Below are 115,343 nucleotides of genomic sequence, written 5' to 3'. Positions count from 1 at the left end.
TGTAAATGTACTGATGGGTATTCCCCAACAACAGCTTTCGATATAGATGTTGTCCATTTTTCCGGAACAAATAAATTTTTTACTGTGAGGCTATTACTTCCTGTCCCTCGCATGCTCATAGTATGCCAGTCGTCTAAGATATTTACATCCTTACGAGGAATTAGTGCAGCACCGAGACCTTCAACTTCCCCATTTTCATTGACCTGCGGGAAACCTAAAAAGAAGTAATCTGAATGATTGGAACCAGAAGCAAAGCCCCACATCCCTTCTTTAATAAGATATCCACCCTCAACTTTCTCTACATCACATTTTCTTGGTTCGAATACACCACAAACGTTGGCAATTGCATCATCTTTAAAAACTACATCATGAACTTCTTCTGTGAAATTTACAGAAACAACCCATTTTGCAACGTTTATTAAAGCAACCACCCAGGCAGTTGAACCACAACCCTTACCAATCTGTGAAACGATATCAAGATACTGTCGGAAATTTAGTTGATAACCTCCATATTTTTCAGGTGTAAGTAATTTTAAAAGACCAGCTTCTGTTAATTCATTAATAGTAGTCTGGGGAATACTTCTTAGACTTTCTACTTCATTGATTCGTTCTCGAAGATTTGGTATCATTGCCTCAGCTTTGCCTAATAAATCTTCAAAGTTTGTGGATTCAATAACCATTTGTTTGTTTACCATAAAAATCCTCCTTTAATAAAATGCTATAATCAATTAGTAAGAGATTACAGCCTCGTAAATTCACTGATATTTCCGATAACTGCAAGCGCTTACTAGTGATATTACGTTAAAACAATCATTTGGTGAAATACATATTTGTTATATCTGTAATAACTAAAAACTTAAAAAGGATGATAGATATGGATATAATACAAATTAGATACTTCGTTGAAGTAGCAAACGAATTAAACTTTACCAGCGCTTCAAAAAAATTATTTGTAAGTCAAGCGGCTGTGAGTAAAAAAATTGCATCTTTAGAAGATGAATTGGGTGTCGTTTTATTAGATAGGAATAAAAGAACTGTAAAATTAACATCTGTTGGTCAAACCTTCTATAAAGACGCTGTAGAAATAATAAATAAAATGGAAGAAATGACGAAGAAGATTCAAAACATAAGATCAAGCTATAATAACACTTTGAGACTAGGTTATTTAGGACCAGCAGAATTTAAGTTTTTACCCAGTTTGTTACAAAAGTTTAATGAAAAACACCCGGATATTAATTTGTTTTCTAAACAATATTATCAAGGACCATTAATTGATTCTTTAATTAATGGTCATTTAGATATTATCTTTTCGCTTTCTATGGTAATTGAAAAATACCCAAACCTTGCTTTCAAAAAAATTTATAGTGATTCATTTGTGATCTATTGCCATAAAGATCATAGAATAAATTCAAAAAGGTTTGTAAATCTATCAGAACTCAAAAAAGAAAGTTTTATAATTTTATCTAAGGAGAGTGCTTCGTATGCACATAACAGCATTATCAAATTATGTAATGAAAGTGGTATAGATTCTACTACAATAAGTGAGTCTGATAATTTTGAACATTTGTTAATGATGGTTAAATCGAATAAAGGGATTTCTATCTTGCCAAATTCATTATTTAATTACTTTAATCATGATAATCAAATTATCACATTGCCTATTAAAGGTGACTCAGTTATAAATGATTTATTAAATTTCGACGTTGGAGTTTCTTGGGAAAAGAACCATGAAAATCCTGCTATAGAGTTACTTATAAACGAACTAATGAAAATTACGATAAAAAGTTATAATGTTTATTAGTATATAATTAAGTATCAGATATTATTTATTATGAAGGAGGAAGGAAGGGAAGATGCTAAATTTAAACGAACAATTAGTTCATTTATTGGGAAGGCAAATTATTCAGGGGAAAATATTGCCGGGAACATTACTTCCAAAAGTAGAAGTAATGAGTGAGCAATACGCTGTTAGTAGAACTGTTGTACGAGAAGCACTAAAGGGATTATCCTCACGTAAACTAGTAGTTTCTATTCCCAAAAAAGGAACAGTAGTCTGTGCTCGGAATGAGTGGCAATGGTGGGATCCAGAAGTACTTAGTTGGGCTTGTGAGGATACTCCTGATTATAACTTTTTGCAACAATTAACCGAAATGCGTCTTGCTATTGAACCAACTTCTTCGGAACTTGCCGCAAAAAATGCAACTCAGGAAGATATTAAGAATATTACTGACTCTTTTCAAAAACTTGAAAGTTCAGCAGTAAATAGAAGTGAAAGTGAATGGGCTATAGCAGATTACAATTTTCATCAAAGTATTATGGCTGCCTCTCATAATGAGTTACTTATAAACCTTGGGAATTTACTAAGAAATGCACTTCTTCAAAGTCGACAGGAAACAATCAAAGGTTATAGTAATGATGAAAAAGATTCGTCTATATCAAAAGAGCAAGCATTAATTCTACATAAAAATGTCTATCTGGCTATTTGTAAACGTAACAGTATAGAAGCACGTCAAACTATGTATGATTTAATATTGAATGTAAACAAGATTCTTGAAAAGGGTAAAGAAAAAATTAAAAATGAAATTAAAATGAACTTTTAGCGAAATTAAAAATACAAAACACACCTAAAATAGGATGCTTTACGACTGAATTCTTTGTCGTGATGCAGCCTTTTTTTAGATTCTATAGGTTTTTCGAGAACAGAACGGTCAATGCAACAGATTAACCTAAAAACAAATAAGGAATGCCTCTTCTTTGAATTCCTAAATAGCAGTATTTTGCTTTTTTATTAAAGCTGCGGATTTCATTCACGGTAAATGAATATTCTTCTCTTGAATGAAGTTTGATAAATGGGATTTTTCTGAAATTAATTTGACCTTTTTAAAGTAATATAATATTATTTATTTATATTTAATAATTATTCTGAAAGGAAGTGAGAAATAAACTTATGTAAAAGGATTTTCTATTAATATGGTAAGGGGGATTTATATGATTGAACATATTGCTATATTAAAATTTAATTCATCGACATCGAAAGATCAAAAAGATTTAATCATTCAAAAACTGAAGAACTTGAGTGGGCAAATTTCGAATATCATTGATTTTCAAGTTGGATTTAATTTTTCAGACAGAAGTCAAGGTTTTGAAATAGGAGTTACTGCGAGATTTGAAGATAGAAAATATTTAGAAGACTTTATATTGCACCCAGCTCATCAAGAAGTGGTGAGTTATTCAAAAAAGGTTGGACTTATTGAAACTATTACAGTAGATTTTTTAATTTAAGATAATAGTTCACATTAGTTTGTAAGCGTTGCCAATTAACTTATTATTAAGAGAAATTAAATCATAGGGGGAATAATAATGAATAAGGAAATTTATGATGTTGTACAAATTGGATATGGACCTGTAGGACAAACAATGGCTGCATTACTTGGGAAAACAGGACAAAGTGTTGCAGTTTTCGAACGTTGGCCATCAACATTTAGTCTTCCAAGAGCTGCTTCATTTGACCATGAGATTATGCGTGTTTTACAAAGTATTGGCTGTACCGATAAAATTGAAGAAAAAATTGTTCCGTTTATTAATTATCATTGGGTGAATGCAAAAAGAGATATTTTACTAAAGGTTCCTTATGGAGGAACAGCAACATCTGGATGGGAAAACGGGTATCTTATGTTCCAGCCTGAGATTGAAAAAGCACTTGATGAAGCTGCACGATCTAATTCTAATGTTGAGATTAATCTAGGATGGCAGGCTGAAGAGTTAAAAGAGCATGAGGATTATGTAGAAGTCACTTTTAGAAAGGGCGAAATACCTGAACCTGGTAAATGGGTGCCAACGAATGAGACTAGGACAGTACGGGCACTTTATGTGATTGGTGCTGATGGGGCTAACAGTTTTACAAGAAATAAACTTGAAATAAAAACAGAGGATTTAGGGTTTGAAGCTGACTTTCTTGTCCTTGATATTCGTCCAAATGACCCGCAGCATTTATATCACCTACCAGAAGGATATCAAGTTTGTGATCCAGCCAGACCAACTACTGTGGTAAGTCGCTTGGGTACTGAGCATATTCGATTTGAATTTATGTTATTACCTGGTGAGAAAAAAGAGGATATGTTAAATACAGAAAAAATTCAAGAACTGTTAAAGGAATGGATTTTACCTGAAGAAGGAACGATTATTCGGAAAGTAGTCTATCGATTTAATTCAAATATTGCTGAAAAGTGGCATAATAACCGCGTTTTCCTTATTGGGGATGCTGCACATTTAACGCCTCCTTTTATGGGACAAGGCATGTGTTCAGGTATTCGTGACGCAAAAAACCTAGCATGGAAATTAGATCTTGTACTTCGTAACAAAGCAGAGGAATCTCTTTTTGATACATATCAAGCAGAGCGTTATGATCATTGTAAGAAGCTTATTCAGATGGCGATTGACCTCGGAAAAATTATCTGTATTCCAGATGAAAAAGAAGCAGAGAAACGTGATCAAGCATTCTTTTCAGGAAGTCTTCCTCCATTCCCAGAAATGCCGATTTTAACAAACGGAATATTACACAAAAATCAAAATGGAGACATATTATCTCCAACTGGCGAGTTATCACTACAAGATTTTGTGAGTTATCAAGGTGAAACAGGACGGTTTGATGACATCATTGGGCAAGGTTGGACAATTATTAGTACAAAAGCAGATCCTCGAAATGTACTAACAAATAATCAGATTTTTTTACTTGAACAAATTGGCGCTAAAATTGTTCATATAAGTAACGAAGATAATAAGGATACTGTATATGATTTGAATGGCAAGTACGCTGAGTATTTTAATGAAAGAGGTTTGGAAGCGGTAATTGTTCGCCCAGATTTTTATAATTTTGCTGGCGTACCAACTATGGAAGAACTTCCTGGAATAGTAGATGACTTATTATCACAACTACACTTAAAATTATCTGAAACACTTATCGGATAAAACACGAATTAAAGAACATAACACGGTTATATGAATTTTTAGAATAGTTTCGTAATTTAGTTGATTTATAATAATTTTATGTATATCATGTAATTAATAAATAATATTTAATTATTTATTAATCAAAGAAATTATTTAAGATATAGACTTACAATTGAGAGGAGAAATAAATATGGGTATTCAAATCGTTCACTTTTTACACCAGAGTAATAAAAAATGGGGAGTAGTCAAAGGTGACTCAGTACTGACTATTGGAAAAGACTTTGAAACATTATCATCTCTATTAGAAGAAGGAATCGATAATATTAAACGTTTGGTAGATCATCAAAAGGGACATTTATCATTAAATGAAATAGAATTTCTTAGTCCCGTTACACAACCGGCACGAATCGTTTGCCAAGGCGCAAACTATGGAAGCCATAGAGCAGAGAGTGGCTTGGAAGCAAAGAGACCGCCATTTAATATGATTTTCACAAAAGCTGATAGTTCTTTAAGTGGTGCAAAGGATCCGATTATTTGCCCGGAACATGTAAAATTATTAGATTATGAAATTGAATTAGGTCTAGTAATCGGAAAAGAAATTTCAGAATCACAAGTAATTACTGAAGAAAATCTTCATGAATATGTTGCAGGGCTTGTTATAGCAAATGATGTATCTGCAAGAGATGTGCAATTGTCTCAGTCCCAATGGTACAAAGGAAAAAGTTACCGAACATTTTGTCCAGTTGGTCCATACCTCTATTTGCTAGAGAAAGAAGATATCCCATTAATCAATGATTTAGAATTAAAATTATGGGTTAATGATGAATTGAGACAATCAACAAATACAAAAGATATTTTATTTAAACCAGATGAAACACTAACGGAGCTTTCAGAACTAATGAATTTCTCGCCGGGGGATTTACTTCTTACAGGTACAACTGGGGGAGTTGCATTAAGATTATCAGCGGAAGTAACAGCTGAGTTGATGAACCCGGTTGTGTCGGGAGAAGAGAAGATGAAACTTATATTGAGTAGCCAGTCTGAGAGTAATTTATATTTAAAAGAAAATGATGTCGTGCATTGTGAAATAAAAAGTGCTGATGGAAGAATTAATCTTGGTTCTTTAGAAAACAAAGTGGTCCATGCTATTCCTGTTAATGCCTAATTAGTATGTGTCACTAATTATAAAAAGAGATAAAAAGTCACTATTCTTATTGAAAAACTAAAGAAAAAATTTCAACAAGAATAGTGACCTATTAAAATAAAAATTAGTTTATAGTATAGTTGTATTATTCGAATTATTTAAAATGATGGAACTTAGAAAAGGAGGAATTTTAACATGGTGAATGTTTTTAAACTGGGTTACGCAGAATTTTGTACAAAAGATATAAAAGCGCTTACAAATTATTATACAGAAGTCATGGGTTTTACTTTAATTGAACAAGCGGATAATGGAAAATCCTATATTTCCAGTGGAGTTGATCACCATAATATTGTAGTAACACCTTCTGATAGTAGTCATCTTAGCAAAATCGGATGGCAGGTTGGCGGAGAACTATCTCTAAAAGAAGTGGGTAAACAATTAAAAGAGCACGGCATTATTTCTGAATTGAAAACAGATTCAGAACCAGGCATTTCACAATTATTGGAGCTTCAAGAGCCTGGGGGGACAATATTGAATCTTTATAAAAAGATTGAAACACCTTCACCAGGATATAAAGAATCTGGAATTGTTCCAAATAAACTTGGACATATTGCAATCGGAGTAAAAGATGCTAAAAAAACCGTGGACTTTTATAAGCAAGTGTTAGGGTTTTGGGAAACAGATAAAATTGGGGATATTGCAACTTTCTTAACCTGTAACTCAGATCATCATACTTTAAATATTCTTCAATCTAAACGTCCAATCATGCATCATATTGCATTTGAACTTAGAAGTTTTGAACACCAAAAGGATAGCTCTGATAAGCTTGCAAAAAATAAGATTCCAGTCTTATGGGGGCCGTCCCGTCACACTGCTGGCCATAATATCGCATCATACCATCATGATCCAGATCAACATTACATTGAACTATTTTCCGATTTAGACGTGTATATACCTGAACTGGATTATATGGATCCACGTCCATGGCATGAAAGTTTACCTCAAAGACCAAAAGTGTGGGAAGAGTTGAGTTATTGGGGTACAAACTTCGAGCAAGATTTAATTGAAATTGTTATGAAAGAAGAAGAACTAACAATCAGATGAGTAGAATAGAATACATATGTTCTACTATCTTTGGAATATGACGTTAATAAAGTGTGAGTATATAAAAGAAATATGTAAGAACTAAAGGGACATTAGAGTCATAGATAACTGGCTTTTTCGCTCCCTTCTTTTTTTACTCTTAAAAGGGGCAAAAATAAATATTTTATTAGGGAGAATATTCATGGAAAATAAAAGTGTACTTTTAAATATAGAAAATAATGTTGGAGTTGTTACTTTAAATCGCCTGAATAAAGGTAATGCATTAGATCTACAAATGGCAAAGGAATTGATGGAGGTCTCTATTACTTGTTCCGAAAGTGACGAGATAAGAGCGGTAGTTATTACGGGGGCAGGAAATAAGTTTTTTGTGGGTGGAGATTTAAAGAGCTTTGCCGATGCAGGTGATGAAATCAGCTCACACCTGAAAAATGTGACATCTTATTTACATCAAGCAATTTCAAACTTTGTAAGAATGAATAAACCGTTTATTGGAGCTATAAATGGAGTAGCCGCAGGTGCAGGAATGAGTCTAGTATGCGCTTGCGACCTTGCTTATGCTTCTGAAAATTCGAAGTTTGTAATGGCTTATAATAAAATTGGTTTAACACCAGATGGTTCAGGAAGTTACTTTTTACCACGTCTAGTCGGGATGAAACGTGCACTTGAGCTAATGTATACTAATAGACTATTAGATGCGAAAGAGGCAAGTGATTGGGGAATCATTAATCATGTGGTTTCTGAAGATGAGTTAATGGCAACTGTTCTTGAATTAGCTACATCTCTAGCACATGGACCAATGAATGCATTTGGAGCAACCAAAAAGTTGTTTTATCATTCCCTACAAGAAACACTAGAGTCCCAAATGAGTAAGGAGTCTTTACTACTTGCTGAGAGAGCGAGTAGCACAGAGGGTAAAGAAGGAATTTCCGCCTTTCTAGAAAAACGCGAAGCTGAATATTTTAAACAATAATAAACTGGTTTCCTTGTTTTTTATTTCATTTTCAGGCGTTGGAGTCCAACTAACGAATGGGCTCTAAACTCCGCTCTAAAATAGTGTCCCTATTAGCGATGCATAGCGTCTATATAAAAACAAAAAAAGAAATATAATAGAAATTGAGAAATACGACATAAATCTTGCAAATTACAAATATGGTCGATTTAATCGGCAGATATTTAATTATCTTATTTTACTAGGGGGAATAATAATGATAAAGAAATCTAAAAGAATAATTAGTGCTTCTATTACAGGGTCTATCCATGTTCCTACAATGTCAGAGTATTTACCGATAACACCTGATGAAATCGCCCAAAATGCAATTGATGCTGCTAATGCTGGTGCTGCTAGTGTGCATATCCATGCAAGAAATCCTGAAACTGGTCAACCATCATCCGACTTAAACTTATATAGAAAAATTATTGATAAAATTAGAGCAGTCAATAAAGATGTCATCATCTGTATAACAACTGGCGGCGGATTGGGAATGACAATTGAACAAAGAGGTGCTGTAATTCCTGAATTTAAACCTGAACTTGCTTCTATGAATTGTGGATCGATTAACTGGGGTCTATTCCCTCTAGGTGAGCGTTATAAAGAATTTAAATTTGATTGGGAAAAAGAATACCTTGAAAATACGAAAGGGCAAGTTTTCACCAACAATTTCGAAGATATCGAGGGTATGTTGAAAATCTTTAGGGATAATGGCACAAAACCTGAATTGGAATGCTATGATGTAGGTCACCTATACAATGTAAAATTTATGCAACAAAAAGGATGGCTTGAAGGGAAACCGTTCATCCAATTTGTCATGGGTATTAATGGTGCGATTGCTGCTAATGAATACGAACTAATGAATATGAAACAAACAGCTGACCGTCTATTCGGTGAAAATGGCTATGAATGGTCCGCCTTCGGTGCAGGAAGACAAGAATTCCCAATCTGCACACAAAACTTATTTTTAGGTGGACATGTGCGTGTAGGTATGGAAGATAACTTATACTTGAGTAAAGGTGTCAAAGCGAAAAACAATGCTGAGTTAGTAGAAAAAATGGTCCGTATCATGAAAGAATTCGATTACGAACCAATGACACCTGATGAAGCAAGAGAAACATTAGGACTTAAACAATCAGTATTTACTAGATAAGAATGTGATTCACCTTAAATGTTTTGAGCTCCCATAAAAATTATTGTCACGGTTCGTTCCGATTAATGGAAATAAAGGTGTGTAAGAAACTTGAAGTACCTATAAAGAAAGTCTTAATGGGGGTACCAATTGATCGAGCAGTTAATGAATGATCGCTATTAAATCCAAAATATTTCCATTATGTTGTATGGTTTAAAAATGTGTTAGGGAGTATGCTGTAAGCTTGGATTAATGAATATGGTAAAAAGGAAACGACGGGATCATACCGTGCACTCGAAGGCATAGAGAAGGGGAATCACTTTCTATTTCATCCCCTTTATCTGTGCTGAAAAATTGATACAAAAGGGACAGATGGATTAATTCTTGATTGTAATTGTTGTTTGATGGCATATGTTTATTTTGGCCTGGACACTTTACTAGTTATATTAATTTCAGGATGGATATTAATAGAATTCTATGAATGGAAAATTGAAATTATTGCAGCTATTATAGCATTTGTAGGAGCTATCATAGGAGGAATGATACATGGATTGTAGTAGGATTAACAATAAAATCTAATCATTCGATTGAAATGTATAATAAGTAATGTATTCTTCGACAATCTGTATCAAACAGAATACCCAAGCGATGAATTTACTGTAACTGCTAAAGATATCAATGAAGCTTTATATGAAGTTAGGGAAATGATTCAAAAGAAAACTGTATTAGTAGTAGATTTACAGAAGAATTACTGGGGAAAAGTGGTGTATTGTAGATTAGTTAATATGGGAATGGTAACTAAATTCGAAATTTTTAAGTCATGTCTAAAATGGTCGTGGCTTTTTATTATACATAAAAGTTGGTGGTGTAATGGATCCCAACCGTAAACCGAATGAAAAATGGGTTGCGGATATTACCGAGTTTAAATTATTCGGAGAAAAGCTTTATCTATCGCCTGTGTTGGATTTATTTAATGGTGAAATCGTTAACTATACAATCGGCTCTAGACCTACCTATTCACTTGTATCAGAATTTTAGAGAAGGCATTTGAACGTCTATCTGAGGAAGACGAGCTACTCATGCATTCCGATCAAGGCTGGCATTATCAAATGAAACAGTATCGTCGCTCTTTAAAGAGGCATCACGCAAAGTATGTCTATAAGATATAAGGCGTTGAGTATATAAAGGGGGACACAGGGGTAGGTTCACTTTCCCTGTTATAGGCGACTAACCGCATGTCTTTAAGGGAACTAGCCTTTTAATACATAAGTTCAATAGGCTCGGACATAATTGTACACCGTTTGTTGGTACATCCCATCCTATCGGCGATTTCTGTGTATAAACCCTTAATTTCATTTTTATATATAGGGTGCATTTTTAGATAGAAGGTAGACCAGTTTTTGGATTGGGAATTTAATAAAACCAGTAATAAAAAGAAATAGAAGAGATAGATTCTATTTCTTAAACGGAATCTTCAACAATTCTGGAACCGTGACAAACTCGTAGCCTTGCTTTTGCAGTGCCGGGATAATTTGGTGAAGCGATTTGATTGTATTGGTTCGATCTCGACCCGGTTCTGCCCCATCATGCATGAGAATAATCGCGCCTGGATGAATGTTGTCTAATACATTCGAAGCAATAACTTCCGGCGGGTCTTCCTGCCAATCCAACGAATCAACTGACCAGGCAATCACGTAATAGTTCATTTTGCCAAGCTTTTCGACTAATTCATTGTATAAGAAGCCATATGGTGGTCTAAATAATTTTGTCCGGTAACCAATAATGTCGTTAAGAGCATCTTCCGTTTTAGTTACTTCCCGCTCTAGGGTTTTGAGGTCGGATTCTTCGACAAGGTTAGGATGGGAGTACGTATGGTTTCCGATTACATGACCCCCGTTTTGAACTTGCTTTACAATTTCAGGATTAGCAACGGCTTTTGAACCTAAGATGAAGAATGTTGCTGGTACATTGTACTGGTTTAATACATCTAATACACCATTTGTAAAACGTGGGTCAGGACCATCATCAAAAGTTAAAGCAACTCGTTTTTGATCAGTAGGACCTTGTAAGAAAAATATATCTGAATACCGTTGTTGTAAAATTCTCAGGTCAACAGGCTGCTGACGTTCCCGCTCGGGATTTTCAGATCCTCCTTTAAGGTCAGGAAAATCTTCTTTCGGATTATCTCGTATATCCTCTTTCCACCATTGCCGCGATACATTTACCAAGGGTTCCTCATTCGCATAACCAGTCATGATATCTGTTATATGAAAACAAAATAAAAAACCGGCAACCAACAACCACTTGAATATTCGATCTTTCATCCATTCATCTCCTTTTTATATTAATACCCGTTTAAACAGGGATTATTTATTATCACGATTGTTACTTTTAAAAAGAAGGAAAATAGTTTCCATTTTTCCTGAAAAATAATAGGCGTAATTTTTTGCTAACTTATTTTTGCTATTCATTGAATTTCATGGAATAAGAAGATAGGAAAAAGTTTGTAATATCGCACTTTTGCTATTGTATGTTCTGATATAAGATCCCTCAAAGATGGGCGGCATGATGTAAGTCGTCTATCTAAAGGGAGATATAGTAATTTATAAGTGTTGTTGGTTAATCATGTTCATGTTTAATCAGTCAGCTTATTGGAGAAGGTCTTTCATTAAGTTACTAAACTTAGTGAAGGCCTTTTTCTTTTGAGAATGGAAATGCAGCATAGAAATTCCAGGTTCCTTCAATTTTCCAAGACCTTCTATCTCTAGAACAAATATCATTTTGGCATCACTTTTTTGAAAACACTATGAAAATAACAACCACCTCTTCAAATAAAACGGTATTTCATCATCCTTCCATTATTAAATAAAGTATACACCACTTGACAGAAAATTCAGTTTGAGTTATTGTGTACAAAACAGATAATAAATACAATTTAGAATTTTGTGAATGTTTATAAAATTGTCTGATGGAAAAATATTAATAGCTTTAAAGAAAGGAGTAAATATAATTGGCACTAATAAGTATAAAAGAAAACTTAAATGAACAGGTTTTTCAATCCCTTAAAGAAATGATTATTATGGGAAAGTTAAAACCAGGTGAAAAGATAATTGAAACGAACTTGTCAAAGGTCCTAAACACAAGCCGAACTCCAATAAGGGATGCTCTACGTAGGTTGGAAAGAGAAAATTTAGTTATTATGCCTCCGTCACGAGGTGCCCAGGTAACAAAATTAAGTAAAAAGACAATTATAAACCTTTATGAATGCAGAGCGGCGCTGGAAGGTTTAGCCATTTCTCAAGCCGTGGAACATATTGATAAAGAAAGTATGGATTTGATTGAAGAAAGTATTTTTTTAGCCGAACATTATTATTCAAAAGGTGATATGGAAAAGACAGTGGAAAAAAATACATTTTTTCATGAGCAATTTGTTGAATTAAGCAATAATATCCCTCTAATTCAAATGATGGAAAGTATAAAAACTCAAATTCTCCGATATAGAATATTAACAAGTTCAGTAGGTTTTAGAGGTACATTCTTAGAAGAACATAAGGAAATTCTTGAAGCAGTTAAAAATAAAAAAAATGATCTTGCTGAATCGATGATGAGAAAACACATTTTAGACGATCTTCAAACCTTTCTGGAGGGATTAGAGAATAGTTATCTTGATAATTAATAATTAAAAAGGAGATGTTTTTATATGAAACTACCAAACGAAATAAAAATTATTGAAATAGGCCCTCGAGATGGGTTGCAGAATGAAAAGCTTTTTTTAGCTACAAAACATAAAATCGCTCTAATTAAACACTTAGTTGAAAGCGGATTCAAAGAAATAGAAGCTACTTCATTTGTTCATCCACAATGGATTCCTAATTTAGCAGATGCTGAAGAAGTGATGGAAGGGATTCGTGACTTGCCTGCTACTTTTTTTGCGCTAGTCCCCAATGAAAGGGGTTACAATAGGGCGGTTAAAAGTGGAGTTGACGGTATTACTTTTGTTCTTTCAGCAACTGACTCCCATAGCAAGAAAAATCTTAATCGCACCACGTTTGATTCTATTAAAGAGATTGCTACTTTGGTTGAAGAAGCAAAAAAGGACGGATTACAATATAGGGCTTCTGTTTCAACCGTTTTTGGCTGTCCCTTTGAAGGAAACCCAGGATTCAATAGGATAAGGGAAATTACAGAACAGTTAGTTAAAATAGGTTTCCAAAGGATTGGATTTTGCGATACGATCGGCATAGCTAATCCAGTACAAGTTTACGAATGGATGTCAGCACTGTTAGAAGAATTTAAAGATATAGAATTTGAGTTACATTTTCATGATACTTATGGCAGAGGCTTATCAAACGTTCTTGCTGGGATCCAAGCTGGGGTTTATTCCTATGACAGTAGTATTGGAGGGCTTGGCGGATGTCCATATGCACCTGGAGCTACAGGAAATATATCTACAGAGGATTTAGTCTCTTTACTTCATGAAATGAACATAGAAACTGGCATTAATACAGATAATTTAGCTAATACATCCAAGATTTTGCATAGTTTTCTTAATAGAGACTTAGATAGCAAGATTTGGCGAGTAGCAAAATCAAATAGTTAATAACAATAGAATAGGAGCTGTAATAATGACGAATAAAACGAAACTCCCTTTAGAAGGTGTTAAAGTTTTGGAAATGGGGTCTTTAATCGCAGGGCCATTCTGTACTAGAATATTAGCAGATTTCGGGGCAGAGGTAATAAAAGTTGAACTTCCAAAAAAAGGGGACCAAATTCGTAAATGGAGAATTCTCCATGAAGGTACATCATTATGGTGGTACGTCCAGTCTAGAAATAAAAAAACCATTTCAGTAGACTGCCGGACAGAAGAAGGAATGGACATTATAAAAAAACTGTTAAGCGAATGCGACGTTCTAGTTGAAAATTTCCGCCCAGGTACTTTAGCAAAGTGGGGATTAACAGAGGAAAGCCTTAAAGAAGTGAATCCGAATTTAATTTCATGTCATATTTCTGGATATGGTCAAGATGGTCCCTATAAGGATAGGGCTGGATATGGGGCTATTGGTGAAGCAATGGGAGGGTTAAGGTATTTAACTGGGTACCCCAATCTCCCACCGACAAGAGTTGGTATTAGTATTGGGGATTCAGTCGCGTCTTTATATTCAGTAATTGGAATATTGATGTCGCTCTATCACCGTGATGTAAATAAGGGAGTGGCACAAAAAGTTGATGTTGCTTTGTATGAAGCTATATTTAGCCTGATGGAAAGCATGTTGCCGGAGTATGATGCTGCAGGAGTAAAAAGAGAAAGGACAGGGGCTACACTTCCAGGTATCGCACCTTCTAATATTTATAAGACAAAAGAAGGTAGTTATATTGTGATTGCTGCAAATGGAGATAATATCTTTCAGCGTTTGCTAAAAACAATGGGTAGAGACGATTTAGTAGGTGATGGAAGGTTTTTGACCAACGATCAAAGGGCTGCAAATGTCGATTATATAGATGATACTATTCAGGAATGGACAATGCAGTATCCTTTAAAAGAATGTGTAGATATTTTAAATGAAAATGGTATACCAGCTGGGGCGATCTATAGCGTTGAAGATATGCTAGATGATCCCCAATATAAAGCAAGGGAAATGATAGTAGATGTTCCACACCCGGACTTGGGTTCATTAAAAGTTCCAGGGATAGTTCCAAAGCTAAGTGAAACCCCTGGCCAAATCAAGTGGTTAGGTTCAAAAATAGGTGAACACAACAATCAAGTTTTTAAGGATATAGGATTAACTGAAGAACAAATCGAGCAGTTATATGAAAAAGGCATTATATAAAAATACCATAGATTCAAGGAGGAGTTGTCCTATCAAAAAAAAAGTTTTAGTTACTAGAAAGCCCCCTGAACATGTCTTAAAGGAATTAAAAAATCACTTTGAAATTGATCTCTGGGATTCTGAAGAAGACAAGATACCAAGAGATATCCTTTTAAAACAGATAGAAGAAGTGGATGGAGTTCTTTGCCTACTTACTGAAAATATGAATAAAGAGATTTTAGAAAGAGGAAAAAACCTAATGGTAATAAGTAATCTGGCAGTCGGTTACAACAATATAGATGTAAATGGCGCTTCTGAAAAGGGGATTATGGTTACAAACACCCCAGGAGTATTAACAGAAACAACTGCAGATTTAACATTTGCGCTTATGCTTGCAACTTCCAGGAAACTGGTGGAAGCCGCTAATGTGTTGAGAGAAGGTAAGTGGAAAACTTGGTCACCGATGTTTTTAACCGGGATGGATATTCACGGAGCAACATTAGGGATAATTGGGTTAGGAGAAATTGGAGCAGCTGTTGCTAGAAGAGCAAAAGGTTTTGGGATGAACATGATGTACTATAATCGAACACCAAAGCCCTTTTTGGAAAAGGAAATCGGCATTCAGTATGTTAGTAAGGAAGAATTGTTAAGAAATTCCGATTTTGTTTGCGTATTAACACCTTTAAATAAAGAAACTGAAAATCTTATTACTAAAAAAGAATTAAATTTGATGAAAAAAACGGCTATTCTCATTAATACCTCAAGAGGAGGTATTGTGAATGAGCAAGATCTAACAGAAGCTTTATCTGATGGAGTTATCTGGGGTGCTGGATTGGATGTATTTGATCAAGAACCGATATCAGTTCATCATCCGTTATTAAAATTATCAAATGTGGTAGCATTGCCGCACATTGGTAGTGCTAGTATTCAGACAAGAACTAAAATGTGGGAGCTTGCCGCTCATAATCTAACTATAGCTCTCTCAGGAGGAACTCCTCCCCATCTTGTTAATAAATGATGAATTTGTCCCGTTTGCTACCACATATTTTTAAATATAGTAGGGGGTTCCTGATTAAAGTTCTTTGATCACTAGATTCATTTAAAGAAGTAGCAGAGAAATCGTAATACGGTCAACACTTTAATCAAGAAAGACCATGGGTAAAATATCCGGATATTATTTCTGATTATGCTTATGTAGATACAGATGCTTTAACGTTGGTTAGGAAACCATGAATTCGATGTTTGTCCTACTGAAAATCAGTTTGGAGATATTCTTTCCGATGTGTTCGCTGCTTTAATGGGCGAATAGGTATGGCACCTTGTGGCGAGATTGGGGACACAACGCCGTATTTCAACCTTGCCATGTATCAGCTCCTGATATCGTAGGAACTGGTAAATCCTATTGGTATGATTTTATCGGGAAAGATGATGAAAGATTATTTAGCTGATAAATTTGATAGTCTTGAAGTTGCAAAGACTAGTACTTTAATAAATGATGCTGTTTGTAATGCATGCTGTTGGTGATATCTAACCTTATGAGCCGGGGGACAGCTGGATATAAAGAAATTATTGAAAAAATTAATATTCAAGCGGATAAATTATTAGGTTAGTGTACAAGTAAAAAACAACATCTTTGCATTATTAAATGGTTTTCTTTAAAAGACTTTATTATTCTTTTTTGGGAGAGGGATTATAATAATGTTAAACAAAAACATTTTATCAGCAAAAATCCATGGTATGCCAGTCGTTGTGTATGTTGGTTTAAGTATACCCGTCATATTAGGAGTTGTAACTGGAAGTTTAGGTACTGATATCATGTCCATTATAGGGATGCTTTATGTAATAGGCATATTGTTTTCTTGGTTAGGCGATAAGATACCAATCTGGAATAACTGGATTGGAGGAGGAAGTATGCTTGCAATGATGGCTCCATCATTTCTGGTGTATACAAAAGTAATTCCAGAAAAGTATTCAGAAGCGATTACCTATTTCTTTGATGATATGAGCTTTCTTAATTTCTATATTATTGTTCTTATCATGGGCAGTTTGTTAACAGTTGATAGTAAAATGCTTGTTAAGACACTCAAACGATGTGGTCCTGTATTTGCAGCAGCGGTATTTGGAGCTGTTATTTTTGGAATTATTAGTGGAAATTTAGTCGGAAAACCAATCGGAGATACGTTAGCATATTATGTGCTTCCTAACTTAGGTGGAGGTAATGGATCTGGTGCAGTTCCTATGAGTCAAATCTTTGAACAGGTAACGGGTACATCAAAAGATACTTACTATTCAACGGCAATTGCAATATTGACACTAGGAAGTACTATTGCTCTTGTTTCAGGTGTAGTTTTACATCGTATAGGTCAACTATTTCCAAAATATGCAGGAGACGGTAAATCATTATTAAAAAATACTGTTACTGGAACTGAAGATTTAGAAGAAGAAATAGTGAAGCCAAGCAGACTGGATATAGCAAACTCTTTTATGATTGCCATAGGTTTTTATGCTTTAGCAAACTTATTTGGAAAAATAATACTTCCAGATATATTCGGAGTTATCATTCACCCATTTGCATATCTAATATTATTTTTAACTCTAGCCAATGTATTTAATATTCTTCCTAAAAACTTAAGTTATGGGGCGGAAGCATTATCTGATTTTATTGGTGGAAAAATGGGTCCTATGGTCTTTGCTGGTATTGGAGTTGCATTATTGGATTTTGGTGACTTTGTTACCGCAATTACGTTTGAAAATATATTCTTAAGCTTCATGATTATTTTAGGTGTTATTGTTGGTGCAGGAGTTATGAGTCATTTTGTTGGTTTTCATATCATCGATGGAATTATTGTTGCCGGATTAACTTGTTCTAATAGAGGAGATAGTGCAGACGTAATTCTATTAACTGCAACAAATCGTTTGCCTCTACTACCATATGCACAAGTTATATCAAAGTTAGGTGGAGCAATTATATTAGCCCTATCAAGTATAGTGTTTGCTCAATTTTTCTAAATCTTAAATACTGATGAAATTAATTAATATTAGTAGGAATATAATCCAATAAATCATGATTCCACAGCTTGTGAAAAGCAGTTCTAAAATACTTGGATTACATTAATAAAATAATAAAATGGAGAGCAAATTATTTGATCAGAAAAGAAAGCGAATATCAAAAACAACTGATTCATTATATGAAAGGTAGAAAAGGAGAGAGTCTTGAATCAACGTGGTCAATCCATCAATTCCTTTTCGCATAACAGTTTTTCCACAAATGATGTAGATGTTTTTCACACTTGTATAATTGTTTCGTAGATGTTTCAAATCCCTCATAACGGTTTGAATAATACGCTCATCTAGTCCACTGTAGAAGGAAATTTCCGCATGTGCTGTTTTAATCGAGCAAATGCTTGGGGACGGGGATTCCAAAGAAGTAAACGGTAAAGAATTTTCACTAATTGGACGAAGCTTAACGGGGAATTTTTTTGCGGCATTAGAAAAGAAAAACAGAATTGGTATATCATCCGTACGACTGTACACCGTGGGAACGTGAGCAATATTTGAAAATATATTAATAGAAAAGCGTTGGGGCTCTATGCTTCCAACGCTTTCTGTTTTCTTCAATTTCTCTATTAACTCCTCGATTAATGATTTGGAGGAACATGACGTACAGCAGGTAGTTTTTTTATATAAAAGCAGGAAAAGCAACCTGGCAATATGCTATTAGATGGATATCGGATGAATTGTAAGAAGAGAAAATATACTAATATAAACAGTCAGAACACAAATGAGGTAGACTATCTACCCTCACTTTTCCTCCAGCCAAACCTGATTGTATAGAATCATCTCATTAATTTCTTTCTCACTGACAGTTATGTCTTTCTGGAAGAGAAGGTCTAAATAGGCCTTATGATTATTTAGTGTCTGTTCGATGTTGCTGGATTGTTTGGAAGCAATCATTTTCGGCTTATACAATTCGTAGATAGTTTTTCCAATTTCAATCACAAAGGCATTTTCAGTGGCTTCAAGAACTGCATAATGGAATTCCAAGTCAATGTCGGCCAGTTCTTCAGGGCTTAGCTCCGGTTTTAGTCGCTGGACTTGATTGTAATAGACTTCTTCGATTTTATTAATCTTTTCTTCAGACCATTTCGCACGAATGATATTGATCATAAGAATTTCGAAATGTTGACGGAATTCTATCAGCATTTGTGTATTATTGCTGTGCATGATTAAGCTGAAGATCAAGGGATTTAAGGAAAAGTGTGAAGGGTTATTGGTGATGAACATACCTTCACCGCGCTTAATCTGAATGACTCCAATCGATTCCAGTACTTTAATTGCTTCCCGGACTGGGGTCCTGCTAACGCCAAGCTGTTCAACCATTTCAGCTTCCGTGGGTAATTTATCGCCAGTTTTAAGCGTTCCGTCTAACAGCTTGTTTTTTATATTGGAGACAATTTCCGTCGAGATTTTGTCAGAAGTTGTTAGTTTTTCAAAGTGCATAAGATGGCTCCTCCAGTTATGTTTACTTTCTTTTCTATAGATTATATCGGATAAATCAATTTTTGGATAAATAATTTTAATTTTATAATAGTTTTGAATATTTGGTTTACAAGCTAAGTTGGAGATGATAACATATTACATTAAGTACATCATATGTAGTATGTAGTGAACTGGAAGGAAGTGTAATATTTGATGAAACACACAATCGCAAGTATTCCAGGAGATGGAATAGGTCCAGAAGTAATGGAGGAAGCTGTTAAAGTCTTAAGAGCAGTGGAGGAGGTACACGGAAATTTGCATTTTGAAATAGATTCTTATGATTGGAATTGTAAGCGTTATCTGGAAACCGGGCGAATGATGCCTGAAGATGGAATGGAAACATTGGCTCCGTATGATGCTATTCTATTCGGTGCTGTAGGATCTCCAGAAGTGCCTGATCATATTTCAGTTTGGGAGTTAATCCTACCGATTAGAAGAGAATTTCAACAATATATAAATTTAAGACCTATTAAATTATTAAAAGGAATTGAAAGTCCATTAGCAAATAAAGGTATAGAAGATATTGACTTTGTCGTAGTACGTGAAAATACGGAAGGTGAATACTCAAATAGTGGAGGTCGTTTGCATGTTGGTACTCCATATGAAGTAGTGGTTCAAAATAGTGTTTTTACAAGAATGGGTAGTGAACGCGTCATAAAATATGCGTATGAATTGGCACGAAAAAGAGGTTCTAAACAGTTATCTGTTGCAACAAAATCTAATGCAATTAATTTCTCTATGCCATTCTGGGATGAAGTGACGAAAGAAGTTGGCATAGATTATAAAGAAATAGAACCGAAGTTTTACCATATCGATGCATTAGTTGCCTTTTTTGTATCGAAGCCAGAAATCTTTGATGTAGTGGTTGGAAGCAACTTATTCGGTGATATATTAACAGATTTAGGTGCAGCGATTTCAGGTGGACTTGGAATTGCACCTTCAGGAAATATCAATCCAGAAAAGAAATACCCATCGATGTTTGAAGCAATTCATGGTTCTGCACCAGATATCGCGGGTAAAGGCATTGCAAATCCGATAGCACAAATTTGGAGCACTTCATTAATGTTAGAACATTTAGGATACCCGGAAATAGCCAAAATAGTTGTCAATGGAATAGAAGAAACATTAGTAGATGGTAAAGTGAGAACACCAGATTTAGGTGGAACTGCTTCCACAACTGAATTTGGAGATAAAATTATTGATAACATTAAAAAGTATGCTTAAGGGGGATTTTAAATGGGTCAATTAGAAGCAAAAGTTATTGCCGTCACAGGAGCAGGCGGTGGAATGGGAAAAGCAGTAGTAGAAAATCTTTTAGCAGAAGGTGCAACAGTAGTAGCTTTGGATATTGACACAGACTCTTTATATTCTATTCAAAATGAAAATATACATGTTAAAGCTATTAATCTATTAGATGAAAACAGTATTCAGAAAACATTCAAAGAAATATACAATGAGTTTAATAAATTTGATGGACTTGTCAATATTGCTGGAGTAGCACAGTCTGCCAAACCAATCACAGAAGTGGAGCTTTCGGAGTGGCATAAAATAATCGATATCAATGCTACTGCAACATTTTTAACTAGCCGTGAAGCAGTTCGGTATATGAAGGAAACAAAAAATGGATCTATTATTAATATAGGTTCCGTATCTGTTACAAGACCACGTCCTGGTTTACAAAGTTATGTTGCATCTAAAGGTGCGGTAGAAGCTTTTTCTAAAGCCTTAGCACTCGAAACTGCACCATTTAATATTCGCGTTAATGTAATACATCCTGGTCCAGCCGATACACAAATGTTAAGTCAATTCTCTTCCGAGCAAGCTGATGAAGTAGTATTAAATAAAGATATTTTTGCAGAAAGTGTTCCATTAGGTAGATTGATTAGACCAACTGATATTTCTGCAACAGTTACACATCTATTAACAGATGGGGCACAAATCATTACAGGTTCAGTGATCCATGTTGACGGTGGAAGAAGTATCTAGAAAGGAAGTTCTATATGAAAACAATTCAAATGTTAATTGATGGAGAATGGGTTGGAAACGAGAAAGAACAATGGATAGATGTGATTAATCCTGCTTCTGGGGAAATAATTACAAGAATCGTTCGTGGAAATGAAAAACATGCAGATCGTGCTGTTCAATCTGCAAGAAAAGCATTGAAAAATAAAGAGTGGAAATCTATTAAACCATTTGAAAGAGGACAATTCTTACAAGAAACGGCAAGATATATTAGAGAGAATGCGGAAGAATTAGCGGCACTTGAATCTATGGATATTGGGAAGCCAAGTGCACAAGCAAAAGCGGATATTGAAGCTGCCGCTCGCTATTTTGAATTTTATGGTGGCTTAGCCGACAAGGTGTTCGGAGATTCTATTCCGATTGAAGAAGACTTGTTAAATGTAACGGTTATTGAGCCAATTGGAGTTACGCTTCATATTGTACCATGGAATTATCCTATCCAAATTACTGCGCGCAGTGTAGCTGCTGCTATAGCAACAGGAAATGTAGTCATTGTAAAAAGTTCAGAAGATACACCTCTTACTACCAACTTTTTAGCGAAATGGTTCTATGAAAAACTTCCTAAAGGGGTATTTCAACATCTTACAGGATATGGTGCAGAAATTGGCTCTGCATTGACTTCTCATCCTGGTATCAATCAAATTACTTTTACAGGCTCCGTTCCAACAGGAATCGCAGTAATGAAATCAGCCGCAAACAATGTTGTGCCGGTTACGCTTGAGTTAGGTGGTAAATCACCTAACGTTGTTTTTAAAGATGCTGATTTAAACAGAGCAGTTCCTGCAATCGTTAATTCCATTGTACAAAATGCTGGCCAAACCTGTTCTGCAGGTTCTCGTCTATTAATTGATGAAACAATCGCAGACGAATTGCTAGAAAAATTAGTAGAAAAGTTTAAAAGTTTAAAAGTGGGACCACCAGCTAACATTGCAGATGTGGGACCAATTATAAATGAAAAACAATACAATCGAATTCTAGAGATTTTACGTAATATTGAAAATGAAGCAAAAATTTTAGTCGGTGGGGAAGCAGTTCAAGTGGAGGGTTATGAGAATGGCTTTTATATAAGTCCGACTATAATCGAAGCATCTGATCATGATAACTCTTTTGTACAGGAAGAAATTTTTGGTCCAGTACTCAGTGTAGTACGCTTTAGTGATGTGGATGAAGCAATTGAATTAGCGAATGCCACTGATTATGGACTAGTTGCTGGCGTTTGGACTAAAGATATTGATGTAGCACATTATGTCGCTTCTCGTATTGAAAGTGGCCAAGTTTTTATCAATAGTTATGGAGCAGCAGGCGGTGTTCAAATGCCGTTTGGAGGATATAAGAAGAGTGGCATTGGGCGAGAAAAAAGTCATTTAGCCGTTCAAAACTATATTCAAATAAAAAATATTGCTGTTCAAGTTCAACTATAAATACTAAAATATGCTTTAAAGGAGGCGTAAAATGAAAGCGCTAAACAATATTAGTAGTTTTGCCGGGAAATACTTTGCTCTTATAGTAATAGTGTTTTCGGTCCTTGCTTTTATGGTACCAAGTTTGTTCTCATCATTTGGTGCGTATATAACTATCTTGCTTGGGGTCGTCATGTTCGGCATGGGTCTTACGTTGAAAGCATCTGATTTTAAATTAGTTTTTACAAATCCAATCCCTGTTCTAATAGGGGTAGTTGCACAATTTTCAATCATGCCAACGATCGCCTTTATAATTGCATACTTATTAAAATTACCTGCAGAACTTGCGGCGGGTTTAGTTTTACTAGGTAGTGTTCCTGGGGGGACTTCTTCAAATGTAATGGTATATTTGGCAAGAGGTAACGTTCCTCTTTCCATCACAATGACGAGTGTTTCTACTTTACTTGCACCCATTATGACACCGCTTCTATTGTTAATTTTTGCAGGGCAATGGTTGCCGGTAGATCCAATGTCTATGTTCATGTCCATTGTACAAGTGATTATTATTCCTATTATCTTAGGTTTATTAGTAAATAAATTCTTACCTACTGTTACCGAAAAAAGCGATTCTGTTTTACCTCTAATCTCCATTGTTGCTGTTACCATTATTGTTTCTGCAATTGTTGCAAACAATAAAGAAAATATTGCAACTGCTGGAATGCTCGTATTCGTAGCGGTATTATTACACAATGGATTTGGACTTTTATTAGGATACTATGCAGCAAAAGCTTTAAAACTATCTCGTCAAGATCAACGTGCAATATCTATTGAAGTCGGAATGCAAAACTCTGGTCTGGGTGTAGCTTTAGCTGCTACTTACTTTACGCCACTAGCTGCATTACCAAGTGCATTCGCGTCTGCTTGGCAAGTAATCACAGGTACTGTTCTCGCTTCCTACTGGGCAAAACATAAAGTGCCAGATGACTCTAACTCTACGGTAGAGGCCCAACCGCATCACAAGCCATTAACTAATGTGGAAGAACTATAATAATATTAACTAGACCGCTTGATGAATATGTATCAAGCGGTCTAGTTTTAATTTAATATAATTGTATCTTGCTCAAGAACTATTTATTTAAAAATTCAGATAATAATATAGACTTATCTGTTTCCAAACTGTACCATAATAATTAGGGGGAGATTACTTGTTTTCAAAGTATATTAAATTAGTTATGGTAGCAGTAATAGCATTAGGTATTAGTATATATAAACTAGATACAGCAAATGCAGCTGGAGTAATGTGGGGGAAGACTGAATTAAAATTAGGTCAAATTGGTAAAGTGACAATTTTAGCAGATACCGTATTATCGAAATTAGAAAGTGATGGGTCACTATCAACTGTTCGTACAATGAAAAAAGGGGAAGAATATCGAGTTTATAGCTATCAGTCAAATCAAGGTGGTCTATACGGTGTAGGTGGAGGAAATTTTGTTCAAAAAAGCGCTATAGTGAAATATGAAACGCCATCAAAATCAAAGCTCGCTCTTTTGAATGAAATCAGTGAAAATCCAAAACAAGTACAGCAGCCAACGCAGCAAGTAGCAGGCAATGGATTAGAAGTAATTCCGGGAGCACCAACAAGTTTTAGGAATTGTAAGGAAATGAATGAATATTATACGAATGGTGTGAAAAAGGGGCACCCTGCTTATAAGTCCAAACATGACCGGGACAATGATGACTGGGCTTGTGAACGATAAGTGAGTTGATAGGTAGATACTAAACGAAAAACGACCTTCTCTTTTTGAGTTGGTCGTTCTTAAAATTAAGAAGTCTTTGCTTTTGCGGTTCTCTTTCTTGTAGTAGGTTTTTTCTTTTTTGTTCGATCAAGTGATGCTTGGAGAGCAGACATTAAGTCTGTAACGTTAGAAGGTAAATCAGGTTGTTTTTCACTTGTAGTTACAACTTGGTTACTAGCTTTCTTCTCCTCAATTAATTCCATTAGTGCTGTACGATATTCATCGGTGTATTTACTAGGTTCAAACACAGTTGTTAATTGATCAACTAGCATCAGTGCTGTATCCAGTTCTTTTTTAACGACTTCTTGTTCGGTTGGTACATTGGGTACGTCCGCAGTGCTTCGAACTTCGTCAGGGAAATGAATTGTTTCCATGATTAACGTTTCTTGATAGACTCGAATAACCGCTAATTGTTCTTTTGAACGTATCATGATTTTTGCAACACCTATTTTACCAGACTCCTCTAGTGCTTTTCGTAAAAGGGTGTAAGCTTTTCCGCCTCCACTATCAGGAGCCATGAAATAACTTCGTTCAAAGTAAATAGGATCTATTTCTTCCAATTTTACAAAATCGATGATTTCTACTGCTTTATCTTCATTTTCCTTTTTTAGCTTCGCTAGTTCTTCTTCATCTAACACTACAAATTTATTTTTCGAGTACTCGTAAGCTTTAACGATATCTTCATTTTTTACTTCTTTTTTACAACCTTCACATATCTTTTCATAACTAATCGGTGTTTTGCATTCTTTATGAAGTTGTCGTAATTTAATATCTTTGTTTTCAGTTGCTGAATGTAACTTTATTGGTATATTAACGAGTCCAAAACTAATGCTTCCTTTCCAAACTGTATGCATTACTTTCACCACTTTTTCCTTTTCTTATTACTATGCATTGTTTCGGTGGTTTTTATGTATCAAAAGTAGATAAATATCAAAAACTAGAAAAAACAATTGGAAGTAGGTTTAAATTTGAAACCCATGCTATTAACGAATGCAACTGAAATTCCTCTGGGGAAAAACTGGCTGTATGAAACAAAATATGATGGATTTCGGTGCCTATTAGAGTGGAAGAATGAACCTATTCTTAAAAGTAGAAATGGAAAAATACTTAATCAGATGTTTCCAGAGATCATTAACTTTTGTTATGAGATACAGGAAAGAATCAGTCCTTACTTACCTTTAACATTAGATGGTGAGTTAGTTTATTTAACAAATAATTTTCAAAGTGAATTTTCCAAAGTTCAACAAAGAGGTCGCATGAGAAATAACGAGGTTATTGAAGCAAATGCTAAAGAGTTTCCTTGCCATTATATTGTGTTCGATCTGTTAGAATTTAAAGGGGAAAGTCAAACTAATCGATATTTAACGAGTCGCAAACAGCAACTGAGTCATCTTTTTCAAAGTATTGAAATCCCTAGTTCTGTAAATTATGAAGATGCCAACCGTATCCAAGCAATAGATGTTTATGAAAATAGTGAATTATTGTGGAAAAAAATACTTGTGCACAATGGGGAGGGCCTAATTGCTAAGAAAAGCACAAGCAAATGGAGTAGCGATAAACGTACTGTAAATTGGCTGAAAGTTAAAAACTGGAGATACGTCACAGTTATTTTGTTTAAATATGATAAAGAAAATGGGTATTTTCATGGTGGCGTATACGATGAAGAGAAGCTAGTTGAGGTAGTCACTTTTAAACATGGATTAAAAGAAGATGAGATGAAAACATTAACAGCGTTCTTCCAGACGAAAGGAAATAAGCTAAGCGCAAATATATGGGAGCTTGAACCTTCTATTTGTGTGAATATTGCTTGCATTGATTTTGATGGCAAGAAGTTAAGAGAACCAAGGTTCCATGCATTTAATTTCGAATTCCAGGCACAAAATTGTGATTGGAAGCATATGCAACGACAACTTTTACCAATTCCTCAAACAATCAAAATAACTCATCCGGATAAACCAGTTTGGCCGGCAAGTGGTATACAAAAAGACGATTACTTATTTTACCTGCAAAATATATCATCCTATATTCTTCCTTTTTTAAGTGGTCGCTTACTAACGGTCATTCGTTATCCTCACGGTGCTCCAGGAGAAAGCTTTTATCAAAAAAACTCACCTAACACTATTCCTGATTTTGTTACCACGAAGCTAGTTGACGATATCCGTTATATTTTGTGTAATGATGTCGAAACCTTATTATGGCTTGGAAATCAACTTGCATTAGAATTTCATATTCCATTTCAAACTGTTAAGACTAAAAAACCTACAGAAATTGTATTTGACCTGGATCCACCTTCCGTTAATGAGTTTACTTTAGCGGTAGAAGCTGCAGTACGTATGAAAGCAATTTTTGATCAATTTGAGCTTAAATCTTTTGTCAAAACGTCTGGAGGAAAAGGAATTCAACTATATATCCCGTTACCAATGGATAGTTTTTCATATAAAGAGACAGGGATCTTTACAAAGTTTGTTTGTGATTTTTTAGTTGAACAGGAGCCACAGTGGTTTACAACAGAAAGATTGAAAAAGAACAGAGATAACAAATTGTATTTGGACTATGTTCAGCATAAAGAGGGAAAAACGATTATCGCGCCGTATTCGCCAAGAGGAAATGATTTGGGACTTATCGCCACTCCGTTGAATTGGGATGAGGTATCCACTTCACTAAAGCCAGATATGTTTTCGATACCGGCAGTTTTAGAAAGAATAAATAAATATGCTAACCCATTCCATGACTTTAGACAGGACTTAGATGCAAAAAGTTTTGCGGTTGTTCTTAGTCAATTGAAGGAACTAACAAAATAATAAACGAAAATAAAAAAGCGTTAATGGTTTTAATTATGCCAAAACGCTTTTTATTTATATTTATTAAAGAATAAATTTTAGTGTATCCGATTATGCAAAATGATTCTATATATTAAATGAAGGGAGATTTGGTAATGAGTGAGTATCACAAACTTCAATTTGTATTAGCGCATTCGAATGTACAAGATCGCATCGTTTCGATTCCTAAATTGTATATTGAAATAACTGGTAACTTGGCAGAATCTTTATTGTTAAATCAAATTGTTTTTTATGCTGACAAGTCCAAAAGAGCTGATGGATTCTTTTATAAATCGTACAAAGATTGGTACAAAGAAGTATGTTTAACACAAAGGCAAGTTAGTTACGCGGCGAAGAAATTAGTAGAAAAAGGATTAATCGAAACAAAGCTTATTAGAACATATGGGTCCCCAACGGTACACTATAAACTCCGCTGTGACAATTTTGTCAAATGGATAGTGACAAATTGTCCAAATGAAACTTTACAAAATGTTGAAATGGAAGCAGACAATTTGTCGAAATCATTAACAGATATTACTTCAGATATTACAACAGATTATAAAAAGATAATAACAAACGAGCAAGAAGTGATCCCATTTTCGAAAATCATCGATTATTTGAACAGCAAAGCAAATACAAATTTTAAAGCAAGTTCCAAAAGCTCTCAAGCCAAAATCAAAGCGCGTTGGAACGAAGGGTACCGCCTCGACGACTTTGCTCACGTAATAGACGTGAAAGTGAACGAGTGGTTGAACAATCCTAAATGGAGCAAGTTCCTGCGTCCAGAAACACTTTTTGGACCAAAATTTGAAAACTACCGAAATCAAAAGAGAGTGGTGGACAAACATGCAGCAAATCAGCAACGTTCAGAAGACTTTCGAAAAGAGAATGATTTACCGTTCTGAAACTTGCCCTATTCATGCAGTACAGTTTGTTGAATTTGAAGGGGAAGCTCAGTGCCCTAAGTGTTTCACAGAACATGAAAATAAAGCATTGGAACTTAAAATGAATAACCAAGTTGAACAATCGAATAGTCTCTATCTCGAACGGAAAAGCTTATTGTCTGATCGCACCTTACTAAGTTCAACGCTTGAAAATTATACAGTCACTTCAAATACAGAAGCTGATTTGAACAAGCAAATTGTTTTGGAATGTGTGAATCATTTGAAAAGTGGACAAGTATTCAACATTATTTTGCAAGGCAAAGCTGGAGCAGGGAAAAGTCATTTAGCTTTTGCCATTCTACGAGCATTAAACTCCATGAAAATAAAAGGTGCTGGTGACAAGGAGCCTGTTCAGAAATCATGTGCATTTATAAGTTTTGAACTAATGCTTCGCAAGGTAAGAGAATCATACAAAAAACCTGAACAAATATTAAATGAGTTCTATTTTTTGAGGCTAATAGAACAGGTAGATTTTCTAGTCATCGATGATCTTGGTGCAGAATCAGGAGCGATCGACACAGAAAAGACCGCCACTGACTTCGTTCATAAATTTTTATATGCTCTATCTACCAGTAGACAACATAAAGTGACTATCTACACGACTAATTTAACAAGCACTTTATTAACAACATTATATGATAAAAAATTAATATCTCGCTTTTTTAAGAAGCCCAAATTTATTGTTTTTAAAGATACGAAAGACTATCGAATCGGAGATATTCCATTTTAATTAATTGATATGGAGGTTTGTGTTATGACAAATTGGATTCCGGGAGCTGGATTTTATGTCGTCCAACCATCTGGACCTATTAACGAAATAGAAAACGAACAAATTCTAGAAGAGGTTAAGCGTAAACTAGATGAAGCGAAAGAGGCATTTGCCCCGGAGCTTTTAGAAATAAATTACTTGAACGCATGATAATAAACTATGAAAACATTCTATTTCCGCATTTACTAATAAGAGAATAATAATTCTGCTAATGAAAAGGAAAGGAGAAATAACATGTTTATTAGACCATGCGAAGGAAGAATTACTTCGAGGTACAGTTCACTTCGAAAACATCCTATAACAGGTGAATGGAAAGCTCATAAAGGTGTAGATTTTGGAAATGATGGAAGCACTATTATAAAAGCTTCCGAAATAGGTACCGTGAAGCGAGCGGAAGTCATTGGTGGTTATGGAAATACGGTCATAATTACCCATGTACTAAATGGGAAAAATTACGAAACATTGTATGCGCATTTAAAATCCATATCAGTAAAAGTAGGTCAAACAGTTATACAAGGACAACATATAGGGATAAAAGGAACTACAGGTAATAGTACGGGCGTACATTTACATTTTGAGATGCATATTCCAACCTACTCGGAAGGTCAACCAAATGCGGTAAATCCATTACATTATATTGTAGATCCTGCAATAGAAGAAATACAGAAAATGCTCGTAATGCTTGACTACCGACTTAATATGGATGGGATAGAAGGACCATCAACGGAAGCGGCTATTAAAGCTTTTCAAGAGACAAAAGGTTTAGTGGCAGATGGTATAGTAGGAGATATTACATTAGAAGCTCTGAATAATGCAGTTGAATTGAAAAAGGAGGAACTACGCATGGCAGAGCCAAAACTAACACCTGGACAAGAAACGATTCGTCAAGAAGCAATGCGATTGAAAATTACGAATGGAAATGATCCGTTTAAAAATGTCAATCAATATTATGCCTGGGCGGTTGCAGTACCAATTGCACAGAAAGTTGAGGAGCTAGAAAAGCGGATTTTAGAATTAGAGAAAAAACTTGCCTAATAAAGAGATTGTTGAAAAAGTCTTTCTAGTGACTTTTTCAACAATCTCTTTAATTTTGAAACCGTAATAATTTTCGTCATATTATACCTACTTTTGGGGAAACATAAGAAAAAGTTTGGTTTTACTTGATTAGTGGTACTAGTGATGAAAAGCTGAATAGCTATAAGTCTGGATAGTACAGAGTAGTTGACTAATGGGTAGTGATCTAATAGGAATTTAAAGGCCAAAGGATGCCACCGACATGAGGAGGAAATAATGATGAAAAAAAGTGGATTTATATTGAGTTTAGTAGCTGCAGTAGTATTACTGTTAGCAGCATGTGGTAATAATAGAAGTGAAGAAAATGACAAAAACACATTACAAGCAATTCAAGACAATGGGGAAATAACTGTAGGGATAATGGGTACATATGCGCCTTATAATTTTATGAATAAGGAGAAAGAATACGATGGATTTGACGTAGACATCGCAAAAGAATTAGCCAAACGACTAGGTGTAGGAGCAAATTTTGTCGCACAGGAATTTTCAGGTTTAATCCCTGGGTTACAAAAAGGTAAATTTGACATTTTAGTTAGTCAAGTAACAATAACAGAAAATCGACAAAAACAATTAGATTTCACAGAACCTTATATTACAAACGATGTAAAAGTAATTGTGAAAGAAGATAATACAACTATACAATCAGTAGAAGATTTTAAAGGGAAAAAGATTGCCGTTGGTTTAGGTACGAACGATGAAGCCTTTTTACGTAATGAGTTAATGCCACAAGTTGGTGACTTCCAAATCAACACATACGACGATGTCATCACAACGCTTAAAGACTTGGATGCAGGACGGGTGGACGCAACAATTAATAATGCATACGCATTAAAACCAATCGTTGAAGAAAACGGATTTCAAGTAAAAGCGGTTGGTGCACCGATCAAATCGGATCAAGCAGCTGTAGCTGTTAAAAAAGGAAACACAGCATTAGTAGATGCTTTAAATAAAGCATTAGATGAAATGAAACAAGATGGTACGTATAAAGAAATTTTCGTGAAGTGGTTTGAAGAAGAACCGAAAGCCGAGTAAAGAAAGAGGTAGTTTACATGGATTTGATAATAGATAATATTCCCTTTTTATTAAAAGGTGCGTATTATACTTTATTAATTACAGTGGTATCTATGTTTTTCGGTTTAATTATCGGTTTGATCACAGCGATTGCACGCTTAAAGGGCAATCGCTTCTTTCGTAATGTAGCGAGAGTGTATGTATCGATTATTCGGGGGACACCACCACTTGTTCAAATTTTTATCGTATATTTTGGACTTGTTGATTTTGGGATAGAGCTAGGCTCGTTGACAGCAGCTTATATTGCGCTAAGTATTAATATCGGTGCTTATGTATCGGAGGCATTCCGTGGTGCGATACAAGTGGTGCCAGCGGGTCAAACAGAAGCTGCGCTTGCGACCGGAATGACAGAAGCACAAGCCATTCGACGCATCGTTATCCCACAAGCCATACGCATTGCAATACCACCACTCGGGAATACATTTGTTGGGATGTTAAAAGAGACTTCCTTAGTTTCCGTTATTGCAGTGACGGAGCTAATGCGCTCTGCCCAATTATTAATCGCACAGTATTATGTTTATATGCCATTTTACTTAACGATTGCGTTAATGTATTGGATCATGAGTACGGTATTTACATTTATCTTGAATAAATTAGAGAAACGATTATCTGTTTACTAAGGGGGAAAAGTCTTGATACAAGTAATGGATTTATCGAAAAGCTATGATCAAAATGAAGTATTAAAGCATATTTCATTGACGATTCCCGCTCATCAAGTAGTTGCTGTAATTGGACCAAGTGGTTCCGGAAAAAGTACGTTCCTACGTTGTTTAAATGGATTAGAGATGATTACTAGTGGAGCAATTACAGTTAATAATCATCATTTAAACGCAACGGAATCGAAAAAAAAGCAACAAAAAACGATTCACAGGGTCCGTCAAGATACGGGAATGGTTTTCCAACAATTTAACTTATATCCACATAAAACAGTGATTGAAAATGTAATGGAAGCAATTATTGTCGTGAAAAAACAATCAAAAGAACAAGCAAAAACAATCGCCTCTCAACTATTGAAACGGGTCGGCTTGCAGGAAAAAGAAGATGTATATCCTTCGAAGTTATCAGGAGGACAACAACAACGGGTAGCAATTGCACGTGCACTTGCCATGGAACCAAAAATTATGCTATTTGACGAACCAACTTCTGCACTTGATCCAGAACTAGTAGGAGAAGTATTAAAAGTGATGAAAGAATTAGCGGATGAAGGGATGACAATGGTCATCGTTACGCATGAGATGAGGTTCGCCCAGGATGCGGCGGATCGTATTCTATTTATGGCGGATGGCCAAATTGTAGAAGATGCAGAACCGAAAAAGTTTTTTTCGGATCCATCTACAGAACGTGCACAGAAGTTTTTAGCAAAAGTAAATGAATTTTAACTAAAGGAGCATGATGAACAATGCAAGTAAAAGCAATATGGCAGGGTGGACGAGCTTTTGAAGCAAAAGGAGCGTCTGGTTATCCAATGGTAATGGACGCAACGGCAAATTATGGAGGAGAAGGACAAGCGCCAACTCCAACTGAAATGTTACTTAGTGCTTTAGCTGGTTGTATTGGAATTGACGTTACGATGATTTTAAAACCGCATTTAGAAAAAATTGAATCGATTGAAATTACAGTGGATGGAACTCGTCGTGAAGAATTACCAACAGCATTTACTGCTGCTACATTATTATTCGACGTAAAAGGGGATATCGATGCGAAAAAAGTCATTCGCGCAATCAAACTTGGAGAAGAAAAGTATTGTGCCGTTTCTGCTTCGTTGAAAGCGGAAGTAACTCATCGTCTAATCCTAAACGGGAAAGAAGTAGATATGCAATTAGAAGCTTAAGAAATGCGCAAGCGCCTATGTTAGAGGATTACAGTCTAAGTTCGCGACATCGTGTCGCAACGACTGCATGACCTGCTTCGTGCAGGCCTCCGACAGGCAAATGGGGAAAAGCGAGGAGGCAGCTTCCCCAGCCACCGCAGCTTTTTTCCATCTGACCCCGAGGGGCAACGTTCTTCTGCGACGAGCTGTGCGCAGGAGCATGGCGCTGGAGCTGGATCGGATAAAACAAAACCCTCACATCTTATAAAGATGTGAGGGTTTTTCGATGATTTAAACGAAAATGTCCACTTTTCGTTTAAATATGATATCGGCTCTTTGTTATCATACGGAAATTCATACAATTTGTCAAGTTTACGAGAATTCTATTGTATATTACGGTATACTCCAACAACTTTACCAAGAATCGACACTTGGTTAACGATAATTGGATCCATAGAAGAATTCTCCGGTTGTAGACGGAAGTATGACTTTTCTTTGAAAAAACGTTTCACCGTAGCTTCATCTTCTTCTGTCATTGCAACAACTATATCTCCATTATTTGCGGATTGTTGTTGTTTTACGACAACATAGTCTCCATTTAAAATTCCTGCCTCGATCATACTATCTCCCATAATCTCTAACATAAATAAATGATCATCGGCTGTACCGAACGTTTCAGGTAGTGGGAAAAACTCCTCGATATTTTCAACAGCAGTGATCGGCAGACCAGCTGTAACTTTTCCAACTAAGGGAACATGTACAACACCTTGTTTTTCGGCAATACCATCTAGGATTTCAATTGCGCGTGGCTTTGTCGGATCTCTTCTAATAAGGCCTTTACTTTCAAGGCGAGCTAAGTGTCCGTGCACAGTAGAACTAGAAGCTAGTCCAACTGCTTCGCCTATTTCACGTACAGAGGGTGGATACCCTTTCGTACGAACCTCTTCCTTAATAAAAGCTAAAATGTCCTCTTGTCTTTTCGACGCTTTTTTCAATGAGTTCACCTCTTTTTATAGTCATTTACCTACTAAATTCTTTCTTACTATTAGTATAACAGTCTCTCACGCTTTATGCAAACATAGGTTCTAATAAGTGTTGACAAAAACAAGTGTTCGTTTTATTATTAGAACATACATTCCGAACAAACATTCTAATTAGGGGGATTTAACGTGAATTGGATGAAAGAAAATTATTTTATTACATTATTTTTAGGATTAAGTGTTGCTTTTATGATGACGCTGATTATCTCACATACATTGTCGACAGAACAACATTCTGAAATTACAATAGAAAATGGTGACTCTTTATGGGGGCTTGCAAATAGGTTTGCAACGGACGAACCAAAAGAAGCATGGATAAAAAAAGTAATGGTCATGAATAATTTACAAAGCTCTCACATTCAAGCTGGGGCCATGCTTGTAATTCCCGAGGTAAAGGATAATTTTCATATTAATCATGGTACAGAGATAGCGAGTGATAGTAATTGAAAGCAGTAATCTATTGCCGTGTAAGCACGGAAAAAGAAACACAAGAATCTTCATTAACAAGACAAAAAGAAGAACTAATGGAATTTGCTCAAGATAAAGGCTATGAGGTATGTGATGTTTTTACAGATCAACATAGTGGATATGATATGGAGCGTGAAGGACTACTTGACTTACTAGCATACATAAAAGAGTTCGATATTAAAGCGATTTTTGTCCAAGATGAGACACGTATTGGTCGCGGAAATGGTCGAATGGCTGTACTCCATTTACTTCAAAAAACGAATACTTCTGTCTTTACTTTACAAGATAAAGGTATATTGAATTTAAATGAGATGGATTCTATGCTTTTAGAAATTTTAGCACTTGTGGAGGAATATCAACGAAAGCTTCATAATGCCAAGATTAAGAGGGGGATGAAACGAGCTGTCTCCAAAGGTTATCGACCTGAGAAAAACTTAAAAGCAAAAGGAAATCCAGAAGGAAGAGAACGAATTGATGCACCTGTAAACGAAATTGTAAGACTTCGAAACGCTGGGCTAACGTACGAAGAGATAGCTTCCACGTTAAAAGGGTTGGGCTTTGAAATAAGTAAAGCAACTGTTCATCGCAGATATATAGAATTTATGGAGACACAAGAAGTGTAAAGACTTGCACTCTGTCTGTTTTTTCCTTACCTTTATAAGAGATGCAAAAGGAAAGGATGAAATATATATGTTAAGTAAACAAAAACTAGCACGCATAAGCGAGCTCTCCAAAAAATCTAAAACAACAGGATTATCCATAGAAGAAGCAAAAGAACAAAGTGCTCTAAGAAAAGAATATTTAGAAACGTTTCGCTCTACTATGAGGGATACAATTGAAAGTGTTAAAATAATCGACCCTGCTGGAAATGATGTTACTCCTGCGAAGGTACAACAAGCGAAAAAAGATAAGTTTTTGAATTAATTAATCATTTCAGAAACCATTGATAATAGCTGCATTGTTGTCTAAACTAGAAATATAGTTAAAAATTTTGTTCGAGAGGATGTCATTTATGTCATTACAGTCAGATTTACTTGCAATTAATACAATTCGTACATTATCTATTGATGCAATTGATAAAGCGAATTCAGGTCATCCAGGCCTTCCAATGGGGGCAGCTCCAATGGCTTATACTTTATGGACAAAGCATTTACGTCACAATCCTAATAACCCAAACTGGTTTAATCGTGATCGTTTTGTTTTATCTGCTGGTCATGGTTCAATGCTTCTTTATAGTCTACTTCATCTTGGTGGATACGATCTACCAATGGAAGAGATTAAAAATTTCAGACAATGGGGCTCTAAAACTCCAGGACATCCGGAGTTTGGTCATACGGCTGGCGTAGAAGCAACAACAGGTCCTCTTGGACAAGGTATTGGTATGGCAGTAGGAATGGCAATGGCAGAAGCTCATTTAGCTGCTACATACAATAAAGAAGACCATAATATTGTAGATCATTACACATATGCTCTTTGTGGAGATGGCGATTTAATGGAAGGTGTCGCAGCAGAGGCAATCTCACTTGCGGGACATTTACAATTAGATAAGCTAATCGTTTTATATGATAGTAATGACATTTCTTTGGATGGAGATTTACATAAATCTTTCTCTGAGAAAGTTGAAAAACGCTTTGATTCTTATGGGTGGAATTATATTTTAGTAAAAGACGGTAATGATATTGCTGAAATTTCAGCTGCGATTGATAAAGCAAAAGGACAAAACGATAAACCAACACTTATTGAAGTTAAAACGGTAATCGGATTTGGCTCTCCAAATAGAGCGGGTAAGTCAGACGCACACGGTATGCCACTTGGAAAAGATGAAACAGCTTTAGCCAAAGCAGCATATGAATGGGCATTTGAAGGTGACTTCCATGTGCCAGAAGAAGTATATGAGACATTCAAACAAGCATCAGAACGTCAAGGAGTAGCAGAAGAATCTTCTTGGAAAGAAGGATATAGTGCGTATGAAGCAGCATTCCCTGAGCTTGCTACTACATTAAAGCAAGCGATAAGTGGAGAGTTACCAGTGAATTTTGCGGATGCTTTGAAGACATACGAAGAAGGCTCATCCCATGCGACTCGTTCTGCTTCCGGTGATGCGATTAATGCGATTGCTCAAAATCTACCTTCGTTCTTTGGAGGAAGTGCAGATTTAGCAGGTTCCAACAAAACAACGATGAAAAATGCAGGAGATTTTGCTGCTGAAAATTATGCAGGCAAAAATATTTGGTTCGGTGTTCGTGAATTTGCTATGGGTGCTGCTTTAAACGGTATGGCTCTTCATGGTGGCTTAAACGTTTTCGGCGGAACATTCTTCGTATTTAGTGATTATGTACGACCAGCTATTCGTTTATCCGCGCTTATGGGATTACCAGTAACGTATGTATTTACACATGATAGTATTGCTGTTGGAGAAGACGGACCAACACACGAACCAGTAGAGCATTTGGCTTCTTTACGCGCAATGCCGGGTCTGTCAGTCGTACGTCCAGCTGATGCAAACGAAACGGCAGAAGCTTGGAAACTTGCTGTGTCAGCGAAAGATCATCCGACAGTACTTGTGTTATCTCGTCAAAACTTGCCAACATTAAAAGGTTCAGTAGAACAAGCAAGTGAAGGCGTTGCGAAAGGTGCATATGTTGTTTCACCAAATGAAAACGCGGAAGCAATTCTACTTGCTACAGGTTCAGAAGTGAGTCTTGCTGTAGAAGCGCAGGCAGCGCTTGCTAATGAAGGCATTCAAGTCTCTGTTGTTTCTATGCCATCATGGGATTTATTTGAGAAACAAGATGCAGCCTATAAACAATCTGTATTACCATCTCATTTAACGAAACGATTAGCGATTGAAATGGGAGCATCTCTTGGATGGCACCGTTATGTTGGATTTGAAGGAGACGTTATTGCAATAGATCAGTTCGGTGCAAGTGCTCCGGGAGAGATTGTAATGAAAGAATACGGATTTTCTGTAGAAAATGTTGTTTCGAAAATGAAAAACTTACTACAAAAATAAACAATGCCTAAAAGCAGTTCGAATACTTATCGTGAAAAGTATTCGAATTGCTTTTTTTCTTTTAATTTATATAGAATACATGGGCAATATATAGTATAATTTAGGGTGGTGTCTTGTACACGTAGACAAGAACGTAAAGGAGGAGAAAAAAATGGCAACATGGATATGGATTACTATTGTTATCGTTGCGTTAATCGCTGGTGCGGCAATTGGTTTCTTTGCAGCACGTCAATATATGATGAAATACTTAAAAGAAAACCCACCTATTAATGAACAAATGCTTCGTATGATGATGGCGCAAATGGGACGTAAACCTTCTGAAAAACAAGTAAAACAAATGATGAACCAAATGAATAAAATGCAAAATAAATAAGCACTCTACAAAGAGTGCTTTTATTTTATGTTTAAGACATTTTGACGTGTAGATCGCTTTCTACAGGCCTTTTTACATCTAGACTCCAGTGGCCTTGCTTCGACAGATATTTGCCCTTTTGTTTTAGAGTAACTTATTTACTTGTAAAAAATCTGCAACTACTTGCTCATACATTTCGCTGTTTTCGTTAAAAGACTTTGCATGTAAGCCAATTTCAAATAGTTTTAATGTCTTGGGTCCTTTTTTCTGTTCGTATAGTTCCTCCGTCATTTTGGGAAGTATAAAATCATCTTGTAAACTATGGATGAATAACACTGGTTTTTCGATATTAGCTACTACGTCAATCGGTGACACAAGGTTTAGTGTATAGCCGTCTCGCATTTTTAAAAACAGATTAGCAAATCGAATGGCAAGTCCAGTACGGAGGGGAGTTGTTTGTTTGATGATGTGTGAGACTTGCTCTTCAAAATTAGAAAAAGCGCAATCCGATATATAGAAATCCGCGTCATCTTTTATAGAGCCTGCATATAGTAGCATAGTTGCTGCGCCCATCGATTCACCATGTATGCCAATGATTGCGCTATCTCCTGCACGTTCTCGTACTGCTTCTACAATAGATTGTAAATCAATCTTTTCATAAAAACCAAAACTGGTCGTTTTTCCACCAGAATCCCCATGTCTTCGATGGTCGTAGACGACACTGTTGAACCCGAGCCTCTCAAACATTCGTACAAAACGAAGGGAATTTATTTTATTTTCGGTCACGCCATGACAAATAATTACATAGTTTTTTGTTTCGAGTGGTTCCACAAAAATTGCTTTTAAGGAATACCCATTCTTTGACTCAATCCACTTTTCTGTTTTGTTCACTGCACGAAACCAAGCTTCGTCCAATCGTTTCGACGTAACTTCTCGATTTAATATGAAGTCGTTTTCTTTTTTCTTCATATACATTAGCTTGTTCGTAACAAGAAATCCAAAAACAGTAGTGACCGCTGTGACGACACTCGTAAAAATACTCGTCCAAACGATTACTCTTTTTTTCATATCCTCCACTCCTACTTACTTCTGGATAATTTATACATATTCGTGTCAATACTCATTTGTTTTAGCATATTCACAATATCTCCGGTTGCTACATTTTCTGGGATTCCAAGAGTAAAAGGACAAACTAATTGCTCGTAAGAAATTTTCTGATTCTAATAATTTTTCCACAATTAGCAGGAGTTCATGCATTCTTTTTACGGTTGTTTTATTAATATTTTTCGATTTTAGCCTGCAACTGGTAGTCCAACCTCGATAAATGTCACCTACTTTGGTAAACTATACATTGCGAACCTCTAATTCTATTGTAAGAATAGTTGCTTAAACAAGCAACTTTAAAACTTTTTTAGTAGAATAAAAGGGTAGTGGAAAATGGGGATCAAATATAGGGGAAAATGAGGAGGAAATGAAAATGACTAACGAAGTAGTTATCGTAAGTGCTGTAAGAACTGCAATTGGTTCATTCCAAGGTGCATTGAAAGATGTCCCTGCAACAAAATTAGGTGCCATTGTAATTGATAAAGCGTTAGAAAAAGCTGGAGTTAGTAAAGACGCTGTGGATGAAGTGATCATGGGGAATGTCCTTCAAGCAGGTTTAGGACAAAACCCAGCTAGACAAGCTGCTATCCAAGCTGGATTACCTGTAGCTGTGTCAGCACTTACTATTAACAAAGTATGTGGATCAGGTCTAAAAGCAATCCATCTTGCCACACAAGCTATCATTGCTGGGGATGCAGATATAATCGTTGCTGGCGGTATGGAAAATATGAGTCAAGCTCCATATTTATTAAAAAATGCACGTGATGGTTTCCGTATGGGAGATCAAAAAGTGGTAGATAGTATGATTACTGATGGTTTATGGTGTGCATTTAATGACTACCATATGGGGATTACTGCGGAAAATCTATGTGATCAATATAATATCACTAGAGAAGAGCAAGATGCTTTTTCTGCGAGATCACAAGCTCGCGCTGTAAATGCTATTGCAGAAGGAAAATTTGCGGATGAAATCGTTCCAGTTGAAATTCCACAGCGTAAAGGGGATCCAATCATTTTTGATACGGATGAATATCCGAAAAAAGAATCTACTCAAGAAAAGTTAAGTACGCTTCGTCCAGCATTTAAAAAGGATGGATCTGTAACAGCAGGGAACGCTTCAGGTATTAATGACGGAGCAGCTGCTGTCGTTGTCATGTCTAAAGCGAAAGCGGACGAGTTAGGGTTAACGCCATTAGCTACCATTGTAGCAAATGCATCTGCTGGGGTAGATCCTAGTATCATGGGAATTGGACCAGTGGAAGCTGTGAAAAAAGTGTTGAAAAAATCAGAAATAGCGCTTGCTGACATCGACTTGATCGAAGCAAATGAAGCGTTTGCGGCACAATCGATTGCAGTGGATAGAGAATTATCGTTTAATCATGATAAACTAAATGTGAATGGTGGAGCTATTGCACTTGGTCACCCAATCGGAGCAAGTGGCGCACGTATTTTTGTATCTTTACTTCATGAAATGGAGAAACAAGATGCGAAAACAGGTCTTGCAACGCTTTGCATCGGCGGAGGCCAAGGAGTAGCGACAATCGTTAAACGTTAACATAAGAAGGTGAACCATTTGGCAAAGAAAAAACAAAAACAGCAAGTTAAGCCAGTAGCAACAAAAGAAGAAGGAAATGGTCTATTTGATCAGCTTTCTTCCGATGTGCTGGATAAATTAAAAGAAACAAAGAAACAACTAGTAGCAGAAGAGCAAGCAAAAGAAGAAGAAAGACAAGCACAGCTTGCTTTTGAAAGAAAGCAGAAAGAAAAAAATAAATCATTTGAAGAGCTACTTGATGAGTATGGATATGGTGGTTCTAAGTTTTAGTAGTACTACAATTAAAAAAACTGCTCAGAAATCTAATTTACAGATTTCTGGGCAGTTTTTTATTTATTATAAACAGTGTTGAAATCTCCGGCAGAAATATGGCTAGTGAATATATTATTTTATGAATAATATGTACTGAGACTGCCCGACTAGGGGTAACCATAATTCTTTTGTGACGAGTGGACTGCTTTTAATTATGACCAGATTTTTGCGAAACAACTCTGTTTTAAAACAATATCTAGCTCATTTAACAAACGGCAAAATCCAAAGCATATTATTTGAAAGTCAAAATAGGTCAGTGTATACTAAACTCAAAGGTTAAAGATAGTCAAAGTCAAATATTTATTAAAAGGAGGAAATGGAATATGAAATGTCAACATTGTGGTAAAAACGACGCAACGATGAATCTTAGAGTGCAGGTAAATCACCAAGGGATGCAAATGCATCTTTGTCACGCTTGTTTTCAAGATATTCAAGCGCAATTGAGTGCAGGAAAAATGCCGTCATTTAGCAATGATGCACAACATTTTTTCAAAGCAAATGGCGGTCCTCAGGCACGAACAAAAATAAGACAGGCAGAGGAACATCATGGCAATGGTTTGTTAGACCAACTTGGTAAAAATCTATCAAACGATGCCAAAGAAGGACGAATTGATCCGGTCATCGGACGCGATCAAGAAGTAAAGCGTGTTATGGAAACGTTAAATCGAAGAAATAAAAATAATCCGGTCTTAATCGGAGAACCTGGTGTTGGTAAAACAGCCATTGCCGAGGGGCTTGCGGTGAAAATCCACGAAGGCGATGTACCAGTGAAATTGATGAATAAACAAGTGTACTTGTTAGATGTCGCGTCACTCGTAACGAACACCGGTATTCGAGGGCAATTCGAAGAGCGAATGAAACAATTGATTGAAGAACTTCAAACACGAAAAGACGTGATTCTGTTCGTCGATGAAATTCACTTACTCGTTGGGGCAGGAACAGCAGAAGGTTCAAAAATGGATGCCGGAAATATTTTGAAACCCGCTTTAGCACGTGGGGAGCTGCAACTTATCGGTGCAACGACGTTGAAAGAATATCGTCAAATCGAAAAAGACGCTGCTCTTGAGCGCCGTTTCCAACCAATTATTGTGAAAGAGCCTTCTACTGAAGATACGATTCATATTTTAAAGGGCATTAAAGATCGTTATGAAAACTTCCATGGAGTGCGCTATCCGGATGAGGCAATTCAAGCTTTTGTAACTTTATCGCAGCGTTATATTCAAGATCGATTTTTACCAGACAAAGCAATCGACTTAATGGATGAGGTAGGGGCAAGGTTAAATCTGACACTTACGACAGTCGATTTGGAGTCAATTGGAACACGTCTTAACGAAGTCATTCAACAAAAAGAACAAGCGGCAGAAAAGGAAGACTACGAGAAAGCAGCAAATTTACGCTTTGAAGAAATCCAATTGCGTAAACAATTGGAGCAAGCAAAACAAAATGGGGATACACCTCAAGTAGAGGTGACGGTTGCAGATATTGAATTGATAGTAGAAGAAAAAACAGGAATTCCTGTGACAAAACTACAAGCGGCGGAACAAGCTAAAATGAAGGGAATCGCTGTAAATATCGGTAAAAAAGTGATTGGCCAAGAAGATGCGGTCGATAAAATTGCCAAAGCCATCCGTCGTAGCCGTGCAGGGCTCAAATCTAAAGATCGCCCAATTGGGTCCTTCTTATTTGTAGGTCCTACTGGTGTCGGTAAAACGGAGATCACAAAAGTGCTGGCAGAGGAACTATTTGGTTCACGCGATACGTTAATCCGTCTCGACATGAGTGAATATATGGAGAAGCATTCAGTGTCTAAAATTATTGGTTCTCCTCCAGGTTATGTAGGGCATGAGGAAGCCGGTCAATTGACAGAACATGTTCGACGTAATCCATATTCCATCTTACTACTGGATGAAATTGAAAAGGCGCATCCAGACGTACAAAATATGTTCCTGCAAATAATGGAAGATGGTCGATTAACCGATTCGCATGGCCGAACAGTCAGCTTCAAAGATACAGTCATCATAATGACGAGTAACGCTGGAACAGGCGACAAAAAAGTAAGTGTAGGGTTCAATCAAACAGCACATGAATCTGTCAACATGCTAGAAACGCTAGGTGCTTATTTCAAACCAGAATTTCTCAACCGTTTCGATGCGATTGTCGCTTTCAATGAACTAACAGAAGAAAATTTACTTGAAATCGTGGACTTGATGCTTGGAGATTTACAAGTAACGATTGCGGAAAATGATATTGATATGACGATTTCGTTGGAAGCAAAACATGCATTGGTCAAACTAGGTTACGACAAACGGTTCGGTGCTCGACCGCTTCGCAGAGTAATTCAAGACAAAATTGAGGATCCATTAACAGATCTAATTCTGGAAGAAGAACATATTGAAAAGGTCCGTGTAGATGTTGTAGATGAAGAAATTGTTGTTCGAAAAGCATAAAGATGTCTAACACCCCCTGAAACTTTTTCAGGGGGTGTTTTTACAAGGAACTATTAGAAAAAGAGGTCTAACCAGGTATACACTTAAACTAATTGAATTATTAGATAAAATAAACAGATTATTATGCTACACTGAATAAAAAAGATAGAAATAACTACCACTAATGGAAGGGGATTTTAAATAGTGTGGGTAAAGATTATCCTACTCTTAGTTGCCATGTTTGTGTTAACTTTTATTTTTAATAAAGTTATAACAAAGGTGCTGAAAGTAGATAAGAAAAGTTCTTTTTCCAATAGCTATGTAAATGATTTGCATAAAAAAATTGGGGGGATATTAAGTATTACGTTCCTAGTAATAATCATCGTTTTCAACATGAGGCAGTTTGAATCTCCTGAATTAGCAAAAAGTCCGTGGTACTTTTTAGGTGTTTTAATGATCTATTTTGTCATAGACCAATTAGTACGTGCTTTTATGGAGTGGAAATATGCAATTAATCGAAAAGATTATATTTATACATTGAGTGAAATGTTTTTAATAATAATTATTATTTTTGTGTTTGCTCAGACAAACTTTTTGGGATTGATTGATTAACGAGGGGGATATGTATGATTCAAGCTGTATTATTTGATTTAGATGGAACTTTACTAGACCGGGATGAATCAGTGAAGAAATTTATTGATAGTCAATACGACAGATTAAGTAACTATCTAGGGCATATTCCTAGAGAGAAATATATGACAAGATTCATAGAGTTAGATAGTCGTGGATATGTTTGGAAAGATAAAGTGTATCAACAATTAGTGGAAGAATACAATATTGTAAACATAGATTGGGAGTATTTGTTACAAGATTATATAAGTGAGTTTAAGCATCATTGCGTTCCTTTTCCGAATCTTCATAGTATGCTAGAGGAATTGAGAAGTAACAACTTAGTACTAGGAATGATCACCAATGGATTTGGTCAGTTTCAAATGGATAATATAGTAGCTTTAGGCATTGAAAAGTATTTTGATGCAATATTAGTATCCGAAACAGAAGGGATTAAAAAACCAGATCCTGCAATATTTGAAAGAGCATTAGAGAGGTTGAATATAACGCCTGGTGAAGCTGTATTTGTTGGAGACCACCCGGAAAATGATGTGATGGCTTCACAGTATGTGGGCATGAAAGGGATTTGGAAAAAAGATTTTCAATGGGATGCGTTTGATACGGATTTCGTGGTGGATGATTTAGAAGAGCTTCCGAAGCTTATCCAACAGCTAAAAATGGGGTAGTTTTCTTCGAATCGCATGGTAACACATGCAAATCGCAAGATAGTCTCTTCAAATCGCAAGATCCCATATTCAAATCGCAAGATCCAGGCTTAGAATCGCAAAATACCTCGTCCAAACCGCAAGATCCATCCTGCAAGCTAACAAAAACCGCTGAACTCCCACATTCAGCGGTTTCATATCGTTAAGCCCGATGCTCTGTATACATATCTTGCTTCGTAATCTCACGAGCCTTTAATAAAACTTCCTCGGAAACATCCGTATTGTATGCTTCTATTGTTTCTATAAGTTGCTCCGTGCTACTTGCACCAATAATCATAGAACCCGTTGTTTTTCGCTCTAATACATGGTGAAGCGCAAGCGCGGTAATTGGTGCATCCAATGCATGCAATTGCTCATTCGTTTTCAGCAATTCTTCTTTGGAGTAGGTCAAATACTCACCTGTGTTATTGGCCCGAATTAGACCTTCTGCAGTTAATAACCCTTTTGCTAGCGTGCCACGACTAAGTAAGGAAACCTGATGTTCCTCGAGTAATGGTAGCCATTCTTCCGGTCTTCTATCTAGTAAACTATATTGCATCATGACAGAAACTGCATTACTCTTCGCTAAAAAACGATTGATCACATTAGGGCGAATAGAAGAAATGCCGTATGCCCGTATAACCCCTTCTTTTTTCAGCGATTCCATCGTATCGATCACTTCATCGGTATCATCTTCCATTGTGCCACCATGCAATTGGTACACGTCAATATAATCCGTTTGGAGCCGTTTTAATGATTCATGCACAGCTGTTGTTATCCATTTTTTCGAAGGATCCCATGACCAGCCATCTCCTGAATTGTTCATGCGATTGCCGACTTTTGTTGCTAAAATAACCTGCTCCCGATTACTTTTCAGTGCATTTCCCACGATTTTTTCATTTTCCCCATGATTGTATAGATCTGCTGTATCAAAGTAATTAATGCCGTGATCGAGCGCGACTTGCAATATTTTATCTGCATCTTTTTGATTGGTTGGTAGTGACATACAACCAAAACCTATTTCCGAAACAAATAAATCACTTTTCCCTAATTGTCTTTTCTTCAAAATGTATCACGTCCTTTCCTCCATGGTACAATGAGGGAAAGACAGTTTCAAATGAAAGGAAATGAAAAAATGAAGAAATTCGAGGAAAAAACTATTCAAACAGAGCAAATATTTAAAGGTAGAATCATATCTTTACAAGTAGATGCCGTAGAATTACCGAATGGGAAAACTGGAAAAAGAGAAATAGTGAAGCATCCAGGAGCAGTTGCAATTATTGCGATTACAGAAGATAAAAAGATCATTTTAGTCGAACAATATCGAAAAGCGTTAGAGCGTTCGATTATTGAAATCCCAGCTGGAAAAATTGAACCGAACGAAGCGCCAGAAGTAACGGCATTAAGAGAATTAGAAGAAGAAACAGGGTATACGACAAACAAATTACAATATCTTCAATCATTTGCTACATCTCCAGGATTCGCGGATGAAATTATCCATCTTTACTTAGCAGAAAATATCGTGAAGGTAGATGACAAGGCAGATTTGGATGAGGATGAATTTGTCGAATTGATGTCTGTTTCAGTAGACGAAATGGAATCTATGATTTCTAGTAAACAAATATATGATGCGAAGACTGCTTTTGCATTTCTTTGGTTAAAAAACTACTTGAAATAGACATCTTTGAATGTAGTACAAGCATATGATGAGAATAGATAGGGAGGTGTTCCAACTTGAACCAGTCTTATACTATTCTCATTTCACTATGCGTACTCGTTTTTAGCTTTATAGGTGGTTTATATCTCTTTGAAAAAAGTACACCAGAACAGCAGCAATGGATTATTAATCTCCTGGACGCTCGTGTTCTATTATTAGAACAGCCTACTTTTCTGGAAACTATTTTTCCGCATATAATGATTGCTGTTGTATTCTTTTTGTTTTATCAGCATCGTTATTTGCGCAAATTCATTTTAATCATTTGTGCTTTTCGAATTACGTTTTACGGGTTTGCCTCTAGTTACTTGCTTCAAACACAGGAATCTACATTTCCTTATGTATTTTGGTGGTTTCCATTTCAATTAATCTATTGTTTACTTCTCCTAGCACTTGCAAACCGGGTCAATGTGTTCTCGCTTTCCTTCTATATAATTGTTATTATTATAGAGTTCTTCTTTATACCATTTGTATTATATAATAATTAGTTCTTTATAATAACTATTATTATGTGAATGTCTTGTAATGAGAATTCATTATTTGGTATAATGAAAGAAGTTTAGGGGGGCGTCATATGGAAAGCCGTATTGATCGTATTAAAAAACAATTATCTGGTGCGGGCTATAAACTGACGCCGCAGCGAGAAGCGACGGTTCGTGTTTTGCTAGAAAATGAAGAAGACCATTTAAGTGCAGAAGATGTATTTTTATTAGTAAGAGAGAAATCACCGGATATCGGACTCGCAACAGTTTATCGAACACTCGAATTATTGAATGAATTGAACGTAGTGGACAAAATTCAATTTGGAGATGGCGTATCCCGCTATGATTTAAGACAAGAAGGGGCAGCGCATTTCCATCACCATTTAGTATGTATTGAATGTGGTGCAGTAGATGAAATTCAAGAGGATTTACTAGAAGACGTGGAAGCAATTGTTGAAAATAAATGGAACTTTAAAATAAAAGACCATCGTTTAACGTTTCACGGGGTATGTCATCGCTGCCAAGATAAATAACCAAAAAAGGATAGCTATTTGCTATCCTTTTTTTCATAGGTAGCAATTGGATTGGTAGATAAATACATTTTAAAGCTCCAGTTTATATACTCTTTATCCTGTAAAAAATGCTTAAACTCATTCTATCATCATAGCGATAGCCTACATTAAATCTTATTCTTGGGTACTACCCAATTGATTGTAGTGAAAGGCGGCGACTCTAGCGGAGGACAACAGGATGTTGGTCACGCTCCTGCGGTTACTCGTCGCAGAAAGACATTGCAATCGTTGCCGCAGGGCGCGGCGAACTTTAGATTGCCTTCCTTTTGATGTGGCGCACTCGTTCCTCTGGAGAGAAAGATGAGATATCACAACTGACGTTTTAGCTACGGTAATGGCTCAATGCTCCCCCCGCAGAAATCACAGTATAACTTAGAGGGGTGCTTGCACTTTTCTTAATAAGGAGGTCTTTTTTTGAAAAACGGATTAGTGCATTTAGAGGATTATTTACATTTTTTACGAATTGAACGCCAGTTAGCGGATAACACATTAGTTTCTTATGAAAAAGATTTAGTCGATTACATACAGTCAGTATTAGAGACGCAGCAACTACATAGTTTAGATCTTATCGAGCGACAGCACATCCTGGTTCATCTTCGGAAATTAAAAGAAGAAGGTAAGTCTGCGCGCACGGTTGCAAGACATATTTCTTCCATTCGATCATTTCATCAGTTTTTACTACGTGAAAAAGTGGCAACTAAAGACCCGACGATTCATTTAGAGCTTCCACAAATTGAACAAAAGCTACCCAATTTTTTATCGGTAGAAGAGTTAACGCATTTGTTAAATAGTATTGATTTGGGGAAGCCACAAGGTGTCCGTGATTTAGCAATGTTTGAGTTAATGTATGCAAGTGGTATGCGGATAAGCGAATGCTTAAATTTAGATTTAGAAGACTTACATTTAACAATGGGGTTCGTTCGAGTATTCGGTAAAGGTGGTAAAGAGCGAATTATTCCGCTTGGCGGTGCGGCGATACGTGCTTGTGAGAGGTATTTAGAAGAAGCAAGACCCAAACTATTAAAACAAGCGGAACGAACAGATGCTATTTTTATCAGTCAACGAGGTAAACGTTTAACAAGACAAGGTATTTGGAAACTGCTAAATCAGCATGTAATGAAAGCAGGTATACAAAAAGACATAACACCACATATACTCAGACATTCATTTGCCACTCATTTAATCGAAAATGGAGCAGACTTAAGAGCAGTTCAAGAGATGCTAGGGCATTCTGATATTTCTACCACACAAATTTATACACATGTAAGTAAAAAACGTTTGAAAGAAGTTTATAAACAGTTTCATCCACGGGCTTGAGTGGTGTTTGGATTTAGAGTGCTAGGTTCTCACGTAATTTTAGAATTTAATGAGAACCCTACCACTCTTATGCTCTTTTTCTATTTAACTTGCATAAAAGAACAATATAAATCAAATCATAAAATAAAGTAGCTACAGAGAGTATCGTAATCAAGTACGTTCTAAAATATATGAAGAATGCAATAGCTGCTAATAAGCTCCCAAGCATTTTAAAAACCGCGATGTATATAGATTGACCGCTCGAGTTACCTCTACTTAATAATAAAGAGATAAACAGTCCGGACATCATTAAATTTTGTGAAAAAGCAGCGTATTTTCCCTCAACGTCATTGAATTCAAGTGTCATAGCAATAATAATTAGAAAGCTTACTCCTAGTGTTATGAAAAAAGATGAATAGAAAAGCTTTACTGAAATATATTTTTTGAATTCCTTACGGCCAAAGATTAAATATTGAATCAAAATAATAATATCCAGTACGAACCAAGCGCTTGTGATTAATTTTTGCCGATCATCATTTGGAAAAATGAATAAGAAGATGAATTCCCATGATATATTTGCACAAATTGCTACCATTGGCATTCCATATTTCTTATCTTGAAATCCACGTTTTATAATAAGTATATATGTAATGATCCAAAACAGGCCGGTGCCTAATTGTAAAATCGAAAGAAAATCCTCTTGATTATTCATATACTTCCCCCATTATAAACATTAGTGACAATAAAAAAGTTATTCTCTCCTCTGACATTATATGAATACAAATTCATTGTTTATGTCAAAAGTAGTTTATTTAAAAAGGGGGTTAAACACCAATTGGACTTGATAAAATGGCGAGCATTTCGTCAAGTTTATGTTATGGTGAGGTCCCGTTTAACAGTCTCCTTAATTTATGATACGGTTCATCGTATAGTAGTTAAATGAGTCTTTTCAATTTTTGTCTAGGTATTTGGAAACTATTAAATAAGCATGTGATGAACGCGGGCATCCAAAAAGACATTACACTAAATGTACTTAGACATTCGTTTGCAACCCATCTATTCGAAAATGGAGCAAACTTAAGAGCAGTTCAAGAGATGCTAGGGCATTCAGATATTTCTACTACACAAATTTACACACATATGAGTAAAAACGCTTGAAAGAGGTTTTAAACAGTTTCATCCTAGAGCATAAGAAAAAGTGGATGACAGGACTTCGCATAACCCTCAGTCCGGATGGCGCTATGCTATTCAAAAGCATTTGGTGATGCTGGATAAGCTGAATTCATTTCTTCTGAAGCGGGTGTGATTTAATCGGTGGAACAAAAAAATAATAAATAGCATCTACTATATAAAAAAGCGAAAAAGCATCCGATGCTGGATGCCCAGGTTAACAACAAAAGTATGTTAAAAACGGTTACGAATGAATAATATTAATATAAAATAATGATAGTGGATATCTATAAGGAAGTGTTTATAAGGCAAGGAACACCACGAAGACCCCCGCAGGAAAGCTTGAGGTAGGAAGGATAAGAACACCGCGTCCAATGGAAGGCAATCTAAATTCGCCGTATACTACGGCAACGATTGCAATGTCTTTCTGCGACGAGTAACCGCAGTAGCATGACCCACGTCCTGTGGGCCTCAGGCGCCTTCATGACCAACCTCGTGTTGGCCTGAGGCTGAAGCCAAGCCCACGGAATGCGAAGTGGTGGTCCTTGCCGAATTTGATATACAACTCTATGCATCCGGAAATGTATTTTCGGATGCCCTATCTACTTAGAACAGAATCATTTCTGTCATACTCCCCATTTGCAGTTAATTGACTTTTCCTCCATGAATATTAATATTCCGTAAATTTCTTATATAAAACATAATAATACTTTTACAATACTATGATTGTTTGACCACCCTTAAGCGAATATAATTTATAGACTAGTCTCAATTCAGCAAGATGACAATTTGTTGCATATTAAGTAGAAGAAAACAAATAAGGTTAGCAGTATTAGTTAAGGAGGAAGTCCGATGGAAGTATTAAAATCTAAAGGTACGAAGAACTTAACTAATTATTTAATGAATTCTTTTACTTGTTTCGGCTTGGTTTCAGTTGGGATTTTTTTAGTCTATGGATATATGAATGGATTATTTAACTCAACGGATGAGTTTAGGGATTATATCGTTAGTTTTGGTATTTGGGCTCCAGTCATATTTATATTGATCCAAATAGTTCAAGTAATTATACCTATATTGCCCGGGGCTATTGGCTGTGTTGCAGGAGTTATTATTTTTGGACCGTGGCTAGGATTACTATATAACTATATTGGTATTTGCATAGGTTCGATCATCGTTTTTATACTCGCCAAACAATACGGTCGGCAGTTTGTGAAGGGTGTTGTACGCGAAAAATCGTTTGAAAAGTATATTGGATGGGTGAACAAAGGAAAAAGGTTTGAAAGAATATTTGTCTATGCTATTTTATTTCCAGTAGCACCAGATGATTTACTTTGTTATATAGCTGGTTTAACGAAAATGAAGTTGCGTAAATTCATGGTCATCATTTTATTAGGAAAGCCCATGCCAATTGCTATTTATAGCTTAGGAATGACAGCTGTAATACAGTATCTGATTGACTTTATGAAATAAAAATCCGAAAGACGAGGTAACTTATGAAAGTTTTATTGTATTCTAAAAATCTGAAGATGGTAGAAAAAAGTGGTGTAGGAAGAGCCATCTATCACCAACAGAAAGCTTTAGAAGAAAATAATATTCCTTGTACGATGAATCATAAAGAGGATTTTGATATTGTTCATATAAATACCGTTTTTCCAAGTTCGCTATGGATGAGTAAAGTTGCTAAAGCTCGCGGTAAGAAGGTCGTATATCATGCTCACTCTACAGAAGAGGACTTTAAAAATTCTTTCCGTGGCTCCAATTTATTAGCGCCTTTGTTTAAAAAATGGCTAATGAGATGTTATGATAGCGGGGATTTGATCATCACACCAACGAACTATTCTAAAAGGTTGCTAGAAGGATATGGATTAAAGAATCCAATTGTCAATATATCAAACGGAATAGATTTAGAATATTTTTCGAAGAATGAAGCGTATAGCAAACGCTTTAGAGAAAAATACCAACTAAACGAAAATGATAAAGTGATTGTTTCAGTTGGATTATATATTGAGAGAAAAGGAATTATAGATTTTGTTGAACTGGCAAAATCACTGCCCGAATATACATTTATCTGGTTTGGATATACGAATATTAATACAGTATCTATCCATGTAAAAAAAGCAGTAGAAACAAAATTACCAAACTTACATTTCCCTGGTTATGTTAGTAGAGAAGAACTTAGAAATGCATACAGTGGAAGTGATTTGTTTTTATTTCTTACCCATGAAGAAACAGAGGGAATTGTTTTGTTAGAAGCATTAGCTATGAAGATACCCGTTTTAATCAGGGATATTCCGATTTATGAAAACTGGCTTCAAGATAAGGAAAATGTATATAAAGGTAATTTCCTTGAACAATTTAGGTGGACAATAAAAGGGATATTGGATAAAGAATTGCCATCTTTAGTCGAACACGGCTATGAGGTCGTCGCAGAAAGGGATATTAAAACAATAGGACAGCAACTAGGTAACGAATATAGAAAGCTGCTTATGCATTAATTTGATTGAATTTACAAAAAAAATAAATAGTATTAGCTTTTGCTTTACATTTCAACTTTATACTTTAATTATCAGTCAAGAAGAAGGTGTAAGGAAGATGAAAATTGGTCTTTTTTCCGATACATTTTACCCCCAAGTAAATGGGGTCGCAAATTCTGTTCTCATACTTAAAGAAAATCTTGAAATGTTTGGCCATGAAGTATATGTTTTTACAACAACTGATCCAAAAGCAGGAGATAATGAGAAAAATGTATATCGAATGCCGAGTATTCCATTTGCAAGTGCAAGACGTTTAGGAATGTTTTACCATCCACGATTAGTGAGATTCATAAAGGCACTAGATCTGGATATTATTCATACACATACCGAATTTTCGTTAGGAATTTTCGGAAGGGCAATTGCGAGGAAATTTAATATACCTCTTTTACACACGTACCACACTATATATGAGGATTACACACATTATATCGTAAAGTTTAGAATGTTAGATTTTATAGCAAAAAATACTGCCAGAAAAATAAGTGCAAACTTTTGTAATTCAGTCGATCGAGTGATTGTTCCAACTGAAAAGGTGAGGGATTTATTGTTAGATTATAATGTAGAGCAATCTATATCTATTATCCCCACAGGCATTGAGCTCGAAAAATTCTCCGAAAACAATAAAAAATCTGCTACAGTACAAAAGCTACGTGCGGATTTAGAAATAGAAGAAAAAGATAAAGTGCTACTTTACATTGGAAGAATATCAGAAGAAAAAAATATTGCTGAACTATTGCTATCATTGAAATCCTATTTGACCAGTAATGCAGATGTAAAATTTGTGTTGATCGGTGACGGTCCGGAAAGAAGCAATCTGGAAGTGCTTGCGAATCAGTTAGGTATTGATAAACAAACGATCTTTGTAGGGGAAAGACCATGGGATGATATCGGTATTTACTATCAATTAGGTGATGTTTTTATCAGTGCCTCCCAGAGTGAAACGCAAGGACTTACTTACATTGAAGCATTAGCTTCAGCGCTACCGGTTGTAGCAAAAGCAGATCGTTGTTTAGACGGAGTGCTTCAGAATGATGTTAATGGCTACGCTTTTTATGAAGCGGATGATTTTTTACAATTTATAGATAGTATTTTATATAGCAAAAGTAATAAAGAACGTTTATCACTTGGCGCTATCCAATCAGTCGAAAGATTTTCAGCCACCTATTTTGCGAAGGCAATTGAGAACATGTATGATGTTTTACTTGTTGAGTATAATAAAATGTACAATGCCTCATAATATTGATTTGACAGATGAGCAAGAGTGTTCATTTATACTTTTTGAAACCACTTTTTTACAGCCAGTAACCGGTATTTTACCGGTAACTGGCTGTTTATTTCGTTTTGTAGACAAATATTGTTATAATGGGTACAAATAATATTTGAAAATAAGTCAGAGGTCTGACCTGTACTTTCCTGATTTTTTTGGTAAACTAGAAGAAAATAGTAGGAGGCAAAAAAATGAGCAAATTCAAACGTATTCATGTTATCGTAATGGACTCCGTTGGTATCGGCGAGGCACCTGATGCTGCTGCTTTCGGAGATGTAGGATCGCATACTTTAGGACATATAGCAGAGAAAATGAATGGACTGAACATGCCAGAGATGCAAAAACTTGGTCTTGGCAATATCGACACGATTCAAGGGATTGACCGTGTAGAAACCCCAACTGCGTACTTTGGGAAAATGCAAGAAGCCTCTGTTGGGAAAGATACAATGACAGGGCATTGGGAGATTATGGGGCTGAACATTGATACGCCTTTTAAAGTATATCCAAATGGATTTCCGGAAAAACTAATTACGGCATTAGAAGAAAAAATAGGACGTAAAGTAATTGGTAATAAACCAGCAAGTGGTACAGCTATTTTAGATGAACTTGGCGAAGAACATATGAAATCTGGAGCAATCATAGTATATACTTCAGCAGATCCAGTTTTACAAATTGCTGCGCACGAAGAAATTATTCCATTAGAAGAACTTTATCATATTTGTGAAGTGGCAAGAGAATTGACACTTTCCGAGGAATTTTTAGTTGGTAGAATTATTGCACGTCCATTTAAAGGACAGCCAGGAAACTTTGTTCGTACGTCGAATCGTCATGATTATGCGTTAAAACCTTTTGGCCGTACAGCGATGAATGAATTACAAGATGCCGGATTTGACGTTTTAGCAATCGGTAAAATTGATGACATTTTTAATGGAGAAGGAATTACTTCGACAGAACGCACAACGGACAATATGGATGGCATGGATAAATTTATCGCAACATTAGATAAAGATTTTACTGGCATTAGCTTCTTAAATTTAGTAGATTTCGATGCTTCTTTTGGACACCGTCGTGATCCAATCGGATACGGAAAAGCGCTAGAAGCATTCGATGCTCGTTTAAAAGAAGTTTTACCGAAGTTAACAGAAGAAGACTTACTTATAATTACTGCGGACCATGGGAATGATCCAACTATGCCAGGAACGGATCATACACGCGAATTTGTTCCGTTGATCCTTTATTCTCCAGCATTAAAAGAAATAAAAGAGCTACAACTTTGCACGACATTTGCGGATATTGGCGCAACGATCGCAGACAACTTTGGCGTTGCTAAAACTGCATTTGGGAAAAGTTTTTTATCTTCATTAATATAAAAGTTAAGGCGGGGAATTAGATGAATATGCTCGAATTGATTGATAAGAAAAAACGAAACAATTCACTTACAGAAGAAGAAATACAATATATGATAGCGAAATATACAAACGATGAAGTGCCAGATTACCAAATGAGTTCCATGCTTATGGCAATTCTCATTCATGGAATGGATGAAAACGAAACAGCTTGGTTAACGAAGGCAATGGTGGAATCAGGCGATGTTATTGACCTTACAAGTATCGAAGGCTTTAAAGTGGATAAGCATAGTACTGGTGGAATCGGCGACAAAGTAAGTTTACTTGTTGCACCAATTTTAGCGTCATTAAATATTCCAATTGCCAAAATGAGCGGTAGAGGTCTTGGAATTACTGGTGGTACGGTAGATAAGTTAGAATCTATCGATGGTTTTCATGTGGAATTAGAAGCGGATGAATTTATTAAACAAGTAAATGAACATAAAATTGCGATTGTCGGTCAATCGGGTAATTTAACACCTGCTGATAAAAAACTTTACGCGTTACGAGATGTGACGGGTACTGTTGATAGTATTCCATTAATCGCATCTTCTATAATGAGCAAGAAAATAGCGAGCGGTGCCGATGGAATCGTTCTCGATGTAAAATGCGGTAAAGGTGCATTTATGAAGGATTTAGAGCATGCTTCTGAGTTAGCCGAAACTATGATCCAAATCGGTGAGAGTTTAGGCAGAAAAGTGGCGGTCGTTATTACTGATATGAATCAGCCACTTGGTCATAATATCGGAAATAAGCTAGAAGTTGCGGAAGCGCATGATTTCCTAAGCAACTATAAAGAAAGTGAACAAGGCCTTTTGGATGTAACTATCGCGATTTCTTCTAAAATGTATCAACTCGCTACTGGTGCCAGTGATGAGGCAAGCGAGCAGAAAGTATTAGAAGTACTTTCAAACGGTGCAGCATTAGCTAAGTTTAAAGAGTTTATTACTGCACAAGGTGGAGATGCTTCTGATGTTCATGCCAAAACTACGAAGCATGAGATCGAAGTGAAAGCTGGGCAAGATGGGTATATTAGTTTGATAGACGCAGAACTTATCGGAAAAGCCTCTCTTTTAGTAGGCGCTGGTCGTTTGACGAAAGCTGATGTGCTAGATTTTGACGCTGGCGTTAAATTAGTAGCACTAACCGGGCAACCAATTAAAAAAGGTGATACTTTAGCAGTTCTGTATTCTAATAAAGATGCAGTTGATGAGTCTATCCGATTAATTGAAGAAGCTTATTCGATTAAGGATGCTAAATCAGTGAAGAATAAGTCTATTTTGAAGATAATGTAATATTCATTAAAAAGTAAGCGGCCAAATTTGTAATTTGGCTGCTTTTTTCTTGTGGGAAATATTTATGTGCGGATAGGAGCCGTTAATGCTCGTATAGGTAGGATATATGGGCGGATGCGGCGTTTATATGATCGGATAGTTTTTTATTGATCGGATGCCGTAGTTTTATGGTCGTATAGGCAGGATATATGGGCGGATACGACGCTTGTATGATCGCTCGATTTATTAATGATCGGATGCCGTAGTTTTATGGTCGTATAGGCGGGATATATGGGCGGATACGACGCTTGTATGATCGCTCGATTTATTAATGATCGGATGCCGTAGTTTTATGGTCGTATAGGCGGGATATATGGGCGGATGCGGCGTTTATATGATCGCTCGATTTATTATTGATCGGATGCCGCGGTTTTATGGTCGTATAGGCAGGATATATGGGCGGATACGACGCTTGTATGATCGGATAGTTTTTATTGATCGGATGTCGTAGTTTTATGTGCGTATAAGGGGGATATATGGGCGGATGCGGCGTTTATATGATCGCTCGATTTATTATTGATCGGATGCCGCGGTTTTATGGTCGTATAGGCAGGATATATGGGCGGATACGACGCTTATATGATCGCTCGATTTATTAATGATCGGATGTCGTAGTTTTATGGTCGTATAGGCAGGATATATGGGCGGATGCGACGCTTGTATGATCGCACGATATATCAATGTTCAGATGCCCCAATCTGTATACAATAGCCCTATGTGCATCCGATATTTTATATAAACAAATAGGCATCTTGTGAAGGTTTATAAAAACTTTTACGAGATGCCTATTTTTTGATTAAAAAATGATTAATTATCCCATACTTATAACGAGCAGCCCTTTGTCGAAAATCGACTAATAAGATATCATTTCTTCTACTTTTGTCAAGCGCAAGGAATAACATCTGTTCATGTAGAATTGCGCTATCAGAGGAGGCGATTTTTATGATACATGAAGTAGAAAGAGTTGGAGACGAAATTATTATTATTCGATTAAAAGGTGAATTAGACCATCATAGTACGACAGATATTCGAAATGAAATAGTGCCACTGATTAAAAATGGGTCTATTAAAGTATTAGTTTGGAATTTAAAAGATTTAAATTTTATGGATAGTTCCGGCATAGGGCTTATTCTCGGAAGAATGCGTGAGCTTGCTCCAATCGAAGGACAAACGATTATCGTTAATCCATCACCGACCATGAAGAAAATTTTTCAGTTTGCAGGATTAAGTCCCTATATTTATAACGAATCAGAAATTGAAATAATGTCAAAGTTAGGGGGAATTGTTTATGGACAATGAGATCACACTATCTTTTATAGCAAAAAGTGAGAATGAAGCATTAGCGAGAATGGTAATGTCCAGTTTTATCGCAGCAATAGATCCAACTATCGAAGAATTATCCGAGTTTAAAACAGTAATTTCCGAAGCGGTAACGAATGCCATTGTACATGGTTATGAAGAAGATGGAGTAGGAAAAATAGAAATTCATGCGCAACGTGTAGATAGAGAAATTATCGTATCGATTGTGGATTATGGTCGTGGCATTCGAGATGTAAGCCAGGCTCGCGAGCCACTGTTTACAACGAAGCCGGAGCAAGAGCGTTCTGGAATGGGGTTCACAATTATGGAAAGCTTTAGTGACGATGTGGAGATATACTCAATTCCTGATAGGGGGACGACTGTAACTATTACGAAGCGATTTGTGCCAATTCAAGAATCTAGTAGGATTGTCTAATGATGAATAATAAGACGTCGGCTTTATTAACCCAAGAAAAAATGAGGGAACTCATCGCACTATCGCAAGCTGGTGATAAACAGGCAAGGCAGCAAATGATAGAAGGAAATACTCGGTTAGTTTGGTCAATTGTGCAGCGATTTGCTTCACGAGGAGCGGATTTAGAGGATTTGTTTCAAATTGGTTGTATTGGTCTGATGAAATCGGTAGATAAATTTGACTTGGCATATGAAGTTAAGTTTTCTACGTATGCAGTTCCGATGATTATTGGAGAAATTCAGCGGTTTTTAAGAGATGATGGAATGGTGAAAATCAGTCGTTCTATTCGAGAGTTAAATTTTAAAATTCGTCATGCAACAGATGATTTTCTGAAAAAACACGAACGTCAACCAACGATTCTTGAACTAGCTAGTATTTTAGAAGTATCGAGAGAAGAAATAGTTATGGCTGCCGATGCATTAAGAGATCCTGCATCCCTACAAGAGCAATTGTACGAAAATGAAAGTGGTGATGCACTTACATTGATGGATCAGATGAAAGATGAACGCTCGGAGAAGTCATTTGACCATATTCCACTAAGAGAACTAGTGGAAAAACTAGATAAACGAGAACAAATGATTATTTACTTGCGATATTACCTAGACTGTACACAAAGTGATATTGCCGAGCGACTCGGTATTTCGCAAGTACAAGTGTCACGACTCGAGAAGAAAATATTAAGCCAGCTTAAATTATGGCTTGTTCCAGCCGGATTTGAAGAGCAATCAAAAGCTAAAGATAGGTGATTGAAACGAAACCTTTATTTTCAAGTATGTCTGAAGCAGAATCGTATTTAAAAGAAAAATTCGGCGTAAACGAATCGTACGATTTTGGAACATTGCATACGCATTTGTATGAATTTCCCGTATTGCTTGTGTATATTAATGGATTAGTTGATGGCCTGGTCCTGACAGAGTTACTTACGAATGCGCAGGTAGAATTACAAGAAGGAACACTCGATGAAAATAATGTGATCGAACATTATTTTCCCTACTATTCGATAACACAATATGATGATAAAGAGAAATGGCTAGTTGCATTACTCAGTGGACAAGTAACATTCATCTTAGAAAATGGCTCTGTCTATACAATCGATGTCCGGTCTTATCCAGGAAGAAGTCCTGAAGAACCGGACAATGAAAAAGTTGTTAGGGGTTCGAGGGATGGATTTACGGAAAATATTGTGCAAAATACTGCGCTTATTCGCAGAAGGATTCGCGACCCGGATTTAAAGTTTGAACTACATCAAGTATCGAATTTAGGTCAAACAGACATTGCAATTTCGTATATAAAAGGCATTGCAAATGAAGAAAATTTGAAGCAAATTCGAGATAGGCTAAGTAAAATAAAGCACGATGGCTTTACAATGACCGATAAAGCACTAGAAGAATGGTTGTTTAAACAAGGATTTCATCCATTACCATTTGTTCGATTTACCGAAAGACCTGATATAGCCGCTGCTCATTTGTTAGAAGGGCATATCGTGATTGTTGTTGATACGTCACCATCTGCCATTATTGTACCAACGACTATTTTTCACCATATGCAACATGCTGAGGAATACAGGCAGGCTCCTTTCATTGGTACAATTGTGCGTTGGATCCGTTTGGTTGGAGTAGCGTTAAGTTTATTTTTACTTCCTTTTTGGTATTTACTTTCAAAGCATCCGGAATTTTTGCCGAAATCAATCGACTTCTTTGGACCTAAAGAATTAGGAGAAATTCCACTTTTACTACAAATACTCATTGCGGATGTGGGGATTGAATTTTTGCGGCTAGCAGCCATTCATACGCCCACACCTTTATCGACGGCGATGGGAATTATTGCCGCATTAGTCATCGGGCAAATGGCGGTAGATGTAGGATTATTTGTTCCAGAAGTAATCTTATATACAGCAATCACAGCGATATTTACTTTTTCAATCCCTTCGTATGAACTTAGTATTACGACGAAAATCTTTCGAACGTTTATACTACTAAGTACTGCATTGTTTGGGGTAAATGGTTTCTTTATCGCAATTGTATGCTTACTTTGGTACGTTGGTTCATTAAAACCTATGAATGTCCCTTATTTGTGGCCGGCAATTCCTTTTTTTCCAGTAGCATTTTTGCGAACCGTTATTCGTTTTCCTATGCCAGTTGATGCCAAACGCCCGTTTATTACTAGATCGTATGATCGCAAGCGGTCATGAATCCCATTGCAATCTCCTCTTTTAATGTGGTAAAGTTTCTATAGCGAAAGAGGAAAAGAGGCGATTTAATTGGTAATGGTATCAACACATGCAGTAAATGAAAAAGGTCATTTAGTACTAGGTGGAATTGATAGCTTAGATTTAGCAAAAACATACGGAACACCCTTATTCGTTTATGATTTGTCGCTTATAAGAGAGCGTGCCCGTGCATTTATCCAGACGTTCCAAGAACAAAATGTACCTGCGCAAGTTGCTTATGCGAGTAAAGCTTTTTCTAGTGTGGCTATGTATCAAGTCATGAAACAAGAAAATTTGTCGCTTGATGTAGTTTCTAGCGGAGAGTTATATACAGCGATTAAAGCCGGATTTCCAGTAGATCGAATCCATTTTCATGGAAACAATAAAAGCAAAGCAGAACTATTGCTAGCAATCGAACATAATATCGGCTGTATCGTTGTAGATAATTTCTATGAAATCGAGTTACTAAAACAACTAACTGCAGAACACAACCAAAAAGTAAATATACTTTTACGTGTCACTCCAGGGGTAGAAGCACATACACATGACTATATTACAACTGGACAACAAGATTCAAAATTTGGATTTGATTTGATGAATGGACAAGCAGATCTTGCTTTCGAGCAAGTGTATCAAGATGATTATATTCAATTACTTGGCCTTCATTGTCATATTGGCTCTCAAATTTTTGAAACAATCGGATTTAAAGTTGCTGCTGAAAAATTAATAAAAAAAATGATTGAATGGCATCATGATTATGATTTCGAGTGTACCGTATTAAATTTAGGCGGTGGCTTTGGCATTAAGTATACGCAAGAAGATACGCCACTTGAACCTTCTGTTTATGTGAAAGAAATGATCATGGTCGTAAAAGGTCTAATTGCTGAAACAGACTTTGCAATGCCTGAAATTTGGATCGAACCAGGTCGTTCGCTTGTAGGAGATGCAGGAACTTCTTTGTATACAATCGGTTCCCAAAAAGAAGTACCAGACGTTCGTAACTACTTGGCTGTAGATGGTGGAATGTCGGATAATATTCGACCTGCCCTTTATGGTGCACTGTACGATGCAGTCATTGCAAATAAACTGGACGAAAAAGCAGATGAAGCATATACGATTGCTGGTAAATGTTGTGAATCTGGCGATAAACTGATTGAACATATTACATTACCAAAAGCAGAACCAGGAGACATTTTAGCGATGTTCTGTACCGGTGCTTATGGATATGCAATGGCAAGTAATTACAATCGCCTAACTAGACCCGCAGTAGTGTTTGTGGAAAATGGAAAACATCAATTAGCTGTTAGAAGAGAAACACTAGAAGATATTGTTCATCTTGACCTTCCTCTAACGATGGAAAAGGAGTGAAGGTAAGTTGAAAAAACCAAATCGTATTTTATTTCTCATGCTATTAATAATAGGAATTGTATGGGGAGTAGTTTATTGGATCTTTGTAGCACCAAATGCTAATTTGTAATTTGACCAAAAGTGATGTACGATTATAATGATTATTTTAATCTTATTTTATGAGAGACTTCCTATTTATCTAGAAGTGATGAAACTAAAAGAGGGTTTTAACTATGTTGCTACGGTATAAAAAAGCATTCGAAAAAATTTCTATGGGTCTTCTATCATTTATGCCTCATGAAAAAGACGTAAAAAAGTTACTAGAAACGATTCACAAGTATGAAACGAATCCAGATTGGCATTTGTTTTTGTGGAAAAAGAATGAAGATTTAGTAGGATTAGTTGGCGTTCGCATGAATAATACGGATGGAATTATTCAGCATCTTTCCGTCAATCCCTCCCATCGCGGAGAAGGTATTGGAAAAGAAATGCTTCAAAGTCTTTCATCTATTTTACATACATCGTCTATCCAACCAACTGAAGAAATCAAGTCTTTCTATGAAAAATGCCAAATAGAAAAAGAAGAGGATTGACTTATATTAAGTCATCTCTTCTTTTTTTCTGTCCAGACGCAAGCAGCAAAGCCCCTCGAGGTCAAATGTGAAATAGCATCGGTGGCTGGAGAGCTGCCTCCTGGGCACGCACGATGCGGGTCATGTCTGCATTGCCACAGAATGTGGCGCACTTTGCAGACCTACCCCTTATCCCCATTTGCTTGACGGGGACCAGCAGGATGCAGGTCATGCAGTCGTTGCGACACGATGTCGCGAACTTAGACAGTATTCCTCTAATACAGGCGCTTACGCATTTCTTTTTGTCTTTCTCTCTCGATTAGTATTTCTGAGCGGTCTCTGAGCATATGCTTATGAGTAAGAAAGTGTAAATCTTCGCTAAATGTTATTCCAAGTGCATCTACTAATCGTTGTAATTGCTCATTCATTAGTTCAATATTGAATTGCTGAAATGCTTTTCTTTCTTTCATCAAACTAATAGAATGGGTAGCATCTTGCATAAGTTTATCGTAGTTGATTGTTTCGTAATAGTTAGATGGAGAAGTTGCTGAGAATCGTTTCATACTACCATTCATTGTTTTAATCGCTCCCGTAATATTACCCCGACGCCAATGGTACATAGATGTAGATAATAGGATGAAAGCTGTTAATGGGTGATGTTTACTCTTTGGTGCCACTTCTTTCCAGTAGTCTTCTAATAGTTCGTGACACTCGAAATAATCGTTCGTACCATTAAATTCTTTAATAAATTGGACAAAATTAGGATGGAATGTAGGATGCATTGCAATCACCTTTCCTCTATAATGATGTTAAAAACCGATAATAGGTGGAGTAATATGTCTTATGAAGTAAAAACAGAAGCATTTGAGGGACCCCTTGATTTATTATTACATTTAATAAATCGTTTGGAAATAGATATATATGATATAAAAATGGCGGAAATTACAGCCCAATACATGGAGCATGTGCATGCAATGAGTGTTTTGGAGCTCAATGAAGCTAGTGAATATTTAGTAATGGCAGCTACACTACTATCTATCAAAAGTAAAATGCTTCTTCCAATCCATCAGGATGACGAAATGGAAGATGATTTTGATATTAATATTAATGACCCAAGGGACGAGTTAGTACTGAAGTTAATAGAATACAAGAAATACAAAGAAGCTGCAGTTAGTTTGCAAGAAATGGAGGAAACTCGTAATCAATTTTATACAAGACCACCAACCGATTTAAGTGAATTGCAAAATAATAAACAGCTTGCATTATTCGAACTGGACGTAAATGTGTACGACATGCTTGGTGCATTTCAAAAAATGCTACGTAGAAAACAGCTAAACGCTCCACTACACACACGAGTAAGTAAACAAGAAATATCCATAAAAGATCAAATGAAAAGCGTCATAACAACTTTAAAGCAAAATAAAGGGAGGCTATCTTTTTATGAGCTTTTTCCAACTATGGATAAATCCACGATCGTAACGACGTTTTTATCCATTTTAGAGCTCATGAAACGCCAAATTGTGCGAGTAGAGCAAAATAACAATTTTGATGATTTATTTGTTCTTTTGCGAAAGGAAGATTTAGAAAGTGAATTCGAAGACGAAATTGATGAGTAATATTGAGAGTCTATTGTTTGTAAGTGGAGAAGATGGATTAACGAAAAAACAATTAGCTTTTTTAACAAGTGAAACAGAAGAACAAATTGGACTAACGCTCGAAACAATGATGGAGACATATGAAAAAAGCGAAGACAGAGGAATCGAGATCAAGCAATTGGCTGGTACTTTTCAGTTAGTGACCAAACAAGTGAATGCAAATAGTATTCAGAAGTTAGTAGAAAATCCTACTACACAATCTCTTTCGCAAGCATCACTTGAAGTATTAGCAATCATTGCATATAAACAACCCATTACAAGAGTAGAAATTGAAGAGATTCGAGGGGTGAAATCAGAACGACCGATACATACGTTGTCCTTAAAAGGCTTAGTGAAAGAAGTTGGGCGTGCGGATGGTACAGGGAGAGCAATATTGTATGGTACAACAACGGAATTTCTTCAATACTTTGGATTACAAGATATAAGCGCTTTACCACCACTTCCAGAAGATATCTCAGTGGATGAGATGGAAGACTCGGACTTGTTCCTGACCAAGTTTCAAGAAACATTTGAAGGATAGAAATAATTTAAAGAGGAGTATTTTCTATTTATAAAATTATAACTATATTTTTTCTGTTTTTTCTATTTTGGCAAGTGAGTGACGCGGAAGCTTCTTCCTCCCATGCAGTAATTGATGTACAAACAGGGAGATTGTTAGAAGGTAGTAATGAATATGAGGAATTACCAATAGCAAGCTTGACGAAAGTATGGACTGCCTTAACGGTTTTGGATAATGCTTCCTTAGAAGATCAAATCACTATTTCCCAAGCTGCCGCCACGCAAGAAGGGTCCTCTTTATATTTAAAGCCTGGAGAAGTATGGACGGTGAACTCCTTATTGCATGGTCTTATGCTACAGTCCGGAAATGATGCGGCGTATGCGCTAGCAGAACATGTGGGGGGATCCATCGACGGATTTACGCTTTTGATGAATGAAAAGTTTCGATTTGCCGGATTAAACAATGCTCATTTTACCAATCCTTCCGGGCTCCATCATGATGACCATTTCGCATCTGCTTATGATATGGCGAATATGTTTCGACTAGCGCTTCAAAACGAAGAGTTTAAAAAAATTGCCTCAGCGAAAAGCTATCAACCGAAAGAGCGTAATGTTCGGTGGAATAACAAGCATCGACTAATACATGAAAGTGAAACAGCTATAGCGGGAAAAACTGGATACACGAAACGAGCAGGAAGAACGCTTGTTACTTATTTCAAAGAAGATGAAAAAGAGATTGTCGTCGTTACGTTGAATCACTCCAATGACTGGGCATATCATAAATCGCTTGCAGAACAAGTATTTGCAAACTATGATTCTGTGAAAGTTGTGAAAAAAGGAAAGTATAGCGTGTTCCAAAAAGAGGTCATTGAAGTGGAAGACGATCATTATCTTTTATTAAACAATGAAGAACGAAAAAAACTAAAGAACGTTCTACTAATCCCACGAAAATCTACTATATCAAGTCCGTATTTGTGGAATGTAACCATCGACGATCAAATAGCCTTACGATTTAATGTGAAGAAAATAAAATAAAGTGTATGGGGTGTGACACAACGTCACACCCCATATGTTTTATAAATAGAGCGTTTTATAAGGGTGCCGCCTCGATTTCCGCTGCAGGGCGGACGCTTTCCACGGGGTGAGCGATGAGCCATCGCCGACGCTTGCGCGTTCGCCTGCGATGTCTCATCTTCTCACTCATCCCGTAGGAGTCGCCGCCCTTTCGCTGCAATCCATGGAGAGCCTGCTATCTAGTCATTATCTAAACTTAACAGAGGTCAGATTTATAAGCTCCGCCACTCCTAATATTTTGAAATTTTCAACCTAGTGAATCCAGAAATGGCTAAGAGCAACTAGCTGGCCACCGAAAGCAACTAAACTTATTCAGTAAGCAACCAAACTACTCCTGGTAGCAACCAATACATTGTCGAAAGCAACCATTTGCAACGTTTTAAGTGTTTCTTGCAACATTGCAGAGGATATGCGCAACATGGAGTAGCATTGGCACAACGTATACAATAGCAAAGTAGAAAATGCTGTCTTTAGATAATCTTGTCTAGTTCGCTGCATATTTTGTATTATTCAACCAGTTATTGGAACGAAGCTTCGTATTCGCTGTCTTCTCACTCCAAGTAAACCAGTTGTTTTAAGAAATGGTTGCTATGCACAACTGATTGATTGCTATTAGCCGTTTGTTTGATTTTATTTTCAAGTAATATAACAAAGACTGAATTTAATAGTGACACTAATAAGCTAGCAATTTTCGTGGATTGCAGCGGAAGGCGGCGACTCCAGCGGGAATAGCATGAGCTGAAAGCCCCGCAGGAGCGCGAGCTCCGAGGAGATTGAAGCCATGCCCGCGGAAAGCGTCCGCCTGCAGCGGAAATCTAGCGGTTACCTCAATAGTGCGCATTATTTCTCCTGTGCACAACATTTTGTGTCATTGGAGCAAGGAGACAGTTTTTCTAAAAGACTGTCTTCTTTTATTTTCGCCAAAAGTGTGACATAATTCACTCATATGTATGGAAAGAATGGACGAGGTGAAAGAATTGGAAAGACTACAAAAAGTACTTGCACATGCAGGTGTAGCTTCTAGAAGAAAAGCAGAAGAATTAATTATCCAAGGAAAAGTAAAAGTGAACGGAAAAGTTGTGACAGAACTTGGTACAAAAGTTTCGAATTCCGATACGGTGGAAGTAGAAGGAGTCAAACTAGAAAAAGAACAGAAAGTATACTACTTACTTTATAAACCAAGAGGAGTCATCTCAGCAGTTACAGATGACAAAGGCAGAAAAACCGTTACGGATTTATTGCCACATGTTAAAGAACGACTATATCCAGTTGGAAGACTTGATTATGAAACATCTGGTTTACTACTCTTAACAAATGATGGCGACTTTTCATATGCGTTGACGCATCCGAAATTTAAAGTTGATAAAACATACGTAGCAAGAGTTAAAGGAATTCCGTTAAAAGAGCAATTAAGACCATTAGAACGTGGAATTATGCTAGAAGACGGCAAAACTGCTCCTGCAAGAGTAAAATTATTATCTAGCGAGCGCAAAACAAATAAAGCAATCGTAGAAATCACAATCCATGAAGGTAAAAATAGACAAGTACGTCGCATGTTTGATGCAGTTGGTTTTCCTGTCCAAAAATTAGTACGAGAACGATTTGGCTTTTTAACATTACATGGCCTAAATGCCGGGGAATGGAGAGAGCTAACAACGCATGAAATTAAACAATTACGCGTATTGGCTGAAACCGGTAAAATAGGAAACTAATACTTCAATGTTCACAAACCCTTCAAATGTCGAACCTTTTTGAAATGTATATTTTGGTATAATATAGGTCGACGATGCTTAGAAATGGAGGAGCAATGATGGCGCAATCTAAAAAGCAAAGATTTTATATTCGAACTGCTATTTTAGCAGTACTGACGATAGCCATCGTCTTTACAATATACTCAAACGTAACGAAAGAAAAAAACACTGTCCTTCAAGTGGGGGATAAAGCACCTGATTTTGCTTTAGTGGATCTGGAAGGGAACCAACATCGACTTTCAGACTACAAAGGTGAAGGCGTTTTCTTGAACTTTTGGGGTACTTGGTGTAAGCCATGCGCGACTGAAATGCCTGCGATGGACAACCAATACAATGTCTACAAAGATCAAGGCGTTCAAACATTAGCGATTAATATCGGGGAATCCAATTTAAAAGTGAATAGCTTTAAAAATAGTTATGGTTTATCGTTTCCGATTGCAATTGACCAAAATAAGAGTGTAATGGAGTCATACAATATTGCCCCGTTACCAACCACTTTTTTGATAAATCCAGATGGACGCATTGAAAAAATCATAAAAGGTGAAATGACAGAGCAAGATATTGCAGCTTTTATGGAGCAGATTAAACCATCCTAAAGGAGTTTTATAGATGGACAAGATAGTTTGTACATGTGGTAATGTGAACCCAGCCGGGACATTGTTATGTGAAAGCTGTGGACGACCATTAAACAAAGAAACAGAAGATAAAAAACTGGTAGATATGCGCTATGAAGGCTCGGCAAGACGTTCCCAAACATATAACAAAACCATTATAGATAAAGTTTGGAACTTCTTCTCGAGTGTAAAAGTCGGAGTGTGGTTAATTATCATTATTCTTGTTGCCGCTTCGATTGGGACCATTCTGCCGCAAGTTTTTTATGTGCCAGCGACATCAGAAGTAGATATTGCCGCTTACTATGAACGAATTTATGGTACATTTGGAACATTATATTATGAGTTAGGATTATCGGACTTATACAGTTCTTGGTGGTTCCAAGCGCTTGTTGGGATGTTAGGGATTTCTTTAATCATTGCCAGCTTAGATAGAGTAATACCACTTTATAAATCCCTTAAGAAACAAAAAACGAAAAGGCATTTTAGCTTTTTGAAACGTCAACGTATCTATGGTATTGGAAACATAGAAAATGGGGAAGAATCCATTAAGAAAGCGGAAGAAAAGTTAAAAACGATGCGTTACAACGTAAAGAGAGAAGGCAATGCATTACTCGCTGAAAGAGGTCGCTTTTCTCGTTGGGGTCCTTATGTCAATCATTTGGGTCTAATTTTATTCTTATTTGGTGTTATGCTTCGAGCATTGCCAGGTTTTTATGTCGATGAGACAATGTGGCTACGCGAAGGAGAAAGACTGTATATTCCAGAAACAAATGGTTATTTTCTGGAGAGTAAAGAATTCATCTATGAAACATATTCAAAAGAAGAATCCGAAGAAGTATATGGAGATGCCATTGATCGTGTAGGAGTAATTGCTAAAAACTATCAAACAAACGTAGCGTTATATAAAGGACCAGAAGGCGCGGTAGCAGGTCATTTAGAAGATTTAACGTTTGAAAAAGAAGCAGCAATTCAAGTGAATAAACCACTTAAATTTGATAATTTTTCAGTTTTCCAAATGGATTTTCGGTTAGATGAATTAGCTTCTATGACATTCCAACTGCAAGATAAAGAAACTGCCGAAAGCTTTGGGGAGTTTACCATTAACTTATCAGACCCACAACCAGTCTATGAACTATCAAATGGGTCAAAAGTAGAAATATTAGATTACTACGCTGATTTCACTGGATTTGAAGAAGGAGTGCCACAGTCACAATCACCACTTCCAAACAACCCCGCGTTTTTAGTGAAAATGTATACACCAGAGTTTCCTAATGGGGAAACAAGCTTTGTGATGATTAAAGAAACGCTTGAACCGCTTGGAGAAAACAAACATAAAATTGCTTTCCAAAGCGTTGAAACAAGAGACGTTTCTGGTTTAACTATTCGTAAAGATTTAACACTTCCTATTCTTATGCTTGGTGGTCTTATCTTCATGATTGGGGTAGCACAAGGATCGTATTGGAATCATCGACGTATTTGGATACAGCAATTAGAAGATGGGCAAGTCGTAATTGCAGCGCATACGAATAAAAACTGGCTCAGCATTTTAAGAGATATGGATACAGTTTCTGAACTGGCCAATCTTCCAAAATATGAAGATCAACAAGATGAAGATTCTAAAGCGGATAAAGAGGAAGGGGTTTAATGATGGTAGAAGTAAGTAGTACTTTATTATTTATAGCATTCGTTGCTTATTTAGTAGCAACCTTTTTATTTGGAGGTGCCGTAAAAGGTTCGAGCTCTAAAGCATCGAAATCTTTCGAACGTTGGGGTAAATTAGCCATTACTGTTACGATTATTGGTTTTGTATCCAATATTGGTTATTTTATAACGAGATGGATTGCAGCAGGACATGCTCCTGTTAGTAACTTGTTTGAATTTACAACCGCATTTGGGATGTTGGTTGTTGGTGCGTTTATATTAATTTACTTTATTTATAGAATTCCAGCACTTGGGCTTTTTGCTTTACCAATCGCTATCATAATCATTGGGTATGCTAGTATGTTCCCAAGAGAGATTACGCCATTAATACCAGCACTTAAAAGCTACTGGTTAACAGTCCACGTTATTACAGCGGCTCTTGGAGAAGCAATATTAGCGATTAGTGCAGTGGCCGGTTTAATCTACTTGCTAAAAAATATCGACATGACCAAAAAGTCTAAGTCACGTTTTTGGATCGAGGCCGTAATGTATGTAGTAGTGTTAGTCTTAGGTTTTATTGCAGCTACAACTACTTTCACATTAGCAGATTATAAAGTAGAATTTAACTATGTAAATAAAGAAGAACAAGTATTAACGATGGAATATAATGTGCCACCTATTTTTGGGATGAATGAGTCGGAAGCGATTACCGAAAATGCGATGCAACCATTAATGGAAATGCCTCCGCTTGTAAATGCAAAAAAACTGTCCGTTGTTACATGGTCTGTTATCTTCGGAACGGTATTATACATCTTGCTTCGTTTAATCTTCAGAAAACGAATTGCATCAGTATTACAACCATTTACGAAAAAAGTAAACTCACAGTTTATGGATGAGATTGGTTATCGTTCGGTATTGATTGGTTTCCCTGTATTTACTTTAGGGGCACTTATTTTCGCCATGATCTGGGCACATGAAGCATGGTCTAGATTTTGGGGCTGGGATCCAAAAGAAGTTTGGGCGCTTATTACTTGGTTGTTCTATGCAGCATTCCTACACCTTCGTTTATCCAAAGGTTGGGAAGGGAAGAAATCTGCATGGTTGGCATTAATCGGGTTTATCATCATTATGTTTAACTTGATAGCAGTTAACCTAATTATTGCTGGACTACATTCCTATGCTTAATAGAAATGCGTAAGCGTCTATGTTAGTAGAGTAAGTCCTAAGGTCACGACATTGTGTCTCAACGACTTATTGGACTCGCATAGTAGCCCACGACAGGCAAATGGGGCTGAGGTAGGTCTGCAAAGTATGCCATATCCTGTGGCGAAGCAGACATAACCCGCATATGCGGGACCAAGAGCAGCTTTTTCACATTTGACCCTAAAAGGGTGATGCTCTAAAAGCTAGATAATTAGAAAAGCTCTTATCTCCCAATAAAGAGGTAAGGGCTTTTCTTTCAATTTGGCATAACTAATTGTACAATATATAGTAGAAGTTGATAGAAGGGTCTGATATTATGTCTGAAATGATTAAACTATTAGTAGTTGACGATGAGGAACGAATCCGTCGTTTATTAAAAATGTATTTAGAAAGAGAAGGATACGAAGTAGAAGAAGCAGAGAATGGTGAAGTCGCTCTACAACTTGCGCTAGAAAATGAATATAATTGCATATTATTAGATATTATGATGCCCGAAAAAGACGGGATAGAAATGATGACCGAGTTACGCACACATAAAGAAACTCCTATTATTTTGTTAACAGCAAAAGGGGAAGAAGCTAATCGCGTAGAAGGCTTTGAACTAGGAGCAGACGATTATATCGTGAAACCTTTTAGTCCAAGAGAAGTTGTACTTCGTGTTAAAGCACTTTTGAAACGTTCTGTTGCTCTTTCGCCTGTACAAGGAATGTCCTCATCGAAAGATATCGTTGTGTTCCCACATCTGACAATCGATCATGATGCGCATCGTGTTACTGCCGATGGGGTAGAAGTGAGTTTGACACCAAAAGAATATGAATTACTATACTTCTTGGCAAAGGCACCTGATAAAGTATTCGATCGGGAGCAATTATTAAAAGAAGTGTGGCATTATGATTTCTTTGGTGATTTAAGAACAGTTGACACACATGTGAAACGTTTACGCGAAAAGTTAAATAGAGTATCTGAAAAGTCTGCGAAAATGATTGTGACTGTGTGGGGGGTAGGCTACAAGTTTGAAGTTATCAATGAATAGAATTTGGAATAGTGTTGTCGGGAAGCTATGGGGAACCATATTGCTTCTCGTCTTATTTGTGCTGTTTATCATCACTGTCTTAATGTTAGAGTTTTTGGAAAACTTCCATACAGAACAAGCAGAAGAGTCGCTTAGACAGGAAGCCGCGACCATAGGGAAAATAGTGGAGCAATATGATCAAATAGAAGACTCTATGCAAATTATTCAAAACATTCTTGGAGCGGAAACAAGCGCGTTGATTGTGCGAAATGCGGAGTCTGTATTTTTATCGGTCCATGAAGGATTAAACAAAGAGGTATTTCAAGAAAAATTATTGAAAGACAAAGACTTAACGAATATATATAGGACAAATGAAACGATTATTAAAAAGATGCTTATGCCCTCGATGACCGAAGAAAATCGAATGGAGAACTATATTATCCTTGCCTCTCCTTTAGAATCGGATAAAGAAATACATGGGGCGGTATTTATTTATCAAAGCTTAGAAGTAGTTAATAAGACTTCTAATCATACTACTCGAATTGTCTTTTTATCTGGTTTTATCGCATTATTACTTACGACAATGTTCTCATTCTTTTTATCTTCAAGAATTACTTCTCCCCTTCGTTCCATGCGAGAAGCAGCATCAGAGCTTGCGAAAGGAAATTTCGAAACAAAAGTTCCTTATGTTCAAAAAGATGAAATTGGTGAACTAAGTTCTGCTTTTAATCGAATGGGAAGTCAGTTGAAACACCATGTAGAAGTGATCAATCAAGAAAAAGAGCAGCTTTCGAGTATTCTTACATCGATGACGGATGCAGTCATTACATTTAATAAAGACTTGACTGTTCTTGTCAGTAATCCCCAAGCGGATAGTCTAATTCAAAAATGGTATGCAAACAATGAAACAGCCGATAACTCTAATTTACCTGCTGAGTTATACGACTTACTCGATCATGTATTTCATTTAGAAGAAGAGATTGATGAAGAATTAGAAATCAAAGGATTCTATTTTTCCGTTTCCATTAGCCTACTTTATAGTAAAGAAGCGGTTCGTGGAGCTGTTGTAGTCTTGCGAGATATGACCGAACAGCATCGTTTAGATAAGATGCGTTCAGACTTTATCGCGAATGTCTCACATGAGCTTAGAACACCAATTTCGATGCTTCAAGGGTATAGTGAGGCCATTATAGATGAAGTAGTTACGACAGAAGAAGACAAAAATGAAATAATTCGCGTAATATATGATGAATCTAAACGAATGGGAAGATTAGTAACAGAATTGCTAGATTTAGCTCGTTTAGAATCCGGTTATTTAAGTATTTATAAGGAAGAAGTTTCTGTCCTACCAACAATTGAGCGTATTACGCTAAAGTTTGATCAAATCGCAAAAGAAAAAAATATACGTTTGTATTTTGAGCATACTTTATCGGAGACGATTCATTTGCAACTGGACGAGGACCGTATGGAGCAAGTACTTACAAATCTAATCGATAATGCCCTTCGACATACCCCTAAGGACGGTTCTGTGACGGTAAACTTAACCGAAGCAGCCGGACATATAATGATTGAAGTAAAAGACACTGGATACGGGATTCCAAAAGAAGATTTACCATATGTGTTCGAACGTTTTTATAAAGCGGATAAGGCGAGAACTAGAGGGAAAAGCGGAACAGGTCTAGGCCTTGCAATTGCCAAAAATATTGTCGAGCGTCATGATGGTAGTTTATCTGTAGAAAGTGAAGTTGGGGTTGGAACAACATTCATTATAAAATTACCTTTAAACCTTTAAAAGTGAAACAAAACAGTACATGAAACGACTAATTAAAAGAACGGGGGGAGCTTATGAATGACTCCGTTTTCCACCGCTTGTATGATAGCTATCATCAAGACGTTTTTCAGTTTCTTATTTATTTAGTAAAAAATAGGCAGACTGCGGAAGACTTGGTCCAAGAAGTATATGTACGGGTGTTAAGGGCTTACAGTAAATTCGAAGGAAAGAGTTCGGAAAAAACCTGGTTATTTTCCATCGCCAAAAATGTGGCGATTGATCATTTTAGGAAACAAGCAGTGCGAAAGAAACGATTGTTTGAATCATTCGACTGGGAGACCATGCAGCTTCCCTCTTCCGAAATGTTACCAGAGGATTCGGTATTGCTTAATGATGAAATGAAAACATTACTAGTAGCTCTTGACGATTGCACAGGTGATCAAAAAATGGTCATCATTATGCGTTATTTCCAAGAGCTTTCGATTGCAGAAACAGCACAAGTTTTAAGTTGGACAGAAGGGAAAGTGAAGACAACGCAACATCGTGCGATAAAAGCACTTCGAGAACGATTATCTGCGAAAGAAAAGGAGGGTACCGTTCATCATGAGTGAAATAGAAAAAGAAGAAGAAACAGTTGATGAGCTATTAAAAAACATGCCCAAATTAACAGATCATCGTTCAAAAGAGGAAGTGTATAATCGGGTAAAAATAGAAATTGAAGCTCAAGTCAAGGAAGAAAAAAGAAAAACAATTGCCGTATCATTCTCGAAATGGATGCCTTTTATCGTTTCCGTTGCAGCTATTCTACTCCTAACTTTCCTTGTTTCTTCCTATACAAATCAAGAAGAAACTTCGATGTCTACCGATACCGCTGAACCAACAGAAAGTTTGAATACCATGGATGCAAAAGAAGAAAGTGCAGCAGCCGGTCAGGCAAATGAAATAACCATAATGACGAAGATGTTAGATCCGACGATAGAGTTGATCCCACTCCATAAAACTACTTCTGTTTATGAAGAGAGTGTTAATGGAGGTACCGTTTTTCATTTTTCACTAATCGAAAATGCATTATCCGTTCCTATTTCTATTATTATTCCGAAAGAACGAATAGAAGCTGATTTCGTAGGGGTAACCCCGACCAGTTTGCAGTTGTATGAACGATATGCGAGCCAGATTGATGAAGAAGCGTTAGGATTCATGGAATATCATCCATATAAAGGGCATTTTATTGCTCAAGAAAAACAATTAAAGCATTATTTACCAAAGGACCATGGATACGATAGGGCTTCAGGAACTACGACAACTTATGGCCAATCTTTGAATGAAATATTTACTGATTTTGATACCATTATTTCTGTAAATGAAGACGGCACACCATTAGAATGGGATCAAGCTGGAACATTAACGGAGCCTCGGAAATTGCCCGGTCGACTAGGACACTACAATTATTATATTTACCATGCCAATAATGGCGAGGATTATTTATCTCCTAGTTTTGGTAATTCTAACGACTCTATCTCCGAAGCATTTACTGCGATGAAAGATGCAGGAAATGATTTATACACTTCTGTTATTCCTCCAAATGTTACGTATATATCTACGGAGCAGAATGGTGTGGCAGTCATTCGATTTGATGAGCCGCTCGATTTAGAAGCGTTAGATCCATCTGCAGCAACTAGGCTTTTAGAAGCATTTGCATTAACTGCCGCAAGCTTCGGAAAAGAAGTGAAGGTAGAAAATGTAGTGCAACAACAGTGGGAAGAATTCGATTTAACGTTACCTCTTCGAATACCGCTTGGACCGAATGGGTTTATTATGAGTAATGATTAAATTATGTTATGAAATGCGTGGAATTAATGACTTGTTCATTACTTCCACGCATTTTTTCTTTCCTAGGTAACTATAAAAATTTAGACATGTTGATAGCTTATTTAAAGTAACATAAGGTATGGCACTTTTTATCTAGTATTTGATATAGGGATACTGCGTCGTAAAGAAAGTTACCGCTAGATTTCCGCTGCAGGGCGGACGCTTTCCGCCGGGTGAGCGATGAACCATCGCCGACGCTGCGCGTTCGCCTACGATGTTTCATCTGTCTCAACAGAGGAACGAATGCTAAGTGCGCCACATCGTGTGGCAACGCCTTCGTGACCAACATCCTGTTGGCCTCCGCAGGAGTCGCCGCCCTTCCGCTCCAATCCATGAAAATTGCTAACTACTCAGCGTCACTGTTTTAAATTAAATCTTATGTAGTATTTTTTAAAAATAAAATCCAATAAATGGTTGAACGAGACATAACATGCTGTGAACGCGACAAACTACCCTTCGAACACGACAAAACCTATCTCGAAAGCGACATAGCCCTTGCTGAACGCGACAAAACCAATCTAGCGGATATTTTTCGCCTTAGTGCGGCTTACGCAAAAGCTTGCGGGTACTATCTAAAGCTTATGCCGCGCAGTATCCCTATTACGTGCGTCATTCCAATTTGCTATATCGAGTAAGAGACAAGCGATTGCGCTTTTGTTCTTGTAGTTGGATTGGTTGTTATATGCTCATTAGTAGTGGGAGATTGCGCGTTTGTTTTATGTTATGTAAGTATAATACATAGTAAAACAATATGTATTAAATGTTTTTTGAGCAACTGTATTGCATTACATATGAAACTTTGATAAGATGTATTTAATTCAAGATAAAACTTGAAGGACAATAAAATATTGATTCATCTTCGGGGCAGGGTGAAATTCCCGACCGGCGGTATTAGAAACTAGTTTCTTAAGCCCGCGAGCCGTTAAGTTAAGGTTGATTTGGTTAAATTCCAAAGCCGACAGTACAGTCTGGATGGGAGAAGGTGAAGGTGCAGTCGTTTTTCGTATACTCTAATACGGATACGCTTGTTTAAGTGTACCTTTTACTCCTTTAAGCCTAGTAATAGCTTAAGGGATTTTTTGAGTAAGAGAAAACGTGCTGAACCTTTCTTCTTGTGGAGTGAATCGCAAAAGGAGAGAGGATTTTATGTTAAAAGGTAAGACGCGTATGCTAATCGCAATCGCTATGTTGAGTAGTATTTCTTTTGTATTAATGCTTCTTGCATTTCCATTACCAGCGTTACCAGCTTTTTTAAAGGTCGATTTTAGTGATATTCCAGCACTAATAGCAGCCATCACAATGGGGCCACTAGCCGGTATTCTTGTGGCATTTTTGAAAAACGTCTTAGATTGGTTGTTCGCAGGTAGTCCGACAGGTGTTCCAGTAGGACATATGGCGAACTTTGTAACAAGTATTTTGTTTTTAACACCAGTTTATCTAATCTACCGTAAAGCTACATCGTCAAAAGGAATTGCGTACGGGCTAGCTTGTGGAACGATTTCGATGGCAATTGGGATGAGTGTATTAAACTATTATGTATTCTTACCAATGTATGCTTATTTCTTAAATTTCCCAATGGAAACTGGGACAGCATTATTCAATTCTATCATTTTCGGTATTTTACCGTTTAATCTTATAAAAGGTATATTAGTAGCAATTGTCATGATTGTTTTATTCAAACGAATGAAGCCGTTACTTGATAAAGTTTCACATTCATTTGGTGCTGCAAAAATAAATTAAAATTAAAGGTTATTTCTCTGATTTAGGAGAAATAACCTTTTTTATATATTGACGAACAAAAATTCATTGCCGAATTTTTTTAGAAAAAAGAAAAGAACGTGTAAGGGTCCTCAGCACCTTACACATTCTTTATTGGTTTAAAATACTATTCAAACTTCAATGCGTCGCCTTCAAATGATTCCTCGGCTACTTTAATAGAATCTGTTGGGCAACCTTCAAACGCATCTTCCATATCCTCTAGTAGTTCATCTGGAACTTCTGTTGTCCCCATGTTATCATCTAAAATAACGAAAGCAATTCCTTCATCGTCATAATCATATATATCTGGTGCAGCAGCGCCACATGCGCCACACGCGATGCATGTATCTTGATCAACAATTGTATATTTAGCCATTTCTTAAATTCTCTCCTTTATATCTGCTTTCACGAATCTGCTATCTTATTCATTCTAAAGATATTCTCGTTACATTTCAACCAAAATACTTTAATATGTGAGGGATTTCCATTGTATTTTCAACAATTACTGTTATTAATTATACACAAATTTCAAGGAGAAAGGTCATCTACTGCACCTTATTATTTACTAAAAGGGAAAAAATCTGGTCAAACGATTCAAGATGTGACATATTTTCAACTTCATCCTTACTTTAGTTTATATCCAAAACTAGCAAAAGAAACATATGAGGAAGAAATAATGAAGCTTCATGCAGAAGGCTTCATCATTATGAATGAATCTATGATAGCTATTACAGAAAAAGGTTTGCACCAAATAGTATCGGTAAGACGTCCTTTTTATAATGGATGGATACTCCGTGGAAATGAATTTATCTTTTGGGGACGAGTTGAATTGATCGTTCAGACCCTATCCCAATTTCAAGGGAATGAAAAAAAGTTTGTACCTGTTCAAAAAAATAATGAAATCCATCATTTTGTCAAAGCTTTTTTACATGAAAGAGACTTTCAATCGAAAACTTTTGTGGCGAATTTCAAAAAGCAATTATTTCATTTACTTGAAAACACTCAGTTACTAGAAATCCATCGTAATTTGTTTGTTTACCGTTTAAGCGGGTACAAAAATAGTGGGCTAACTTGGGAGCAACTTGCTAGCCACCATCATATCACCGTGTTGGATGTAAAGTTTTTATTCATCGAATGCTTACATATTCTATTAAATGAGATTACCGAAGAGAAATACCCGGATTTCCACGCATTAACGAAGGATATATATGTACAAACTCCGTTAACCGATTCTGCTAATAAAACAAGTAAATTATTTGAAAAAGGATATACGATCGAAGAAGTAGCGCGCATGCGTTTTTTGAAGAGAAATACAATAGAAGACCATGTCATTGAAATTGTTTCAGTAAATCCAAATTTTCCGGTCGGTTCTTTTATATCAGATGAACAGATACAACAAGTATTGCAAATTGCGCAGGAACGACAAACGAAAAAGTTAAAAATAATTCGCGAGGAAATTCCTGATTTAAGTTATTTTCAAATTAGATTAGCGTTAACTAAAGGAGAAGAAATAAATGGATAAGTTGACTGAAGTATTAACACGTAAATTTGGTTACGATTCATTTAGGGAAGGGCAAAAAGAAATAATTGAACACGTCATAGCGGGACAAGATGTCGTTGCGATATTACCAACTGGTATGGGGAAATCTTTGTTATACCAATTGCCGGGGTATTTAATGGAAGGTTCTGTCGTCATTGTTTCACCTTTACTATCTTTAATGCAAGATCAAGTGGAGCAATTGAAAATGTTGGGAGAAAAACGTGTTGTTGCGATTAACTCTTTTTTATCCTTTGAGCAAAAAGAGATGGCTTTCCGAAATTTATCATCCTATAAATTTATATTTACTTCCCCGGAAATGTTGCAAAATGAGCGTTTTAATCATGCACTTTCCGATATACGTATTGCCTATATTGTGGCGGATGAAGCGCATTGTATTTCCCAATGGGGATTTGATTTTCGACCGGACTATTTACGAATCGCTAAATGGCTACAACATTACCGACAAACAAATGTCCTCGCGTTAACTGCTACGGCAACAACTAATGTGGTGCATGATATAAAAGATACGTTATTAATGAGAGAGCCATATGAGTATATCCATTCCCTTGATCGACCTACAATTGCTTATGAGGCGATTGAGGTAAAAAATGCACAAGAAAAGCTTGCCTGGATCCTCGGCAGAATCACCTCTACTAGTGGCCCAGGTATTCTATATACGCAGTCGCGAAAAAAAACAGAGATGTATGCGCATGAATTACAAAAAAGAGGTATTCGAGTTGCTTATTATCATGCCAAAATGGATCAAGATGATCGTATTTTAGTCCAGCAACAGTTTCAACAAGGACAGTTGGAGTGGATATGCGCAACGAATGCTTTTGGGATGGGAATACATAAAGATAATATACGACAAATCATACATGACCATATTCCGACATCCATAGCGAGCTATATGCAGGAAGTAGGAAGAGCTGCTCGGGACGGAGCGCAGTCTATTGCTTCCTTACTATTTACAGCAACGGATGTGGAACAAGCGTTTTATGTTGCGATGCAAGATTTCCCCGAAGAAGCGGATATTCGGCTCGCATATGAGTCTAATAACATACAATTACAATTACCAGAAACAACAGCTAGAATATTGGATTATTGGAAAGAAGAGTTAACAGAACAAGAGACTACACGATTGTTTCAAACGATTAAACAAAAGAAATGGACTGAAATTCAGGGCTTATATACGATGTTGCAAAATGGAGTGTGCATAAGAGAGCAACTGTTGCATTACTTTGATGAACAATTAACGAATCGTCCTAAGCATTGCTGCTCCAAGTGTTCACTACCTTTACAAGAAATACTAGTTGACAGAAAACAACTGTCAGAAAAAAGTGAAGAAATAGATTGGAAAATTAAATTAGATGAACTATTGCATTCATAATGCAGACGAGAAGTTTACTTTTTCAACAATATTCGGCATAATAGTAGTAGATATAAAGGCAGAAATGGAGTTTGAAAAATATGAACCAAGACGACTATCAAAAGAAAATAGATGAACATAGACAATCCATCGGTGTAGAGGAAGAAAAGGTAGAACTAAGAAGTCGTAGAAGATCAAATTCTGGAAAAAAAGCGAAGAAAAAATCTAGAAATATCTTAATACCAACTTTATTTTGTATTTTTATCCTATTACCTGTTTGTATTTTTCTATACGTGCAATTTATATACACGCCTAAGGATACCGAAGAGGTGCAAGAATCAGGCATTATTCAAGTAGAAACAAAGACAATTACGAATAGTCCTAAGGAAGAGGAAGAGAAAGACGAAAATACTGCTTCAGCAGAAGATAAAGAAGTAGAGGAACAGGCACCAGTAAAGGAAGAACCAAAAGTAGAAGAACCGAAAGCAGAACAACCAAAAGTAGAAGAGCCGAAAGTTGAACAACCAAAACAGGAAGCTCCTACTAGAACACATATTGTAAAAGAAAACGAAACACTTTACCGCATTGCGGTCAATTATTACAAAGATCCAAATGCAGTAGAAAAAATTAAATCCGCAAACGGTTTATCATCCAATGCTATTTCTGCCGGTCAAAAGTTAATCTTGCCTTAACATATGCACAAAAAGAAGGTCATTAGGAATCTTAGTTGCATATATATAAATATACAAGGTTATATTTGATAAGACGATTCATAAGATTAGGTAGTGAAAGGACTTGAAAGGACAGGGGATTTCCCTGTCCTTTTGTACTTTCCTTAGGAAATTATCTAATTCTAGACACGTGGAAAACTTTCTACAAGAACTTCTACGTCTAGACTCCAGCGCCTTGCTCCTCGGGGCTCGTCCGAACAAACTCGCTTGTGGTGGCTGAGGAGCTGCCTCCTGGGGCCGCACGATGCGGGTCATGCATCCGTTGTGAAATGTTTTTTTGTTTTGCGACGAGCTTTGCGCAGGAGCACCACGTTGTCGCGAACTTAGACTGTATTCCTCGAAGAAAGGCATTTGCGTATTTGTAAGTTATAATAAGGAGGTTTTTCGTTGGTATATTACCTTTTAGTAGTAGCAGGTTTGGCGGTCAGTCTTCTACTTTACATGCTTTATTTGGCATTTCAAGTAAATGTAAAAACACATACATTCCCCGTAGAAAAAATGAGACCTGGCAAGCAAGTTCATCTTTTTTTTATTTCGGATATTCATCGCCGGAAAATAGATAGCAAGCTTATTCACTCGCTTATGGGCAAAGTAGATATCGTGATTATCGGGGGGGATCTAACCGAAAAAGGGGTTCCTTTACATCGAACGGAATATAATATTGCACAACTAAAAAAAATGGGAGACGTTTTTTACGTATTTGGCAATAATGACCGGGAAGTGGGAGAGCAAAATTTAATCCAACTACTTGAAAAGAACGACGTGCATCTGTTGGTGAATAAATCCGTCGAACTAATCATTGACGGTACACCGATTCGCCTCGTTGGAGTCAATGATGGATTTAGTGGTAAAGTGAGCATATATGACGCATTTCAAGAAGTTAGGGAAGAAGATATTGTTATTTTTATCACACATGCACCTGCATATTTTAACAACGCTAAAAAAGTCAGTAAACCGCATTTATTATTAGCGGGGCATCTTCACGGCGGCCAAATTCGATTTGGACCTTTTGGTATTTATGAAAATGGTGCATTTAAAGAAAAAGAACAAAGTGCAGAGCTTGTTAGTAATGGTTTTGGAACAACAGGCGTACCCCTTCGATTAGGGGCAAAATCAGAGTGTCATATTATTACAATATACGGAGAATGACAAAACCGTTTGAAAGGGAAAAGAAAGGAAGTTTATACAAGTGGTACAACAAGTTGATGTAATAATCGTTGGAGGGGGGCCTTGTGGTCTAGCAGCTGCTATTTCCATGCAAAATATAGGTTTACATACAATAGTGATTGAAAAAGGAAATATTGTGGAAGCAATCTATAAGTATCCCACACATCAAACATTTTTTAGCACAAGTGAAAAGCTAGCAATTGGAGACGTTCCTTTTATCGTAGAAGAAAGGAAACCAAAGCGAAATCAAGCATTGGTCTATTATAGAGAAGTTGCAAAGTTGAAAAACATACAAGTGAACAAATATGAATATGTTAGACAGGTGGAAAAAGTAAAGGATTATTTCATCGTCCAAACGTCGAAAGCAACGTATCATTCAACGTACGTCATTATTGCAACGGGTTATTATGATCATCCAAATTTTATGGGTATACCTGGTGAGGATTTACCGAAAGTAAGCCATTATTTTAAAGAGGGGCATCCATTTTTCGATCAACATGTTTTAGTAATTGGCGGGAAAAATTCGGCGATTGATGCGGCGCTTGAGTTAAACAAAGCAAAAGCAAATGTAACTGTTGTGTATCGAGGAAGCACCTATTCCCCAAGTATAAAACCATGGGTATTGCCGGAGTTTGAGGGACTTGTTCGAAATGGCGAAATCAACATGCATTTTGACACCGAAGTGACAAAAATAGACGAACAGTTTGCTTATGTAAAGGGACCACAAGGCGAGCTTCAAATAGAAAATGATTTCGTATTTGCAATGACCGGTTATCATCCAGACCATTCCTTTTTAAGAGAAATGGGTATTCAAATTGATGCATCCACTGGTCGTCCTACTTATAATGCAGAAACAATGGAAACCAATGTAGAAGGAATTTTTATAGCGGGAGTTATTGCGGCAGGAAACAATGCCAATGAAATATTTATAGAAAATGGTCGTTTCCACGGAGACCAAATAGCAATAGAAATAGAAAAAAAGCGTAAAGAAAACTAAACATCTTTGCGCTTTTCTCCTGCTCAGATGATGGAAAAAATACTGTTCATGGCACTTTTAGGGTCGGTGTGATGGAGTGCGATGAGTAGGGCTAGTCTTGCCTTTTGTCCGTTCAAGCCGTGCGCAAACAGTACACCTTCTTCTTTTAAGCGTTTTCCTCCACCAACATAGCCATATACATCTTGCGCAATTCCATTGAAGCACCTAGAGACAAGCACAATCGGTATATCTTTTTTCAAAATATCATGAATAATTGGAGTGAGACTTGGAGGAACATTTCCTTGACCTAATCCCTCGAGTACAATCCCTTCATATCCTAATTGGATAGATGCTGCTAGTAAATCAGGATCCATTCCCGCGTACACTTTAAAAAGTGCAACCCTTTTGGAAATATGTTGGATCGGAAGCACATTCCGATGATTTGGCGAATGGTGAAAATGCACAATCGCTTTGGAAATAAACCCAATAGGTCCATATTGCGGACTTTGAAATGTACTTACATTACTAGCATGCGTTTTTGTAACATTCTCGGCAGTGTGAATTTCATCATTTAGAACGACGAGAACGCCTTTATCCTTCGCATCATCTGAACAAGCAACTTTTACAGCAGACATTAAATTATAGAGACCATCTGACCCTATTTCGTTGGAAGACCGCATTGCACCTGTAAGTACAATTGGTATAGATGTATCGAGCGTTAAATCTAAAAAGTAAGCAGTTTCCTCGAGTGTATCGGTTCCATGTGTGATGACTACACCTTCAATAGAATGTTCCTCAATGTATTGCTCGATTAATTTTTTCAACACTAACATCTCTTTTGGCGTAATATGTGGAGAAGGCAAATTAAAAGCTTCTATTTCAATAATATTGGCCAATTGTTTTAGTTTTTCGCCTTCCATTATAAGGGGATTATTCTCCGCGGGAACGACAGCCCCAGTATTCGCTTGTACTTGCATAGAAATGGTTCCACCTGTATGAATAAGTAATATGGATTTCATTATAAAACCTCCGGAATTTTACAATTTATCGAAAAAAAGTTGTATAATAAAGATAATCTAATGGAAGGAGTACGCTTATGTTCATAATGCTTTCCGTTGCAATTGCGCCCGCACTTGCACTTTTAAGCTATTTCTATTTACGTAAAGAAATTGCAAAAGAGCCTTCCAAATTATTATTACATTCTTTTATATATGGTGCCATATTAACATTTCCAATATTATTTATCCAACACGTTATTCAAGAAGAGGAGCTATTATCTTCTTTATTTATCCATCAAGCTCTTGTTACAAGTGCTTTAGAGGAATTTTTTAAATGGTTGATATTAGTAATTGCTGTTTATAAACATGTAGAATTTGACGACCCATACGACGGGATTTTGTATGGTGCAAGTGTTGCACTCGGATTTGCGACTGTAGAAAATATTTTGTTTTTACTAAATTTTGGGATGGATGCGGCATTTATTCGTGCTTTGCTACCTGTATCAAGCCACGCATTATTTGGTGTAGTAATGGGCTACTATTTAGGAAGAGCGAAATTTTCTGCTTCTAAAAAAGCTAAAAATGAAATCATGTATGCTTTTTTGGCTTCATTTGTTTTACATACTATTTATAATAGTATTTTGATTATTAAAGGGATGGAATTACTGTTAATCGTACCTTTCATGTTATTTTTATGGTTACTTGGTTTATCGAAAGTGAAGAAAGCTCATATTTTATCGCATCATAAAAGAATGGAAAAACATGAATATTATATGAGAGAAGAAATCTAGCTGAGTGCTAGATTTTTTTTGTATATTTAAGCATTTTTTATCCAAGCTAAATAAAAAGGAGAGATGTCGTTTTGAAACAACTAAAGTATATCCTATTTAGCTTAATATTTTGTACGGCGGGCTATGCGTTCTTACACGAAGAACAACCTACACAGGCTTTCTCCACGCAAATTGTAGAACGTGGAGCATATGGAGACGATGTAATTGAATTACAGTCTAGACTTCAATACATTGGATTTTACACGAGTCAAATAGATGGGAAATTTGGTTATAACACATACTGGGCGCTTCGAAACTTTCAAGAACAGTATGGGATCCCAGTTGATGGTTTACTAGGAGAGGAAACAAAGAATAAGCTTATAAGTGTTTCCGAGTTCAATAAAGAGTTCGTCCATGAACAAATTAAAAAAGGAAATAGTTTTACTACTTATGGAGGACAGAATGTAGCAAAAAATAAACAAGCCCCAAGCACAAATATGCAACTTCCACCGAAGTATTCAGAAAAAGATTTAGACCTCATTGCTAATGCAGTATATGGGGAAGCAAGAGGAGAACCTTATGAAGGACAAGTAGCAGTTGCTGCCGTTATTTTAAACAGAGTAGAGCATCCCGATTTTCCGAATACAATTTCAGAAGTAATATTCCAACCACTGGCTTTTACTGCAGTTGCGGATGGTCAGATATGGCTGGAGCCAAATGAACGTGCAAAAGAAGCCGTACTTGATGCGTTGAATGGGTGGGATCCTACGGAAAATGCGATATATTACTTCAATCCTAAGACTGCAACTAGTGAATGGATTTGGTCACGACCACAAATAAAAACAATCGGACAGCATATTTTTTGTGCATAAGGAGATCATATGAAAAAATTTATGTGGGTAATCGTTGTTACTGCTGCAGCTGTATTCCTTGTGTACCACTTTAATGTTCAATCTAAAAATACTCGGTTAGAAACTGCGTTAGCAAACCAATACTCCAATCAATTAACATCTGCATCCGAAAAATTAATAACACTAAGTGAATCCATTGATCAAACATTACTTTTTCAAGATAAAGAGGCACTCAATCAGCCTTTAGAAGATGTGTGGAGACTTTCTTCCGACGTTCGTGATTCTATATCTGCTCTGCCAATAGATCACGAAACCTCTACTGTGTGGATGAATTATTTAAACCGAATTGGAAATGGAGCTTCCCTCGTGAGACAAGGAAAGATACCGGTCGAGGAATGGCAAAAAAATATGGTGGATGCGAGAAAAAATTTAATATCTCTATCCGATCAATGGGCTTTTACGAATAGAAACGCTGGAAATAAGGATTATATCGTTACATCCTTTGTGAACAATAAAGCGAATAAAGAAAACGAAAAAAACTGGAAAGCACTAGGGGATTCAGCAAAAGCTTATACTGAAAGTGACTTTCCAATGACGGCAAGTGAAACGGATAAACAAAAAAAGAAAGATTTACAACATATTAAAGACTCCGAAATAACTGTAGAACAAGTGAAACAAAAATTCTTTAAGTTATTTCCAGAACTAGCAGATGCGACGATTCATATAACGGAAAGCTCAAAAGATGCCCCGTACCCTTTCTATCACGTTCAATTTCATAAAGGGATTCGAATCGGATATGCCGATTTTACGAAAAAAGGAGGTCATTTACTCTCTTATTTAATGGAACGACCTTTTGATAAAACAACGATAAGTGTAGAAAAGATGAAAGAAAAGGCTAGCACTTATTTGAAATCTTTCGGTTATACAGATACGGAGCTAGTTGAATATAGAGAAAACAATATTGCCTGGCATTTAGCCTTAGCACGTAAAGATCCAAATAATGATGCACTCATCTATGCGGATGGAATGCATCTGAAAATTGCAAAAGATAATGGGGAACTATTAGGCTTAAATGCAATGGAATATATTCAGAAAGAGAATATTGGAGAACAAAAAATTGTACAAATCGATTACCAAGAGATATTCTCAGGTGATTTTAAAGTCGAGGAAGAAAGGCTAGCATATGTGGAAAACAAAGAGTTACAGCAACGTCTTGCCTATGAAATATTAACAAGAAATGATTCGATAGGCACACATAAAACGTATATTGATACGGAAACACATGAGATATTACACACAGAAAAACTACCTTAATAATAATTTTAGATAGAAATACGCCGCTCTAAGTGTCATAATAAGTATATTATGACACTTAAAGAGGGTTGCTTATGAATATTAAACTTGGAACAGTACTGACTTTAGAGCCAGCCACTTCAGAAAAAGCGGAAAAGTACCGTTGTAAAATTGTAGATAGCGATCATCATTCGATTTATGTAGATTATCCAGTAGATACAATTTCGGGTAGAACCGTTTTTCTAATGGACGGAACACAACTTCGTGTTTCCTATACAGAAGAGTCAAAGGCTGCTTTTGCCTTTCAAACAGAAGTTTTAGGCAAAAGAAAAGGGCAAATCCCAATGATCAAACTTTCCTATCCAGGAGATTCCGAAATTATCAAAATACAGCGTAGAGATTTTGTACGCGTAGTTGCTACGCTTGATATCTCGGTACAATTTGAAGACGAAAAGTATCAATTTGTGACCGATGATATTAGCGCAGGAGGGACGGCTGTTGTATTGAATCGTCCGGTGAAATTTAACGCAGATGATGCCGTTTCTTTATTGATTCCACTTGGGTTTAATAATGGAGATATTAAATACGTATCGACAACTGCTAAAGTGATTCGAATCTTTCAAAGGGATTCTATCACTTTGGCATCATTACAATTTTCCGATACAGATGAAGTGGACAAACAACAGATCGTCCGTTATTGTTTTGAAAGGCAAGTAATGTTAAGAAAAAAAAGCAGGGACTAAAAGTCTGTATAAACAGGCTTTTTTTCTTTGAAAAGTGATGGGCTTTTGACATATGAATACCTAGTGCGCACTACTTAGTATCTGCTAAGATTTCCGCTACAGGGCGGACGCTTTCCGCGGGCATGGCTTCAGCCTCCTCAGGCCAACAGGATGTTGGTCACGAAGGCGTTGCCACACGAGGTGGCGTTCTTAGCCTTTGTTCCTTTGTTAGCTCCTGCGGGGTCTTCAGCTCATGCACCTGACGCTTCGCTTTCGGTGCAAAAAAACATCTGCTATTCCCGCTGGAGTCGTCGCCCTTTCGCTCCGATCCATGGAGCTTGCTAACTATGCAGTATTGCCGGCTCAAAACCAACCTTACTTCGCATATCTTAAAAATAAAATTCAACAACTTGTTGAATGGGACAACATACACTGTGAACGCGACAATATTGTGTAGAGATAGCAATTGTCAATTAGCTACGTTGCGCAACTGGACCATAATGTTGCGAATTCCAAGGGAAATATTGCGCATAAGTCGTACAATGTTGCGAGTATTGCTTAATATGTTGCTCATTTTTTTGAGACAAGCTTTTCCTTATAAAAAATGGATATTTTTGCCGTAGCGCGTCGGGCCGCATGAGCCGAAGTCATGAGACCCACTCGGGCATAGCACGAGTTGGCTCATGCGAGGTGCGGCAAGCGCGAAGGCTTTGTGGTCAGTAGTTGTTACACATTTTCCCGAAGTCAGCCGGAAAACGATTATTCGTAAATTCGCTTATTAACCTAAATGAATTGAATTAGTTGGGAAATTTATGATAATCAACGGAACAGTCACCAAGATGCTCAAAAGGTATTCTTACGCTTTCCTAATGTTAGATGTTATATGTTAAAATAGATTCGAATAGAGTGGAGGCAAAAGTATGACAAAAAGAATACAAGTCGCTATTGATGGGCCGGCAGCTGCCGGAAAAAGCACAATAGCTAAAAAAACAGCAGAATTATTAGGATATACATATGTAGATACAGGTGCAATGTATCGTGCAATTACGTATAAAGCAATTCGCTTAAACATAGATTTGCAAGACGGGGAAAAATTAACGAAATTATTACACGACACTGCAATCGATTTAAAACCTTCTCCAAAAGGACAACTAGTTTTTTTGGACAACGTTGAAGTAACAGAAGAAATTCGTTCTAAAGAAGTAACAAGTTCCGTTTCGGCTGTTTCTGCTCATGCAGATTTACGTGAAGAAATGGTAAAAAGACAAGAGAATATGGGAAAAGACGGCGGGATTGTCATGGACGGCAGAGATATTGGGACGCATGTATTAACAGATGCAGAGCTAAAAGTTTTCATGTCTGCTAGTGTGGAAGAACGAGCAAAAAGAAGATATTTAGAAAACCAAAAAAGAGGTATTCATACAAGTTTAGAAGAATTAATAGAAGAGATCGCTCTTCGGGATAAACTGGATAGCGAGCGAGAAGCATCACCCCTAACACAAGCGGAAGATGCGATCTATATCGATACAACTTCTCTTTCTATTGAAGAAGTATCTGAACAAATTATGCAGCTTGCAAAAGAAAGGATGGCGTAATATGAAGCTCTATTCCTTTGCAAAAACAGTTGTTTTTTCCGTGTTGAATCCACTATACCGATTTGAAGTAATCGGAGCAGACAAATTTCCAAAAGAAGGCGGCATTTTACTTTGTTCTAACCATATCGCGGCACTCGATCCGCCAGTTGTTGGTATAAATGCCCCAAGACCTGTTAACTTTATGGCAAAAGAAGAATTATTTCGTATGCCTATCTTAAAAAGTATTTTGCCAGGTGTCCGTGCTTTTCCTGTTAAGAGAGGGATGAGTGACCGGGATGCTCTTCGCCAGGCTATTAAACTTTTAAAAGACGGGGAAGTAGTTGGTCTTTTTCCAGAAGGAACTAGAAGTAAAGATGGGCAACTTGGGAAAGGATTCAGCGGAGCAGGCTTTTTTGCTTTAAGAGGAGATGCGAATGTTGTTCCTTGTGCTATTATCGGACCATATAAACGATTTAAACGTCTAAAAATAGTGTACGGCGATGCAATTGATATACAACCATACCGCGAAAGAAAAGCATCCGCAGAAGAAGTAACAGAAGTAATTATGGCTCATATTGCAGAGTTATTAGAACAATATAAAACGAAATAATTAGACTTTTTCCATTTCAAAAGTGCTTCTTTTTGTATTTCTGTGCTAGTTGGCATAAAATAGATTAGAGACGTTGTGAAGGAGGAATATCATATGTCAGAAGAAATGAACTTAAAAGACACACATGAGTTTAAAGAGGGAGATCTAGTAAAAGCATCGGTTGCACAGGTAGATGAAAAATCGGTGATCGTATCAATCGAAGGTGCACCTTTTGATGGCATCGTTCCTATTAGTGAACTATCTAGCTTGCATATTGAAAAAGCATCCGACGCCGTTTCCATCGGTGATGAACTGGAACTTATGATTACAAAAGTGGAAGAAGCTAATTTTGTTCTTTCCAAACGAAAAGTAGATGCCGAGAAAGCATGGGATCAACTTGAAAAGCAATTCCAATCAGGAGAAATTATTGAAACAGAAGTAAAAGAAGTAGTAAAAGGCGGATTAGTAGTCGATTTAGGTGTCCGTGGATTTATCCCTGCATCTTTAATAGAAGACCATTTCGTTGAATCATTTGATGATTATAAAGGGAAAGTATTAACCTTTAAAATTGTTGAGTTAGAAAAAGACAAAAATCGATTGATCCTCTCCCATAAAGCAGTGGTAGAAGCTGAAAAATCGGTCAATAAACTAAAAACATTAGATGCTATTCAGCCTGGAGACGTAGTAGATGGTACGGTTCAACGTCTTGCATCCTTTGGGGCGTTCGTAGATATCGGCGGAGTAGACGGGCTTGTGCATATTTCACAAGTTTCGTATGAGCATTTAGATAATGTTGCAGACGTTTTAAAAGAAGGGCAACAAGTAAAAGTTAAAGTATTATCGATTGACCGAGATGCTGAAAGAATTTCACTTTCGATCAAAGATACATTGCCTGGACCATGGGATGAAATCGAAGAAAAAGCTGCAAAAGGAACTATTTTAACAGGTAAAGTAAAACGACTTGTTTCTTATGGTGCTTTTGTAGAAGTACTTCCAGGTGTAGAAGGGCTTGTGCATATTTCACAAATAGCTCACCAACATATCGGTACACCACAAGAAGTGTTAAAAGAAGGCGAAGAAGTACAAGTTAAAGTGCTAGAAGTAAATAGTAGAGAAAAAAGATTGTCCTTAAGTATTAAAGATCTAATCGAAAACGAAGAAGCGTTTAATTTAGCAGATTATCAGTTACCTGAAGAATCGAGAGGCTTCTCTATTAGCGATGTACTTGGAGACAAGCTTAAGGATTTCACTAAATAACGCGAGTCTACAAGAATCACAAAGCAGGTGACTTCGACAAAGAAGTCGCCTGCTTTTGTCTTTTTGTTGTATAATACAAAATAGACGAAGTTGGAAGGATGAATAAGTAATGACAAAACCAGTAGTAGCAATCGTTGGTAGGCCAAATGTCGGCAAATCGACTATATTTAATCGAATCGTAGGAGAACGTGTATCTATCGTGGAGGATATTCCAGGTATTACACGTGATCGTATATATAGTTCTGCCGATTGGTTAGCACATGAATTTAATATTATCGATACAGGCGGTATCGAACTAAGCGATGAACCTTTTTTAGAACAAATTAAACAACAAGCAGAAATCGCAATGGATGAAGCGGATGTAATCATCTTCTTAACAAATGGACGAGAAGGCATTACATCAGCAGACGAATATGTTGCTAAAATTTTGTATAAAACGAAAAAACCGATCGTTTTAGCAGTGAACAAAATTGATAACCCAGATATGCGTGAAATGATTTATGATTTCTATGCATTAGGAATGGGCGAGCCATTTCCTATTTCGGGATCTCACGGATTAGGGCTAGGGGATTTACTAGACGAAGTAGCGAAAAACTTCCCTAATGTAGAAGAGCAGGAATACGGAGAAGATGTGATTAAATTCTCTTTAATCGGTAGACCGAATGTTGGGAAATCATCTTTGATCAATTCATTTTTAGGACAAGAACGCGTTATTGTAAGTGAAATTGCTGGAACAACGCGAGATGCCATTGATACGGAATATTCGGTTGATGGGCAAGAGTACGTCATGATCGATACAGCTGGAATGCGTAAAAAAGGAAAAGTATATGAAACAACAGAGAAATACAGTGTGCTTCGTGCTTTAAAGGCGATCGAACGTTCAGACGTTGTTTTAGTCGTGCTAAACGCGGAAGAAGGTATCCAAGAGCAAGATAAGAAAATTGCTGGATATGCCCATGAAGGTGGTAAAGCAGTTATCATTGTGATGAATAAATGGGATGCAATTGAAAAAGACGATAAGACAATGAACGAAATGACAAAATCAATTCGTGAGCATTTCCAATTCTTGGATTATGCGCCTATTGTTTTTGTTTCAGCAAAAACAAAGCAACGTGTGAATACCTTGTTTCCAATAATAAATACCGTAAGTGAAAACCATTCACTTCGCGTACAATCATCTGTCTTGAATGAAGTTATTGAAGATTCTATAGCGCGTAATCCAGCTCCAACAGATAAAGGGAAAAGATTACGTATTTACTATGCAACACAAGTGGCGATTAAACCACCAACTTTTGTTGTGTTTGTAAACGAACCAGACATGATGCATTTCTCTTATGAGCGATTTTTAGAAAATCGTATTCGTGAATCCTTTGATTTTGAAGGGACTCCAATCCGCATCATTACTCGCGCAAGAACTTGATTGTTAAAGGGGCGTAAGAAAATGGAGAAAGTTACTGTACTTGGTGCAGGCAGCTGGGGAACAGCGCTTGCAATGGTGCTCGCAAATAACAATAATGATTGTCTTTTGTGGTCACATCGGGAAAATCAAGCGAAAGAAATAAACGACTTTCATGCAAATAATAAGTATTTACCAAGTATTACACTGCCTAGCAATTTAAAAGCTACTAGTGATTTTGAGCGAGCGATTCATCATGCATCTATTATTGTAATCGCAGTTCCAACAAAAGCAATACGTGAAGTTTGTCATGATATGAAGCCATTTTTAACGGAGAAGAAATTATTCGTACATGTTTCGAAAGGGATTGAACCTGATTCGTTAAAACGCATTTCCGAAATGCTGGAGGAGGAACTTCCAGCTGAATTTGTAGATGCAATAGTAGTTTTATCTGGTCCTAGTCACGCAGAGGAAGTAGTATTACAACATCCAACTACGGTTACTGTAGCAAGTGAAAAGATGGAAGCTGCTGAAAAAGTGCAAGGTATGTTTATGAATAACTATTTCCGCGTTTACACCAATGATGATGTTGTAGGTGTAGAAATTGGCGCAGCTTTAAAAAATGTTATTGCCTTAGCTGCTGGAATTGTAGACGGTCTAGGATATGGAGATAATGCTAAGGCTGCACTTATTACAAGAGGTTTAGCAGAAATCACTAGACTAGGCATCAGCTTAGGAGCGGATGCTTCTACGTTTTCAGGGTTAACTGGAATGGGCGATTTGATCGCAACATGCACAAGTGTCCATTCTAGAAACTGGCGAGCTGGTAATATGCTTGGCAAAGGTGCAAACTTGCAAACTGTATTAGATGAGATGGGAATGGTCGTAGAAGGCGTACGAACAACGAAAGCAGCTTATCAGCTTGCGAAAAAGCAACAGGTAGATATGCCAATCACAGAAGCATTGCATTCTGTCTTATTCGAAGGTATACATCCAAAAGAAGCGGTCGATATTTTAATGCATCGTACGAAAAAGCATGAGTTGGATGATTATAAATCGTTCTAAATTTGTCACAAAGAAAAGAGTTGTTTAACAGCAACTCTTTTTTGAAGTACAAGAAAGTATTGAAATTTGGTAAGCTATTAACTTAGACTGTGAAACAGTTGGTCTACGGTCTGCTTTGTCGATTGATGATGGAAGGCGGCGACTGCAGCCGTTATAGCATTACTAAGTGTATTTAAAGCACTTTACTTTTTTGTTGATGAAAGGTGGGAAAGTTTGTGTTACCTGTATTGTTAGTGTCTTCAATGGATAAAATGTGGATATCATTTGGATCCATGGGTTGTATGTTTTTAGCAATGCTATTTATGTTCTTTGTTAAAACGAAACTGAAAAATACTTTCTTGAAATTTATCTTTGGTTTAATCGCATACATATTGTTATTTATAGGCTTTATCACAATGATTTATATTATTTTTAACCCAACAAAAGCTTAGTAAGGAGATTCGCATGAAAAAGTTACGTTTACTAGCAGTTCTTACTATCGGAATATTAGTATTAGCAGGATGTAGTTATAAAAGTGGATATGAGCCAGAGAATTTATTGCCATATGAAGATCAGTTGAATGCGGTACAAAATGCAGTAAATAGCTTTAAAGAAGATTCCGGTGGTTTACTGCCGATTAAAACGCGTGATTTGGAAACGGATCAATACATCAAATATCCGATTGATTTTAAAAAAGTAGTGCCTACTTATATGGGGAAAGTACCTGCTAATGCTTATGAAGCAGGTGGGATTTACCAATACGTGTTAATGGACGTAGAAGAAAATCCTACGGTTAAATTAGTAGATTTGCGGATTGCGAGTGCCATTCGAGACATTAACTATCGAAAAGGTATTAATGGATATGGGCCTGTTGCAGAAATAATTGCAGAAGGTGTATATAAACTAGATTATGAGAAGATGGGTTTTAAAAGCGAGCTATCCGTACAAAGCCCTTATTCCGACATCCAGCTACCTTTAGTAGCAACTGGTGACGGGAAAGTGTATGTGGACTATTCTATCGAGTTAAATCGTCTTCTTCAAGAAAATGAGGTAGAAATAAAACCGGGAGACGATATTCGCTTTTTACTAACGGATAATTTTGCAATTGTTCCTGCCTATTCGCTTCCATATACGATAGATGAGAATAACGAACCAATATTTATGCTTACGCCTGCTAAGTAACCAGTAGTTTCTTACTGATTAACATTGTCCACTTTTGAAGAAATGACGGCTAAATAATTATTTTAATTTAATGTGTATGGGTGCGACTTAGTCGTATCCATACACATTTTTTTAATAATCGCACGGTGAATATTGGTCCTTCGCTACTCTATGAAGTTCAAGTGAAATGTGCCTTACTTTGGATAAGAGGAAAGGATATAATTTTAATAAAAGACAACTTAGAGTATACAATTTCACTCGCACATTTCCTCACTTTTTTTATCAATGAAACTTTTTTTATTTAGTAATTCTAACTAAAAATATTGCGTATTATAGGATTAATGCGCAATAACATAACACTCCTATTCATCGCCGTCTCACTCTAAAAACTTGTAATATTAATAATTGGTTGAAAATATTACTAGCAATTTAGTTGCTCTGGTGCGATTTAGATGCTTTCCGAATAGAATTGATAGCTAACTATGACCAGTTTTCTACCCTAAGTCATTTCAATTTTTAGCAAATCGATGCTCATAAGTAAGCAATTTCCTTGATTGTAGCGGAAGGGCGTCGACTCTTGCGGAGGCCAACAGGATGTTGGTCACGAAGGCGTTGAGGCCCACAGGAAGTGGGTCATGCAATCGTTGCCGCAGGACGCGGCGAACTTAGATTGCCTTCCTTTTGATGTGGCGCACTTAGCCTTCGTTCCTCTGTTGAGAAGATGATACATCACAACGAACGCGAAAGCGGCGGTGATGGCTAAACGCTCATGCCGTTGAACGCGTCCGCCCTGCAGCCGAAACCCTAGCGGAAACTCCATACGTAGAAAAACGTTTTGTGCTTTATGCATGAAACGTTTTTTTGCCACATATATTAGATTGCGAAGAAAGGAGACTATCCATGTCAAATCAACTTTATGAACAAATAGCAGAGCGAACTAATGGAGATGTGTATATTGGTGTTGTAGGTCCAGTCAGGGTAGGGAAATCTACTTTTGTCAAACGAGTAATGGAGCTCGTAGTCATTCCGAATATTCAAGATGAAGCGGAAAGAGTACGAGCGCAAGATGAGCTTCCGCAAAGTTCTCCAGGTAACGTCATCATGACCGCAGAACCTAAATTTGTCCCAGCACATGGAACGAATATTCACCTTGGAGAAGATCAATTACGACTGCAGATTCGATTAGTAGACTGTGTCGGCTACATGATCGATGGGATTAACACTGGTTCTGGTGAAGACGGACAGAAACTAGTGCACACACCTTGGCATAGTGAAGCAATTCCATTCGAAGAAGCAGCACGAATTGGTACAGATAAAGTAATTCGTGATCATTCAACGATTGGTATCGTTGTAACTACGGATGGTACCGTGAATAATATTCCGCGAAAAGCAGCGGAACATGCAGAAGAGCAAATAATTTCGCAGTTAAAAGAAATTGGTAAACCATTTGTTATTGTATTGAATAGCAAAACCCCAGGTCATATTGACACTATTCATCTGAGTGAGGAATTACAGAAAAAACATGAAGTGCCTGTAATAGCGGTTGCAGTGGACAGAATGACCGCGGAGGAAATTCAGTACATACTCCAACAAGCACTTTATGAATTTCCAATTACCGATATCGAAGTTGTAAAGCCGGATTGGACAGATGTACTGGAACCGGATCATTTTGTGAACAATGCAATCACTTCATCCTTACACGAATGGTTACAAATTGTGTCAAAAATGAAGGATGTAAAAGAACTTGCTACGCGTTTTAAACAAGTTCCATTTATTCAGTCAGCGGAAGTAGTAGAAGCAAATCCGGGTAGAGGATCAGCTTGTATTCAAATTGGATTAAAGCCAGAAGTGTTCCAAGAAGTATGTGATGAGTGGTTAGAAGAACCGATTCAAACCAAAAAAGACTGGCTTTTGTTCGTCAAAGATGCGTCTACGGCGAAAAAAGCATACAATAAATTTTCGGAAGCACTGGAAGCAGCTAAAAATCACGGGTACGGGGTATCGCTTCCTACCATTCAAGATTTTCAACCTTCCGCGCCAGAAATTATTAAACAAAATAATTTCTACGGGGTTAGCCTAAAAGCAAAAGCCGCTTCTCTTCACATAATTCGGGTTGATATGGAGGCAGAGTTTGCTCCGCTAATTGGTTCTGAATTCCATAGTCAGCAATTATTAAAAGATTTAAAGCATGGGTATTTGCATGACCGTGATGCATTGTGGCAAACACAAGTTTTCGGTACTTCCTTAGTTGAAGTGATGAAAGAAAGTTTGCGTTACAAAACAGAAAGCGTTTCTGCTGTTGCGAAGAACAGAATGCGACAAACAATCGAACGAATGGTAAATGAAGGCGATCGAGGAATGGTAACATTCATACTGTAAATCTGATACAGGGCTTTTCGCGACTATGCGAAAAGTCCTGTTATTTTATGAAATTCACGTTTTTTTAAGGAATCTTCCCTAAACACGTGTAAATAGTGTTGCGAAGCCATTTCTGTTGTGATACTCTTTTTAAAGAGTTAAAGCTATCTTCCTTTGAGAGGAGGTGAATGGTATGAATAAAACAGAATTAGTAAACGCTGTTGCAGAAGCTGCAGAACTTTCTAAAAAGGACGCATCTAAAGCTGTTGAAGCTGTATTTGAATCAATTCAAGCTGCTCTTGCAGATGGAGGTAAAGTTCAATTAATCGGTTTTGGTAACTTTGAGGTTCGTGAACGTGCAGCACGTAAAGGACGTAACCCTCAAACAGGTGAAGAAATCGACATCGCTGCTAGCAAGGTGCCTGCTTTTAAACCAGGTAAAGCACTTAAAGACGCAGTTAAATAACTGATGTTGTAGTACATAGAACGGTTATTGTGAAGCTTGCTTCATAGTAGCCGTTCTTTTCAATTACAACATGCAATAAATAGAAATCTCAATGATACATACATAAATCAATTCGCCTTGGCGTAATTGCGTCCATATTTTGAATTACTATTGAACCCTACAGGATGTAGGTCATGCAGTTGTTGCGATAAGGACGGTGCGCACTTAGATTACCTACCCTTATCCGGTGGGTGCTTAAACTTCTTGCTTAAACAAGTAAAAAATATTTATTAAATTTGATACGTATGCTAAGATGCTAATGGTATATATAGTTTGGTCTAGGGGGTTAACAGATGACGAGTGTCGATCTGAAAAAAATAGAAGAAGCAGTAAAAATGATTTTAGAAGCTGTTGGCGAAAATCCAGAAAGAGAAGGATTACTCGAAACACCAAAACGAGTTTCTAAAATGTATGCGGAAATGTTTGAAGGATTACATCAAGATCCAAAAGAATATTTTAAAACCGTATTTAACGAAGATCATGAAGAACTCGTGTTAGTAAAAGATATTCCTTTTTATTCCATGTGCGAGCATCATCTCGTTCCTTTTTACGGAAAAGCACATGTAGCATACATTCCACGCGATGGAGTCGTAACCGGATTAAGTAAATTAGCGAGAGCTGTCGAAACAACTGCAAGACGGCCACAACTGCAAGAGAGAATTACATCTAGTATTGCAGAAGATATTATGGAAATGTTAAATCCACACGGTGTTTACGTTGTCATTGAGGCAGAGCATATGTGTATGACGATGCGCGGGATTAAAAAACCAGGTGCCAAGACGGTAACGGCTGTTGCTAGAGGGATTTTGGAAACAGACGAAGTAAAGCGCTCCGAAATATTGTCTTTTATTCAGATGAAGTAACTGCTTTGGAGAATGTTTTAGAATATGGTATGATGAAAAAAGATTGTTCTGTAGAGGAGAATAAATTATGTCTAGTTCAGATTTTATCGTTATAAAAGCAGAAGAAGATGGTGTGCATGTTATTGGACTTACTCGTGGCACGGATACGAAATTCCATCATTCTGAAAAACTAGATACTGGTGAAGTGATGATTGCCCAATTTACAGAGCACACTTCCGCTATGAAAATTAGAGGTAAAGCATCTGTTCACACAGCAAACGGTGTCATTCAAAGTGAATCTAAAAAATAAAAGACCTACACTAAAGTAAGTAAGCGCGGTTGGGAAATGGAGTAAAGTGTATGAACGAATCAATGATCACACAACAGGTAGAACAATATAAAAGAGATATTCTCATGCAAACGCGGCAAAGTACTTTGTTAAACTATACAGGGGCTCCTATCATTGACGAAGAACGTTTGTTTTTTACACTTTTACCACTACTCAATGGGGAGGATTGGAACGAATCAGAAAGAATTTCTGTTATCGCCATTTCTCTTATTTTCTCGGCACTTGCTGCACATGATTTAGTGAAAGAACAAAATGCAACGTCAAGAGAACAGCAATTACAAGTGCTGGCAGGAGACTATTATAGTGGGAAATACTATCAGCTGTTAGCTAAAGATAAAAAGATAGATTTAATACGAATATTGTCAGAATGTGTCGCTTCAATTACCGAGCATAAAACGAGGTTCTATGATCAGCAAAACTATACGTTTGAACAACTAGTCGGGTCCATTCAACTGATTGAAAGTAAACCAATTGAACAGTTTATGGAATACTATTCTTTTCATGAATATGTATTCTTCATGAAAGAAGCTTTATTACTAGCTTCATTGAAAAAAGAGATTGCTGCTTACGAACGAATGGAAGTTACTTTATATATCAATAAGTCATCCGTTTTGAAATCGAATGTAAACTTACTTCATGCGGAGATAAAAAAAATAGAAAACAGTTTAATACATGACGTCCGTACTTCGGAGTTATTAAAAGATCATGTAAAACATGCAGTAGTAGAACGAGTAACGAAATGTTCGCTGGAAACGCAGTTGAGAGAAGGTTAAACAGTGGGGAAATCAAAAGAGCAACATGTACATGAAGTGTTTGAAAAAATATCAGATAACTATGATTCAATGAACTCTGTGATTAGTTTTCAACAACATAAAATTTGGCGTAGTGACACGATGAAAGCAATGCAAGTAAAACAAGGTAGTTTAGCATTAGACGTATGCTGCGGTACTGCCGACTGGACAATTGCATTAGCAGATGCAGTTGGACCAACCGGTTCCGTAAAAGGGCTAGATTTCAGCCAAAATATGTTGAATGTCGGGAAAGAAAAAGTAAAAGATATTCCTCAAATTGAATTATTGCAAGGCAATGCCATGGAGCTACCTTTTGAAGACAACACATTCGATTATGTCACTATTGGTTTCGGTCTTCGAAATGTGCCAGATTACAAACAAGTGCTTAGCGAGATGAATCGTGTGGCAAAACCTGGTGGTATGATTGTTTGTCTTGAAACATCACAACCAGACTCTAAATTATTCAATGCAGGATTTAGACTATATTTCCGTTATATAATGCCGATATTCGGTAAACTATTTGCGAAAAGTTATAAAGAGTATTCTTGGTTACAAGAGTCAGCTAAAGACTTTCCAAATAGAGCGGAACTTACGAATTTATTTGAACAAGTTGGCATGAATCGTATAACGAGTAAACCATATAGTGGCGGTGCAGCGGCAAGACATATTGGTTTCAAAAAAGATATTTAAGTGGGAGAAGGTTTGGATCTATGGATAAGATGAAGTTGAAATTACTTTATTCCGATTTAAAATCGGATTTAGAAGTCATAGAAAAAGAGCTAGCAGTAGCTGTGAATTCTTCCTCTCACTTATTGAATGAAGCTTCTCTTCATTTACTTCTCGCTGGAGGAAAACGAATTCGCCCCGTCTTTGTTTTACTTGCGTCGAAGTTTGGAAATTATTCGATTGAATCCATTAAAAATGTCGCAGTAGCAGTAGAACTGATACATATGGCGTCACTTGTGCATGACGACGTAATAGACGATGCAGAAACAAGAAGAGGTAGAGAAACAGTAAAAGCACAGTGGAATAATCGTGTCGCAATGTACACAGGCGATTTTCTCTTTGCAAAAGCAATGGAATACATAACAGAAGTACAAAATACATATGCACATGAAGTGTTATCTCACACCATGATTGAACTTTGCATCGGAGAGATTATTCAAGTGGAAGATAAGCGCTTGTTAGACCAAACGGTGCGAGATTATTTAAGAAGGATAAAGCGGAAAACCGCCATCTTAATCTCTGCAAGCTGTGAGCTAGGAGCTATTGCATCTGGAACGGATCCTAAAACAGTCAGGCATTTAAAGCTCTTTGGCTATTATGTTGGGATGTCATTCCAAATTATAGATGATATATTAGACATTGTTTCGACAGATGAACAATTAGGTAAACCGGCTGGGAGTGATTTGTTACAAGGGAATATTACATTACCCGTGCTATATGCAAAAGATGAACCTGCCATAGCCCCTTTACTTCATTCGATGTTTGAAGGAACCATTTCTTTTGAAGATCAACAAAATCTATTAAAAGAAATTCGAAACTCAGATGGAATTACAAAGGCAAAACAAGTTAGTAACATGTATTTACAAAAAGCATTAAACGAAGTGAAGCAATTACCTGAGAATTCTGCTAAAAAATCATTGCAAAATATTGCGTTGTTTATGAGTAAGCGTAAGTTTTAATTGAAAAAGCTAGCTCATAGTGATACTATTTTTAACGGTGGCAAATTTAGCCCATTATATTTATTTGAGGAGTGTTAATCATGGAAAAAACATTTTTAATGGTAAAACCTGATGGCGTACAACGTAACTTAATCGGTGAAATCGTAAGTCGTTTTGAGAAAAAAGGATATCAATTAGTTGGAGCAAAATTAATGCAAATTCCTGCTGAATTAGCAGAACAACATTACGGAGAACATAAAGAACGCCCATTCTTCGGAGAACTAGTTGAATTCATCACTTCTGGACCAGTTTTCGCAATGGTTTGGGAAGGCGAAAACGTTATCTCAACAGCTCGTCTTATGATGGGTGCTACAAACCCTAAAGAATCAGCTCCAGGAACAATCCGCGGAGACTTCGCAGTAACTGTTGGTAAAAACATTATCCACGGTTCTGACTCACCAGAAAGCGCTGAACGCGAAATCGGTCTATTCTTCAAACAAGAAGAACTAGTAGCATACGCAAAAGACGCTAACAACTGGATTAATTAATTATTACGTATTAAGGGTATATTAGATGTAATTGTTGATTTTGACACTCTTTATTTGATTGGAGTGAAGGGCGGCGACTCCTACGGGATGAGTGAGTCAGATTAGCCATCACAACGAACGCGAAGCGGCGGTGATGGCTAATCGCTCACCCCGTGGAAAGCGTCCGCCTGTAACGGAAATCAACAGAATATACTAATGTAGCCAAATTTATAAGAGACAGACAAGTGTTCACATTTGTCTGTCTTTTTCTATATTCGAAATGGACTGATTGCGATATACTATACATAGGTCTTTGGAAAGGAACGATGTCAGTTGCCAGATTATATTAAATTTGTAGATTCCGTAAAACGAAAAACAGGAATTGATCTTGCTGCATATAAAGAAGCACAAATGAAACGACGCCTTACTTCTTTATATGAAAAAAAAGGGTTTAAAAACTTTGTCGATTTCTTTCAAGCATTAGACAAAGACAGAGATTTATTGAATGAGTTTCTAGATAGAATGACGATTAATGTGTCCGAATTTTATCGAAATGCAAAACGGTGGGATGTTTTAGAACAAAAAATATTTCCAAAACTACTTGCCGACAACAGACGCTTAAAAATATGGAGTGCCGCTTGTTCGACTGGGGAAGAACCATATACGACTGCTATGGTGCTATCCAATCACCAAACACTTTCGCAAATCTCTGTTCTTGCGACAGATTTAGATGAAAATGCAATCGGGCGTGCGAAAGTAGGGATTTATCCGGAGCGTTCGCTTGCGGAAGTTCCAGCGAATATGAAGTCGAAATATTTTGAGAAACAAGCTGCCTTTTATAAAGTGGACGGTGCCATTAAAAAGACGGTTACATTTAAAAAACATAATTTGTTAAAGGATACATATGATAAGAATTTTGATTTGATTATTTGTCGAAACGTGATGATTTATTTTACGGAGGAAGCGAAAGATCTAATATATCAAAACTTTAGTAACTCACTTAAGCCGGGTGGCATTCTATTCGTCGGTAGTACAGAACAGATTTTCAATCCGGGGAAATATGGATTTGAAACGGAAGATACATTTTTTTATCGAAAGAAATAAACTGATTTCTTCTATACTTTGAAATAGATTTTATGTTATAGTGGAATATAAATACTTTAGCGAGTTGAAGGGGGAAAGCGTTGTGCGTTATTTAACAGCAGGTGAGTCACATGGACCACAACTTACAGCAATAATTGAAGGGTTACCAGCCCAGTTAGAAATTACGAGTGAACAGATAAATAAAGAATTGAAACGTCGCCAAGGCGGCCATGGTCGTGGAAGAAGAATGCAGATTGAAAAGGATACTGTAGCCATTACTGCAGGCGTACGCCACGGAAAAGCACTAGGATCACCGGTTTGTCTTGTAGTAAACAACGACGACTGGAAACATTGGACGAATATTATGGGCATTGAACCACTAGGTGAAGAAATTGATCCGGAGGATATTAAACGACAAATTACGAGACCACGTCCAGGACATGCCGATTTAGTCGGAGGTATGAAATATGGTCATCGTGATTTACGTAACGTACTAGAGCGTTCTTCTGCGCGTGAAACGACTGTACGAGTTGCAGTAGGAGCAGTAGCAAAGCAATTATTAAACGAGTTAGGCATCTCGATTGTTGCCCATGTAACGAAAATAGGTGGGATCGAAGCGAACTTGGATTTAACTACCGGCAAAACAATCGAAGAGATTCGTGAAATTGTCGAAGCGGACCCAGTCTATTGTTTGGATTCTGAAGCTTCAGAAAAAATGGTAGAAGCGATTGACAATGCGAAAAAAGCAGGAGATACAATCGGTGGTGTCGTTGAGGTGATTATTTCCGGTATGCCTGCAGGTGTAGGAAGCTATGTTCACTATGACCGCAAACTTGACGCGAAACTGGCCATGGCCATGATGAGTATTAATGCATTTAAAGGGGTAGAGATTGGGTTAGGATTTGAAATGGCGAATTTATTCGGTAGTCAAGTACATGATCAAATTTCTTGGAGTGAAGAAGAGGGTTATACCCGTGATACGAACCGTTTAGGCGGTTTAGAAGGTGGTATGTCCACTGGAATGCCAATCGTTGTACGAGGTGTTATGAAGCCAATTCCGACCCTTTATAAGCCATTACAAAGTGTCGATATCGATACAAAAGAACCGTTTAAAGCAAGTATTGAACGATCAGACAGTTGTGCAGTTCCAGCAGCTTCCGTTGTTGCTGAAGCGGTTATTGCATGGGAAATTGCGCAAGCCGTATTAGATACATTTAATGGCGATAAAATGGATTCTTTAAAAGCGGAAATAGAAAGACATCGAGCTTATACAAAGGGGTTTTAAGTGTGAATATCCCGGTAAAAACAACCGATGCTTCGTATGAAGTGCATTTAGGAGAAAATATACTACAAGATTTTTGCGTACAGTATAAAGCTGCTCTAGAAGAAGCAGATCAATTAGTCATTATTACGGACGAGCATGTTTGGAGTTTACATGAACAATATGTTCGCGAACATTTTATGTTCCCATTTAAAGTATATATTGTGCCAAATGGAGAAGCGTGTAAAACGTTTGACTCGTATTTTGATGTTCAAACATTTTTATTGCAACAAAATTGTTCAAGAAATTCTGTTCTATTTGCATTAGGTGGTGGAGCGGTAGGGGATTTGACTGGGTTTGTTGCCGCTACTTTTATGCGGGGCATTCCATTTTATCAAATACCGACGACCATATTAGCGCATGATAGTGCAGTTGGTGGAAAGACGGCCATTAATCATCCTAATGGGAAGAATATGATTGGCGCCTTTTATCAACCAAAAGCGGTCATTTACGACTTTCATTTTTTAGCTACTTTACCAGTAGCGGAAGTACGTTCGGGACTTTCAGAAGTGATTAAACATGCGCTGATTAGTGATGCTGAGTGGGTGAATGATTTTTTTGCACTACTTAACATCGAATCTATCGACAAAGAAACATTATTGCAATGGATTGAAAAAGGGATTCGTGTCAAAGCGCATATTGTGGAACTTGATGAAAAAGAGCAATCATTCCGCAAATATTTAAATTTTGGCCATACCTATGGACATGCGATTGAAGCTACTGTTGGCTACGGGAAAATTACGCACGGCGAAGCAGTGATGATTGGAATGATTCCTGCTTTAATGTTAAGTGAAATGCATGGAAATGTGGAAGCAGGATATGCCAAAAAAGTATATGAACTTGCTACTAGACTAGGATACAAATTTCAACATGTTCTTGATTGTTCGTTTGATCAATTAGCTGGATTTATGTTAAAAGACAAGAAAACGACGAATGGGGAACTCCATTTTGCATTACTGCAAGCGATTGGAGAGCCATTTGTTCAAGTGGTTTTAATGGGCGATGTGCAAAATTGCGACGAGCAGTTGAGAAAGTGGATTAAGGAGTGATTAGATGATCAGGGGAGTAAGAGGAGCAACAACTGTAACGGCCGATTCAAATGAAGAAGTATTGCTAGAAACTAGCCGTCTTGTACAAGAAATGGCTAAAGCGAATGACGTACAGCCAGAAGACATTGCATCGGTCATTATTTCAACGACGACTGATATTACTTCTGCATTTCCTGCAAGGGCAGTGAGAAGTTTAGAAGGATGGGCATATGTACCAGTAATGTGTACACATGAAATGGATGTTCCAAATGCGTTAGAAAAATGTGTGAGGCTTTTAATGCATATTAATACAAAAAAAGAGCAACGAGATATCCAACACATCTATTTAAATAATGCAGTTACATTAAGACCAGATCTAGTGAAATAACATATAGAAACGAGGACCTATGAGATGAAATTCAAAAAACAAATTGCTGGCTTACAAGCATACCAACCAGGAAAAACTACAGACGAAGTAAAAAAAATGTTCAACTTAAGTACAGTGACAAAACTTGCATCCAATGAGAATCCATACGGAGCTTCTCCTAAAGTTAAAGCGTATTTAGATAGTGCTACGATCGATTATGCTATTTACCCGGATGGTTACGCGTCAAAACTTCGCACGGCTGTAGCAAAGCATGTAAATGTTTCAGAAAAACAATTACTTTTTGGAAATGGTTCAGACGAGAATATTTTAATCGTTTCAAGAGCACTTCTACAACCAGGTTTAAATACAGTCGTTGCAGATATTACATTTGGTCAATATAAGCATAATGCAATTGTAGAAGGAGCAGAAGTTCGTACGGTTCCTTTACTTGAAAATGGTGAACATGATTTAGATAAAATGGCAGAAGCAGTCGATGAAAATACCGCAATCGTATGGATTTGTAATCCGAATAATCCAACAGGAACTCTTATTGCTAGCGATAAAATTAAAGCATTCGTTGAGAGAGTACCGAATGATGTATTAATCGTGCTAGATGAAGCTTATACAGAATACATAACAGATGAAACGTACGAAGATTCGATTCATTTATTGGATCAACACTCAAATGTTTTAATCATGCGTACTTTCTCCAAAGCATACGGCTTAGCAAGTTTCCGTGTAGGTTATGCAATTGGTTCAGAAGAAGTAATTAGTCAATTAGAGCCAACGCGCGAGCCATTTAATAACACGGTATTAAGCCAAGAAGTCGCAATTATCGGGCTAGAAGATCAAGCGTTTATCGAGGAATGTAAAGGGAAGAATAACGCTGGAAAAGCACAGTTCGAGGCATATAGTAAGGAACGGAATCTCGATTTATATCCTTCTCACACCAATTTCGTATTAATGGAAGTGAAGGCTGATAGTGATGTGGTGTTCCAAGGATTGATGAAACGTGGATTTATCGTGCGTAGTGGAAATGCTCTAGGTAAACCGGGATACCTTCGAATTACAATTGGTACGGAAGAACAAAATACAGAACTATTACAAAAACTAGATGAAGTGCTAAAAGAGGAAGGCGTACTGTAATGAAACAAACAGTTTTCATCATAGGACTTGGTCTAATAGGTGGCTCGTTAGCGCTTGGTTTAAAAAGAAATAATGACGTAAAGATTATTGGATATGACGCAAATACTCATGCACTTCGAACAGCAAAAAGGATTGGTGTCATCGATGAGATGGCAGTTTATATGAAAGACGCTGCAGGATTTGCAGATATCATTATATTCGCTACTCCTGTAAATGAAACAATTCGATTGATGAACGAGTTGTCACACTGGCAACTCAAAAAACATGTGATTGTAACAGATACCGGTAGTACCAAAAACGAAATCATGAAAGCTGCTTTAACTTTAAAAGAGCAAGGTATTACGTTTATCGGTGGTCATCCAATGGCCGGCTCACATAAAAGTGGGGTAGAAGCAGCTAGAGCGCATCTTTTTGAAAATGCGTATTATTTGCTCACCCCATTTCCAAATGAAAATAAAGAAGAAGTAAATATACTCACCAATTTACTGCAAGTGACAAAAGCAAAGATCGTGCAAGTGAATGCAGAAGAGCATGATCATATGACTGCTGTTGTTAGTCACTTCCCGCATTTAGTTGCTGCTTCACTCGTCCATCAACTTGCCGGTGAAAATGAACGATATCCTTTCACAAAGCAACTTGCAGCAGGTGGATTTCGTGATATAACTAGAATCGCTTCGTCAAACCCTATTATGTGGCGAGACATTACGGTTCAAAATCGACTAGAGCTTAGTAACCAACTGCAAATGTGGACGGAAGAAATGATTAGGCTCCAAAATTTATTGCTTCACGCCGATGAAAAAGATATTGAAAGTTATTTTCAAACGGCCAAAAAAGTTCGAGATGAATTGCCAATTACGGCACAAGGTGCGATGTTCACTGTATATGACTTGTATGTGGATGTTCCCGATTATCCGGGGGTTATTTCGGAAGTCACAGGCTATCTAGCAAAAGATCGTATTAGTATTACAAATTTGCGAATTGTCGAAACTCGTGTAGACGTTTTTGGTATTTTGGTCATTAGTTTTCAAACGATAGAAGATCGTGCAAAAGCAGTAGAATGCATTGCGAAGAATACAACATTTGAAACGTATATTTCTTAGGAGGGTAATCATTATGGGGAAAATATTAGATTATGCACAGCCTTCCCTACAAGGTACTTTGCGAATTCCTGGGGATAAGTCTGTATCTCATCGTTCCATTATGTTTGGGGCAATCGCAAAAGGGACAACAACTGTCGAAGGCTTTTTACAAAGTGATGATTGCTTGGCAACAATCGATTGCTTCCAAAAGCTTGGAGTTGAAGTATCGGTAGATGAAGAAAACGTACAAATTAAAAGTGATGGTATTGGTGCGTGGCAAGAACCGACTGAAATTTTATATACGGGTAACTCGGGAACAACGACTAGACTTATGCTTGGCATTTTAGCAGGTTCAAATGTTTCATCTGTGTTAATCGGGGATGAGTCTATCCAGAAACGTCCGATGAAACGGGTTACTGCACCGTTAAAACAAATGGGAGCTCATTTTATTGGTAGGGATGATGCACAATTTACACCAATTGCCGTGGAAGGAACGAAATTAGAGTCGATCCACTACAAAATGCCAGTAGCTAGTGCCCAAGTGAAATCTGCCATTTTATTAGCCGCATTACATGCTAATGGGGAAACAGTTATAGAAGAAATCGAAACTTCTCGTGATCACACAGAAAAAATGCTACAACATTTTGGAGCGGAGGTCACGGTGGATAACAAAACTATTCGACTGCAAGGTGGACAAAAACTTACCGGAACACACGTCGTGGTACCAGGTGATATTTCGTCTGCAGCATTCTTTTTAGTTGCAGGAGCAATTGTCCCTAATAGTAAGCTAACATTAACGAATGTAGGCTTAAACAAAACGAGAACCGGTATAATTGATGTACTTCAAGCAATGGGGGCAAGTTTGTCGATCAATGATTCAGAAAATACGAGCCATGAAGAAATGGGAACAATCGAAATTGAGACTTCCTCGCTAAAAGGTACGGAAATAGGTGGAGATTTAATTCCTCGACTCATTGATGAAATTCCAATCATTGCCTTACTTGCAACGCAGGCGGAAGGTAAAACAGTCATTAAAAACGCTGAAGAGCTAAAAGTAAAAGAAACGAACCGAATTGATGCGGTCGTAAATGAACTTAAAAAGCTCGGAGCGGACATTACTGCAACGGATGATGGAATGATCATCCAAGGACCAACACCTCTTCGTGGGGGCGAATTATTGTCGTATGGCGATCACCGCATTGGAATGATGGCAGCAATTGCATCTTTAATTACATCAAGTGCTGTAACGTTAGATGATCCAGAATGCATCGCTGTATCTTACCCGAACTTTTTTGAACAATTGGATAGTGTGACATTCAGTAAATAAATATTAACAGACCAAGGACGAGTTCAGTCGTTTCTTGGTCTGTTTTTTTCATTATGGAACCTAGCAATACAAGAAAGCTTGCTATGATATCCCCAAATTGTAGTAAAAATGAGTCTAAATCCAAGCTTATTTACTCATTTATTTATTAGAATTGTAGAAATACTTTCCTTTTATAGTTCTTTGTGCTACCTTTGTATAGGTGCATTTTCGCTACTTTAGACATAACTAATAGTAGGTTTGAATGAGTTGAAAAATTAATATAAAAAGTGTTGAGGTGTTTTTACATGAAATGGACGATTAACAAAAAATTGCTTAGTGGATTTTCTGCAGTTCTACTTTTATTAGTCATAATGATTGGTATTAGCTACAGCCAAATTACAACTTTGAATAATTCATATACTGATTTAGTAGATGATAAAGCAATGAAAGCAGTTGAAATTAAGGAGTTGCAAGTGGCTGTCAAACAAGAAATAATTGCGATGAGAGGCTATCTTATGGTAGGAGATGATCTATCCCTCCAAGACTACACTAACGCTGTTGCTAATTTTAAAGAATCATATGATGCGTTATATTCAAAATTTAAACTGCCAGTAGCGATTAATATGTTAGAAGATATCGATAAGATTGAAACTGAGTATGTACAGTTCACAGAGAAGGTATTTAATCTAAAAAAGCAGAATAAAAATAAGGAATATGAGGCACTTGTTTCTTCGGAAGGAAGAGATATTGTAGTCAGACTTGACGAGGCAGTAGCTAAACTTTCAGACTTTCAACATGATTTATTAGTCGATGGTAGTGCTAATAACACGAAAATGGTAAAAAATACAATCGTACTAGTCTTAGCAATAGGAATTATTGCAGTTCTAGTTGGAATCGCCATAGCACTTATTATGGGGCGTATTATTTCTAATCCTGTTATTGCATTAGCCAACTCCGCCAAAAAAATGGCAGATGGAGATCTTTCTGTTGAAATGGTAAAAGTGAAAAACAAAGATGAAATTGGTGAACTTGTTGGTTCCTTTAATCATATGGCTGAAAATCTTCGGACGGTAATTGAACAAGTCAGTATGAACTCAAATCATGTAGCATCGTCCGCAGAGGAACTAACCGCTAGTGCTGAACAGACATCCCAAGCAACCGAACAGATTGCAACATCTATTCAGGATATCGCTAGTGGTTCAGAGACACAAGTTAACACTGCCAATGAATCTTCTGAAGCAATGAAAGAAATGGCTATTGGAATTCAACAAGTAGCAGAAACCTCATCCAATGTTTCTGAATCGGCAATTGAAACAAATAGAGAAGCTAACTTGGGGAATGAATCACTTCAACAAATGATTCAACAAATGGATGCCATTCACAACGCTGTAGCTGATTCTGCTTTGAGTATAAAAAAATTAGGTAATCTTTCTCAGGAAATAGGCAATATTATTGCAGTTATAACTGGAATAGCGGACCAAACAAATTTATTGGCACTTAATGCAGCAATAGAAGCTGCTCGTGCTGGAGAACATGGACAAGGATTTGCTGTAGTTGCAGACGAAGTTCGTAAACTTGCAGAACAGTCAAGAGACTCAGCAGACCAAATAGCAGGAATAATAAACCAAATCCAAAAAGATACTACCGAAGCAGTAAACGTAATGGAAATTGGCACGAAAGAAGTAGCTGCCGGTAAGGTAATTGTAGATAAAACTGGAATACGTTTTGAAAAGATTTTACATTCCATTGAACAAGTTACCGCTCAAATTCAGGAAGTTTCTGCTATTTCTGAAGAAATGTCCGCAAGTGTAGAAGAAGTGAACGCTTCGATTGAAGAAATGGCAAATATTGCACAATACTCTGCTTCTAATACACAAAACGTAGCTTCTGCTTCAGAAGAGCAACTTGCATCTATGGAAGAAATTACAGCTTCTGCAACTAATTTATCCAAAATGGCAGAGGATCTACAAGTTATAGTAAATCAATTCAAACTGTAATAAATACTAAGATTATCCTGAATTAATCAGTAATCACACAAAAACAGCTATTAAACAACTAGCTGTAGAATACTCGGGATATCAAGTTAGTGAATTAAAGAAATGTTGAAGGAACTGGAAGCTTCTATAAAAGCTGTTGAACAATTAACAGCGACAGAGGATTTTCTATCCATAATAGCGTGAATTCGTATTGCAAGAAAGTAATACTGTTAGACTCTATGTTGATTGTAGCGGAAGGCAGCGATTCTGGCAGAGGCTAAACAGGATGTAGGTCACGAATGCGCCTGTGCCCACAGGACGTGGGTCATGCTCCTGCGGTTACTCGTCGTAGAAAGACATTGCAATCGTTGCCGCAGGACGCGGCGAACTTAGATTGTCTTCCGTTCGATATGGCGCTCTTAGCCTTCGTTCCTCTTTTGACACAGATGGTCCATCGCTCCCTCCGCTAAAAAGCGTCCGTCCGGAGTGCAAATCAACCGTATTTCAAGTGGAACCTAACTTTATAACACTTTTCAAAGCTCTCCATTTAAATAGGAGAGTTTTTTTTCTTGTTCATAACCAAATGTTCTTGTACGATAAAGACATAGAGAAAGTATAGGTGATGATATGGAAAAAATGATGCCTTTTATTCAAGCGATGGAAGAAGGAAACTTAGAAAAACTGGGAGAGCTGCTGGATGCTTTTTTACTGGATGGACATCCAGATGAGCAATATGAACTCTCGGATTTATTAGCACAATATGGTTTTTTACAACAAGCGGTGCAAGTATTAGACCATTTACACTTTTTATTCCCAGAAGAAAATCAACTGAAAATTGATCAAGCACAGCTTTATCTAGAAATGGATAAAGAAGATGAGGCACTAGAATTACTTACAAAAGTTGAAAAATCGAGTGATGCATACCCACAAGCACTTCTTACCTTAGCTGATTATTATCAAATGATCGGATTATATGAAGTAGCGGAGCAAAAGATTAATGAAGCAATCGGCATTATGCCAAAAGAACCATTACTTCTTTACGCAAAAGGGGAACTATTATTTGAAACTGGTAGATATTTAGAAGCTGCTAGATTAATGGAAGATTTACTTCCGCAGCAAGAAGCAATTCCAGCAGTGGACTTATCGCTCAAGCTAGCAGAAATTTATAGTGCGGGAGCGGCTTATGAGGAAGCGATTCCTTATTATGCAGAAGCATTGCAGAAGGAAGTAGCTCCAGATGTTTTATTTCACGCCTCCTATGCTTCATTCCAAGCGCAGTATTATGAATCAGCTGTGAAACATTTAGAAAATTTACTTGAAATCGATCCAGATTATTTTTCGGGATATATGTTGCTTGCGGAAACGTATGCAATGCTTGAGAAAAATGAAGAAGCATTGAAAGCGATAACAGATGGTATTGCAAGAGATGAATTTGAGAAAGAATATTATTTATTTGCAGGTAAAATTTCGCTTAAATTGGGTAGAGTGAAAGAAGCGGAGTCATTCTTGCGCGAAGCCATTGCACTTGATCCAGAATATATGGATGCAATTTTTATTCTTTCTTCATTATTTTCGGCAGAAGAGATGGATGAGGAGTTAATCGAACTGTATGAAACGTTGAAGCAACAACACTTTGAGTGGTCATCTATGTACCCATTTATCGCTAGTAGCTATGAGCGTTTAGAATTGTACGATGAAGCATATGCATTTTATAAGCTAGCATATAATGAACATAAAGAGGATGCTGCATTTTTAGAAAAATACGTCTATTTCCTGCTAGAAGAAGGGAAAAGAGACGAAGCACTAGAAGTAGTAGCAATACTGCAAAAATTACAGCCTGAAAATAGTACTTGGTTTGACTTAGTGGAATAAAAAGAGGAAGGAGAGGTTACGTGACTGCTTCTGTTTCAGTTGGGGAGAAAAAAGAATTTGTTCGATGGTTTTTAAAAAAGTATCAAATGAAAAGAAGAGAGTGCGTCTGGATTTTGAATTACTTAATAAGTCACGAAACACTGTTAAATAACGTACATTTTGTGGAGGAAGCACACTATTGTCCTAGAGCAATGATCATGTCGGTTACAACATCCTCTGGCATCCCATTTCGCTTTTACAAGGGCAGTGTGATGACAGCAGATGCGGAAAAGTCATTTCATGATCTACGTCTACATCCAGAAGAAGACATGTACATTCAATTGAACTTTCAAACGCTCCCACCTAGCCCAGAGTACTTAGCGGTATTAGAAGAAAATCCTTTTATGCCAAAGTATTTGCATATAAGTGAAAAGGATAAACGAATCGCTGAGGATATGTTAGCGGAAAGTCTTCATTCATTTCAAGTAGAACAATTAAAAAAACAAATTGATCAAGCGATTGATGAAAATAACAAAAATAAATTTTTGGAGCTTTCAGAATTGTGGAAACAACTACAGCATAGAGGAAATTAGGAGAGATAACCATGCATTGGAACGGAAAAGATAGTGCAGTATTTCAAGCACAAAAAGAATATATAGATACAGCAGTGATCCCACTAATTGTTATTGATGGTTCGGAGCATGGATTTCCATTTGCTGCATCTGCAGCGGATTTTACGTTATCTTTGGCAAATTTAATTGAAAATCAGTTTAAAGGAAGGATTGTTTTATTTCCTTCCTTCTCTTATACAGCAGGACAGGACAAGCAGTCATTGTTAGATATCTGGAAAGAGGAACTATTAAAAGCCGAGTTTAAGTACATATTTTTCATTACTTCTGATCGTGAGTGGAGTACTTTGGGGGATGAACATGACGTAATTTGGACACCATCAGTTCCACTAGATTCCATGGATCAAAAAATGAGAAATTCTGTGTTAGAAGACCAACTACGACAACTCATTCCAATATTCGCGAAAAAATGGGCGAATTAGTGACAAATTGTTGCATGAAATGTTCACAAAGTTCATAATTCATGACAAAGGAATATTGACCTTCCTTTTTTATTGATATATCATGGATATGTCCTAGTATTATTATTTCAAGCAAGTATGTCCATTGGACTGACCTTTAAGTAAGAGGGGGGAAAAGGATGAGTAACAATAAAGTATCAAGACGTCAATTTCTAAGTTATACATTAACAGGTGTTGGCGGTTTCATGGCAGCAGGAATGCTTATGCCAATGGTACGATTTGCAATTGATCCTGTATTGCAAAAATCAGAAGGTGGAGATTTCGTATTAACGGAGAAGAAAATTGCCGATATTACAGAAGTTCCCGAGCGTGTAGATTTCACTTTTGAACAAGTGGATGCATGGTACAAGTCTGATATAACAAATGCTGCATGGGTTTACAAAGAAGGAGATCAAATTATTGCACTTTCTCCTGTATGTAAGCATTTAGGATGTACGGTAAACTGGGAAGGTGACCCAGCACACAAAAATCAATTCTTCTGTCCATGTCACGCAGGTCGTTATGAGAAAAACGGACAGAACGTTCCAAAAACACCACCTCTAGGTCCGTTGGATCAATTTGAAATTCGTGAAAATGACGGTTTCTTAGAAATTGGAAAAGCTATACCTAACACATTAGTTTAAAAGTAAGGGGGTACGACATCAGTGCTTAATAAAATCTATGATTGGGTGGATGAACGTCTAGATATTACACCTATATGGCGTGATATTGCAGACCACGAAGTACCAGAACACGTAAACCCTGCACACCATTTCTCTGCATTTGTTTATTGTTTCGGGGGATTAACATTCTTCATCACAGTTATTCAAATTCTATCCGGTATGTTCTTAACTATGTATTACGTACCAGATATTGAAAATGCATGGGAATCTGTTTACTATCTTCAAAATGAAGTAGCATTCGGAGAAATCGTGCGTGGGATGCATCACTGGGGAGCGTCACTTGTTATTGTTATGATGTTCTTACATACATTACGTGTATTCTTTACTGGTTCTTATAAAAAACCTCGTGAACTAAACTGGATGGTTGGAGTTTTAATCTTCGCTGTTATGTTAGGTTTAGGATTTACGGGATACTTACTACCTTGGGACATGAAAGCATTGTTCGCAACAAAAGTAGGTATTGAAATTGCTGCATCTGTTCCATTTATTGGTGGAATGATTAAAAC

General features: G+C 36.9%; 116 protein-coding genes, 1 pseudogene and 1 riboswitch (2 of these 118 cut by a window edge). Of the genes and pseudogenes, 105 read left to right on the top strand and 12 right to left on the bottom strand.

Features of this window, described 5'->3' with window-relative positions:
- A protein-coding gene (locus BMZ04_RS16045) for an acyl-CoA dehydrogenase family protein (RefSeq protein ID WP_093273510.1) crosses the window boundary here: on the bottom strand, positions 1–695 show its 5' portion. 514 nt of this gene lie to the left of the window's left edge; the window shows 695 of its 1,209 coding nt (coding positions 1–695); its start codon is at positions 693–695; its stop codon lies beyond the left edge, outside the window.
- Positions 696–874: 179 nt separating this feature from the next.
- Between BMZ04_RS16045 and BMZ04_RS16040 the strand changes: the two genes are divergently transcribed.
- From BMZ04_RS16040 to BMZ04_RS23180, 10 genes are all read left to right on the top strand, one after another.
- Positions 875–1,801 (top strand): LysR family transcriptional regulator, encoded by a 927-nt coding sequence (locus BMZ04_RS16040; RefSeq protein ID WP_177184475.1) that lies wholly within the window; start codon positions 875–877, stop codon positions 1,799–1,801.
- 52 nt (positions 1,802–1,853) lie between these two features.
- Complete coding sequence (locus tag BMZ04_RS16035; protein WP_093273501.1) at positions 1,854–2,600, top strand: FadR/GntR family transcriptional regulator; 747 nt, start codon at positions 1,854–1,856, stop codon at positions 2,598–2,600.
- 388 nt (positions 2,601–2,988) lie between these two features.
- A complete protein-coding gene (locus tag BMZ04_RS16030; protein WP_177184474.1) occupies positions 2,989–3,282 on the top strand; it encodes a Dabb family protein in 294 nt (97 codons plus the stop codon).
- A 78-nt stretch (positions 3,283–3,360) separates the two neighbouring features.
- Positions 3,361–4,968, top strand: coding sequence for a bifunctional 3-(3-hydroxy-phenyl)propionate/3-hydroxycinnamic acid hydroxylase MhpA (locus tag BMZ04_RS16025; RefSeq protein ID WP_093273492.1), 1,608 nt, complete (start codon positions 3,361–3,363; stop codon positions 4,966–4,968).
- A 172-nt stretch (positions 4,969–5,140) separates the two neighbouring features.
- Entirely contained in the window at positions 5,141–6,115 is a 975-nt protein-coding gene (locus BMZ04_RS16020; RefSeq protein ID WP_093273487.1) for a fumarylacetoacetate hydrolase family protein, read from the top strand.
- 174 nt (positions 6,116–6,289) lie between these two features.
- Complete coding sequence (locus tag BMZ04_RS16015) at positions 6,290–7,198, top strand: VOC family protein (RefSeq protein WP_093273483.1); 909 nt, start codon at positions 6,290–6,292, stop codon at positions 7,196–7,198.
- 181 nt (positions 7,199–7,379) lie between these two features.
- Positions 7,380–8,168 carry an enoyl-CoA hydratase/isomerase family protein gene (locus BMZ04_RS16010; RefSeq protein ID WP_093273478.1) on the top strand — a complete coding sequence of 263 codons (789 nt, stop codon included), beginning with the start codon at positions 7,380–7,382 and terminating at the stop codon, positions 8,166–8,168.
- Between the two features lie 235 nt (positions 8,169–8,403).
- Positions 8,404–9,339 carry a beta-keto acid cleavage family enzyme gene (locus BMZ04_RS16005; RefSeq protein WP_093273474.1) on the top strand — a complete coding sequence of 312 codons (936 nt, stop codon included), beginning with the start codon at positions 8,404–8,406 and terminating at the stop codon, positions 9,337–9,339.
- A 566-nt stretch (positions 9,340–9,905) separates the two neighbouring features.
- Complete coding sequence (locus BMZ04_RS16000; protein WP_093273469.1) at positions 9,906–10,205, top strand: hypothetical protein; 300 nt, start codon at positions 9,906–9,908, stop codon at positions 10,203–10,205.
- On the top strand, positions 10,189–10,356 hold the full coding sequence (locus BMZ04_RS23180; RefSeq protein ID WP_369802678.1) for a DDE-type integrase/transposase/recombinase: 168 nt from the start codon (positions 10,189–10,191) through the stop codon (positions 10,354–10,356). The genes BMZ04_RS16000 and BMZ04_RS23180 overlap by 17 nt, the downstream gene beginning before the upstream one ends.
- A 416-nt stretch (positions 10,357–10,772) precedes the next feature.
- Here BMZ04_RS23180 and BMZ04_RS15990 read toward each other — a convergent pair whose 3' ends face one another.
- Entirely contained in the window at positions 10,773–11,642 is an 870-nt protein-coding gene (locus BMZ04_RS15990; protein WP_093273464.1) for a polysaccharide deacetylase family protein, read from the bottom strand.
- Positions 11,643–12,328: 686 nt separating this feature from the next.
- Between BMZ04_RS15990 and BMZ04_RS15985 the strand changes: the two genes are divergently transcribed.
- The 5 genes from BMZ04_RS15985 (at position 12,329) to BMZ04_RS15965 (ending at position 18,134) form a co-directional block, all read left to right on the top strand.
- Positions 12,329–12,994 (top strand): GntR family transcriptional regulator, encoded by a 666-nt coding sequence (locus tag BMZ04_RS15985; RefSeq protein WP_093273458.1) that lies wholly within the window; start codon positions 12,329–12,331, stop codon positions 12,992–12,994.
- Positions 12,995–13,018: 24 nt separating this feature from the next.
- Positions 13,019–13,918 carry a hydroxymethylglutaryl-CoA lyase gene (locus BMZ04_RS15980; RefSeq protein ID WP_093273455.1) on the top strand — a complete coding sequence of 300 codons (900 nt, stop codon included), beginning with the start codon at positions 13,019–13,021 and terminating at the stop codon, positions 13,916–13,918.
- Between the two features lie 25 nt (positions 13,919–13,943).
- Positions 13,944–15,146 (top strand): CaiB/BaiF CoA transferase family protein, encoded by a 1,203-nt coding sequence (locus BMZ04_RS15975; RefSeq protein WP_093273451.1) that lies wholly within the window; start codon positions 13,944–13,946, stop codon positions 15,144–15,146.
- Entirely contained in the window at positions 15,127–16,143 is a 1,017-nt protein-coding gene (locus BMZ04_RS15970) for a 2-hydroxyacid dehydrogenase (protein ID WP_369802677.1), read from the top strand. Before BMZ04_RS15975 ends, BMZ04_RS15970 begins: the two co-directional genes overlap by 20 nt.
- A gap of 680 nt (positions 16,144–16,823) precedes the next feature.
- The gene (locus BMZ04_RS15965; protein ID WP_093273445.1) at positions 16,824–18,134 is read left to right on the top strand and encodes a 2-hydroxycarboxylate transporter family protein; all 1,311 of its coding nucleotides are present in this window, start codon (positions 16,824–16,826) and stop codon (positions 18,132–18,134) included.
- 138 nt (positions 18,135–18,272) lie between these two features.
- Here BMZ04_RS15965 and BMZ04_RS22885 read toward each other — a convergent pair whose 3' ends face one another.
- Positions 18,273–18,743, bottom strand: coding sequence for a hypothetical protein (locus BMZ04_RS22885; RefSeq protein WP_255367976.1), 471 nt, complete (start codon positions 18,741–18,743; stop codon positions 18,273–18,275).
- 183 nt (positions 18,744–18,926) lie between these two features.
- On the bottom strand, positions 18,927–19,625 hold the full coding sequence (locus tag BMZ04_RS15955; RefSeq protein WP_093273441.1) for a FadR/GntR family transcriptional regulator: 699 nt from the start codon (positions 19,623–19,625) through the stop codon (positions 18,927–18,929).
- A gap of 192 nt (positions 19,626–19,817) precedes the next feature.
- Between BMZ04_RS15955 and BMZ04_RS15950 the strand changes: the two genes are divergently transcribed.
- The 5 genes from BMZ04_RS15950 to BMZ04_RS15930 all read left to right on the top strand — a co-directional run bounded on the left by BMZ04_RS15950 (position 19,818) and on the right by BMZ04_RS15930 (position 24,843).
- Positions 19,818–20,888 carry a tartrate dehydrogenase gene (locus BMZ04_RS15950; protein WP_369802682.1) on the top strand — a complete coding sequence of 357 codons (1,071 nt, stop codon included), beginning with the start codon at positions 19,818–19,820 and terminating at the stop codon, positions 20,886–20,888.
- A gap of 12 nt (positions 20,889–20,900) precedes the next feature.
- The gene (locus BMZ04_RS15945) at positions 20,901–21,650 is read left to right on the top strand and encodes an SDR family NAD(P)-dependent oxidoreductase (protein ID WP_093273431.1); all 750 of its coding nucleotides are present in this window, start codon (positions 20,901–20,903) and stop codon (positions 21,648–21,650) included.
- Positions 21,651–21,664: 14 nt separating this feature from the next.
- Entirely contained in the window at positions 21,665–23,107 is a 1,443-nt protein-coding gene (locus tag BMZ04_RS15940; protein ID WP_093273426.1) for an aldehyde dehydrogenase family protein, read from the top strand.
- Positions 23,108–23,138: 31 nt separating this feature from the next.
- Positions 23,139–24,134, top strand: a complete 996-nt coding sequence (locus BMZ04_RS15935; RefSeq protein ID WP_093273421.1) for a bile acid:sodium symporter family protein — start codon at positions 23,139–23,141, stop codon at positions 24,132–24,134.
- A 157-nt stretch (positions 24,135–24,291) separates the two neighbouring features.
- On the top strand, positions 24,292–24,843 hold the full coding sequence (locus BMZ04_RS15930; protein WP_255367960.1) for an excalibur calcium-binding domain-containing protein: 552 nt from the start codon (positions 24,292–24,294) through the stop codon (positions 24,841–24,843).
- A 65-nt stretch (positions 24,844–24,908) separates the two neighbouring features.
- Here BMZ04_RS15930 and BMZ04_RS15925 read toward each other — a convergent pair whose 3' ends face one another.
- Positions 24,909–25,736 (bottom strand): non-homologous end joining protein Ku, encoded by an 828-nt coding sequence (locus BMZ04_RS15925; protein WP_093273416.1) that lies wholly within the window; start codon positions 25,734–25,736, stop codon positions 24,909–24,911.
- Between the two features lie 114 nt (positions 25,737–25,850).
- On the opposite strand from BMZ04_RS15925, the gene BMZ04_RS15920 reads away from it, so the two are divergent.
- From BMZ04_RS15920 to BMZ04_RS15885, 9 genes are all read left to right on the top strand, one after another.
- Positions 25,851–27,683 (top strand): DNA ligase D, encoded by a 1,833-nt coding sequence (locus tag BMZ04_RS15920; RefSeq protein ID WP_093273411.1) that lies wholly within the window; start codon positions 25,851–25,853, stop codon positions 27,681–27,683.
- 134 nt (positions 27,684–27,817) lie between these two features.
- Positions 27,818–28,606, top strand: coding sequence for a conserved phage C-terminal domain-containing protein (locus tag BMZ04_RS15915; RefSeq protein WP_177184472.1), 789 nt, complete (start codon positions 27,818–27,820; stop codon positions 28,604–28,606).
- Positions 28,548–29,375: a P-loop NTPase family protein gene (locus BMZ04_RS15910; RefSeq protein ID WP_093273401.1), complete on the top strand. Its 828-nt coding sequence runs from the start codon at positions 28,548–28,550 to the stop codon at positions 29,373–29,375. Before BMZ04_RS15915 ends, BMZ04_RS15910 begins: the two co-directional genes overlap by 59 nt.
- A gap of 24 nt (positions 29,376–29,399) precedes the next feature.
- Entirely contained in the window at positions 29,400–29,564 is a 165-nt protein-coding gene (locus BMZ04_RS22445) for a hypothetical protein (protein ID WP_177184471.1), read from the top strand.
- Between the two features lie 84 nt (positions 29,565–29,648).
- Positions 29,649–30,449 (top strand): peptidoglycan DD-metalloendopeptidase family protein, encoded by an 801-nt coding sequence (locus BMZ04_RS23065; RefSeq protein WP_093273396.1) that lies wholly within the window; start codon positions 29,649–29,651, stop codon positions 30,447–30,449.
- A 252-nt stretch (positions 30,450–30,701) separates the two neighbouring features.
- Entirely contained in the window at positions 30,702–31,520 is an 819-nt protein-coding gene (locus BMZ04_RS15900) for a substrate-binding periplasmic protein (RefSeq protein WP_177184480.1), read from the top strand.
- 17 nt (positions 31,521–31,537) lie between these two features.
- Positions 31,538–32,179 (top strand): amino acid ABC transporter permease, encoded by a 642-nt coding sequence (locus BMZ04_RS15895; RefSeq protein WP_093273390.1) that lies wholly within the window; start codon positions 31,538–31,540, stop codon positions 32,177–32,179.
- A 12-nt stretch (positions 32,180–32,191) separates the two neighbouring features.
- Entirely contained in the window at positions 32,192–32,938 is a 747-nt protein-coding gene (locus BMZ04_RS15890) for an amino acid ABC transporter ATP-binding protein (protein ID WP_093273385.1), read from the top strand.
- Positions 32,939–32,958: 20 nt separating this feature from the next.
- Positions 32,959–33,390, top strand: a complete 432-nt coding sequence (locus BMZ04_RS15885; RefSeq protein WP_093273380.1) for an OsmC family protein — start codon at positions 32,959–32,961, stop codon at positions 33,388–33,390.
- Between the two features lie 362 nt (positions 33,391–33,752).
- Here BMZ04_RS15885 and lexA read toward each other — a convergent pair whose 3' ends face one another.
- On the bottom strand, positions 33,753–34,364 hold the full coding sequence (gene lexA, locus BMZ04_RS15880) for a transcriptional repressor LexA (protein ID WP_093273375.1): 612 nt from the start codon (positions 34,362–34,364) through the stop codon (positions 33,753–33,755).
- Between the two features lie 183 nt (positions 34,365–34,547).
- Here lexA and BMZ04_RS15875 point away from each other — a divergent pair, with 183 nt between their 5' ends.
- From BMZ04_RS15875 to BMZ04_RS15855, 5 genes are all read left to right on the top strand, one after another.
- On the top strand, positions 34,548–34,856 hold the full coding sequence (locus tag BMZ04_RS15875) for a cell division suppressor protein YneA (RefSeq protein WP_255367971.1): 309 nt from the start codon (positions 34,548–34,550) through the stop codon (positions 34,854–34,856).
- On the top strand, positions 34,853–35,500 hold the full coding sequence (locus BMZ04_RS15870; RefSeq protein WP_093273365.1) for a YneB family resolvase-like protein: 648 nt from the start codon (positions 34,853–34,855) through the stop codon (positions 35,498–35,500). Before BMZ04_RS15875 ends, BMZ04_RS15870 begins: the two co-directional genes overlap by 4 nt.
- A 67-nt stretch (positions 35,501–35,567) precedes the next feature.
- On the top strand, positions 35,568–35,801 hold the full coding sequence (locus BMZ04_RS15865) for a DUF896 domain-containing protein (protein WP_093273361.1): 234 nt from the start codon (positions 35,568–35,570) through the stop codon (positions 35,799–35,801).
- A gap of 88 nt (positions 35,802–35,889) precedes the next feature.
- Entirely contained in the window at positions 35,890–37,890 is a 2,001-nt protein-coding gene (tkt, locus tag BMZ04_RS15860; RefSeq protein ID WP_093273357.1) for a transketolase, read from the top strand.
- Between the two features lie 151 nt (positions 37,891–38,041).
- Positions 38,042–38,263, top strand: coding sequence for a YneF family protein (locus BMZ04_RS15855; protein ID WP_093273353.1), 222 nt, complete (start codon positions 38,042–38,044; stop codon positions 38,261–38,263).
- Positions 38,264–38,386: 123 nt separating this feature from the next.
- Here the strand turns inward: BMZ04_RS15855 and BMZ04_RS15850 are convergent, their stop codons facing one another.
- Positions 38,387–39,310: an alpha/beta hydrolase gene (locus tag BMZ04_RS15850; RefSeq protein ID WP_093273348.1), complete on the bottom strand. Its 924-nt coding sequence runs from the start codon at positions 39,308–39,310 to the stop codon at positions 38,387–38,389.
- A 409-nt stretch (positions 39,311–39,719) separates the two neighbouring features.
- On the opposite strand from BMZ04_RS15850, the gene BMZ04_RS15845 reads away from it, so the two are divergent.
- From BMZ04_RS15845 to BMZ04_RS15825, 5 genes are all read left to right on the top strand, one after another.
- Entirely contained in the window at positions 39,720–40,901 is a 1,182-nt protein-coding gene (locus BMZ04_RS15845; protein WP_093273343.1) for an acetyl-CoA C-acetyltransferase, read from the top strand.
- Between the two features lie 18 nt (positions 40,902–40,919).
- Entirely contained in the window at positions 40,920–41,171 is a 252-nt protein-coding gene (locus BMZ04_RS15840; RefSeq protein ID WP_093273339.1) for a YqkE family protein, read from the top strand.
- 365 nt (positions 41,172–41,536) lie between these two features.
- On the top strand, positions 41,537–43,660 hold the full coding sequence (locus BMZ04_RS15835; protein ID WP_093273334.1) for an ATP-dependent Clp protease ATP-binding subunit: 2,124 nt from the start codon (positions 41,537–41,539) through the stop codon (positions 43,658–43,660).
- A 183-nt stretch (positions 43,661–43,843) separates the two neighbouring features.
- Positions 43,844–44,251 carry a DUF4181 domain-containing protein gene (locus BMZ04_RS15830; RefSeq protein ID WP_093273329.1) on the top strand — a complete coding sequence of 136 codons (408 nt, stop codon included), beginning with the start codon at positions 43,844–43,846 and terminating at the stop codon, positions 44,249–44,251.
- A gap of 14 nt (positions 44,252–44,265) precedes the next feature.
- Positions 44,266–44,934 (top strand): HAD family hydrolase, encoded by a 669-nt coding sequence (locus tag BMZ04_RS15825; RefSeq protein WP_093273324.1) that lies wholly within the window; start codon positions 44,266–44,268, stop codon positions 44,932–44,934.
- A gap of 181 nt (positions 44,935–45,115) precedes the next feature.
- Here the strand turns inward: BMZ04_RS15825 and BMZ04_RS15820 are convergent, their stop codons facing one another.
- Positions 45,116–46,018: an aldo/keto reductase gene (locus tag BMZ04_RS15820; RefSeq protein ID WP_093273319.1), complete on the bottom strand. Its 903-nt coding sequence runs from the start codon at positions 46,016–46,018 to the stop codon at positions 45,116–45,118.
- 69 nt (positions 46,019–46,087) lie between these two features.
- Between BMZ04_RS15820 and BMZ04_RS15815 the strand changes: the two genes are divergently transcribed.
- From BMZ04_RS15815 to xerD, 4 genes are all read left to right on the top strand, one after another.
- Entirely contained in the window at positions 46,088–46,630 is a 543-nt protein-coding gene (locus tag BMZ04_RS15815) for an NUDIX hydrolase (RefSeq protein WP_093273784.1), read from the top strand.
- Between the two features lie 56 nt (positions 46,631–46,686).
- Positions 46,687–47,154, top strand: coding sequence for a hypothetical protein (locus BMZ04_RS15810; RefSeq protein WP_093273315.1), 468 nt, complete (start codon positions 46,687–46,689; stop codon positions 47,152–47,154).
- An 86-nt stretch (positions 47,155–47,240) separates the two neighbouring features.
- Positions 47,241–47,681: a ferric iron uptake transcriptional regulator gene (locus BMZ04_RS15805; RefSeq protein WP_093273310.1), complete on the top strand. Its 441-nt coding sequence runs from the start codon at positions 47,241–47,243 to the stop codon at positions 47,679–47,681.
- Positions 47,682–48,134: 453 nt separating this feature from the next.
- Positions 48,135–49,037 (top strand): site-specific tyrosine recombinase XerD, encoded by a 903-nt coding sequence (gene xerD / locus BMZ04_RS15800; protein ID WP_093273305.1) that lies wholly within the window; start codon positions 48,135–48,137, stop codon positions 49,035–49,037.
- Between the two features lie 67 nt (positions 49,038–49,104).
- Here the strand turns inward: xerD and BMZ04_RS15795 are convergent, their stop codons facing one another.
- A complete protein-coding gene (locus BMZ04_RS15795; RefSeq protein ID WP_093273300.1) occupies positions 49,105–49,728 on the bottom strand; it encodes a transmembrane-type terpene cyclase in 624 nt (207 codons plus the stop codon).
- A gap of 251 nt (positions 49,729–49,979) precedes the next feature.
- Here BMZ04_RS15795 and BMZ04_RS15790 point away from each other — a divergent pair.
- The 12 genes and pseudogenes from BMZ04_RS15790 to BMZ04_RS15735 all read left to right on the top strand — a co-directional run.
- A pseudogene (locus BMZ04_RS15790) lies at positions 49,980–50,208 on the top strand (tyrosine-type recombinase/integrase); the annotation flags it as partial.
- An 830-nt stretch (positions 50,209–51,038) separates the two neighbouring features.
- On the top strand, positions 51,039–51,656 hold the full coding sequence (locus BMZ04_RS15785; RefSeq protein WP_218145527.1) for a TVP38/TMEM64 family protein: 618 nt from the start codon (positions 51,039–51,041) through the stop codon (positions 51,654–51,656).
- A gap of 23 nt (positions 51,657–51,679) precedes the next feature.
- Complete coding sequence (locus BMZ04_RS15780) at positions 51,680–52,681, top strand: LTA glycolipid anchor biosynthesis glycosyltransferase, IagA/BgsA family (protein WP_093273296.1); 1,002 nt, start codon at positions 51,680–51,682, stop codon at positions 52,679–52,681.
- 97 nt (positions 52,682–52,778) lie between these two features.
- Positions 52,779–53,957 carry a glycosyltransferase family 4 protein gene (locus BMZ04_RS15775; protein WP_093273291.1) on the top strand — a complete coding sequence of 393 codons (1,179 nt, stop codon included), beginning with the start codon at positions 52,779–52,781 and terminating at the stop codon, positions 53,955–53,957.
- Positions 53,958–54,178: 221 nt separating this feature from the next.
- Positions 54,179–55,357 (top strand): phosphopentomutase, encoded by a 1,179-nt coding sequence (gene deoB, locus BMZ04_RS15770; protein ID WP_093273287.1) that lies wholly within the window; start codon positions 54,179–54,181, stop codon positions 55,355–55,357.
- A 20-nt stretch (positions 55,358–55,377) separates the two neighbouring features.
- The gene (locus BMZ04_RS15765) at positions 55,378–56,667 is read left to right on the top strand and encodes a thymidine phosphorylase (protein WP_093273282.1); all 1,290 of its coding nucleotides are present in this window, start codon (positions 55,378–55,380) and stop codon (positions 56,665–56,667) included.
- Positions 56,668–57,648: 981 nt separating this feature from the next.
- Positions 57,649–58,005, top strand: coding sequence for an STAS domain-containing protein (locus BMZ04_RS15760; RefSeq protein WP_093273279.1), 357 nt, complete (start codon positions 57,649–57,651; stop codon positions 58,003–58,005).
- Positions 57,995–58,441: an anti-sigma F factor gene (spoIIAB, locus tag BMZ04_RS15755; RefSeq protein WP_093273274.1), complete on the top strand. Its 447-nt coding sequence runs from the start codon at positions 57,995–57,997 to the stop codon at positions 58,439–58,441. Before BMZ04_RS15760 ends, spoIIAB begins: the two co-directional genes overlap by 11 nt.
- The gene (locus tag BMZ04_RS15750; protein WP_093273270.1) at positions 58,441–59,226 is read left to right on the top strand and encodes a SigF/SigG family RNA polymerase sporulation sigma factor; all 786 of its coding nucleotides are present in this window, start codon (positions 58,441–58,443) and stop codon (positions 59,224–59,226) included. The genes spoIIAB and BMZ04_RS15750 overlap by 1 nt, the downstream gene beginning before the upstream one ends.
- A 26-nt stretch (positions 59,227–59,252) precedes the next feature.
- On the top strand, positions 59,253–60,671 hold the full coding sequence (locus tag BMZ04_RS15745) for a spore germination protein (protein WP_093273779.1): 1,419 nt from the start codon (positions 59,253–59,255) through the stop codon (positions 60,669–60,671).
- Between the two features lie 69 nt (positions 60,672–60,740).
- Positions 60,741–62,057, top strand: coding sequence for a diaminopimelate decarboxylase (gene lysA, locus BMZ04_RS15740; RefSeq protein ID WP_369802676.1), 1,317 nt, complete (start codon positions 60,741–60,743; stop codon positions 62,055–62,057).
- A gap of 212 nt (positions 62,058–62,269) precedes the next feature.
- Complete coding sequence (locus BMZ04_RS15735) at positions 62,270–62,629, top strand: GNAT family N-acetyltransferase (RefSeq protein WP_093273267.1); 360 nt, start codon at positions 62,270–62,272, stop codon at positions 62,627–62,629.
- 254 nt (positions 62,630–62,883) lie between these two features.
- Here BMZ04_RS15735 and BMZ04_RS15730 read toward each other — a convergent pair whose 3' ends face one another.
- Positions 62,884–63,390 carry a DUF309 domain-containing protein gene (locus BMZ04_RS15730; protein ID WP_093273774.1) on the bottom strand — a complete coding sequence of 169 codons (507 nt, stop codon included), beginning with the start codon at positions 63,388–63,390 and terminating at the stop codon, positions 62,884–62,886.
- Positions 63,391–63,444: 54 nt separating this feature from the next.
- Here BMZ04_RS15730 and BMZ04_RS15725 point away from each other — a divergent pair, with 54 nt between their 5' ends.
- The 12 genes from BMZ04_RS15725 (at position 63,445) to BMZ04_RS15670 (ending at position 77,436) form a co-directional block, all read left to right on the top strand.
- Positions 63,445–64,224: a segregation/condensation protein A gene (locus BMZ04_RS15725; protein WP_093273262.1), complete on the top strand. Its 780-nt coding sequence runs from the start codon at positions 63,445–63,447 to the stop codon at positions 64,222–64,224.
- The gene (scpB, locus tag BMZ04_RS15720; RefSeq protein ID WP_093273257.1) at positions 64,196–64,783 is read left to right on the top strand and encodes an SMC-Scp complex subunit ScpB; all 588 of its coding nucleotides are present in this window, start codon (positions 64,196–64,198) and stop codon (positions 64,781–64,783) included. The genes BMZ04_RS15725 and scpB overlap by 29 nt, the downstream gene beginning before the upstream one ends.
- 74 nt (positions 64,784–64,857) lie before the next feature.
- Entirely contained in the window at positions 64,858–65,796 is a 939-nt protein-coding gene (locus BMZ04_RS15715) for a D-alanyl-D-alanine carboxypeptidase family protein (protein WP_177184469.1), read from the top strand.
- Between the two features lie 1,016 nt (positions 65,797–66,812).
- Positions 66,813–67,547, top strand: coding sequence for a pseudouridine synthase (locus BMZ04_RS15710; protein ID WP_093273248.1), 735 nt, complete (start codon positions 66,813–66,815; stop codon positions 67,545–67,547).
- A 98-nt stretch (positions 67,548–67,645) separates the two neighbouring features.
- Positions 67,646–68,182, top strand: coding sequence for a thiol-disulfide oxidoreductase ResA (gene resA, locus BMZ04_RS15705; protein WP_093273243.1), 537 nt, complete (start codon positions 67,646–67,648; stop codon positions 68,180–68,182).
- A gap of 13 nt (positions 68,183–68,195) precedes the next feature.
- Complete coding sequence (locus BMZ04_RS15700) at positions 68,196–69,845, top strand: cytochrome c biogenesis protein ResB (RefSeq protein WP_093273240.1); 1,650 nt, start codon at positions 68,196–68,198, stop codon at positions 69,843–69,845.
- On the top strand, positions 69,845–71,026 hold the full coding sequence (gene ccsB, locus BMZ04_RS15695) for a c-type cytochrome biogenesis protein CcsB (protein ID WP_093273236.1): 1,182 nt from the start codon (positions 69,845–69,847) through the stop codon (positions 71,024–71,026). The genes BMZ04_RS15700 and ccsB overlap by 1 nt, the downstream gene beginning before the upstream one ends.
- Positions 71,027–71,360: 334 nt before the next feature.
- On the top strand, positions 71,361–72,077 hold the full coding sequence (locus tag BMZ04_RS15690) for a response regulator transcription factor (RefSeq protein WP_093273231.1): 717 nt from the start codon (positions 71,361–71,363) through the stop codon (positions 72,075–72,077).
- Entirely contained in the window at positions 72,070–73,848 is a 1,779-nt protein-coding gene (locus BMZ04_RS15685; RefSeq protein ID WP_093273772.1) for an ATP-binding protein, read from the top strand. The genes BMZ04_RS15690 and BMZ04_RS15685 overlap by 8 nt, the downstream gene beginning before the upstream one ends.
- A gap of 53 nt (positions 73,849–73,901) precedes the next feature.
- Positions 73,902–74,438: an RNA polymerase sigma factor SigX gene (sigX, locus tag BMZ04_RS15680; RefSeq protein ID WP_093273228.1), complete on the top strand. Its 537-nt coding sequence runs from the start codon at positions 73,902–73,904 to the stop codon at positions 74,436–74,438.
- Positions 74,431–75,657, top strand: coding sequence for a hypothetical protein (locus tag BMZ04_RS15675; protein WP_093273225.1), 1,227 nt, complete (start codon positions 74,431–74,433; stop codon positions 75,655–75,657). The genes sigX and BMZ04_RS15675 overlap by 8 nt, the downstream gene beginning before the upstream one ends.
- An 890-nt stretch (positions 75,658–76,547) precedes the next feature.
- A riboswitch (FMN riboswitch) is annotated at positions 76,548–76,684 on the top strand.
- Between the two features lie 158 nt (positions 76,685–76,842).
- Complete coding sequence (locus tag BMZ04_RS15670) at positions 76,843–77,436, top strand: ECF transporter S component (RefSeq protein WP_093273222.1); 594 nt, start codon at positions 76,843–76,845, stop codon at positions 77,434–77,436.
- A gap of 145 nt (positions 77,437–77,581) precedes the next feature.
- Here the strand turns inward: BMZ04_RS15670 and BMZ04_RS15665 are convergent, their stop codons facing one another.
- Positions 77,582–77,830: a ferredoxin gene (locus BMZ04_RS15665; RefSeq protein ID WP_093273219.1), complete on the bottom strand. Its 249-nt coding sequence runs from the start codon at positions 77,828–77,830 to the stop codon at positions 77,582–77,584.
- Positions 77,831–77,941: 111 nt separating this feature from the next.
- Here BMZ04_RS15665 and BMZ04_RS15660 point away from each other — a divergent pair, with 111 nt between their 5' ends.
- From BMZ04_RS15660 to BMZ04_RS15640, 6 genes are all read left to right on the top strand, one after another.
- Positions 77,942–78,976: a YpbB family protein gene (locus BMZ04_RS15660; protein ID WP_093273216.1), complete on the top strand. Its 1,035-nt coding sequence runs from the start codon at positions 77,942–77,944 to the stop codon at positions 78,974–78,976.
- On the top strand, positions 78,969–80,384 hold the full coding sequence (locus BMZ04_RS15655) for a RecQ family ATP-dependent DNA helicase (RefSeq protein WP_093273211.1): 1,416 nt from the start codon (positions 78,969–78,971) through the stop codon (positions 80,382–80,384). Before BMZ04_RS15660 ends, BMZ04_RS15655 begins: the two co-directional genes overlap by 8 nt.
- Entirely contained in the window at positions 80,365–80,499 is a 135-nt protein-coding gene (locus BMZ04_RS22870; protein ID WP_255367957.1) for a hypothetical protein, read from the top strand. Before BMZ04_RS15655 ends, BMZ04_RS22870 begins: the two co-directional genes overlap by 20 nt.
- Positions 80,465–81,055, top strand: a complete 591-nt coding sequence (locus tag BMZ04_RS15650; RefSeq protein ID WP_093273206.1) for a LysM peptidoglycan-binding domain-containing protein — start codon at positions 80,465–80,467, stop codon at positions 81,053–81,055. Before BMZ04_RS22870 ends, BMZ04_RS15650 begins: the two co-directional genes overlap by 35 nt.
- A gap of 426 nt (positions 81,056–81,481) precedes the next feature.
- The gene (locus tag BMZ04_RS15645) at positions 81,482–82,243 is read left to right on the top strand and encodes a metallophosphoesterase (RefSeq protein ID WP_093273201.1); all 762 of its coding nucleotides are present in this window, start codon (positions 81,482–81,484) and stop codon (positions 82,241–82,243) included.
- A 40-nt stretch (positions 82,244–82,283) separates the two neighbouring features.
- Entirely contained in the window at positions 82,284–83,258 is a 975-nt protein-coding gene (locus BMZ04_RS15640) for a YpdA family putative bacillithiol disulfide reductase (RefSeq protein WP_093273198.1), read from the top strand.
- A 23-nt stretch (positions 83,259–83,281) separates the two neighbouring features.
- Here the strand turns inward: BMZ04_RS15640 and BMZ04_RS15635 are convergent, their stop codons facing one another.
- Positions 83,282–84,256 carry an asparaginase gene (locus BMZ04_RS15635; RefSeq protein WP_093273193.1) on the bottom strand — a complete coding sequence of 325 codons (975 nt, stop codon included), beginning with the start codon at positions 84,254–84,256 and terminating at the stop codon, positions 83,282–83,284.
- Between the two features lie 77 nt (positions 84,257–84,333).
- On the opposite strand from BMZ04_RS15635, the gene prsW reads away from it, so the two are divergent.
- The 32 genes from prsW to qcrB form a co-directional block, all read left to right on the top strand.
- A complete protein-coding gene (gene prsW / locus BMZ04_RS15630) occupies positions 84,334–85,026 on the top strand; it encodes a glutamic-type intramembrane protease PrsW (protein WP_093273189.1) in 693 nt (230 codons plus the stop codon).
- A gap of 71 nt (positions 85,027–85,097) precedes the next feature.
- Positions 85,098–85,877, top strand: a complete 780-nt coding sequence (gene sleB, locus BMZ04_RS15625; RefSeq protein WP_093273186.1) for a spore cortex-lytic enzyme — start codon at positions 85,098–85,100, stop codon at positions 85,875–85,877.
- A gap of 9 nt (positions 85,878–85,886) precedes the next feature.
- Complete coding sequence (locus BMZ04_RS15620) at positions 85,887–87,170, top strand: PepSY1/2 domain-containing protein (protein WP_093273183.1); 1,284 nt, start codon at positions 85,887–85,889, stop codon at positions 87,168–87,170.
- 74 nt (positions 87,171–87,244) lie between these two features.
- Complete coding sequence (locus tag BMZ04_RS15615; protein ID WP_093273180.1) at positions 87,245–87,892, top strand: flagellar brake protein; 648 nt, start codon at positions 87,245–87,247, stop codon at positions 87,890–87,892.
- 899 nt (positions 87,893–88,791) lie between these two features.
- Entirely contained in the window at positions 88,792–89,466 is a 675-nt protein-coding gene (gene cmk / locus BMZ04_RS15605; protein WP_093273173.1) for a (d)CMP kinase, read from the top strand.
- Between the two features lies 1 nt (position 89,467).
- On the top strand, positions 89,468–90,055 hold the full coding sequence (locus tag BMZ04_RS15600) for a lysophospholipid acyltransferase family protein (RefSeq protein ID WP_093273170.1): 588 nt from the start codon (positions 89,468–89,470) through the stop codon (positions 90,053–90,055).
- A 93-nt stretch (positions 90,056–90,148) separates the two neighbouring features.
- The gene (gene rpsA, locus BMZ04_RS15595) at positions 90,149–91,291 is read left to right on the top strand and encodes a 30S ribosomal protein S1 (RefSeq protein WP_093273167.1); all 1,143 of its coding nucleotides are present in this window, start codon (positions 90,149–90,151) and stop codon (positions 91,289–91,291) included.
- Positions 91,292–91,400: 109 nt separating this feature from the next.
- Positions 91,401–92,711, top strand: coding sequence for a ribosome biogenesis GTPase Der (gene der / locus BMZ04_RS15590; protein ID WP_093273163.1), 1,311 nt, complete (start codon positions 91,401–91,403; stop codon positions 92,709–92,711).
- Between the two features lie 21 nt (positions 92,712–92,732).
- Positions 92,733–93,752 carry an NAD(P)H-dependent glycerol-3-phosphate dehydrogenase gene (locus tag BMZ04_RS15585; protein ID WP_093273160.1) on the top strand — a complete coding sequence of 340 codons (1,020 nt, stop codon included), beginning with the start codon at positions 92,733–92,735 and terminating at the stop codon, positions 93,750–93,752.
- 215 nt (positions 93,753–93,967) lie between these two features.
- Positions 93,968–94,183: a DUF2768 domain-containing protein gene (locus BMZ04_RS15580; RefSeq protein WP_255367956.1), complete on the top strand. Its 216-nt coding sequence runs from the start codon at positions 93,968–93,970 to the stop codon at positions 94,181–94,183.
- A 13-nt stretch (positions 94,184–94,196) separates the two neighbouring features.
- On the top strand, positions 94,197–94,913 hold the full coding sequence (locus tag BMZ04_RS15575) for a hypothetical protein (protein WP_093273157.1): 717 nt from the start codon (positions 94,197–94,199) through the stop codon (positions 94,911–94,913).
- Between the two features lie 879 nt (positions 94,914–95,792).
- A complete protein-coding gene (spoIVA, locus tag BMZ04_RS15570) occupies positions 95,793–97,271 on the top strand; it encodes a stage IV sporulation protein A (RefSeq protein ID WP_093273154.1) in 1,479 nt (492 codons plus the stop codon).
- A 172-nt stretch (positions 97,272–97,443) separates the two neighbouring features.
- Complete coding sequence (locus tag BMZ04_RS15565) at positions 97,444–97,716, top strand: HU family DNA-binding protein (protein ID WP_093273151.1); 273 nt, start codon at positions 97,444–97,446, stop codon at positions 97,714–97,716.
- Between the two features lie 332 nt (positions 97,717–98,048).
- Positions 98,049–98,618, top strand: a complete 570-nt coding sequence (gene folE / locus BMZ04_RS15560) for a GTP cyclohydrolase I FolE (RefSeq protein WP_093273148.1) — start codon at positions 98,049–98,051, stop codon at positions 98,616–98,618.
- A gap of 67 nt (positions 98,619–98,685) precedes the next feature.
- Positions 98,686–98,907 (top strand): trp RNA-binding attenuation protein MtrB, encoded by a 222-nt coding sequence (mtrB, locus tag BMZ04_RS15555; RefSeq protein ID WP_093273145.1) that lies wholly within the window; start codon positions 98,686–98,688, stop codon positions 98,905–98,907.
- Positions 98,908–98,957: 50 nt separating this feature from the next.
- Positions 98,958–99,719 (top strand): heptaprenyl diphosphate synthase component 1, encoded by a 762-nt coding sequence (locus BMZ04_RS15550; RefSeq protein ID WP_093273142.1) that lies wholly within the window; start codon positions 98,958–98,960, stop codon positions 99,717–99,719.
- A 3-nt stretch (positions 99,720–99,722) separates the two neighbouring features.
- Complete coding sequence (locus BMZ04_RS15545; protein ID WP_093273139.1) at positions 99,723–100,427, top strand: demethylmenaquinone methyltransferase; 705 nt, start codon at positions 99,723–99,725, stop codon at positions 100,425–100,427.
- Positions 100,428–100,447: 20 nt separating this feature from the next.
- Positions 100,448–101,422: a heptaprenyl diphosphate synthase component II gene (gene hepT, locus BMZ04_RS15540; protein WP_093273135.1), complete on the top strand. Its 975-nt coding sequence runs from the start codon at positions 100,448–100,450 to the stop codon at positions 101,420–101,422.
- Positions 101,423–101,502: 80 nt separating this feature from the next.
- A complete protein-coding gene (gene ndk, locus BMZ04_RS15535) occupies positions 101,503–101,949 on the top strand; it encodes a nucleoside-diphosphate kinase (RefSeq protein WP_093273131.1) in 447 nt (148 codons plus the stop codon).
- A gap of 312 nt (positions 101,950–102,261) precedes the next feature.
- Positions 102,262–103,032, top strand: a complete 771-nt coding sequence (locus BMZ04_RS15530) for a CheR family methyltransferase (protein ID WP_093273124.1) — start codon at positions 102,262–102,264, stop codon at positions 103,030–103,032.
- An 82-nt stretch (positions 103,033–103,114) separates the two neighbouring features.
- Entirely contained in the window at positions 103,115–104,296 is a 1,182-nt protein-coding gene (aroC, locus tag BMZ04_RS15525; RefSeq protein WP_093273121.1) for a chorismate synthase, read from the top strand.
- 2 nt (positions 104,297–104,298) lie between these two features.
- Entirely contained in the window at positions 104,299–105,381 is a 1,083-nt protein-coding gene (gene aroB / locus BMZ04_RS15520; RefSeq protein WP_093273117.1) for a 3-dehydroquinate synthase, read from the top strand.
- A 4-nt stretch (positions 105,382–105,385) separates the two neighbouring features.
- Entirely contained in the window at positions 105,386–105,748 is a 363-nt protein-coding gene (gene aroH, locus BMZ04_RS15515) for a chorismate mutase (RefSeq protein WP_093273114.1), read from the top strand.
- A gap of 24 nt (positions 105,749–105,772) precedes the next feature.
- Entirely contained in the window at positions 105,773–106,873 is a 1,101-nt protein-coding gene (hisC, locus tag BMZ04_RS15510) for a histidinol-phosphate transaminase (protein ID WP_093273110.1), read from the top strand.
- Positions 106,873–107,973 carry a prephenate dehydrogenase gene (locus BMZ04_RS15505; RefSeq protein WP_093273106.1) on the top strand — a complete coding sequence of 367 codons (1,101 nt, stop codon included), beginning with the start codon at positions 106,873–106,875 and terminating at the stop codon, positions 107,971–107,973. Before hisC ends, BMZ04_RS15505 begins: the two co-directional genes overlap by 1 nt.
- A gap of 13 nt (positions 107,974–107,986) precedes the next feature.
- Positions 107,987–109,279, top strand: coding sequence for a 3-phosphoshikimate 1-carboxyvinyltransferase (aroA, locus tag BMZ04_RS15500; protein ID WP_093273102.1), 1,293 nt, complete (start codon positions 107,987–107,989; stop codon positions 109,277–109,279).
- Between the two features lie 284 nt (positions 109,280–109,563).
- Positions 109,564–111,255: a methyl-accepting chemotaxis protein gene (locus BMZ04_RS15495; protein WP_093273096.1), complete on the top strand. Its 1,692-nt coding sequence runs from the start codon at positions 109,564–109,566 to the stop codon at positions 111,253–111,255.
- A 606-nt stretch (positions 111,256–111,861) separates the two neighbouring features.
- Positions 111,862–113,106 (top strand): tetratricopeptide repeat protein, encoded by a 1,245-nt coding sequence (locus BMZ04_RS15490; RefSeq protein ID WP_255367952.1) that lies wholly within the window; start codon positions 111,862–111,864, stop codon positions 113,104–113,106.
- Positions 113,107–113,126: 20 nt separating this feature from the next.
- Positions 113,127–113,678 (top strand): ReoY family proteolytic degradation factor, encoded by a 552-nt coding sequence (locus BMZ04_RS15485; protein WP_093273092.1) that lies wholly within the window; start codon positions 113,127–113,129, stop codon positions 113,676–113,678.
- Between the two features lie 11 nt (positions 113,679–113,689).
- Complete coding sequence (locus BMZ04_RS15480) at positions 113,690–114,136, top strand: DUF2487 family protein (protein ID WP_093273088.1); 447 nt, start codon at positions 113,690–113,692, stop codon at positions 114,134–114,136.
- 158 nt (positions 114,137–114,294) lie between these two features.
- Positions 114,295–114,798 (top strand): QcrA and Rieske domain-containing protein, encoded by a 504-nt coding sequence (locus BMZ04_RS15475; protein ID WP_093273084.1) that lies wholly within the window; start codon positions 114,295–114,297, stop codon positions 114,796–114,798.
- A gap of 21 nt (positions 114,799–114,819) precedes the next feature.
- Positions 114,820–115,343: the 5' portion of a menaquinol-cytochrome c reductase cytochrome b subunit gene (qcrB, locus tag BMZ04_RS15470; protein WP_093060857.1), read on the top strand. Its footprint extends 151 nt past the window's final position; only the first 524 of its 675 coding nucleotides appear in the window; it begins with the start codon at positions 114,820–114,822; its stop codon lies beyond the right edge, outside the window.

It is taken from the genome of Psychrobacillus sp. OK032, from assembly GCF_900111345.1.
Classification (GTDB): Bacteria; Bacillota; Bacilli; order Bacillales_A; family Planococcaceae; genus Psychrobacillus.
This window is presented reverse-complemented; position numbering and strand designations above follow the sequence as displayed.

Bases quoted from the DNA above. Each gene is read 5' to 3' on its own strand.
- BMZ04_RS15855 (WP_093273353.1), top strand. From the start codon at position 38,042: ATGGCAACATGGATATGGATTACTATTGTTATCGTTGCGTTAATCGCT.
- ccsB (WP_093273236.1), top strand. From the start codon at position 69,845: ATGATGGTAGAAGTAAGTAGTACTTTATTATTTATAGCATTCGTTGCT.
- BMZ04_RS15780 (WP_093273296.1), top strand. From the start codon at position 51,680: ATGAAAGTTTTATTGTATTCTAAAAATCTGAAGATGGTAGAAAAAAGT.
- BMZ04_RS15585 (WP_093273160.1), top strand. From the start codon at position 92,733: ATGGAGAAAGTTACTGTACTTGGTGCAGGCAGCTGGGGAACAGCGCTT.
- BMZ04_RS16040 (WP_177184475.1), top strand. From the start codon at position 875: ATGGATATAATACAAATTAGATACTTCGTTGAAGTAGCAAACGAATTA.
- prsW (WP_093273189.1), top strand. From the start codon at position 84,334: ATGTTCATAATGCTTTCCGTTGCAATTGCGCCCGCACTTGCACTTTTA.
- der (WP_093273163.1), top strand. From the start codon at position 91,401: ATGACAAAACCAGTAGTAGCAATCGTTGGTAGGCCAAATGTCGGCAAA.
- aroH (WP_093273114.1), top strand. From the start codon at position 105,386: ATGATCAGGGGAGTAAGAGGAGCAACAACTGTAACGGCCGATTCAAAT.
- BMZ04_RS15670 (WP_093273222.1), top strand. From the start codon at position 76,843: ATGTTAAAAGGTAAGACGCGTATGCTAATCGCAATCGCTATGTTGAGT.
- BMZ04_RS16025 (WP_093273492.1), top strand. From the start codon at position 3,361: ATGAATAAGGAAATTTATGATGTTGTACAAATTGGATATGGACCTGTA.
- BMZ04_RS15690 (WP_093273231.1), top strand. From the start codon at position 71,361: ATGTCTGAAATGATTAAACTATTAGTAGTTGACGATGAGGAACGAATC.
- tkt (WP_093273357.1), top strand. From the start codon at position 35,890: ATGTCATTACAGTCAGATTTACTTGCAATTAATACAATTCGTACATTA.
- BMZ04_RS16015 (WP_093273483.1), top strand. From the start codon at position 6,290: ATGGTGAATGTTTTTAAACTGGGTTACGCAGAATTTTGTACAAAAGAT.
- BMZ04_RS15795 (WP_093273300.1), bottom strand. From the start codon at position 49,728: ATGAATAATCAAGAGGATTTTCTTTCGATTTTACAATTAGGCACCGGC.
- BMZ04_RS23065 (WP_093273396.1), top strand. From the start codon at position 29,649: ATGTTTATTAGACCATGCGAAGGAAGAATTACTTCGAGGTACAGTTCA.
- BMZ04_RS15735 (WP_093273267.1), top strand. From the start codon at position 62,270: ATGTTGCTACGGTATAAAAAAGCATTCGAAAAAATTTCTATGGGTCTT.
- BMZ04_RS15950 (WP_369802682.1), top strand. From the start codon at position 19,818: ATGAAACACACAATCGCAAGTATTCCAGGAGATGGAATAGGTCCAGAA.
- BMZ04_RS23180 (WP_369802678.1), top strand. From the start codon at position 10,189: ATGGATCCCAACCGTAAACCGAATGAAAAATGGGTTGCGGATATTACC.
- BMZ04_RS15575 (WP_093273157.1), top strand. From the start codon at position 94,197: ATGAAAAAGTTACGTTTACTAGCAGTTCTTACTATCGGAATATTAGTA.
- BMZ04_RS15655 (WP_093273211.1), top strand. From the start codon at position 78,969: ATGGATAAGTTGACTGAAGTATTAACACGTAAATTTGGTTACGATTCA.
- BMZ04_RS22445 (WP_177184471.1), top strand. From the start codon at position 29,400: ATGACAAATTGGATTCCGGGAGCTGGATTTTATGTCGTCCAACCATCT.
- BMZ04_RS15760 (WP_093273279.1), top strand. From the start codon at position 57,649: ATGATACATGAAGTAGAAAGAGTTGGAGACGAAATTATTATTATTCGA.
- BMZ04_RS15750 (WP_093273270.1), top strand. From the start codon at position 58,441: ATGATGAATAATAAGACGTCGGCTTTATTAACCCAAGAAAAAATGAGG.
- rpsA (WP_093273167.1), top strand. From the start codon at position 90,149: ATGTCAGAAGAAATGAACTTAAAAGACACACATGAGTTTAAAGAGGGA.
- BMZ04_RS15620 (WP_093273183.1), top strand. From the start codon at position 85,887: ATGAAAAAATTTATGTGGGTAATCGTTGTTACTGCTGCAGCTGTATTC.
- BMZ04_RS15965 (WP_093273445.1), top strand. From the start codon at position 16,824: ATGTTAAACAAAAACATTTTATCAGCAAAAATCCATGGTATGCCAGTC.
- BMZ04_RS15665 (WP_093273219.1), bottom strand. From the start codon at position 77,830: ATGGCTAAATATACAATTGTTGATCAAGATACATGCATCGCGTGTGGC.
- BMZ04_RS15650 (WP_093273206.1), top strand. From the start codon at position 80,465: ATGAACCAAGACGACTATCAAAAGAAAATAGATGAACATAGACAATCC.
- cmk (WP_093273173.1), top strand. From the start codon at position 88,792: ATGACAAAAAGAATACAAGTCGCTATTGATGGGCCGGCAGCTGCCGGA.
- BMZ04_RS15745 (WP_093273779.1), top strand. From the start codon at position 59,253: ATGTCTGAAGCAGAATCGTATTTAAAAGAAAAATTCGGCGTAAACGAA.
- BMZ04_RS15990 (WP_093273464.1), bottom strand. From the start codon at position 11,642: ATGAAAGATCGAATATTCAAGTGGTTGTTGGTTGCCGGTTTTTTATTT.
- BMZ04_RS15475 (WP_093273084.1), top strand. From the start codon at position 114,295: ATGAGTAACAATAAAGTATCAAGACGTCAATTTCTAAGTTATACATTA.
- BMZ04_RS15600 (WP_093273170.1), top strand. From the start codon at position 89,468: ATGAAGCTCTATTCCTTTGCAAAAACAGTTGTTTTTTCCGTGTTGAAT.
- sigX (WP_093273228.1), top strand. From the start codon at position 73,902: ATGAATGACTCCGTTTTCCACCGCTTGTATGATAGCTATCATCAAGAC.
- BMZ04_RS16030 (WP_177184474.1), top strand. From the start codon at position 2,989: ATGATTGAACATATTGCTATATTAAAATTTAATTCATCGACATCGAAA.
- BMZ04_RS15565 (WP_093273151.1), top strand. From the start codon at position 97,444: ATGAATAAAACAGAATTAGTAAACGCTGTTGCAGAAGCTGCAGAACTT.
- BMZ04_RS15850 (WP_093273348.1), bottom strand. From the start codon at position 39,310: ATGAAAAAAAGAGTAATCGTTTGGACGAGTATTTTTACGAGTGTCGTC.
- BMZ04_RS15505 (WP_093273106.1), top strand. From the start codon at position 106,873: ATGAAACAAACAGTTTTCATCATAGGACTTGGTCTAATAGGTGGCTCG.
- BMZ04_RS15495 (WP_093273096.1), top strand. From the start codon at position 109,564: ATGAAATGGACGATTAACAAAAAATTGCTTAGTGGATTTTCTGCAGTT.
- BMZ04_RS15730 (WP_093273774.1), bottom strand. From the start codon at position 63,390: ATGCATCCTACATTCCATCCTAATTTTGTCCAATTTATTAAAGAATTT.
- BMZ04_RS15910 (WP_093273401.1), top strand. From the start codon at position 28,548: ATGCAGCAAATCAGCAACGTTCAGAAGACTTTCGAAAAGAGAATGATT.
- BMZ04_RS15775 (WP_093273291.1), top strand. From the start codon at position 52,779: ATGAAAATTGGTCTTTTTTCCGATACATTTTACCCCCAAGTAAATGGG.
- BMZ04_RS15785 (WP_218145527.1), top strand. From the start codon at position 51,039: ATGGAAGTATTAAAATCTAAAGGTACGAAGAACTTAACTAATTATTTA.
- BMZ04_RS16010 (WP_093273478.1), top strand. From the start codon at position 7,380: ATGGAAAATAAAAGTGTACTTTTAAATATAGAAAATAATGTTGGAGTT.
- BMZ04_RS15955 (WP_093273441.1), bottom strand. From the start codon at position 19,625: ATGCACTTTGAAAAACTAACAACTTCTGACAAAATCTCGACGGAAATT.
- BMZ04_RS15490 (WP_255367952.1), top strand. From the start codon at position 111,862: ATGGAAAAAATGATGCCTTTTATTCAAGCGATGGAAGAAGGAAACTTA.
- BMZ04_RS15615 (WP_093273180.1), top strand. From the start codon at position 87,245: ATGAATATTAAACTTGGAACAGTACTGACTTTAGAGCCAGCCACTTCA.
- spoIVA (WP_093273154.1), top strand. From the start codon at position 95,793: ATGTCAAATCAACTTTATGAACAAATAGCAGAGCGAACTAATGGAGAT.
- BMZ04_RS15550 (WP_093273142.1), top strand. From the start codon at position 98,958: ATGAACGAATCAATGATCACACAACAGGTAGAACAATATAAAAGAGAT.
- BMZ04_RS15935 (WP_093273421.1), top strand. From the start codon at position 23,139: ATGAAAGCGCTAAACAATATTAGTAGTTTTGCCGGGAAATACTTTGCT.
- BMZ04_RS15970 (WP_369802677.1), top strand. From the start codon at position 15,127: ATGAAAAAGGCATTATATAAAAATACCATAGATTCAAGGAGGAGTTGT.
- BMZ04_RS15480 (WP_093273088.1), top strand. From the start codon at position 113,690: ATGCATTGGAACGGAAAAGATAGTGCAGTATTTCAAGCACAAAAAGAA.
- BMZ04_RS16020 (WP_093273487.1), top strand. From the start codon at position 5,141: ATGGGTATTCAAATCGTTCACTTTTTACACCAGAGTAATAAAAAATGG.
- BMZ04_RS15685 (WP_093273772.1), top strand. From the start codon at position 72,070: ATGAATAGAATTTGGAATAGTGTTGTCGGGAAGCTATGGGGAACCATA.
- BMZ04_RS15805 (WP_093273310.1), top strand. From the start codon at position 47,241: ATGGAAAGCCGTATTGATCGTATTAAAAAACAATTATCTGGTGCGGGC.
- deoB (WP_093273287.1), top strand. From the start codon at position 54,179: ATGAGCAAATTCAAACGTATTCATGTTATCGTAATGGACTCCGTTGGT.
- BMZ04_RS15825 (WP_093273324.1), top strand. From the start codon at position 44,266: ATGATTCAAGCTGTATTATTTGATTTAGATGGAACTTTACTAGACCGG.
- BMZ04_RS15835 (WP_093273334.1), top strand. From the start codon at position 41,537: ATGAAATGTCAACATTGTGGTAAAAACGACGCAACGATGAATCTTAGA.
- BMZ04_RS15725 (WP_093273262.1), top strand. From the start codon at position 63,445: ATGTCTTATGAAGTAAAAACAGAAGCATTTGAGGGACCCCTTGATTTA.
- BMZ04_RS15945 (WP_093273431.1), top strand. From the start codon at position 20,901: ATGGGTCAATTAGAAGCAAAAGTTATTGCCGTCACAGGAGCAGGCGGT.
- BMZ04_RS15980 (WP_093273455.1), top strand. From the start codon at position 13,019: ATGAAACTACCAAACGAAATAAAAATTATTGAAATAGGCCCTCGAGAT.
- hisC (WP_093273110.1), top strand. From the start codon at position 105,773: ATGAAATTCAAAAAACAAATTGCTGGCTTACAAGCATACCAACCAGGA.
- BMZ04_RS15940 (WP_093273426.1), top strand. From the start codon at position 21,665: ATGAAAACAATTCAAATGTTAATTGATGGAGAATGGGTTGGAAACGAG.
- BMZ04_RS15875 (WP_255367971.1), top strand. From the start codon at position 34,548: ATGAAAGAAAATTATTTTATTACATTATTTTTAGGATTAAGTGTTGCT.
- BMZ04_RS15815 (WP_093273784.1), top strand. From the start codon at position 46,088: ATGAAGAAATTCGAGGAAAAAACTATTCAAACAGAGCAAATATTTAAA.
- BMZ04_RS15915 (WP_177184472.1), top strand. From the start codon at position 27,818: ATGAGTGAGTATCACAAACTTCAATTTGTATTAGCGCATTCGAATGTA.
- BMZ04_RS16035 (WP_093273501.1), top strand. From the start codon at position 1,854: ATGCTAAATTTAAACGAACAATTAGTTCATTTATTGGGAAGGCAAATT.
- BMZ04_RS15925 (WP_093273416.1), bottom strand. From the start codon at position 25,736: ATGCATACAGTTTGGAAAGGAAGCATTAGTTTTGGACTCGTTAATATA.
- BMZ04_RS15865 (WP_093273361.1), top strand. From the start codon at position 35,568: ATGTTAAGTAAACAAAAACTAGCACGCATAAGCGAGCTCTCCAAAAAA.
- spoIIAB (WP_093273274.1), top strand. From the start codon at position 57,995: ATGGACAATGAGATCACACTATCTTTTATAGCAAAAAGTGAGAATGAA.
- BMZ04_RS15765 (WP_093273282.1), top strand. From the start codon at position 55,378: ATGAATATGCTCGAATTGATTGATAAGAAAAAACGAAACAATTCACTT.
- BMZ04_RS15885 (WP_093273380.1), top strand. From the start codon at position 32,959: ATGCAAGTAAAAGCAATATGGCAGGGTGGACGAGCTTTTGAAGCAAAA.
- resA (WP_093273243.1), top strand. From the start codon at position 67,646: ATGGCGCAATCTAAAAAGCAAAGATTTTATATTCGAACTGCTATTTTA.
- BMZ04_RS15895 (WP_093273390.1), top strand. From the start codon at position 31,538: ATGGATTTGATAATAGATAATATTCCCTTTTTATTAAAAGGTGCGTAT.
- ndk (WP_093273131.1), top strand. From the start codon at position 101,503: ATGGAAAAAACATTTTTAATGGTAAAACCTGATGGCGTACAACGTAAC.
- BMZ04_RS15675 (WP_093273225.1), top strand. From the start codon at position 74,431: ATGAGTGAAATAGAAAAAGAAGAAGAAACAGTTGATGAGCTATTAAAA.
- folE (WP_093273148.1), top strand. From the start codon at position 98,049: ATGACGAGTGTCGATCTGAAAAAAATAGAAGAAGCAGTAAAAATGATT.
- BMZ04_RS15635 (WP_093273193.1), bottom strand. From the start codon at position 84,256: ATGAAATCCATATTACTTATTCATACAGGTGGAACCATTTCTATGCAA.
- BMZ04_RS15845 (WP_093273343.1), top strand. From the start codon at position 39,720: ATGACTAACGAAGTAGTTATCGTAAGTGCTGTAAGAACTGCAATTGGT.
- hepT (WP_093273135.1), top strand. From the start codon at position 100,448: ATGGATAAGATGAAGTTGAAATTACTTTATTCCGATTTAAAATCGGAT.
- aroA (WP_093273102.1), top strand. From the start codon at position 107,987: ATGGGGAAAATATTAGATTATGCACAGCCTTCCCTACAAGGTACTTTG.
- mtrB (WP_093273145.1), top strand. From the start codon at position 98,686: ATGTCTAGTTCAGATTTTATCGTTATAAAAGCAGAAGAAGATGGTGTG.
- BMZ04_RS16005 (WP_093273474.1), top strand. From the start codon at position 8,404: ATGATAAAGAAATCTAAAAGAATAATTAGTGCTTCTATTACAGGGTCT.
- BMZ04_RS15700 (WP_093273240.1), top strand. From the start codon at position 68,196: ATGGACAAGATAGTTTGTACATGTGGTAATGTGAACCCAGCCGGGACA.
- BMZ04_RS15975 (WP_093273451.1), top strand. From the start codon at position 13,944: ATGACGAATAAAACGAAACTCCCTTTAGAAGGTGTTAAAGTTTTGGAA.
- BMZ04_RS22870 (WP_255367957.1), top strand. From the start codon at position 80,365: ATGAACTATTGCATTCATAATGCAGACGAGAAGTTTACTTTTTCAACA.